Here is a 115,343-nt window from a genome sequence, read left to right as displayed (position 1 = left end):
GGCCGCATTGCTCGCCGGGCACGCCCTGAAGGGCCATGATCACATCAACGACACCGAGGTAACCACACCATGAGCAACGACAAGCGGCGACGGGCGCCCGTCGGTCACCTCGAGGCCGCGTTCGGCATCTCGTTGGACCCGGAGCTGCTGGAGCGCGCCCTGACGCACCGCTCGTACGCGTACGAGAACGGCGGCCTGCCCACGAACGAGCGGCTGGAGTTCCTCGGCGACTCGGTCCTCGGCGTGGTGATCACCACGGCGCTCTTCCACAACCATCCCGACCTGCCCGAGGGGCAGCTGGCCAAGCTTCGGGCCAGCGTGGTCAACATGCGGGCCCTGGCCGACGTGGCCCGGGGCCTCGGCCCGGAGGGGCTGGGGGCCTACCTGCTGCTCGGCAAGGGCGAGGAGACCACCGGCGGCCGGGACAAGGCGAGCATCCTCGCCGACACGCTGGAGGCGCTGCTCGGCGCGATCTACCTCCAGTACGGCCTGGACACCGCCGCCACCGTGATCCACAAGCTCTTCGACCCGCTCATGGCGGAGTCGGCCGGACGGGGCGCCGCGCTGGACTGGAAGACCAGCCTGCAGGAGCTCACCGCGGCGCTCGGGCTGGGTGTGCCGGAGTACCGGATCGAGGGCACCGGGCCGGACCACCTGAAGACGTTCACCGCCTGGGTGGTGGTCGCGGGCAACCGGTACGGCGGCGCCGAGGGGCGGAGCAAGAAGGAGGCCGAGCAGCGCGCCGCCGAGGCCGCCTGGCGGACCCTCACCGAGCAGGCGGAGCGGACCGGGCAGGGCGACTCCGACGGCGACTCGGACGGCGAGCGCGCCGAGACGGAGAGCGTCGCGGCCGACCGGGCGGGTGGCGACGCCGCCGGAACGGACTCGCCCCGTGCCTGAGCTGCCCGAGGTCGAGACCATCCGGCAGGGGCTCGCCCAGTGGGTGACCGGACGCCGGATCAGCACCGTCGAGGTACGCCACCCGCGGGCCGTGCGGCGGCACGTTCCCGGCGGCGTGCACTTCGCCGACGTGCTGGCGGGACGGACGGTGCTGGACGTACGCCGCCGGGGCAAGTATCTGTGGCTGCCGCTGGACAGCGGCGACGCGGTGGTGGGGCACCTCGGCATGTCCGGTCAGCTGCTGATGCAGCCCGCCGACGCGCCCGACGAGACGCACCTGCGGGTCCGGTTCCGCTTCGACGACGGCGGCCCGGAGCTGCGCTTCGTCGACCAGCGCACGTTCGGCGGGCTCGCGGTGAGCGAGGGCGGGGCGGAGCTGCCCGCCGAGATCTCGCACATCGCCCGGGATCCGATGGACCCGCTCTTCTCCGACGCGGCCTTCGTGGCGGCGCTGCGCCGGCGGCGTACCGAGGTGAAGCGCGCGCTGCTCGACCAGACGCTGATCTCCGGCGTCGGCAACATCTACGCCGACGAGGCGCTCTGGCGGGCCCGGCTGCACGGCACCCGGCCCACCGACACGCTCACCGGTCCGGCCGCCCAGCGGCTGCTCGGGCACGTCCGCGACGTGCTCGGCGAGGCCATCAAGTCCGGTGGCACCAGCTTCGACACCCTCTACGTCAACGTGAACGGGGAGAGCGGCTACTTCGAACGGGCGCTCAACGCCTACGGGCGGGAGGGCGAGCCGTGCCCGCGCTGCGGCGCCCCGATCCGCCGCGAACCGTTCATGAACCGCTCCTCGTACAGCTGCCCGCGCTGCCAGCCGCGGCCCCGAGCGTCGCTCCGCGGCTGATCGCCGCAGGGTCAGCCGTCGGGGTATCCGCGGGTCACGCAGGGGTCGCGCCAGGCGTCGAGGGCGGGCTGCTTGCGGATCGAGGCGAAGCCGTAGCCGACGGTGACGACGCAGAACTCCTCGGTCGAGCCGGTGTACTCGACGTGGAAGACCGGCTTGCCGGCGTCGACGAAGGGCAACAGCTTCTCGCACTGGTCGAGCCGTACGCACTCCTCGTTGACCGCGAAGTCGAAGTCCGGGGCGAGCGCGGCGAGCTGCGGCACGTCGTTCATCAGCCCGGGGGAGAGGTCCAGGGACCGGGCGAGCGCTGCCAGCCGGCGGTTGAAGTGCAGCTGGTCGTCGAAGCCGAGGGGGAAGCCCGAGCGGTACAGGTAGGCGTCCGCGTCGGCCAGCGCCACCGCGCCGAAGCCCTTGCCGCGACAGAGCCGCAACCGGTCGGCCAGGGCCGGTTCGAGCGCGTCCCAGCGCCGTACGTCCAGCCAGCGGCTCTGCGGGCGCCGGCCGGCCGCGCCCTGGGCGCTCTCCGGGAAGCGGTCGGCGTCCGGGTCGTCGGATCGTACCGACGCGACGTGCACCTGGCAGACCAGGCGCCGGTCCCGGGCGCGCAGCTCGGCGGTCTCGGCGGAGGTGGTACGGGCCGCGTCGAGCAGGAAGACGTCGGCGTCGACGTCCGGGTCGACCGGGCCGGTGAGCTGCCACTGCCACTGCCAGTGGCGGGCCGACGCGGCCGGCCAGGGGGTCGGTGCCCCGGGTGGGGTCAGCTCGACCCGGCAGGCGCAGACCGGGACGAGCAGGATCAGCGTCGCGCCAGCGGAGAGCGCTCGGCGTAGCCGGACGGCGCGTCGTCGCAGCCGGATCCGCATCGGCAGCTCCCGGGTCCCGGGCGGCGCCCTCGCCGCCCGCACCGGTACGCCGCCTCACGCGGGCGTACCTCACCGGGTGAAACGAGCGCGGACCCGAGTACGACTCGCCGGTGCACGCGACGACGCCCCACTCGCAGTCGAGTGGGGCGTCGTGCCGGTGTTCGCCGACGGTCAGCGCGGCGCGGCGAAGACCTGCGTCCAGTACGGTCCGTTGCTGTTCGCGATCCCCACGCCGATCTCGGTGAACGCGCAGTTCAGGATGTTGGCCTTGTGCCCGGGGCTGTTCATCCAGGCGTCCATCACGGCGGCCGGGTTCTTCTGGTTCCAGGCCACGTTCTCGCCGTAGGTGCGCCACTGGTAGCCGACCCGGTCGATCCGGTCGCCGGGGTCGCTGCCATCGCTGCCGGTGTGCGACATGTTCTGGTGGTCGGCCTGGTCCTGGCTGTGCCGCTGGGCGGCGGTCATCAGCTTGTCGTCGATGGTCAGCGCCTTGCAGCCGGCCTTGGCCCGCTCGGCGTTGACCAGGTCGACCACCTCACGGGCCTGGGCGCTGACGCCGCCGCTCGGGGCGGTCGTCGTGCCGCCGCCGGTGCTCGGTGCGCTGCTCCGCTCGGCGTTGCGCCGGGAGGGGGCGGTGGTCCGGTTCGCCGACGGGGTGGGCCGGGTGGTTCGGCTCGCCGAGGGGGTGGGGCGGGCGGTGCTCGGCGAGGCGGTCGGGGCCGCGGAGGTGGTCGCCGGGACCGGGGCCGCGTCGGTGGGCAGAGCCGGTGCGGCGGCGACGGTGTCGTCGACGGCCGTCGGGTCGGCCGGGGTGCCGCCGCCTCCCGGGAGCGCGAGCGCGCCGACGCCGAGGCTCACCACCAGGGTGGCGGCCGCTGCGGCGCCGCCGATGATCAGTGGCCGGGGGATCCGCCGCCTGGAGCGGTGCCGCCCCTCGACGCCGCTCTCTCCGGCGACGGCGTCGTGCTCCGGCCCGCCGGTGCCGTCCGCCGGGATCGAATACAGCGGGGCGGTGTCGTCGACGGCGGGCTGTCGGGAACCGGTCGCCGGCTCGACGCCCCACCGCTCCGGCCGTACGCCGTACGTGGAGTGCTCGCCGGGGTGACCGGAGGACCAGCCGTCGGTACGGCCGACCGGATCCCCGGACCAGCCGCTCGGCTCGCTGGACCGGTCGCCGAAGCCGGCGGTGTGCTCGTCCGGTCGGATCTCGCCGGTCCAGCCGGCGGGCGCGCTCGCACCGGTCTCCTCGACAGGCCACCCGCCGGGTCGTTCCGCCGACCGGTGGGTGGGTTCCTCCGCCGACCGGCCATGGTGCGACGCGGACCAGGGCGCGGCCTGCTCGGGCCGGTCGCGGTAGGGGTCCGACTGCAGGCCCTGCGGCGTCGGTCCGGCCGCCGCCCAGTTGGTGGTCGGCTCGTCCTGCCACCCAGCCGTCGGCCGGTCGTCGCGCCAGGTCTCCGCGGGATGCCGCTCGGGCCAGGCGTCGGCCGGCCCCTCGGGGTCGTCGCCGAAGAGGTACGCCGACCGTGGTGCCGGACGGTCGGTCAGCCAGGCCGGTTCCTCGATCGGTGTCTCCGGGCGCCGCTTCGCGCCCTCCGGGTCGTTCGGGTCGGTCCAGCGGTACACGCCTGTCGCCTCCACGGGTCGGTTGCGGGCCGCGCTGACGCTACGGGTGCGCTACGACCTGCGGCAACGTGGCTAAGAAAGAGTTAAGGGGATAGCGGACGCCGCGGGGCAGAGTTCGGAGACAACGTAGGCGTACCGTTAAGGCGTCCGGACAGAGCGTGTCCGTGCCTCGTGGCAGCCCCCAGCGAGTGGACAGGTCGACGTAGAGATGATCTACGGCCTGCGAAAACTTGACGACTAGGGGCTTTGCGGCCAATATATAGGTGTCGCCAGTCGCGCCCGGCCATGCCCAGATACAGCCTGGAATGGTAGTCGCGGACACATGGGCGCGCGTTGGCCGGCCTTTCCGGCAGCGCATATCAAGGAGTCAGCATGGCGAAGGCCCTCTACGGCCACGTAGGTGCAGCGCCCGACCGGCGTCTGCTCGACGAGGTCACCCGACTGCGTGCCAGGGTTCAGGCCCTGGAGTTCGAGCTCACGCGACTGCGTGCCGAGAATGATCGGCTCGCCGCCGCCGCCAACGAGGCGGACGATCTGCTCCGGCTCGCCGAGCCCGCGCTCACCTGATCATCGCGTCGGGAAAACTGAATCGCACCACGCAAAAAGCGCGCCGACACGACTGTGCCGGCGCGCAACTTTGTCTTCGCGACTTTCCGATCTCCCATTTCTCGATCTTGCCGCCGTACCGGTCCGTGTGGCACTCGTCACCGAGGGAAACGGTGGCTGAATCCGCCGTGCGAATAGCACTTGTCTTTACCGGCGGTCGGGAGACGATGGCAGTCGCGCCGGGCCCGCCACAGGATCCCGGCCGGCCCCTCTGCGGGCCGGGCGCGCGTAGCGGGGCGGGTCGCGTACCCGAGCCCCGGGTCCGCCGGGTTAGTCTGCCAGTTCACCAGGTCCGCGCAGCCGGCGACGGTACGGCGGCCAACGGACGAGGATCGAGAAGGTGTATCTCAAGAGCCTGACGGTGAAGGGATTCAAGTCCTTCGCCTCCGCCACGACGCTCAAGCTGGAGCCGGGGATCACCTGTGTGGTCGGCCCGAACGGCTCCGGCAAGTCCAACGTCGTCGACGCCATCGCCTGGGTGCTCGGCGAGCAGGGCGCGAAGGCGCTGCGCGGCGGCAAGATGGAGGACGTCATCTTCGCCGGCACCGCGGGCCGGGCACCGCTCGGCCGGGCCGAGGTCACCCTCACCATCGACAACACCGACGGCGCGCTGCCGATCGAGTACACCGAGGTCTCCATCACCCGCCGGATGTTCCGCTCCGGCGAGAGTGAGTACGAGATCAACGGTGACTCGTGCCGCCTGCTCGACATCCAGGAGCTGCTCTCCGACTCCGGTATCGGCCGGGAGATGCACATCATCGTCGGGCAGGGCCGCCTCGACGGCATGCTGCACGCCAAGCCGGAGGACCGGCGGGCCTTCATCGAGGAGGCGGCCGGCGTCCTCAAGCACCGCAAGCGCAAGGAGAAGGCGCTGCGGAAGCTCGACGCGATGCAGACCAACCTCAACCGGCTCACCGACCTCACCGCCGAGCTGCGCCGCCAGCTCAAGCCGCTGGGCCGGCAGGCCGAGGTGGCCCGCCGCGCCGCGGCCATCCAGGCGAACCTGCGCGACGCCCGACTGCGGCTGCTCGCCGACGACCTCGCCACGCTCCGTACCACCCTGGATCGGGAGATCGCCGACGAGACGGCGGTACGCGAGCGACGCGAGCAGGTCGAGGCCGAGCACGCCGAGGTGCAGCGGCGCCTCGCCGAGCTGGAAGCCGCCCTCGCCGAGGACGCCCCGCTGCTGGCCGCCGCGCAGGACACCTGGTACAAGCTCTCCGCGTTGCAGGAGCGGTTCCGCTCCATCGAGCAGCTGGCGCTTGAGCGGCTGCGACACCTCAGCGCGACCCCGGACGACGAGCGCCCCGGACGCGACCCGGACCAGCTCGAGGCGGAGGCCGAGCGGGTACGCGAGCAGGAGGAGGAGCTGCGCGCGGCGCTCACCGACGACCAGATCCGGCTCGCCGAGGCGGTCGAGCACCGGCAGGAGCTGGAGCGGCAGCTCGCCGCCGCCGAACGCGAACTGGTCGCCGCCGCCAAGGCGATCGCGGACCGGCGAGAGGGGCTGGCCCGCCTCACCGGTCAGGTCAACTCCGCTCGGGCCCGGACGACCAGCGCCGGCGAGGAGATCGAACGACTCGCCGCCGCCCACGCCGACGCGCTCGGCCGAGCCGAGAAGGCCCAGGCCGACCTGGACGCGGTGGCCGCCCAGTCGACCGAGGCGGACCGGGACAACGCGGATCTCGACGAGCGGCACGCCGAGGCGGTGGCCGTCCACGAACGGGTCCAGGCGACCGTCCGCTCCCTGACCGACGCCGAGCGCGCCGCGGAGAAGGACGCCGCCACCTGGAAGGCCCGGGAGGAGGCCCTCGCTCTCGGCCTGCGCCGCAAGGACGGCGCCGGCGCCCTGCTCGCCCGGGCCGGCGACGTGCCGGGCCTGCTCGGCAGCCTCTCCGGGCTGCTCACCGTCGCGCCGGGACACGAGGCGGCGCTCGCCGCCGCGCTGGGCGGCCTGGCCGACGCGGTCGCGATGACCGGCGTCGACGAGGCCGTCGAGGCGATGCGGCTGCTGAAGATCTCCGACGCCGGCCGGGCCGGCCTGCTGGTCGGCGGCCCAGCCGGCCCGGGAATGGACGGCCCGGCGGACGCGCTGCGCCCGAAGCTGCCCGACGGTGCCCGCTGGGCCCCGGACCTGGTCGAGTGCGCCGAGCAGCTCCGGCCGGCGGTGCACCGCGCGCTGCGCGACGTGGTGCTCGTCGACGATCTCGAAGCCGCCGCCGAGCTGGTGGGCGAGAACCCGGAGCTGCGCGCGGTCACCCCCGACGGTGACGTGGTCGGGGCGTACGCGGCGGCCGGCGGGTCGGCCAAGGCGCCCAGCTACATCGAGGTGCAGGCCGCCGTCGAGGAGGCCCGGGCGAACCGGACGGTGGCCGAGCACTCCGCGGCCGAGCTGCGGGAGCAGCTCGTCGAGGCGCGGACCGAGGTGGCCGCCGCCAAGGAGGTGGTGCAGCACGCCGCCGCCGCCAAGCGGGAGGCGGAGAGCCACCGCAACGCCGCCGCGAGACGGCTGGCCGAGCTGGGCGCGGCAGCCCGTTCGGCGAAGGCGGAGTGCGATCGGCTCGGCGAGTCCCAGGCCCGCGCCGAGTCGGCCCGCGAGCGGGACCTGTTGGCCCTGGCTGAGCTGGAGGAGCGGCTCCGGCTGGCCGAGGAGACGCCGATCGACGCCGAGCCCTCCACCGACGAGCGGGACCAGCTCGCCGCGATGGTGCCGCGGGCACGGCAGAACGAGATGGAGGTCCGCCTGGCGGTGCGTACCGCCGAGGAGCGGGTCGCCTCCATCGCCGGCCGGGCCGACTCCCTGCGTCGGCAGGCCAACGCGGAGCGGGCGGCGCGGGAGCGGGCCGCGGCCCGGCGCGCCGCGCGGACCCGGGGGGCGGCGATCGCGCGGGCGGTCGCCGGGGGTGCGCGCGAGGCGCTGGTCCGCCTGACCACCTCGATCGCCGCGGCCGAGGAGCGGCGCGACGAGGTGGCGCGGGAGCGGGCCGCCCGGGAGGCGGAGCTGCAGGAGGTACGCGGCGCGGCCAAGCGGTTCGGCGCCGAGTTGGAACGGCTGACCAGCCAGGTGCACCGGGACGAGGTGGCCCGCGCCGAGCAGCGGCTGCGCATCGAGCAGCTGGAGGCGAAGGCGGCGGAGGACTTCGGTCTGGACGTGGAGACCCTGGTCGCCGAGTACGGGCCGGGCCAGCTCGTGCCGCCCACCCAGGTCGACGTCGACACCGCCGAGCGGGACGGCCTGCCGGTGCCGGAGCCGGTCCGCTACGAGCGTCCGGTGCAGGAGAAGCGGGCCGCCAAGGCGGAGCGCGAACTGGCCCTGCTCGGCAAGGTGAACCCGCTGGCGCTGGAGGAGTTCGCGGCGCTGGAGGAGCGGTACAAGTTCCTCTCCGAGCAGCTGGAGGATCTCAAGGCGACCCGCCGGGACCTGCTCACCGTGGTCAAGGACGTCGACGAGCGGATCCTGGAGGTCTTCGCCGACGCGTTCGCCGACACCGCCCGGGAGTTCGAGCAGGTCTTCGAGGTGCTCTTCCCCGGCGGTGAGGGGCGGCTGGTGCTCACCGACCCGGAGGATCTGCTCACCACCGGCGTGGAGGTGGAGGCCCGGCCGCCGGGCAAGAAGATCAAGCGTCTGTCGCTGCTCTCCGGCGGGGAGCGGTCGCTGACCGCGGTGGCGATGCTCGTGGCGATCTTCCGGGCCCGGCCCAGCCCGTTCTACATCATGGACGAGGTCGAGGCGGCCCTCGACGACGTGAACCTCGGTCGGCTGATCACGCTCCTCGCCCAGCTGCGGGAGAAGAGCCAGCTCATCGTGATCACGCACCAGAAGCGGACCATGGAGATCGCCGACGCGCTCTACGGAGTGACCATGCGTGGCGGGGTGACCCAGGTGATCAGCCAGCGGCTCAACCGGGCCGATGACGGGCAGGAGAAGAACGAGTGAGTCGGCAACGCGCGACGGCGCTCCTGGTGGATTTCGACGGCGTACTGCGGCGCTGGGATCCGGCGGTCGCCGCCGGGGTGGAGCAGCGTTACGGCCTGGCCGCGGGGGTGCTCGTCGAGATCGCGATGCAGTGGGGGCGGCTCCAGCCGGTGCTCACCGGGCAGGTCAGCCACGCCGACTGGATGACCAGCGTGGTCGACGCCCTGACGGAACCGGCCGGCGGCGCGGAGCGCGCCCGGGCGGCGGTCGAGGAGTGGCAGAGCTACCGGGGCGAGGTGGACACCGACGTGCTCGGCCTGGTCCGCGAGGCGCGGGCCGGGGGCATTCGGGTCGGCCTGGCCACCAACGCCACCGACCGGCTGGAGGAGGACCTGGCCGCGCTCGATCTGACCGGCGAGTTCGACGCGGTGATCAGCTCGTACCGGCTCGGGGTGAACAAGCCGGCGAAGGAGTACTTCCAGGCCGCCTGCCAGGCCGTCGCCGCCCTGCCCGACCGGGTGCTCTTCGTCGACGACGAGGACTGGTCGGTGCGGGGCGCTCGGGCGGCCGGGCTCTCCGCCCACCGCTGGAACGGCCCCGGCGACCTGCGTTACCTGCGCGCCGCGCTGGCGTTCTAGGGTCTGTTTCCTGAGGATCGGCAGCGTCGGTGCCGCGGGGCGCCGACGCTGCCCGTGGCGGTGGGTCAGTCGCCGGTGACGCCGTCGATCCGCTCGCGGATCAGGTCGGCGTGGCCGTTGTGCCGGGCGTACTCCTCGATCATGTGCAGGTAGATCCAGCGCAGGTTGAACGTGCGCTGCTTCGGACCCACCTCGGTGAAGGTCTCCTCGAGGGACCGGCCGACCGCGGCGGCCCGTGCCAGCTCGACCTCCCGCTCGAACGTGCCGAGGTCGGCCTCGGCATCGGCGTTGCTGACGTCGTGGTCGGCGTCCGGATGCTCCGGCGTGTAGTACGGGTAGTCGACCTGTTGGCCGGCGAAGTTCTCCCGGAACCACCAGGCCTCCACCTCGGCGAGGTGGCGGACCAGCCCCAGCAGGGTCAGCCCGGAGGGCTCGACGCTGGGTGTGCGCAGCTGCTCGGCGGTCAGTCCCGCGCACTTGAGCAGTAGCGTCTGGCGGTGGTAGTCGAGCCAGCTCTCGAGCATGGCGCGTTCGTCGCCGACGGTGATCTCGGGGGTCCGGACGACGTCCGGTGCTGTCCACGTCATGCCGGCATCCTTCCCGGCGCCTCGGTGGCCGGGCGAGCGGGTTTCGTTCAGGGCACCACGACGACGGGCCAGCGGCCGCTGCGGACCAGCCGGGTGGCGACCGAGCCGACCAGCCGGTGGCCGGCCTGCTCGGACGCGCCGACGACGACCATGTCGGCCCGGAACTCGTCGGCGGCGTCGCGCAGCTCGGTGTACGGGTCGCCGCGCCGGCACTCGAAGGTGATGGGCAGGCCGAATTCGTGCGCGGCGCGCTTGATGTCCTTGCGCAGCTCCGCGGTGAGCTCGTCCTGGGTGCGCTGCACGGCGGCGGCGTCCACGCCGGGCATCATGGCGACGAGGCCGTTCGGCGCGTTGACGAAGACCACCACGAGCGAGGCTCCCTGCCGGCGGGCGAGGCCGGCCGCGTACCAGCCGGCCCGCTCGGAGGTGCGGGTGCCGTCGACGCCGACCAGCACCACCCGGGGGCCGTCGGTGCCGCGTTCGAAGGGCCGGGGCTGGGCCTGCGGGCCGTACTGCTCACGGTCGGGGGCTCCGACGCTCATGACCTCTCCCTCACCTCTGCTCGTCGGTACGCGTGGCGGTGGCCACCGCCAGTTTCCTCTCCGTGTGAACGTTCGGCATCTCGTCGTTGTGCCGGCGCAGGGGCACCTCTTTGATGAAGCTCACGGCGATGAGCGCGAGCAGGGTGAACGGTGCGGCTGCGAGGAAGATGTCGCCTGCGCCGTGGCCGTACGCGTTCTCCACGATCGTCCGGATCGGGGCGGGCAGGGTGTGCAGGTCCGGCAGGGCGCCGCCGCCGGTGCCGGTGGCCGGGATGCCGAGCCGGGCGAATCCGTCGGCCAGGTAGCCGGTGACCTTGTGGGCGAGGACCGCGCCGAGCGCGGAGACCCCGACCGCGCCGCCGAGGCTGCGGAAGAACGCGACCACGCTGCTGGCCGCGCCGAGCTCGCGCGGGCTGACGGTGTTCTGCACCGCCAGTACCAGGTTCTGCATGGTCATGCCCAGCCCGATGCCGACCAGCGCCATGTAGCAGCTGAGCAGCGCGAAGTTCGTGTCCGCGCGGAGCGTGCCGAGCAGCGCGAATCCGGCGGTGAGCAGCGCCGAGCCGACGACCAGGAATCGCTTCCAGCGGCCGGTCCGGCTGATCACCCGGCCGGTGAGCGTGGAGGAGACCACCAGGCCGAGGATCATCGGCAGCGTCATGAGGCCGGCCATGGTCGGGCTCTCGCCGCGGCTGAGCTGGAAGTACTGGCCGAGGAAGACGGAGGCGCCGAACATGCCGATGCCGACCGCGATGCTGGCGACGGTGGCCAGGGTGATGGTCCGGGAACGGAACAGGTGGGGCGGGATCATCGGTTCGGCGGCCCGGGTCTCGATCCGGATCGCCAGCGCGCCGAGCAGCAGTGCGCCACCGACCATGGCCACGGTCGCCCAGGACGCCCAGGCGAACTGGTCACCGGCGAGGGAGACCCAGATCAGCAGCACCGAGACGGCTGCGGTGATCATCGTGGCGCCCCACCAGTCGATCTGTGCCTTGCGCTTCACGACGGGCAGGCGCAGCGTCTTCTGGAGTACGACGAGGGCGGCCATGGCGAACGGGACGCCGACGTAGAAGCACCAGCGCCAGCCGAGCCACGAGGTGTCGACGATCACGCCGCCGACCAGCGGGCCGCCGATGGTGCCGACGGCCATGACGGCGCCGAGGTAGCCGCTGTAGCGGCCCCGCTCGCGGGGCGCGATGATCGTCGCCATGATCACCTGGGCGAGGGCGGTGAGGCCACCGGCGCCCACGCCCTGCAACACGCGGCAGGCGATCAGTTCGCCGGTGCCCTGCGCGGCGCCGGCGAGCACCGAGCCGAGAACGTAGATCAGCAGGGCGAGCTGGACCAGCGCCTTCTTGCTGGTCAAATCGGCCAGTTTGCCCCAGATTGGGGTGGTTGCCGTGGTCGCGAGCAGCGCCGCCGTGATCACCCAGGTGTACGCGGACTGGCCGCCGCCCAGGTCGGTGATGATCCGCGGCAGCGCGTTCGAGACGACCGTCGAGGAGAGGATCGCGACGAACATGCCCAGCAGCAGGCCGGAGAGGGCCTGCAGGATCTGGCGGTGGGACATGTTCAGGGCGGTCGCCGGTGGAGACGCTGTCGCCTGGCTCATCTGTCCGGGCCTCCGGGGTCTTCGAGGGGATGCGGGGGGGCGACGCCCGGCGGATGGCGGCGGTGGCGTCCGCGCGGGGAGTTGCCTGAGGCAACTTCTGGTTGCCTGAAGCAACAACCAATCCGGGCGTATCCGATATTCCCGCTCCGGGGAAGGTCAGGACCAGGCGTTGTTGAACTTGTCGAGCAGGCGGGCGAACTCCGCCACGTCCTGCGCCGGCCAGCTGTCCAGCACCCGCCGGATGTGATCCATCCGCGCGGCCCGCGCCGCGTCGAAGCGCTGCTGACCCTCCTCGGTCAGGCTCAGCTGGGACGCGCGTCGGTCGGTCGGATCGGGCGTGCGGCGGACCAGACCGAGCGCCTCCAGGCCGCGGATCTGCCGGCTCAACGTGCCCTTGCCGATGCGGAGTCGACTCGCCAGGTCGGTGAGTCGGACCGAGTCGTACCTGCGCAGCCACAGCAGCAGCCCGTACGCGTTCGGTTCGAGGTTCTGGTGCACCTCGCGGGCGACTTCCCAGGAGACCGCCCGACCGCGCCGTAGTAGGGCGGTCAGCTCGTGCTCGACCGCCCGCAGCGTCTCCGCGTGCTCGTCCACGGCCTAGAGGGTACGGGGCCGAGGTCAGTTCGTGTCGGTGAGCCGCTGACGCATGACCTGTTGCAGGTGCCCGTCGCTCGTCGTGCCCTCGATGGTCACCTCGGCGTCGCGCCCCCGGTGCACGAGGGTGGCGATGGCGTTGCCGAAGTACGGCCCGGCCAGCTTGCGCCAGCGCACACCGGGGCTGCGTACGCCCGCCGAGCGGGCCAGGGCCCAGGTCGCCCCGGCCGGCCCGGGGGACCAGCCGAGCCGCATCAACGGGCGCATGAAGGCCGGCACCTGGTTGTGGATCGGGGAGCAGGTGAGCTGGTGCACCGGCGTGGTGATCGCCGGATCGTCGAAGCGGGCCCGCGCCACGTACGAATGGTGCACATCGCCGGAGAGCACGCTGATCGACGCGGGTGGGGCGTACGCGGGCCCGGCGCCCACCCGGTCACCGCTGTGCCCCGGGCTGCCGCTGCCGATCCGGGCGAACGTCGCGGCGAGGCCCTCGAACGAGCGGCGGAACGCCGCCCAGTGCTCCAGGTCGAGTCCGCGGCGCAGCTTCTCGGAGACCCCGGCCACCCAGGGGCGCCGGGAGTCGGCCAGCTTCTCGTTCCACGCCTCGACGTGGTGGATGCCCGGCGGCAGGAGCCAGGGCAGCGAGGCGCCGACGAGTAGGTGGTCGTAGACGCCGTGCGCCTGGTCGAGGAACCAGGACCACTCGCCCGGCGGCAGCATCGCCCGGTTGTTCCGGTCGAGCACCCGGCTGCACCTGTTGTCCAGCATCACCAGCCGGGTCCGGCCCAGGTCGAGCGCGTAGCTCCACTGGTACTGCACCGCACGCCAGCGCTCGGTGTCGTGGGCCAGGTCGGACTCCTTGTCGACCCGCTCGCCGAACTCGCGCAGCAGCCCGGTGGCGTCCTCGGCCGCGGTGATCTTGGCAAAGAGCGGGTCGGCCGCGATCTCCTCGGGGGCGAGGTTGCCGAGGTGCTGGTAGACCCAGTACGACGCGAGCCCACTGCCGATCCGCTCGGCCCACCACGGCTGCCGCCGGGCCTCGGCCCGCCAGGACGCCGAGGTGTTCCAGTCGTCGATGATCTCGTGATCGTCGAAGATCATGACGCTCGGCACGGTGGAGAGCAGCCAGCGGATCTCCGGGTCGCGCCAGGACTCCAGGTAGAGCTTGGTGTACTCGTCGAAGCTGACCACCTGGTCGGCGGGCGCCCCGCGCGGCCGCCGCCGACGCCGCTTGAGCAGTCGGCGCACCGTCGGTGAGGTTTCGTCCGCGTAGACCTGGTCGCCGAGGAGCACCAGCAGGTCGGGCAGGGCGGCGGGCTCGAAGTCGGCCATCAGGCGCCGGGCGTACGCGTCCAGCGCGTCCGGCGGCAGTTTCCGGGTGGTGGCGTGCTGGGTGGTCTCCCGGCAGGAGCCGAAGAGCAGCCGGACCGGCTGGTCCAGGTCGTCGGCGGCCCGGGTGCGGATCACGCTCGCCGGGAACCCGGAGTCGGGCACCGGCCACACCACCTCGTCGCCGATCAGCACCTCGTACGTGGTGGCGCTGTCGGGGTTCAGCCCCTCGACGACGACGAGCGCGTAGTGGTGGTCGAAGGCCGTGAAGGTGTGCGCGCTGCCGGTGGCCCCGTCGGCGGTCCGGACGGTGACCACGGCGGGTGCGGCTGTCTCGACCCAGATCGTGGCGCGGGTCCCGACCACCCGCCGCAGCAGCGGGCCGATGAGCAGGTGGGCGGCAGGCATGGCGGGAACCTCCGAGATGAGCGGACTTCATCTTTCCCTACCCGGCCAACGGTCGCACCACTGCTGGTTGTGACCGAGACTACCGGCGTCGCCGGGCGGGCCCGGGTGCGGTGGCTGGGACGCCGCCGCCGGCATCTGACAGGATTTCGGCATGACGGATTACCTCCTCATCGCACTCGCCCTGCTCGGTGTGCTGATCCTCGGCGCGCTCGGGCTGGTCGTGCCGCGCCTGCGCCGCCGCCCGGAGCCACCGCTACCGACGACGGAGATCGACACACGGGCGCAGGAGGATCTGGCCGGCCCGCCGGTCGAGGCCCCCGAGTCGGACCTCGCCACCGGCGTGCTCGTCGAGGCGCCGCCCGTCGTGGAGGCCCCGCCCGCGCTGGAGGTCCCGGAGCCGACCGCCGGCCGGCTGGTCCGGCTGCGCACCCGCCTGTCCCGCTCGCAGACCGTCTTCGGCAAGGGGCTGCTCGGCCTGCTCAGCCGCGACCACCTCGACGAGGACACCTGGGAGGAGATCGAGGACAACCTCATCACCGCCGACGTCGGCGTCGACGCCACCCGCGAGATCGTCGACCGACTGCGCGAGCGCACCCGGGTGCTGGGCACGCGTACCGGCGGTGAACTGCGTGCGCTGCTCGCCGCCGAGCTGGTCAACGCGCTCGACCCGTCCCTCGACCGCTCGCTGAAGACCGCCCGCAAGGACGGCGTACCGGCGGTGCTGATGGTGGTCGGCGTCAACGGCGCCGGCAAGACCACCACCTGCGGCAAGATCGCCCGGGTGCTGGTCGCCGACGGCCGCAGCGTGCTGCTCGGCGCGGCCGACACCTTCCGGGCCGCCGCCGCCGACCAGCTGGAGACGTGGGGCGGTCGAGTCGGCGCCGAGACGGTCCGCGGCCCGGAGGCCGCCGACCCGGCGAGCGTCGCCTTCGACGCGGTCCGGCGCGGCATCGACAGCGGCGTGGACACCGTACTGATCGACACCGCCGGTCGCCTGCAGAACAAGATCGGCCTCATGGACGAGCTCGGCAAGGTCAAGCGGGTGGTGGAGCGGCACGGCCCGATCGACGAGACGATCCTCATCCTGGACGCCACCACCGGCCAGAACGGCCTGGAGCAGGCGCGGGTCTTCACCGAGGTGGTCAACGTGACGGGCGTGGTGCTCACCAAGCTCGACGGCACCGCCAAGGGCGGCATCGTGATCGCCGTGCAGCGCAAGCTCGGCATTCCGGTGAAGCTGGTCGGCCTCGGCGAGGGGCCGGACGACCTGGCGCCGTTCGACCCGGCCCAGTTCGTCGACGCGCTTCTGGGTACCGAGCCCGCCGCACGGGACGCGTAGGCTCGGTGGGCACTGACGATCGCGGATACCTGGACTGGCGGGACCCGAGCCACTCCTCGCGACGCCTGGGGAGACCGTACGTGACGTCACAGGAGATCCCGCTGCACGGCGGGAACGTGAGCACCGTCGTCCGGGTCGGAGACACGGTGCGGCGCAACGCCGGGCCGTGGACCCCGTCGGTGCACGCCCTGCTGCGCCACCTGGAGTACGTCGGGTTCACCGGGGCGCCCCGCGCGCTCGGCATGGACGAGCGCAACCGGGAGGTCCTGTCGTACCTGGAGGGGGAGTGCGGGGAGTACCCGCTCGCCCGGCACTGGGTGACCGACGAGGCGCTGGTGACCGTCGCCACCATGCTGCGGATGTTCCACGACGCCCAGTACGGCTTCGTGCCCCCACCGAACGCGGTGTGGCGCTCGTTCGGGCCGCCACCGCCGGACACCGAGGTGATCTGCCACCACGACGCCGCGCCGCACAACGTCATCTGGCGGCCGGACGGCACGCTCGGTCTGATCGACTTCGACCTCGCCTCGCCCGGCGCCCGGATCTACGACGTGGCCTACGCGGCGTGGACCTGGGTGCCCATCTTCTCCGACCGGGACTCGATCACCCTCGGCTGGAAGCATCCGGACCGGCCGCGCCGGCTGCGCCTCTTCGCCGACGCGTACGGGCTGATCCCCCGCGACCGGCACCGGCTGATCCGCACCATCCGCAAGCGGATCGTCGACCACGTGGAGGGCATCCGCCGGATGGCCGCCGCCGGGGACCCGGCGTTCGTACGGATCGTGCACAAGGGGCACCTGCGCCGGCCGATGCGGGACCTGCGGCTGCTCGACTACGAGCGGGTCGTCCTGGAGGACGCGCTGCGCTGACCCGCGCCACGGCACCCCGGCCGGCCCGTCGGTGGGGTGCCGCGCGACCGCGCGTCGAGCCCCGGCAATCAGGTATCCGCCTGTGTTCCAGGTATCCGCCCGTGTTCCCGGGCGGACACCTGCCGTCACAGGCTCGAAACAACCCGTCACGGAACGGAAACCCGTCGGAGCCCCCGGGTGAAACAGCTGACGACGAGGCTTCCCGCAGCCGGCCCACGGGCGACGCTGCCCCGGAAGCCGCTAAGGAGGGAATTCCACCTATAGGAGGCCAGCGTGCCTGACGCACCGACGATCGACACCGGTAACACCGCGTGGTTGCTGATCTCCAGCGCGATCGTGCTGCTCATGACGCCGGGTCTGGCGCTGTTCTACGGCGGGCTGAACCGGTCCAAGGGCGTCCTGAACATGATGATGATGAGCTTCTCGTCGATGGGGCTCATCTCCATCCTCTGGTTGTTCTACGGCTTCACGGTCGCCTTCGGCGACGACCAGAACGGCATCTGGGGCGACCCGGGCCAGTACCTCGGCACCAAGACGTTCATGGCGGAGACCGACCTGTGGGGTGAGACCGGCATCCCGCTCTACGTCTTCATGGCCTTCCAGATGATGTTCGCGATCATCACGGTCGCGCTGATCAGCGGCGCCGTCTCGGACCGGGCGAAGTTCTCCGGCTGGCTGCTCTTCGCCTTCGGCTGGGCGACGCTCGTCTACTTCCCGGTCGCACACATGGTCTGGGGTGGCGGCTTCATCGGCGCGAAGCTCGGCGCGCTCGACTTCGCCGGAGGCACCGCCGTACACATCAACGCGGGCGCCGCGGCGCTCGCGCTCGCGCTGGTGCTCGGCAAACGGGTGGGCTGGCCCCGCGACGCCATGAAGCCGCACAACGTGCCGATGGTCGCGCTCGGCGCCGGTCTGCTCTGGTTCGGCTGGTTCGGCTTCAACGCCGGTTCGGAGCTGACCGCCGACTCGACCACCGCCATCGCCTTCCTCAACACCCAGGTGGCCACCGGCGCGGCAGTGCTCGGCTGGATCGTCGTCGAGTGGCTGCGCAACGGCAAGCCGACCCTGGTCGGGGCCTCCTCCGGCGCGATCGCCGGTCTGGTCGCCATCACGCCGGCCTGCGCCTTCGTCGCTCCCTGGGCCGCCGTCCTGCTGGGCCTCGTGGCCGGTGCGGTCTGCGCGCTCGCGATCGGCCTGAAGTACCGGCTCGGCTACGACGACTCGCTCGACGTGGTCGGCGTGCACTTCGTCGGCGGTTGGATCGGCTGTCTCTGGATCGGGTTCTTCGGCACCAGCTCGGTCAGCTCCCTCGTCTCCCGCGAGGGGCTCTTCTACGGCGGAGGGCTCACCCAACTCGGTGTCCAGGCGCTGAGCGCGCTGATCGTCACCGTGATCTCCTTCGTGATCGCCTACGCCCTGGCCTTCCTGATCGAGAAGACCGTCGGGTTCCGGCTGGCCGCCGAGGCCGAGGCCGACGGAATCGACATCGCGGAACACGCGGAGAGCGCGTACGACCTCTCCCCGGCCGGCGGCAGCGGCGGGGCGTTCGCGATGGCCGGCATCGGGGCGCCCACGGCGGGCGGCGGCAAGCCGGCCGGCGAGACCGCCGCGCCGGTCGGCGAGAAGGTCGCCGGTTAACGTTCTCGGATGGAGGGGTTGGACATGAAGCTGGTGACCGCGGTCATCAAGCCCTACCAACTGGACGCGGTGAAGGAGGCCCTGCACGCCCTCGGCGTGGCCGGGCTGACCGTCAGCGAGGTCCAGGGGTACGGGCGCCAGAAGGGGCACACCGAGGTCTACCGGGGTGCCGAGTACACGGTCGAGTTCCTGCCGAAGATCCGTGTCGAGGTGCTCACCGACGAGATCGACGTCGACAAGATCGTAGACGCGATCGTCGGCGCCGCGCGCACCGGCAAGATCGGTGACGGGAAGGTCTGGGTGACCTCTGTCGACGAGGTCGTCCGGGTGCGTACCGGCGAGCGCGGCCTCGACGCCGTGTAGAGGACGGACGCGATGACCTCGTCGACCGGGCGTGGCGCGCCGGCAGCCCCCGCTGCCGCCGTCGGTCGCCCGGGCGGCGAGGTCGTCGTCGTACCCGGCGTCGGCGAGCAGGCCCGGCGGCGTCGGGCCGACGGGTACGACCGGTTCCTCACCGCCCTCTCGCCACTGCGCCCCGGGGTCGCGTTGATCGCCGTCGGCGGGCTCGGCCGCCGCCAGTGCGCCCCACACGGCGACCTCGACCTGGTGCTGGTGCACGCCGGCGTGCCCGGCATCGAGGAGCTGGCCGCTTCGATCTGGTACCCGGTCTGGGACGCCGGTCTCCGGCTCGACCACTCGGTGCGTACCGTCGCCGAGGCGCTCGCGGTGGCCCGCGACGACCTCAAGGTGGCGCTCGGCCTGCTCGACGCCCGCCTGGTCGCCGGGGACGCGGCGCTCGCCGAGTCCCTCGTCCACGCCGCCGCGGAGCAGTGGCGGCGTACCGCCGTACGTCGACTGCCCGGTCTCCGCGAGATCACCACCGCCCGGTGGCAGGCGCACGGCGAACTCGCCTTCCTCCTGGAGGGCGACGTGAAGGAGGCCGCCGGAGGGCTGCGCGACCTCGCCGTCCTGCGCGCCATCGCGACCGCCGGGGTCACCGACGCGCTGCGCCCCGCCGTACGGGCCGCGCACCTGCGGCTGCTGGACGTCCGCGACGCGCTGCACGAGCAGACCGGCCGCCGGGTGGACCGGCTGGTCGCCCAGGAACGCGACGGCGTCGCCGACCGGCTCGGGCTGCGGCACCCCCGGCTCGGCGGACACCACGGTGACGTCCTGCTGCGCCGGGTCGCCGGGGACGCCCGGACCGTCAGCCACGCCCTCGACGACGCGTTCCGCGCCGCCGAGCGGCTGCGCGCCGGCCGGCCGGGGAGCGGCGTCGCCCGCCCGGTACGCCGCCCGGTGGCCCGGGACGTCGTCGAGCACGACGGGGAGCTGGTGCTGGCCCGTACCGCCATCGACGCCCGCCCTGATCCCAGCCTGGCGCTGCGGGTGGCCGCCGCGTCGGCCACCACCGGGCTGCCGATCGCGCGGGCCACCTGCGAGTGGCTGGCCGCGTACTGCCCGCCGCTGCCCGCCCCCTGGCCGGCGGAGGCCCGGACCGCCCTGATCACCCTGCTCGGCGCCGGTCCCGGCCTGGTGCCCGCCTGGGAGACCTGCGACCGGTACGGGCTGGTCGACCGCTGGTTGCCGGAGTGGACCCGGATGCGCAGCCTGCCCCAGCACAATCCGGTGCACCGGTTCACCCTCGACCGGCACCTGGTGCAGACCGCCTGCGAGGCGAGCCGGTACACCCGTGACGTGGAGCGCCCCGACCTGCTGCTGCTCGCCGCGCTGCTGCACGACGTCGGCAAGGGGGTCGTCAGTGCGGGCGCCGAGGACCACAGCACGGCGGGCGTCCCGATCGCCGAGGCGGTGGCGGCCCGGATCGGACTGGGCAAGCCGGAGGTGGCGTTGATCGGCGCGCTGGTCCGGCTGCACCTGCTGCTGCCCGACGTGGCGACCCGGCGGGATCTCGCCGATCCGGTCACCATCTCCGCGGTGGCGGCCGCCGTCGGTGACCCCGCGACCCTCGACCTGCTGCACGCGCTGGTCCGGGCGGACGCCGCCGCCACCGGACCCGCCGCCTGGTCGCGGTGGAAGGGCCGGCTCGTCGCCGAGCTGGTCGCCCGGGTCAGGACCGTGCTCGACACCGGTGCTTTGCCCGCGCCGCCCGCGCCCGACCCGGCGTTGCTGGCCGAACCGCTGCCCGTGATCCAGGTCGGCGGTGACCGGGTGGCCGTCGCCGCGGCGGACCGGCGCGGCCTGCTCGCCACGGTGGCCGGCTGCCTCGCCCTGCACCGGCTCGACGTGGTCGCGGCGGACGCCACGGCGGTCGACGGGCGGGCCCTGGTCGAGTGCCGGGTGCAGCCGCGGTACGGGCTGGCGCCCGATCCGGTCGCGGTCGGCGCCGACCTGCGCCGGGCGGTCGCCGGCGACGTGTCGGTCCTCCGGCGGCTGGCTGGCCGGGCTCTCGCCGGACGGGCGTCGGGCGCCGCCGCCCGGGTGGTCTGGCACCGGGAGGCCGCCACCGACGCGGTACTGCTGGAGCTGCGCGCCGCCGACGCCGCCGGGCTCCTCTACCGGGTGACCCGGGCGCTCGACGACGCGGGCGCTCAGGTCCGGGCCGCCCGCATCGCCACCCTCGGCGGGTCCGTGGTCGACGTCTTCTACCTGGTCGGGGAGGGGCCCGACGAGGCGACCCGGGCGCGGCTGGAGGTCGCCGTGCTGGGTGCGGTCTGAGGCGGCGACCGCCTCGTCGGCGCGGTGCGCCACAGGCCGCAACCGACCTCACCTCCGCCGGCCGCTACGTCGTGGCGCGTAGTCGAAGAGCCGCCCACCGGCCGACGCGCGCGAATCCGACGCGCGGAACCCTTTACGGCATGGTCGGCGCCGCCGGTCCGGGCGCTCCGGGGTGCAGAATCTGCTCAACCGCCCGCCGCGGCCGGGCCGGTCGGCGCAGCAGGAGCCACCCCGGTTCGCACGCCGGAGCGCCGGACGTCTCGGAGATCGGCCGGGCATCGATTGACGGGTGGGCACGATGGGGCTGGACGGGAGGAGCGGCGTGGAGCGCAGACGTTCCGGGTGGCGGGAGACCGCCGCCGACGTACCGCTCGCCCTCGCGCTGCTCGCCGTGGGGCTGGTCGGCACCGGGCCGGCCACCGCCGAGCAGGGCGTGACGGCCGACGGCGCGGCGTACGCGCCGGTGGTGGTTGCCGCGCTGGCGCTGGCCGTCCGACGCCGATGGCCGTTCGGCACGCTGGCGGTGACCGTGCTGGCGGCCACGGCGTACCTGGTGCTCGGCTACCCGTACGGGCCGATCCTGCTGTCGCTGCTCGTCGCGGTCTACACCGTCGCTGCGCACCGTGCGCTGCGGCCGGCGGCGATCGGCGCCGCGGTCGCGCTCGCGTTGTTGACCGTGCACGTCTTCGTCGGTCCCAGCTCGCCGGGGTTGCTGGGGTTGATGCCCGCCGCGGCGTGGGTGGTGGTGCCGTTCGCGGTGGGGAGCACGGTGCGGCTCAGCCGGGAGGCCGCCGCCCGCGGCCGGGCGGAGGAGGCCCGCCGGCTGGCCGACGGGGAACGGCTGCGGGTGGCCCAGGAGGTGCACGACGTGGTGGGGCACGGCCTGGCCGCGATCCACATGCAGGCCGAGATCGCGCTGCACCTGCTGGAGAAGCGGCCCGAGCAGGCGCACACCGCGCTCGCCGCGATCAGCGGCACCAGCAAGGAGGCGCTCGACGAGCTGCGGGTCACGCTCGCGGTGGTCCGCCGGGGCGGCGACGCGGCCGAGCGCGCACCGGCGCCGGGGCTGGGTCAGGTGCCGGCGCTGCGGGAGCGGCTGGCCGGCGCCGGGCTGCCGGTCACCGTGCGGACCGAGGGGGAGCCGTCGGCGCTGCCGGTCGCGCTGGACCTGGCCGCTTACCGGGTGGTCCAGGAGTCGTTAACCAATGTGCTGCGGCACGCCGGCCCGGCGACCGCCGCGGTGCGGATCCGGTACGCCCCGACGGAGGTCGAGGTGGAGGTGACCGACACGGGTCGCGGCGTCGCCGAGGCCGGGCGCGTTCCGGCCGGCTCCGGGCTGGCCGGCATGCGGGAACGGGTCACCGCGCTGGGCGGGTCGTTCGCGGCCGGCCCCGCCGCCGACGGCGGTTTCCGGGTGCACGCGAGGCTGCCGCTGGAGGAGCGCTCATGATCAAGGTGTTGATCGCCGACGACCAGGACCTGGTGCGGCTCGGGCTGCGGGCCCTGGTGGAGAGCGAGGAGGGCCTGGCTCTCGTGGGAGAGGCCGCGGACGGGCTGGCCGCCGTGGAGGTCGCCCGGCGGGAGTGCCCCGACGTGGTCCTGATGGACGTCCGGATGCCCGGGGTGGACGGCATCGAGACGACCCGCCGGATCGTGGCCGACCGGGAGCTGGCCGGTACCCGGGTGATCGTGCTGACCACCTTCGAGCTGGACGAGTACGTCTTCGACGCGTTGCGCCACGGGGCGAGCGGGTTCCTCACCAAGGACACCCGGCCAGCCGAGCTGCTCCGGGCGATCCGGCTGGTGGCCGAGGGGGAGGCCCTGCTCTCGCCCTCGGTGACCCGGCGGGTGGTGCGGGAGTTCGCCACCCGCCCCGCCCGGGCGCCCCGCCCGCACCCTCGGCTCGGCGCGCTGACCGACCGGGAGCGCGAGGTGGTGGGGCTGGTCGGTGAGGGGCTGAGCAACGAGGAGATCGCCGGGCGGTTGGTGGTCAGCCCGGCCACGGCGCGTACCCACGTCAGTCGGGCGATGGTCAAGCTCGCCGCCCGCGACCGGGCTCAGCTGGTCGTCTTCGCGTACCAGTCCGGCCTGGTGCGTTCGTGACCGGCTCACCGCGACGAGGCCGGGGCGGTGGCCGATCGCGGGGCTGGGCCGGTGGGAAGCACCGGGAAGGCGGGACGGTTACCCTTGCGGTGGCCGGCCACGTGCGCGCCGGCCGGCTTGTACCCGCCGAAACACTGACAAACGGGATGTTCGCGTGTTTGACACCTTGAGTGACCGCCTCTCCGGGATCTTCACCAAGCTCCGCGGCAAGGGTCGGCTCACCGACGCCGACATCGACGCCACCGCGCGCGAGATCCGCCTCGCGCTGCTGGAGGCGGATGTCGCGCTGCCGGTCGTCAAGGGTTTCATCGCCAACGTCAAGGAGCGGGCGCGCGGCGCGGAGGTCTCGCAGGCGCTGAACCCGGCCCAGCAGATCATCAAGATCGTCAACGACGAGCTGGTCAACGTCCTCGGCGGCGAAGGCCGGCGGCTCCAGTTCGCCAAGCAGCCGCCGACCGTGATCATGCTGGCCGGTCTCCAGGGTTCCGGTAAGACCACCCTCGCCGGCAAGCTGGCCCGCTGGCTCAAGGCCCAGGGGCACCAGCCCCTGCTCGTCGCCGCCGACCTGCAGCGTCCCAACGCCGTCGGGCAGCTCCAGGTGCTCGGTGGCCGTGCCGGCGTCGAGGTGTACGCCCCGGAGCCCGGCAACGGCGTCGGCAACCCGGTCCAGGTGGCTCGGGACTCGATCGAGCACGCCCGACGGGCGGCCCGCGACATCGTCATCGTCGACACCGCCGGTCGGCTCGGTATCGACGCCGAGATGATGCAGCAGGCCGCCGACATCCGCGACGCGGTCGACCCCGACGAGGTCATCTTCGTCATCGACGCGATGGTCGGTCAGGACGCGGTGCGTACCGCCGAGGCGTTCCGCGACGGGGTGGGCATCACCGGCGTCGTCCTGTCGAAGCTCGACGGTGACGCCCGCGGTGGTGCGGCCCTCTCCGTCCGGGAGGTCACCGGGCAGCCGATCCTCTTCGCCTCCACCGGTGAGAAGCTCGAGGACTTCGACGTCTTCTACCCCGACCGAATGGCCAGCCGGATCCTCGGCATGGGCGACGTTCTCACTCTGATCGAGCAGGCCGAGGCGGCCTTCGACACCGATCAGAAGGAGAAGATGACCGCCAAGCTGATGGGCGGGGAGCAGTTCACCCTGGAGGACTTCCTCGATCAGCTCATCGCGGTCCGTCGGATGGGCCCGATCGCCAACGTGCTGGCCATGATGCCCGGCATGGGGCAGATGAAGGACCAGCTCGCCGACCTGGACGACAAGCACTTCGACCGGGTCACCGCGATCATCCGGTCGATGACCCCGTCCGAGCGCACCAACCCGAAGATCATCAACGGCTCCCGCCGGGCGCGTATCGCCAACGGCTCCGGGGTCACCGTGATGGACGTCAACCAGCTGCTCAACCGCTTCGCCGACGCGCAGAAGATGATGAAGCAGATGGGCGGCATGATGGGCCTGCCCGGCGGGCGGCGCAAGGCGACCAAGTCGCCGAAGAACAAGCGCAAGGGCACGAAGGGCGGCGGTCGTCCCCGCACCGGCGCCGGGCTGCCCGGCGGCTTCCCGGGCGGAATGCCGCAGCTGCCGGCCGGGATGGACCCGAACGATCTCGCGAACCAGGGGCTGCCGCCCGGCTTCAAGCTGCCGAAGATCGACTTCAACAAGTTCGGCAAGGGGGAGAAGCGCGGCTGATCGACGTCTCCGGCGCGTCCGGCCGTGACGGCTCCCGGCGTGCGGACGCGCCGGGACAGCGGTCGAAGTAGTACGGCAGCCACTGCCGGCAGAACGCGGCGAACGGGGTGGCGGCCGGGCAGACCCGCCGGCTGAAGCCGGAGAGCGAGGCGACGTCCCGCCGCTCGGTCTCCCCGAAGAGCCCGATCGTGACGGCGAAGACGCCCCGCCGGGCGGCCGCCTGGACGCCGGCGGCGAGCACTTCGGCATCCAGGGCATCCTCGTCGGCGTTCCTGCCGATCAACTCGCCCGCCACCGCCGGCAGGACGTTGTTGCAGAGCACGGTGATCAGCTTCGGGTTGGGTGCCAGGTCGATGACCGGGGACGCGTACCCGGCCCGGTTCACGAAGGCCTCCGTGAAGGGCAGCAGCACCCGGGTCGTACCCCAGTCGGCGACGAGCCGCACCGCCGTCGCCGAGGACTCGGCGACCAGGCGGAGGTGCGTGGCGAGCAATGCGTACCGCAGGCGCGGGTGCCGGGCCAACCGCTGGGCCAGGTGCACCTCCTCGTCCGTGAAGCACAGCCGAGCCAGCAGATACAGACGGGCCAACTCCCCCACCTCGACCCGGGTGAGCCGCGCGTCGACCGGCCCGTCGTGCGCCCCCGCGCGGCCGGCCGCGGGACCCTTCCCGAGGTGACCGGCGCGGAGGTCGTCGTGGAACGCGGCGAGGACGCTCTCCACGGTGGGGGTCGCGGCCTCCGGTGCCGGACGGGCACGTTCGACGAGTTCCGGCCAGGCCGTGGCGAGCAGGCGCATCGCGTCCCGGCACGCTTCGGAGGGTGAGCTGCCCTTCTTCGCAGCCAGCAGGTCGATGCTGCGGAGCAGGAGATCGGCGGGGGAACCCGGACCGGTCGTGGTGCGGGCCCGCTCCAGCGTCGCCCGGGTGCTCCGCTCGGCCGCCACGGTGAAGTAGTCGTCCAGGTCGTCGTGGTCGGCCGCTCCGAAATGGACCGCCACGGGCTTCGCCCGCACGACCCGCCGCCAGTACTGCTCCCGCAGCGCGACCGGATCCGCGGCGATCGCGTCGAGGCCGTCCGGATCCGGGTCCGGGTCGCCCGGCGGCAGACCGCTTCGCACCAGCGACCGTACGAAGTGGTCGTTCTCCACGACCACCTGTGCCGGGGCGCTGCGCAGCCACACCTCGGACGCCAACTTGGCCGTCTGCATCTCCTCGTTCACGCACCGCAGGTACGACTCGAGCCCCCGCCGATCAGGGCGCATCGGACTCGCGCTCCGGGACGTCCGGGGCCACCAGGCCCAGATACAGCGTGAACAAGCGTGCCGCGAGGTCCCGGCCCTGCGCGCCGAGCACGAGCAGGTCGGTGGCGAGGGCCGCGCTGAGCGCACCGAACGCGCTCGCCGTGACGAGGGAGTCCTCGTCCTCGGTGCGCTCCGCGGTACGCGCGAGATCCACGACGAAGCGGTGCAGCGAGCGGACGACCCGGTGCCCGTCGGTCGGCCCCCAGACCGGGTCGACGTACCCGGAGGGCTCGGCGCTCCCCATGGCCCGGTCCAGGGTCCGCAGACCGTGGAGCAGCTCCTCGACGCTCCGGTCGAACGGCAGGCGGACGGGTGCGGGCGCACCCCGCCCGATCCGGTCGGCCCGCAGCCGCGTCACGAAGTGACGGATCCGCTCCGGTGCCAACTCCCGGATCACGATGCGGGCGCGCTTACGGTCCTCCTCGCTCAGGTCCGCGTAGAGCGGCATGCTGAGCGGGCCCTGCAGGTCGTACTGCACGCGCAGCACCAGTCGTTCCACGGCCGGCGCGTCACCGTCGCGGGAGCTGGCGAGGGTGGCCTCGCGAAGCCGGTTGAGCGAGACCCCCTCGCTCAGGCGCGCGTACCAGCCGTGCAGGCCGTCACCTTCGAGGAGGTGCCGGTCCGGATCGACCACGAGGTCGGGCCGGCTGACCGAGAGCCGCAACGCGTCGACGATCTCCGTCGCTTCGCTGCGCAGAGCCGCCAGGAAGCCGGGGCCGACCACCCCGGAGAGCAACGACCTGTCGAGGTCCGTACCGATCAGGTCCCCGACCCCGAGCCGGTCCGCGCCGTCGTCGGTGCGGTGGAAGGACGCCATGATCGCGCTTCGCGGGGCTCCGGTGGAGGTCCGGTAGCGGTGATGGACCAGTCGGCTCGCAGCGAAGATGGTGTGACACGGAAACGGCAGGTCCTTGAGGTGGACGACCCGGGGCAGTCGGTCGTCGTAGAAGCGCGCCTGGGCGGCGAGCGCCTCGTCGACCCGGGTGCGGGTCGGGAAGATGCAGCTGTCCTCGTCGCTCCACGCCTCACCCCGCGGCCCCACCTGACACTGCCGGAAGAGCCGGTTCGTGCGCGGAAGATAGCTGAGCCCCTGCCCGGCGGGGCCGCGCTCCGTTCCCGACATCCACGTGACGATCACCTTGAACTCGTCCATGAACGGGTTGTTGTCGATGTGCAGCGTGTTGTCCCGGGCGACGACGTCGAGCGGCTGGGTGTCCTTGGCGCGCAGGTCGACGATCTTCACGGGCCCGCCGAGGATGTGGGCGATGAGCGCGACCAGGAGCGGATGGGCGAAGGCCTCCCGGAAGTGTGGATCGCCGACCAGCAGGCTGGACTGAGCCGCGTTCAGGTAGCTGTGCAGCGAACCGCGGCTGCCCTCGGCACGCATCGCCGAGTCGTACGCCGTTCGCGCCCGCACGAACCGTGGTGCCGGCACCAGCCCGGTGAAGCTCAGCGCGCCCTCGCCGGCGAGGTTCGCGCTCATCGAGACGAACGCGTCCGCCAGGAGGTCTCCCGCCTCCTGCTCCCGGCACGCCTGCCTGACCAGCTCCTCGACCTCGCGGCGGAAGCCGGCGCTCTCCCGCGGCCGGCGTAGCTGCCGGTACGCCATCGGGCTGGCCAGTTCCTCGGCCGGGACGAGGGGTGCGTAGCGCGGACTCATGGCGTCACCGTCCCGATCACAACCGTCGACTGGGTCAGGTCGGGGTAGCGTTCGAGGCCCGCCAGGGCGCGTCGAACCTCGTCGCCCGCACCCTCGTCGCCCAGCTCGCCGTAGGCGCTCTCGAGCTGCTGCAGGATCGTCCGCACCGACCGGGCGTTACCGAGGGACTCCTCCACCCGCCAGGCGCGCTCGAGCCAGGTGCACCCCTCCTCGAGGTCGCCGGAGCGCAGACCCACCTCGCCGAGCAGGCGCAGCGCCAGCGCCCGGCCGTAGGCGTTGCCCCGGTCCTCGCAGATCGAGAGGCTGCGCAGCCCGAGCGCCTGCGCCCAGGCGTGATGCCCCAACTCGTTCAGCGCGCGGGCGGCGTCGTACAGCGCACGCGCCTCGCGTACCGGATTGTCGGTCCGGCGGGACTCGCGGGCCGCGCGTACGCCCCACCGGAGCGCCTCACCGTGCTGACCCGAGCGGAGCGCGAGCTCCGCCATCGCGTGCTGGGCGGAGGCCACCCCGGTCTCGTCGCCCTGCGCGGCGTCCAGCGCCATCGAGGCCTGCAACTCCTCCTTCGCCTCCGCGAGCCGCCCGGTGTCGGCGAGGGCCCGGCCGAGCGCGCGCCGCGACAGAGCCTCCATCGCCGCGTCGCCCGCGACCGCCGCGGCGACGGCCGCTTCCTGGACGGAGAGCGTCCTCGTCACGTCCTGCCGCCAGTAGAGGAACGTGTTCACCGACCGCGCGAACCGGGTGACGAACGGGAACTCCCCGGCCGACTCGGCCTCCTCGATCAGGTGGTTGATCGCGGGGGTGAGCGACTCGAACCAGGCCAGCGCCTCGGCCACGGTGAAGCGTGCCGTGGCGGCGATGCCCACCGTCTCCTCGTCGAGTCGCAGCGGGTGCCGGTGAGGGTCGACGGCGGAGTCGGCGGCGTAGCTGAGCGCCAGGTAGACCGTGCGGACTCGCCGGCCGACCTCGGCCTGCTCCTCGTCGCTCATCACCCGCGAACGCGTCTCGGCGAGGTAGGCCTTGATGATGTCGTGCATGCGGTAGTGGCCCACGGTGACCTCGTCGACGAGGGAGGCCATGCAGAGGGCCTGAAGCATGCGGTCACAGTCGCGCGTGGGCACGTCGAGGATCAGGGCCAGCACCGACAGCGAACATTCGTTGCTCGGCAGCATCGACGCGATGTAGAGGACCCGCTTCGTCGACGCGTCGAGGTCCTCCACCGACCACGAGATCACCCGACCGACCTCGATGCCCAGCCCGGCTCCGTCGAGGAAACGGAGCGGACTGCGCTCCGATTCGATTCCGCGTACGGCGTCCCGGACCGTCCAGCTGGTGTGGATGGCGAGCTTCGCGGAGACGATGGCGAGCGCCAGCGGATGGCCCTCCAGGAGCTCGACGATGCGCCTCGCGCTGCTGTCGCCCTTCGTGACGCGGATGAAGCCGACCCGTTCCGCGAGCAGCTCGACCCCCTCGTCGGTGGTGAGCAGGGGAAGCTTGAGCACCTTCGCCTCGTGCCGGACACTCATCTCCGGAATGGCGCGACGGCTGGTGACCACCAGGCCGGAGCCGAAGCCCGGAACGAGGTCCCGCACCTGGTCGTAGGAGCCCACGTTGTCGACGACGACCAGGCAACGCCTGCCGGCGGTGGCAGCCCGGAACACCCCGCCCCACTCGTCCTCGTTGTCGGGCAGGTCGGCCCGCTTGATCCCGAGCGTGGCCAGGAAGGTGCGGACCGCGTCCCGGGCCTCGATCCGTGGCGTCCCCGAGTAGGCGCGCATGTCGACGAAGAACTGGCCGTCCGGGTAGTTGTCGATGCGCGAACTCGCCCACGCGAGCGCGAGCGTCGTCTTCCCCGACCCGGCCAGGCCCCAGAGCATGCAGGAGCGGGATCCGGTGCCCTCCATGGCCTCGTCCATCGCCTGCAGCAGATGGTGCCTGCCGACGATTCTTCCGATGCCGCCCGGGAGCATGTGCGGCCGATTGGCCGACCAGACCGTCGAATGCGGTTGCTGAACGTAGATCGCGCCGGAGCTGCCCACCTGGAGGACCTGGTTCGCCGCGACTCCTCTGGCAACGTTCTGCGGCGAGTTCTCGGCGACGGGGTCCATGCCTCTGTCCTCCCGGTGCAGCGTCCTTTCGCGACGATCGACGGCGCTCGCTCCGCGCGCCCGACTACATGGTGACGTCTCCGACGTTCTGGGCCTGGATCAGTTTTCCGACGTTGCTGGAGTTCACCGTGTTGGTCGCTGCGGCCGGGGCGGCTACGTGCCGCAGCGCCCGCAGGAACTCCGGATCCTCGGCCGCGTACCGGGTGAGGACCGCGCCGAGCCGTGCGGTCTCCTCCTCCGAGGGGGTTCCCTGTGCGGTCCGGTCGAGGGCGCGCACGACCTCCTCCGGCTCGTCCTTCCTGGTGAAGCGCTGTCGAATCGCCTCGACGAGGGCGGCCCCCGAACCCTCCGCGATCTTGACTAGTGCCGCGGCAACGATGGCCTCGATCATTTCGCGCCTCCTGAACGGTCGACGTGGATGGCGATCGGCGCGGTATCGGTGTCCGGGCCGCCGGTCCCGGCGCGGATATCGGGGAAACGCCGAGGGGAAGCCTGAACGCGGGTCGCGTTCCGGTGCCGGGCATCCGATTCTTCTGCGGTCACTGGTGGCCGTTGGGCCAGTCGTGCGGGAAGGGCGGGAAGGGGTGGATGGTGCGCGGAGGCAACATTACCGAGTGGCGCGACCCGAAGAAAGCCTCGCGTTGTCGAGCTGCGCTGGCCCGGACGTTGATCCGCGCCGCCGCCAGGGAAGGCTTCCCGGAACAGTCGGGAATGCGCGTGACGTGACTCAATGGCGGCCGCGACGGGAACCCGCGATTAGGGCCGTCCTTGTCGGATATTCGACAGGCGGCCACTTGTTTCGGATCGCGATTGGCGAAGGACCATTCCGGCCGGACTCCGGCCGTATCGGGTCCACCATGATCGTCGGGCGCTTCCCGCGTCGTCGTCCGCGCGCTCCCCGGGTTCGAAGTTCCGCGGGTGAGTACGAACGCGGACCCGACGGCCGAGGCCCAGGACGATCCGGTAGGACTGTGCACATGGCTCTGCATGTGCGCGGTGTGCTGCTTCCGGACGACGAGGTCCGCGACCTGTGGCTGGTGGGTGACCGGGTCACCTTCGAGCCGGTGCCCGGCGCCGAGACGGTAGCCGACGGGGGCTTCGTGCTGCCCGGGCTGACCGACGCGCACTGCCACATCGGCATCGCCCGCGGCGGGGCTCCGATCACCTCCATCGACCAGGCCCGCGAGCTGGCCCGGATCGACCGGGACGCCGGGGTGCTCGCCATCCGCGACGCCGGCTCCCCGTACCCGTACCCCGAACTCGACGACGCGGAGGACCTGCCGCGCCTCGCCCGCGCCGGCCGGCACGTCGCCCCGCCCAAGCGCTACCTGCGGGACATCGGGGTGGAGGTCGGCGCCGGCGAGGTGGCCGCCACCGTGGCCGAGCAGGCCGGGGCCGGCAACGGCTGGGTGAAGCTGGTCGGGGACTGGATCGACCGGGGAGTGGGTGACCTCGCGCAGGCGTGGGACGCGGAGACCATGACCGCCGCGGTCGAGGCGGCGCACGCCGCCGGAGCGCGCGCGGCGGTGCACACCTTCTCCGAGTCGGCCGTGGAGATCATGGTGCGCGCCGGGGTGGACTCGGTCGAGCACGGCACCGGCCTGAGCGTGGAGCTGGTCGACCTCATGGCGCGGCAGGGGACCGCGCTGGTCCCCACGATGATCAACATTCGCACCTTCGGTGGCATCGCCGACCAGGCGCGCGGCAAGTTCCCCGGGTACGCCGACCACATGCTGGCCCTGCGCGACCGCTTCCCGACCGTGGTCCGGTCCGCGTACGAGGCGGGCGTGCCGATCTACGTGGGCACCGACGCCGGTGGCGGCATCGACCACGGGCTGGCCGCCGAGGAGATGCTGCTCCTGCACGAGCAGGCCGGGATGGCCGCCGTGGACGTGCTCGCGGCGGCCTCCTGGCGCGCCCGGGAGTGGCTCGGTTTCCCTGGCCTGGTCGAGGGCGGCCTCGCCGACCTGGTCGTCTACCCCGAGGATCCACGCGCCGACCTGCGCGTCGTCCGCACCCCCACCCGCATCGTGCTACGCGGCCGAGTGATCCGCTGACCCCCTGCCCTCTGCCCCCACCCCGGTGATCAAGAGGTTCGCGTCGGAATCCGTCGTGGTCCTGACGCGAAGCTCTTGATCAACGAGCTGGGCGGGCTGAGGGCGGGGTGGCGCGAGTCGGCGGGGTGGGCGGGGCGTGCCCGATGCCGGAGGTGGGGGCGCATAGGATGTGCGGTCATGGCACGCGTGCTCACTCCCCGTGCGGAGGACTTTCCCCGCTGGTACCAGGACCTGATCGCCAAGGCGAAGCTGGCCGACAACGGCCCGGTCCGAGGGACCATGGTGATCCGACCGGCCGGCTACGCCATCTGGGAGCGGATGCAGGCCGAGATGGACACGCGGATCAAGGCGGCCGGCGCGGAGAACGCGTACTTCCCGCTCTTCATCCCGGAGAACTACCTCAAGCGCGAGGCCGAGCACGTCGAGGGCTTCTCGCCGGAGCTGGCGGTGGTCACCCACGGCGGCGGCAAGCAGCTCGCCGAGCCGGTGGTGGTGCGCCCCACCAGCGAGACGGTGATCGGCGAGTTCATGGCCAAGTGGGTCGACTCGTACCGCGACCTGCCGCTGCTGCTCAACCAGTGGGCGAACGTGGTCCGCTGGGAGCTGCGCCCCCGGATCTTCCTGCGCACCAGCGAGTTCCTCTGGCAGGAGGGGCACACCGCGCACGCCACGCGGGAGGACGCGCGCGCGTACGCCCGGCGGATCCTGCACGAGGCGTACGAGGACCTGATGGTCAACGTGCTGGGCATCCCGGTGCTCGTCGGGCTCAAGACCTCCCGGGAGCGGTTCGCCGGGGCGATCGCCACCTACACCTGCGAAGGCATGACCGGCGACGGCAAGGCGCTGCAGCTGGGCACCAGCCACGAGCTGGGCCAGAACTTCGCCAAGGCCTTCGACATCACCTACTCCTCGGCCGAGGGCGGCCGGGAGCACGCCTGGACGACCTCCTGGGGCACCTCCACCCGGATGCTCGGCGGTCTGATCATGTGCCACGGCGACGACAACGGCCTGCGGGTGCCGCCGAGGCTGGCGCCGGTGCAGGCGTACGTCATGGTGGTCAAGGAGGGCGAGGGGGTCGGCGAGGCCGCCACCAAGCTGCGCGACGCGCTGCGCGACGCCGGCGTGCGGGTGGCGCTGGACGACCGCACCGACACCCCGTTCGGTCGCCGGGCCGTCGACGCCGAGCTGCGCGGCTACCCGGTACGCGTCGAGGTCGGCCCGCGTGACCTCGCCGCGGGCAACGCCGTGGTGGTCCGCCGTGTCGACGGCACGAAGGCGCAGACGCCGGTCGCCGACGTGGTCGGCGCGGTGCTGGCCGCGCTCGACAGCGACCAGCAGGCGCTGCACGACGAGGCGCTGGCCTTCCGGGAGTCGCACACCACCGCGGTGAACACCCTCGCCGAGGCGATCGAGGCGGCCGCCACCGGCTGGGCCCGGGTGCCGTGGTCCGCGGTCGGCGCCGAGGGCGAGGCCGAGGCGAACGGCCAGGGCGTCACCGTGCGCTGCCTGCTGCGCGCCGACGGCTCGGTTCCCGACACCGAGGACGAGCCCGACCTGGTCGCGATCCTCGCCCGCTCCTACTGAGCCGAAAGGGCCCCTTCCCGACGCCTCCGGCGGCGGGCGGGGGCCCTGTCAACGACGGGGGTGGCTGGCGTGCGTTTCGAGCCGGGCCGGCTGATCGTGCACCGCAACGTCCGCCACGGCCGGATCGGCTGGGTCCGCCCGGTGCGGGTGGTCAGCGACGACGAGCGGGGCCTGCTGCTCTGGTTGGCCCGCGACACGCCGGTCGCCAGTGAGGTGACCGAGGCGGGGCGGGGCATGCGGGCGATGCCGTTCGCCGAGTGGATCACCTCGACGTACCGGCTGGAGGTCGGACGTTGGCACGGACCGCCGCTGCTGAAGTTCCTGCCGACGGGCGCCGCGCACTCGGTCTGGTGGTTCCGGGACGCGCGGGGCCGATTCGCCCACTGGTACGTCAACCTGGAGGAATCGGGCGTGCGCTGGGACGACGGCGCCGTCGCCGGGGTGGACGTGGTCGACCAGGACCTGGACGTGGTGATCTACCCGGACCGGAGCTGGCAGTGGAAGGACGAGGACGAGTTCGTCGAGCGGCTCGCCTACCCCGACGACTACTGGGTGACCGACGAGGCGGCGGTCCGCGCCGAGGGCAAGCGGGTGATCGCGCTCGCCGAGGCCGGTGACTTCCCCTTCGACGGGACGTGGCGTGACTTCACCCCACCCCCGGAGTGGGGCGTGCCGGACGCGCTGCCGGCCGGCTGGGACCGTCCCCCGGTGCGCTGACCGGCCGATCCTCCGGCCACGGCCTGCCCTCTTCCCGGGAGGCGGTGCGCCGGGACGGGGCGTCGGAGGGCCGATCCAGGTCGGGTCGCTGTGGTACGCCTCACCCCCGACGCGACCCGGAGAGGCTCGTAACGCCTCCGGTGTGAGAGATCGGCGTCGGATCTGGCAGAATGGGGCGCTGGTATCCGGCGCGCGTTCCGGCGCCCTCTAACCCGGGCGCGTCGCCAGTCCACCGAGTAGTCTCCGGCCCAACCCCACTGTGCCGGTCGGCGCTCACCCGTGCACACCGCCCCACCGGGGCAGGTGAGATCGCAACAGGAGCGAAACAACCGTGGCCGTAAAGATCCGGCTTCTGCGGATGGGCAAGATCCGCAACCCGCAGTACCGCATCGTCGTCGCCGACTCGCGCACCAAGCGTGACGGCCGGGCGATCGAGTTCGTCGGGATCTACCAGCCGAAGGAAGACCCTTCGGTGATCGAGGTCAAGTCGGACCGGGTCCAGTACTGGCTGTCCGTCGGCGCTCAGCCGAGCGAGGCGGTGCAGCGGCTGCTGGAGCTGACCGGTGACTGGCAGAAGTTCAAGGGCCTCCCCGCGCCGCCGCCGCTGAAGGTCGCCGCCGAGAAGGCCGACCGGACGGCCGCCTACGAGGCCGAGGCGAAGGCCGCGGCTGGGCTGGGCGAGCCCGAGGCGAAGCCGGCGAAGAAGGCGGCCAAGACCGCCGAGGCGCCGGCCCAGACCGAGGAGCAGGCCGGTGCGGACTCCGGCGAGCAGGCCTGACGTGGCACTGCGTCCCGCACTGGAGCACCTCGTCAAGGGGATTGTCGACCACCCGGACGACGTGCGCGTCCGGTTGATCGACTCTCGCCGGGGCAAGCGGCTCGAGGTCCGCGTGCACCCGGAGGACCTCGGCACGGTGATCGGGCGGTCCGGCCGGACCGCCAAGGCGCTGCGCCAGGTCATCGGCTCCATCGGCGGGCGCGGCGTACGCGTCGACATCGTCGACTCGTACTGATGCTGCTCATCGTCGGCAGGATCGGTAAGCCGCACGGGATCCGCGGTGAGGTCACCGTGGAGGTGCGGACCGACGAACCGGACGCGCGGTTCGCCCCCGGCTCAGTGCTTCGCACCGAGCCGGGGGCGACGCCCCGCACGTCGCCCGACGCCGGCCCCGGGGTGCCGTTCCGGGTCCCGGCCGAGCTGGTCATCGAGTCGGCCCGCTGGCACCAGGGGCGGCTCCTGGTCGCGTTCGAGGGTGTCCTCGACCGTGACGTCGCCGAGGCGCTGCGCGACACCCTCATCGGGGTGGACAGCTCCGAGGTCGCCGCTCCGGAGGACCCGGAGGAGTTCAACGACCACGAGCTCGTCGGGCTGAGTGTGGTCACCCCGACCGGTGAACGGCTGGGCGAGGTGGCCCGCATCGACCACGCGCCCTCCTCCGACCTGCTGGTGCTGCGCCGCCCGGAGGGGAAGACGGCGCTGATCCCGTTCGTCAAGGCGATCGTTCCCGAGGTCGACCTCGCCAACCGTCGCGTCGTCGTCGACCCGCCCGGCGGCCTGCTCGACCTGTAGGGCCGGTAGCCGGCCCTGGACCCGCTGGAGCACCCCGTCATGCGTGTCGACATCGTGTCGATCTTCCCCGAGTACTTCTCGCCGCTGGAGCTGTCGCTCATCGGCAGGGCCCGGGCCGGCGGCACGCTGCGGCTGGCCGTACACGATCTGCGGACCTGGACCCACGACGTGCACCGCACGGTCGACGACACCCCGTACGGCGGCGGACCGGGCATGGTGATGCGGCCGGAGCCGTGGGGGGAGGCGCTCGACGCCCTCGTTCCGCCGGAGGCGTCCCCGCCCCGGCTCCTGGTGCCGTCGCCGGCGGGCGCGCCCTTCACCCAGGCGATGGCGCACCAGCTCGCCGCCGAGGAGCACCTGCTCTTCGCGTGCGGCCGGTACGAGGGCATCGACCAGCGGGTGCTCGACCACGCGGCGACGCGGATGCCGGTCACCGAGGTCTCCCTCGGCGACTACGTGCTCTTCGGCGGCGAGGTAGCGGTGCTGGTGATCCTGGAGGCGGTGACCCGGCTGCTGCCCGGGGTGCTCGGCAACGCGGGCTCGCTGGACGAGGAGTCGCACGCCCACGGGCTGCTGGAGGCGCCGGTCTACACGAAGCCGCCGGGCTGGCGGGGGCATGACGTGCCCGAGGTGCTCCGCTCCGGCGATCACGGTCGGATCGCCCGCTGGCGGCGCGAGGAGGGGCTCCTGCGTACCGCCGCGCGCCGCCCGGACATGCTCGCCGAGATCGACCCGGAGAGCCTGGACAAGCGGGACCGCGCGGCGCTGGACCGGGCCGGATTTCAGCTGCCCCCGGGGGATGTGGCAAAGTAGAGGGGTTGCCGCAGCCGGCCGCGCCGCGGGCGGCTGCGAGGATCCTCGACCGGGGTCGGCTCGACCGACCGCCACCCGAGGATCAGAATCACCCATTCGCGCACCGACTGACGGTGCGCCGTGAGCCTTACGAGGACGCAGCGATGAACATCCTGGACGCCCTTGACGCCCAGTCGAAGCGGGTCGACCTTCCCGATTTCCGTGCCGGTGACACCGTTAAGGTGCACGCGCGGGTCGTCGAGGGCAACCGGTCCCGTGTCCAGATCTTCCAGGGCGTGGTCATCCGCCGCCAGGGTGACGGGCTGCGCGAGACCTGCACGGTCCGCAAGATCAGCTTCGGTGTCGGCGTCGAGCGGACCTACCCGCTGAACAGCCCAGCCATCGACCGGATCGAGGTCGTGACCCGCGGTGACGTCCGCCGGGCCAAGCTCTACTACCTCCGCGAGCTGCGGGGCAAGAAGGCCAAGATCAAGGAGAAGCGGGAGAAGCAGCCGAGCTGACTTCCCGCTCGCCACGCCTGAGCTGCAGCTATGCCGCGCCGGACCGGTCGCACTACCCTGGGCGGCGCGGGCGCAGCGAGGCCATCGCCCCGCGACGTCGCGGGGAGTCGTTCACTGCCGCCCGTGGAGCCGCACCGAGGCTCCCGGGCGGTGGTGTCGTTTCTGGGGACTGGGGAGTGGCGTGGCGCAGTCGATTGACGAGGACGGCACCGTCGACCCGTGGCGCCGCCGGGTCCGCCGCAGCCGCCGCCAGATGCCGCTCTGGCAGGAGCTGCCGCTGCTGCTCGTGGTCGCGTTCTGCCTCGCGGTGCTGATCCGCACCTTCCTCCTCCAGGCCTTCTTCATCCCCTCCGGCTCGATGGAGGACACGCTCCTCGTCGGTGACCGGGTACTGGTCAACAAGGTCGTCTACGACGTACGCGACCCGGTGCGCGGCGAAGTGGTGGTCTTCCGGGGCACCGACCGGTGGGCGCCACAGGTCGACGGGGAGCAGCAGATCGGCCTCGTCGGCAAGCTCGGCCGGACCGTGGGTGACCTGGTCGGGGTGAGCCGCCCCGGCGAGAAGGACTTCATCAAGCGGGTCATCGGCGTGCCGGGGGACCGGGTGCGCTGCTGCGACGAGCAGGGCCGGGTCACCGTCAACGGCACCCCGCTGGACGAGCCGTACGTCCTGGAGGACTCACCACTGGACGTCCCGCCCAACCCGAAGGAGTGCCGGTCGCGGCGCTTCGACGAGGTGGTCGTCCCACCGGGCCAGATCTTCGTGATGGGCGACCACCGGCTGGTGTCCCAGGACGCCCGCTGCCAGGGGCCGGTGCCGATCGACAACGTCATCGGACGGGCCTTCCTGGTGGTCTGGCCGTCGTCCCGGTGGAACGACCTCTCGGTGCCGGCGACCTTCGACGACGTGTCGGGACCGGCCGTCGCATCCCCGCCGGGCCCGCCTCCCGTGCGGCCGACCCCGCAGGGCGATGCGCTGCTCGTCCTGCCGTTGGCGATCGCGCTGGGCCGTTCTCGCGCGTTCCGGTCGGTGCCGTTCAGCCGGGCGTCGTAGGCTCCTTGGCGTGATTGACGAGCAGACCGACAAGCCGCGCAGCTCCTTCTGGAAGGAGCTGCCGATTCTGCTGGGTGTGGCGATCCTGGTCGCGGTGCTGGTGCGCTTCTTCGTGCTGCAGACCTTCTTCATCCCCTCCCAGTCCATGGAGAACACCCTCCAGATCGACGATCGGGTGCTGGTCAACAAGCTGGTGTACGACTTCCGGGCGCCGCACCGCGGCGAGATCGTCGTCTTCAAGGCGCCGGTCGAGTGGAGCGGCCGGGAGGGCGAGGACTTCATCAAGCGCGTCATCGGCGTCGGCGGGGACCACGTGATCTGCTGTGACGAGCAGGACCGCCTGACGATCAACGGTCAGCCGCTGGACGAGCCCTACATCTTCTCCGCCAACGGGCAGCAGGACCGCCCCGCGGACCAGGAGTTCGACATCACCGTGCCCGAGGGCCGGCTGTGGGTGATGGGCGACCACCGCTCGGCCTCCGGCGACTCGCTGGAGCACTGGCAGCAGTCCGGTCAGGACATCGACGCCGCGACCATCGACGAGGACGAGGTCGTCGGGCGGGCCTTCACCATCTTCTGGCCGGTCAACCGGGCGAAGTGGTTGAGCGTGCCGAAGCAGTACGACGGCATCCCGAACTCCTGACCCCGGGCGGGCGTGGGCGTTCGGCGGCCGGTCTGGCAGGCTGGGGCGGTGACCGTCTACACCCCTCGACACGCGGCCCGGGTGCTGTTGGTCGACGCGGACGGCCGGGTGCTGCTCTTCGCCGGCTTCGATCCGGCTCGTCCCGAGCACCGGTACTGGTTCACGCCGGGCGGCGGGCTCGACCCGGACGAGTCCCCGGCGGCCGGCGCGGCGCGGGAGCTGGCTGAGGAGACCGGGCTCCGGCTGACCCCGGCCGAGCTGGGTGAGCCGGTCTGGCGGGAGACGGTCGAGTACCCCTTCGACGGGGTCTGGTACCGCCAGGAGCAGGAGTTCTTCCTGGTCCGGGTGCCGTCGTGGGAGGTGGACACGGCGGGCTTCAACGACATCGAGCAGGCGAGCGTCACCGGGCACCGCTGGTGGTCGGCCGCCGAGCTGGCGGCGAGCGACGAGGTGTACTACCCGAGGGAGCTGCTCGCCATCCTGTCTCGCGTGGCCGACCCGGGCGACTCGGCCGGAGCGACCGTCGCGGAGACCACCGGCGCGAACGCCCCGGCCGGGGGGTCGAGCGCGGCCGACGCGGCCGGCGACCGCGTGGGCGGTGCGCCGTGCTGACCCCGCCGCGCACGATCGTGCGCCGGGAGGCCGGCCTGTACGCGCTGGAGCGGGCGCTGCAACGGCGTGGCTTCCGGCACGTGGCCGGTGCCGACGAGGCCGGTCGGGGCGCCTGCGCCGGCCCGCTGGTCGCCGCCGCCGCGATCCTTCCCGAGGGGCGGCGCGGTGAGATCGAGGGCCTCGCCGACTCCAAGCTGCTCACCCCGGCGAGCCGGGAACGGATCTACGACGAGGTGGTGGCCCGGGCCCTCGCGTACGCCGTGGTGATCATTCCGGCCGAGGAGGTCGACGCCCGAGGGCTGCACGTGTGCAACCTCGCCGCGATGCGCCGGGCGCTCGCCTCGCTCAGTACCCGGCCGGAGTACGTGCTGACCGACGGGTTCGGGGTGGACGGCCTGGACGTGCCGGGCCTGGCGGTCTGGAAGGGCGACCGGGTGGCGGCCTGCGTGGCGGCCGCCAGCGTCCTCGCGAAGGTCACCCGGGACCGGATCATGGTGGAGCTGGACGGGACGTACCCGGCGTACGGATTCGCCGAGCACAAGGGTTACATCACGCCCGAGCACACCGCCGCGCTGCGGGAGCACGGCCCGTGCCGCGAGCACCGTTTCTCGTACGTGAACGTGGCGAGCGTGTCGGGTCGGGACGGCAGCCCGCCGCGTGCCCGGCGGCCGGTGAGCGCCGGCCGGCGGGTGAGCGTACCCGAGGCGCCGGAGACCCTCTTCGGCGACGATCCCGGTGCGTTCCTCGCCCACGCCGGCGGAGAGGTCGGCGCGGCACCGGGTACGCGCCCCGGCGCCGATCCAGGGGGGCCTTCCGGCGACGGGACGGCGTCGTCCGCCGACGAGGCGCACGAGCCGATGGAGCGCTCTTGCCCGGCAGGGAGTACCGTCGGCGTGGCGTTGGGCGAGCGGCCTCGACCGTCGGCGCCGGTGGGGGAAGATGTGGTCATGGAAGGCGGAGAGCGATGAGCGCGGAAGATCTCGAGAAGTACGAGACCGAGATGGAGCTGCAGCTCTACCGGGAGTACCGCGACATCGTCCGCCAGTTCTCCTACGTCGTGGAGACCGAGCGCCGCTTCTACCTGGCGAACCAGGTCGACCTGCACGTGCGCAACTCCGACGGCGAGGTCTACTTCGAGGTCGAGATGCACGACGCCTGGGTGTGGGACATGTACCGTCCCGCCCGGTTTGTGAAGAACGTCCGGGTTATGACGTTCAAGGATGTGAACGTCGAGGAGTTGGAGAAGCCCGACATCTCGCTGCCCGCCGACTCCGGCTTCGGCGGCTGACCGGTACGCCCTCACCGGCGGCGCGCCGCCGGTCACCGCGACGTCGGCGTCCCCACCCGCCGCCGGAGCGCCTGCGAGCCGGAGCCTCGCGGTCAGTGCCGTCATCCGCTCCCGTCGGCAGCTTCACCCCCGCCCGCCGGCACCGACGGACGATCCCGCCCGCCGGCCCCGACGCCCGCCCAACGGTCGTGGGCGACTACTCCGGAACCACAGTCACCGCGACGCGCTGGACCATGTTGTTGGCGAAACCGCCCCGGTTCCACGGCTGCTCCACCGGCTGCGTACGCCCCGAGGCGTCCGTGGCCCGCGCGCTGAGCAGATAGCGGCCGGGCTGCGGCGACCACTCGTAGCGCCAGCGCCGCCAGGCGAAGTCGCCGTCGGTCGGCTCGTCCAGAGTGGCCGGTGCCCAGGTCTCGCCGCCGTCAGTGGTCACCTCGACGGACACCACGGGTGCGTGCCCCGACCAGGCTCGGCCGTCCAGCGTGGACGGTCCCGGCCGGAGCACCCGGGCGCGGGACATGAAGTCGGGGAAGCCGGGCGGCCGCACCAGGGCGCGCGGCTCGATCCGGGTCACCGGCACACCCGGGTCGTCCGCGTTCTGCCGCAGCCGGTACGCCTGCGCGTTCTGGTAGCCCTCGAACGTCTCGGTCAGCACGCTGATCGAGTGGAGCCACTTGACGTGCGCCATCCCGTACCAGCCCGGGACGATCAGCCGCAGCGGGGCGCCGTGCTGCGGCAGCAGGGGAGCGCCGTTCATCTCGTACGCCAGCAGCACCTCCTCGCGCAGCGCCTCCGCGACCGGCAGCGCCCGCTGGTAGTCCTGCTCCACGCCGCGCTCGATGCCGTGGTCGGCGCCGGTGAACACCACATCGACCGCGTCGGCGGAGATCCCCGCCTCCCGCAGCAGCGGCGCGAGCGGCGTACCGGTCCACTCCGCGTTCCCGACCGCCTCCACCAGCCAGGGCTGGCTCACCGGCCGGGGGTCGAGCAGCGCCCGGCCGTTACCGGCGCACTCGAGGGTGACCCGCCGGGTGACCCGGGGACGCTCGCGCAGCTCGGCCAGGCTCAGCGTCAGCGGCCGGTCCACCACGCCGTCGACGGTGAGCGTGTGCGTCGCCCCGTCCAGCTCCGGGATGTCGTAGTGGATCAGCAGGTAGTGCAGCCCGGCCGGGGTGACGTCGTAGCGCAGCGCCTCCAGGGGGATGCCGTGGTTGCGGGCGGCCAGCTGCAGCTCCTCGCCGCTGATCCCCTCCCCGCGCTCGGCCAGCCGGGAGGGCCCGCTGACCTCGGCCGTGGCCGGCCGATCCAGGTCGTCGACCGTGGTCATGGTGTAACCCCCGTCCCCACGGCGGCTGCTCCACCGTGCCGCCCCAGCTTAGGCCGGGTCGCCGGGCCCGGGCACCCGCGCCCTCGGGGCCTGTGGGGACCGGAGCGCACCTGCTCCCGGGTGTGGCGGTCGCCATGGCCCGCGTCCGAGCCGATCGCCGCCGGGACACCCGGGCCGGGTGCCTCGTCCCCGGGTCTCGCTCAGCCGCGATCGACGAACTCGAACATCCGCTCGCCGGCGGGGCCGTCACGTCGTCCCGGCGCGGATGGGTGGCGAGCACCGGAATCAGGTCCCGCCCCTGACCGGCACAGAGGCTGACGGCGCGCAGCGGGCCGGCTGGGGCCTGGTCCAGCGCGTCACGGAGGTGCCGTCGTACCTCGGTCAGCCGTCGGGCGAGTGCGGAGCCCGGCCGGTCGTAGTCGTCGTGCCACGCGTACCAGTCCCGACTCGTCGCGCCAGCTTAGGCGAGGCGCATAGCACGGCGGCCGCGTCGGGCGTGCACTGTCCACAAGCCGCTTGCCCGTCCACAGGGGAGGCATGAGCCGCACCGCCGCCCGTCGACGCGGGGCAAACTGCGGCTCATGCGACCGCCCCCGCCGATCCCTACCGCCACGCTCCGCCGTACCGCGCCGCCGCGTCACGGCGCCCCGGCACACCCCCGTACCGCACCACGGTCGTGCCGCAGGACCGCCTGGCGCTGCCTGCCGATATCGCTCAGCGTCATGCTCCTCCTGGCCACGCCGCCGGCCGCGGTGGCCGCGCCCGGCGATGACCACGGCGTACCGGTCGGCGCGGCGGCTGCAGCGGCCCCGTCCTACGACGGTGACGACCAGCCGGCCGGCAGGGCGGCGGCGCGTCCGTCGGTTGCGACCGCCGGGTTCCGGTGGCCGGTCGACGGGCCGCCCCGGCCGGTACGCCCCTTCGACCCCCCGCCGCGGCCGTGGCTGCCCGGACATCGGGGCGTCGACCTGGCGGTCGCGGCGGGTTCGCCGGTGCGGGCCGCCGGGCCGGGCACCGTGCTCTTCGCCGGGATGGTGGCCGGGCGGCCGGTGGTCACCGTCGGGCACGCCGACGGGTTGCGGACGACCTACGAGCCGGTGCGGCCGTCGATCACCCCCGGCGACCCGGTCCCCGCCGGGGCGCCGCTCGGCGTCCTGGAGACCGGCCATCCGGGCTGCCCGGCGGCGGCCTGCCTGCACTGGGGACTGCGCCGCGGCGCGGAGTACCTCGACCCGCTCGCGCTGCTCGGCCTCGGGCCGGTCCGGCTGCTTCCTCTCAACGGCTCGCCGATCGGGAGCGCCGAGCAGCCCGCCGGTGCGGCCCCCTCAGCGCTGGGCGAGCAGCGGCGGCAGCCGAACGGCGAGGCGCTCGTACTCGTCGGGCGAGTTGTAGACCTGCCCGCAGAGGCGCAGCCAGCCCTCGCCGTTCCAGGACATCACCGCCACCTCGGTGGCGAGCCGTTCGGCGATGCGTTGCTGCAACGTCCGCGCTGCCTCGATGGTCGTGGCGAGGTTCGGCGGCAGCGGGATGAGCCGCATGGCGACCTCGGGCCCGCCCGGGTCCGGCAGCAACTCCGGCGCCACCCCGAGCGCGTCCCCGACCACCCGCTGGCCGTACCGGGCCAGTCGGGCGTTGTGGGCGCGTACCCGGTCGACACCGAGGCTGCGCAGCGCGAACGCGCCCACCGGGGCGGCCAGCCACGAGGTGTAGTCCTGGGTCGCCTGCCACTCCAGTCGGGCGGGAAACCCGGCCTCCTGCTCCCAGGAGACCACCAGCGGCTCGATCCGTTCCCGCCACGACGGCGCCACGACCAGCACCGCGGTGCCGCGCGGGGCGTACGCCCACTTGTGCAGGTTGCCCACCCAGAAGTCGGCGCCGACGCTCGCCACGGTCGTGGGCAGCATCCCGGGCACGTGCGCCGCGTCCACCAGGACCGGCACTCCCTGCTCGTGCGCCACCGCGACGATGGCGGCGGCCGGGAAGAGCCGGGCCGTCGCGGAGGTGAGCTGGTCGACGACGAGCAGGCGAGTCCGGCCTGGGCGCAGGGCGTCCCGCACGGACTGGACGACCTCCTCGTTCGTCGCGTCCAGCGGCACCGGCATCACCCGGCTCACCGCCCCGGTGCGGCGGCACTCCCGGTCGATGGAGAGCGTGACGGCGCCGTACCCGTGGTCCGTGCTCAGGATCTCGTCATCGGGACGCAGCCCGAGCGACTGGAGCACCACGGCGACGCCGGTTGTCGCGTTGCCGACCAACGCGGTGCCGTCGGGGTCCGCGCCGAGGAAGGTGGCCAGGTGCCGGCGAGCGTGCGCCACCCGATCGCTGAGTCCCTGGGTGAAGAAACGCAGCGGGTTGGCCTCCATCTCGTCGCGCAGCCGCTGCTGGGCACGCTGCACGACGATCGGCACCGCACCGAACGAGCCGTGGTTGAGGTGACTGACCGCCGGATCCAGGGAGAAGAGCAGACGGGCACCCGGAATCGGCTCCGGTGGCTGCGGGACGCTCACCCGGTGATCGTAACGGCGGGTCGATCATCGACGGCGGGGATCGGTCAGGCGCGGGGATGGGCCTGCCGGTAGGCGGAGCGCAGCCGCTCCACCGAGACGTGCGTGTAGATCTGGGTGCTGGCCAGCGAGGAGTGACCGAGCAGCTCCTGCACCGCGCGCAGGTCCGCACCGCCTTCGAGCAGATGGGTGGCGGCCGAGTGGCGCAGCCCGTGCGGGCTGGTCCGGGGGAGCCCCGCCGCCTCCGCGTAGCCACCGACGATCCGGCGGGCGGTCGTCGGGTTGAGCCGGCCACCGCGCGCGCCGAGCAGGAGCGCGTCCGCCGAGTGCCGTGCCGCCAACGTCGGACGACCGTGCCGCAGCCAGTCGTCGAGCGCACGCTGGGCCGGCGCCCCGTACGGCACGACGCGCTCCCGGCCGCCCTTGCCCAGCACCCGGATCACCCGGCGCGTGTGGTCGACGTCGGCGAGGTTCAGCCCGCACGCCTCACTGACCCGTACGCCCGTGGCGTAGAGCAGCTCCAGCAGCGCCCGGTCCCGCAACAGCACCGCCTCATCGACGCCGTCTACTGGCCCTCCACCCGTGCGGTCATCGGCGGAGCCGAGGTCGGTGTCACCGGCGCCGGCCGGGTCGGTGGCGTCGGCCGGCGCGCCGTCGGCGTCGCGTCCGGTGCGCGAACCCGTCGCCGCGGAGCCGTCGGTTGCCGCCACCCCGCCGGCGGATGGTCGGCGACCCTGCGACGCCGCGTCGTCGACGAGCCGACCGGGGGCCTCGACCAGCGCGGCCGCCTGGTCGGCGCGGAGCACCCCGGGCAGCTCCCGATGCGCGCGCGGGCTGGCCAGCAGCGCACCCACATCGGACGGCGAGCGGCCGGACCGGTGCGCCCACGCACTGAACACCCGGGCCGAAGCCGCCCGCCGCGCCAGCGAGCTGCGGGCGGCCCCCGTCGTCCGAAGCCGCGCCAACCAGCTGCGCAGCACCGCAAGGTCCACGGCGGCGACGTCAGCGCAGCCCATCCGGGCGGCGTGGTCGAGGAGCGAGACCACGTCGGTGACGTACGCCCGCACCGTGTGCGCGGAGCGGTTACGAACCCCGGCCAGGTGGTCGGCGAAGTCGTCCACGGCGTCCCGCAGCGGCGGCGGCAGCGCCGCGTGGAGGGCGCGGGTGCCGCGTGCCGCCCCGCTCACCGCCCCCGCACCATCGAAGCGCGACCGTTCGGCGTGCGCCCGATCGTCGGCTGGCATGCGCAGAGCCTACGGGCCCGCCGCCCGGACAGCTGTCGACCGGGGCGGAGGAGCCAGGGCGTAACCCTCCTCGCGGCGCACCACCAGGGCCAGCTCCTCGAGCAGGGACAGCTTCCGCAGCGTGGTCCGCAGGTCCAGGCCGGCCCGCGCCGCGAGCCGCTCCACCCCGGCCGTGCCGCGGCGGGGCATCGCCTCCAGCACCGACCCGGCCTCGTCGTCGAGCGGGTCGGTCGGCCGGTCCGGGCCACGCGCCGGCGGCGCCAGGTCCACCCCGATCCGACCCACCTCCTCCAGCACGTGCGCCACGCCGGTGACCAGGCGGGTCTTCGGATGTTCGCGCATCAGCTCGTGGACCCCCACGGACATCGCCGACGTGACCGGCCCCGGCACCGCCATCGTCGGACGCTCCATGGCGAGGGCCCGGTGCGCGGTCTGGGTGGCACCGCTGCGCGCCGCCGCCTCCACGACCACAGTTCCGAGCGTTCCGGCGGAGATGACCCGGTTGCGGATGAGGAACCGGGACCGCAGCGGATCCGCCCCGGGTTCCCACTCACTCACCAGCAGCCCGCTCTCCGCGATCCGCTCGAAGAGGGCGGCGTTGCCCATCGGATACGGCCGGTCCACCCCGCAGGCGAGCACCGCGACGGTGAGCCCACCCGCGGTGAGCGCGCCCCGGTGCGCGGCGGCGTCGATGCCGTACGCGCCACCCGAGACGACCGTCCAGTCCCGGTCCGCCAGACCGTAGCCGAGCTCGGTGGCGACGTGCGTGCCGTAGCCGCTGGCGGCCCGCGCACCCACCACGGCCACCGAGCGCTCCAGCGCCTCGGCCAACGGCCACGCACCACGCACCCAGAAACAGAGCGGCGGCGCGGTCTCGGTGTCCACCCGGCGATACGCCTCGGGCAGCTGGAGGCCGTGCAGGTCGGCAACGCGCGCCGGCCACTCCTCGTCCTCCGGCGTGACGATGCGCGCGCCGAGCCGCGCCGTGCGCTCCACCGCCTCGGCCGCCACAGCCCGCGGATCGCCGCCGGCCATCCGCGCGGCCACCGTGGCCCGGAGCTTCCGGTCCGGCGCGCCACCGTCGAGGAGCAGCTCCAGCGCGGCCACCGGCCCAAGCTCGTCCACCAGCTGGTGCACCGACCGGGTGCCCGGCTCGGTCAGCCAGGCCAGCGCGATCCGGGCCAGCGTCCGTTCCTCTCGCCCGCTCATACCGGCACTCCACCGGCCCGCGGCACGTCCGCACGGGGTCCGATGATCCGCCCGCTCATGCCGGCGCTCCGCTGCGCTGCGTCGTGTCCGACGGGTTCGAGGGCGTGCCGGCATGCGGCACGTCCGTGCCGGGTCCGAAGATCCGCTCGCTCATGTCGGCGCTCCGCGGCGCTGCGTGCCGGCACGAGCACCGGGTCGGATGGATCGTTCGCTCATGTCGCGTCTCCCGTTCGCAGTTGAATCGCCTCCAGCACGTCGTCGCGGACCGGTCGGGACCGGCCGTCCAGGTCCGCGATGGTCCAGGCCAGCCGGAGGACCCGGTCGAAGCCCCGCGCCGAGAGCGAGCCGGAGTCGAGCCGGGCACGCAACTCGGCCGTGTCGGGCGCGGGCAGCCGCCACGGCGGCCGGCGTAGGTGCGGCCCGGGGACCTGGGCGTTGAGCTGATGGCCGAGGCCCGCCCAGCGCTCGGCTCCCGCCGCTCTGGCCGCCGCCACCCGGCCCGCCACCACCGCCGACGACTCCCGGTCACCCACGCCCGCCAGCAGCTCGGCGGCCCGTACCGCCGGCAGCCGGACCTGCACGTCGATCCGGTCCAGCAGTGGCCCGGAGAGCCGGCCGAGGTAGCGCCGCCGGGCGAGCGGGCTGCACTCGCAGTACGCGTCGCCGGCGGGCTTCGCGCACGGGCACGGGTTCGCCGCCAGCACCAGCTGCGTGAGCGCCGGGTACTCGGTGCCGCCCCGGGTACGGGCGAGCTGGACCCGGCCGTGCTCGAGCGGCTGACGCAGCGCCTCCAGGGCCCCCTTGCCGAATTCGGGCGCCTCGTCGAGGAAGAGCACCCCGCGATGGGCCAGCGACACCGCGCCCGGACGGGCGAGACCGGAGCCCCCGCCGACCAACGACGGCACGGTCGCGGTGTGATGCGGCGCCTGGAACGGTGGCCGGCGCAGCAGCCGACCCCCGGGTGGGAGCAGCCCGGCGATGGAGTGCAGCGCGGTGACCTCCAACGCGGCCTCGTCGTCGAGCTCCGGCAGGATCGACGGGAGGCGCTCGGCGAGCATGGTCTTGCCGGCGCCGGGGGGCCCGAGCAGCGCCAGGTGGTGTCCGCCGGCCGCGGCGACCTCGAGAGCGCGTCGCCCGAGCTCCTGCCCGGCCACGTCGGCCAGGTCGGGCCCGTCGCCGATCGGCGGCGACTCCCCGACGGGTGGCTCGATCAACGGCGCGCCGTCGCGTACGAAGGTGACCAGCCGGTGCAGCGTGTCGACGGCACGTACCCGCACGCCGGGGATGACGGCCGCCTCGGCCGCGTTCCCCGCCGGGACGATCACCCGCTCGATCCCGGCCCGGGCCGCGGCGGCGACCATCGGCAGCACTCCGCGCACCGGGCGGACGGTGCCGTCCAGCCCCAGTTCACCGAGGACCACCACCCGATCGAGGGGCAGCAGCGGGAGCTCACCCGAGCCCCCGAGCAGCGCCGCCGCGATCGCCAGGTCGAACGCCGAGCCGAACTTCGGCAGGGTGGCCGGCAGGAGGTTCAGGGTGATGCGGCGGTTCGGCCAGCGCTGACCGGAGTTGACCACGGCCGCCCGTACCCGGTCCCGGGCCTCGTGCAGTGCGGTGTCCGGCAGCCCGGAGATCACCACTGCGGGCAGTCCCGCGGCGAGGTCGGCCTCCACCTCCACGAGGTGACCGGCGACCCCGACCAACCCGACGCAGAGCACCTTCGCGTAGCTCATCGGGCACCCGCGCCCACGGTGCGAGCGCCCATCTCAGAACGCCCCCTTCAGGTGCTCGACCCGGGCCGGGCCGGCGTCGGGAAGTCGCACCGAGAGCACGTCGAAGCGGATCTCGTCGGCCGTCGTACCGGTCTGCGCCAGCCAGCGGGCGGCGAGGCCGCGCAGCCGCCGGGCCTTGGCCGGTACGACCGCCTCCGCCGGGCTGCCGAACTCGCCGCCCCGCCGGGTCTTCACCTCGCAGAAGGCGAGCACCGGCCCGTCCCAGGCGATGATGTCGATCTCGCCGCTCGGGCAGCGCCAGTTTCGGGTCACCGGGCGTAGCCCCGCTGCGATCAGGTGCCGGAGGGCGCACCGCTCGCCGTACGCGCCGACCGCCTGGTTCCGCGTCGTCATGGCCGCGACGATGCCGCTCCGGGGACGTGCTCGGCGATCCCGGGCGAGCCCGCCTGTGGACGACGGCCGCGCTGTGCACAACCGGATGATCATGCTGGTCTCGTGCTACAGGGGACCGTCGCTCACGCCGGTACGCGCAGGGTGGGACGCCGTGCGCCGGGCGGGACGCCGCCGGATGCGAACCAGGTGTGCGCGGTCGCCGCGCGCCGGGGTGGGCTGACGGCCGCCGAGACACTTCGCATACGGTGCGGCACGTGGACGGACGACGGAGCTTCCCCGACGATCAGGAATTGCGCTGGTACGCCGACGAGCGCGGCCGTGACTACGAGCCGGACTGGCCCGGCGTTGTGGAGCGCCAGCGGGACGAGGAGTCCCGCGTGCCGGAGCAGCGCGGCGCCACCGAGGAACCCCGGTACGGCGACGGCACCCCGTACCGCGAGCCGGTCCGCTTCGGCGCGGACGCCGAGCCCGCCCGGTTCGCTCCGGCCGACCTGCCGGGGCGGGCGCCGGGGGGCGAGTCCGGCCGGTTCGCGGCGGGGGAGTCGGACGCCGGACGGTTCGGCGCGAACGATTCGGACTCGCTGCGTTTCCCCGCGGTGAACTCCGACGGTGGGCGGCCCGAGCCGGCGACCGGCCAGCTCGGGACGACGGACTCGCGCCACGGTGCGCCGGAGCGGGAGTCCCGGCGGCATGCCGCCGTCGAGCCGGAGCGGTTCAGCGCCGCCGTCGAGCCCGAGCGGTTCAGCGCCGCCGGCGAGGCGGTGCGGTTGCCGGTGGGCTCGCGCGGGGAGGTCGAGCCGGGGCGTTCCGGCGCGGGTCCGCGCGCGGAGGACCAGTCGGCACGGTTTCCGGTCAACGCGCGTCTCGACGAGCCGGGCCGGTTCGAGGCGGCGCAGCTCGGGGTGGCCGGCGACGAGCGAGCCAAGTCGTCCGGTTACCGGGCGGAGCAGGCCTCGGGCACTGATTCGGACACGTCGGACTCGGGTGACCTGAGCGGGCGTCGTGCGCTCCGGGAGGTGGCGGGCTCGGACGCGGCGCGGGAGAGCGCGAGCGCCGCCCCGGCCGAGGCCGTCGAGTCCGTGCCGTCGTCCCCGCTGGCCGGCTACCCGATCGTCGACGCCGGCCGGGGGGAACCGTCGCCCGCGCTGGACGTGCCGACCGGCCCGATGCCGTCCGTCGGTCTGCGAGGCGAACTGCCCTACCTGGCGAGCGGCGTGCCGGACCCGGGCGCCCGGCCGACCGGCGACGGGGTCTATCGGACGCGTCGTCCGGTTCTCGCCGTCTTCTTCGCGCTGCTGGTCCTGGTCTTCGAGGCCCCGGCGTTGCGGTTGCTGGCGCACGGGGTGACGGGAGATCCGGTCTCCGCGGGGAACGTGGTGGCCGGAACGTTCCTGGTGGCCGGGCTGCCGATCTTCGCAATCGGGCTGTACGGGCTCCGTACCGGCGGATTGTCCCTGGCCGAGGGGAGCCGGGGTTGGCTGCGGCCACCGACGGCCTACCTGACGGTGGCCCTGGTGCTCTTCGTCGCGGCCGCGCTCGCGGCCGGCTGACGGTACCGCGCTCGCGGGGCTCCGGTGCGGCTCGCGCCGTGCCCCGGAACGCGGCGCTCCCTGCCGCGCACCCGCGGGCTGCGCAGCGGGCAAGGGGCGTACACTGGTCGACTGGCGACCGCCTCGCGCGGTCGACCTCGCGTGCCCTCTCCACGGTTCGTCGTGGGGCGACGGCCTCCCTGGTCCCGATCTTGGTCGGGCCCATCATGGCCGGCGATCGGGCGCCAGGACGCCCGGCCGCCGGCCGGGCGGGACAACCAGGGACAACAAGGAGTACCAACATGGCCGTCGTGACCATGCGTCAGCTGCTGGAGAGCGGTGTCCACTTCGGGCACCAGACCCGGCGCTGGAACCCGAAGATGAAGCGCTTCATCTTCACCGAGCGCAACGGCATCTACATCATCGACCTGCGCCAGACCCTCGACTACATCGAGAAGGCGTACGACTTCGTGCGCACCACGGTGGCCGAGGGCGGCAGCATCCTCTTCGTCGGCACCAAGAAGCAGGCTCAGGAGGCGATCTCCGAGCAGGCGACCCGGGTCGGCCAGCCGTACGTGAACCACCGCTGGCTCGGCGGCATGCTGACCAACTTCCAGACCGTGTACAAGCGGCTGCAGCGGATGAAGGAGCTTGAGGCCCTCGGTGACCTGAGCGGCACCGCCGCCGGTTACACCAAGAAGGAGACCCTGCAGCTCTCCCGCGAGAAGGACAAGCTCTCCCGCACCCTGGGTGGTCTGCGGGACATGCAGAAGCTCCCGGCCGCGATCTGGGTGGTCGACACCAAGAAGGAGCACATCGCCGTCGACGAGGCCCGCAAGCTGGGCATCCCGGTGATCGCCGTGCTCGACACCAACTGCGACCCGGACGAGGTCGACTTCCCGATCCCGGGCAACGACGACGCCATCCGCTCGGCCGAGCTGCTGACCAAGGTCGTCGCCGCCGCCGTCGCGGACGGTCTGATCGCCCGTTCCGGCCGTCGCCGGGGCACCGACGAGAAGCCTGAGCCGGGTGTCGCCTCCGACGAGCCGCTGGCCGAGTGGGAGCGCGAGCTGCTCGAGGAGCCGAAGAAGGCCGACGAGCAGGAGCAGCCGGCGGCGGCCGCCGCCGAGTGACCGCGCGTCGCTGCCCCGCCGTCCGCTCTTTGACGACGGCGGGCAGCGGCGGCCCGGTCGGGCACATTCGGCCCGGATCCGGGTAATCGGCACCTCCGACCATCCACCCGCCGTCTCAACATCGAAGAGAGAGCCATGTCTGAATTCACCGCCGCGGATGTGAAGAAGCTCCGCGACCTCACCGGCGCCGGCATGATGGACAGCAAGAAGGCGCTGACCGAGGCCGAGGGCGACTTCGACAAGGCCGTCGAGATCCTGCGCGTCAAGGGCGCCAAGGACGTCGGCAAGCGGGCCGGCCGTACGGCCGCCAACGGTCTGATCGCGCACTCCGGCCAGGCGCTGCTCGAGCTCAACTGCGAGACCGACTTCGTGGCCAAGACCGACTCGTTCATCGCGCTGGCCCAGCAGTTGGTCGAGCACGGCGTCCGCTCCGGTGTCAGCAACGCCGAGGAGCTGCTCGCCAGCGAGCTGGACGGCAAGGTCGTCGCCGACCTGATCCAGGAGCAGTCGGCCAAGATCGGCGAGAAGCTGGTGCTCAACCGGTTCGCCAAGCTCGACGGCACCACCGCCGTCTACCTGCACCGTAAGGCCCAGGACCTGCCCCCGGCGGTCGGTGTGCTGGTGCAGTACGCCGGCAAGACCGACGAGGCGGGCGACGCCGACGCGCGCGGGGTGGCCATGCAGATCGCCGCGATGCGCCCGCAGTACCTCGCCCGCGAGGAGGTGCCGGCCGAGGTCGTCGAGTCCGAGCGCCGCATCGCCGAGCAGACCGCCCGGGAGGAGAACAAGCCCGAGGCGGCGCTGCCGAAGATCGTCGAGGGCCGGGTGAACGGCTTCTACAAGGACTTCGTCCTGCTGGAGCAGTCGTCGGTGACCGACAACAAGAAGTCGGTGAAGCAGGTGCTGGCCGAGGCCGGCATCGAGGTCACCCGCTTCGTGCGGTTCGAGGTCGGCCAGGCCTGAGCCGCCACCGGGCGCCTCGGCGCCCGTGGGCAGGAACGTCGACGAGGAGGTCGCCGGTGTACGTGACAGGCACCGCGGCCTCCTCGTCCCATAGGGTCGGCAACGGCAGTTTCGCGGCGCACGACGCGCCGGTGTGGGAAAGGGCGGGCGGATGACGCAGGTTGTGAGTGACCGGACGCTGGCGGTGGAAGACCCCACCGCCCCGCCGCCTGGCCGGGCTCGTCGGGTGGTGCTCAAGCTCTCCGGCGAGGTCTTCGGCGGAGGCGCGATCGGTGTCGACCCGGACGTCGTCCAGGCCATCGCCCGGCAGATCGCCACGGTGGTCCGTCGGGGTGTGCAGGTCTCCGTGGTGGTCGGTGGTGGCAACTTCTTCCGCGGCGCCGAGCTGCAGAAGCGTGGCATGGACCGGGCGCGCGCCGACTACATGGGCATGCTCGGCACCGTGATGAACTGCCTCGCCCTCCAGGACTTCCTGGAGAAGGAGGGGATCGAGACCCGGGTGCAGAGCGCCATCACCATGGCCCAGGTGGCCGAACCGTACATCCCGCTGCGCGCCATCCGGCACCTCGAGAAGGGGCGGGTGGTCATCTTCGGTGCGGGCGCCGGCATGCCGTACTTCTCCACCGACACGGTCGCGGCGCAGCGCGCTCTGGAGATCCACGCCGACGTGGTCCTGATGAGCAAGAACGGCGTCGACGGTGTCTACACCGCCGACCCCCGGATCGACCCCACCGCCAGCAAGTTCGACTCGATCACCTTCTCCGAGGTGCTGCGCCGCAATCTTCGGGTGGCGGACGCGGCGGCGTTCAGCCTCTGCATGGAGAACGGCCTGCCGATGCTGGTATTCGGCGCGCAGGGGGAGGACACCATCGTGCGCGCCGTCGGTGGCGACAAGATCGGCACCCTGATCACCGCCTGAGCGGTCGCCCCCTGGCGACGGCAGCGGTCCTCCGACACACAGCAGAGCCCACCACGAGCACAGAAGGAGGCGAGGAGACCGGTGATCGACGACACCCTCCTCGAGGCCGAGGAGAAGATGGAGCGTGCGATCGAGCACGCCAAGGAGGAGTTCGGCGCGATCCGGACCGGTCGGGCCAACCCGGCCATGTTCTCCAAGGTCATCATCGACTACTACGGCACGCCCACGCCGCTGACCCAGATGGCGTCCGTCGCGATCCCCGAGCCGCGCATGGCGATCATCAAGCCGTACGACAACTCGCAGATCAACGCCATGGAGAAGGCGATCCGCGACTCGGACCTCGGCGTGAACCCGAACAACGAGGGCAACCAGCTGCGCATCGTGCTCCCGCAGATGACCGAGGAGCGCCGCCGCGACATGATCAAGGTGGCTCGGCACAAGGGCGAGGAGGCCAAGGTGGCGATCCGCAACGTCCGCCGCCGCGGCAAGGAGGAGCTGGACCGGATCGTCAAGGACGGCGAGGCCGGCGAGGACGAGGGTCGTCGCGCCGAGAAGGAGCTGGACGATCTCACCCAGCGCTTCGTGGCGAGCGTCGACGAGCTGGTCAAGCACAAGGAAACCGAGCTGCTCGAGGTCTGAATCGTCGCCCGCTGGGCGTCGGAGGTGTCACGAGGCCCGTCCCCGATCGCGGGGGCGGGCCTCGGTTGTTCGGCGGCGGGGCTCCGGACGGTCCTGGTGGTCGCGGGGGTCAGTGGCGCCGCCCAGCGGTCGTCGGCCCCGGGCGCACCGCTGCGGCCGAGCCTCGTCCGCCGTGCCGGAGTGGCCGGTGCAGTAGGCTCGGCAGGATTCCCGGCCACCTGACGGTGAACGCCGGGGATCGACCGCCCGTCGGGTCGGTCAATCCGAAGAAGCCGTCGCACGTGTGTAGGGGATGCTTGTGGTCTTGCGTCATGTGGTGGTCCTCGTGCCGCGTCGCGGTGCGTGATGTCCCCCCTCGACCCCTACAGCGGCGCTGAGCCCCGAGGCTGGGACCGGCCGGACCGGCCGGCGGCCCTGCCGTGGCCGGATCCCGAGATCGATCCGGGGCCGTGGACGCGCAACCCCGCACCCGGGCCGGAGCTCTACGCCGAGCCTCGGACCCGTTCCCGGCCACCGGCCGACCCGTACGACGACGGCGGCTCCTACCCGGCGGGCCCGTACGACGACCGTGACGGGCCGTACCCGCCGGATCCGTACGACGACGGGCGGCACTCGGGCCCGGCGCGCCCCGGGCGGGGTGGACCGTCGCACGGCGAGCGGGACCGGTACCGGGACCGGCGGGCCGATCCGTACGGTGACGACGAGCGCTACCAGGGCGGCCCGCCCGCCCCGCTCCGTGAGCGGTACTCCGACGAGCCGTACGCCGACCGCTACGACGACGACCGTGGCCGTGACCCGTACCGGGAGCGGCCCGACGAGCGAGGGTATCCGGACGAGCGCCGTCACCCCGGCGAGCGCGGGTATCCCGACGAGCAGGGATACGCCGACGAGCAGGGATACGCCGACGAGCGGACCGGACGGTACGACGACGAGTCCGGCTTCCCGACCGCGCAGCTGGAGCCGATCCGGGCCGACCTCGCTCCGGACCCGGTCCGGGCCGACCTCGCCCCGGCTCCTGAGCCGGAGCGGACGCCGGGCCGGCGCGGCCCGGGCAAGCGGCGCGCCAGCGCGGATCGTCCCGCCACCCTGCAGGCCTCCGGCCGGGCCGGACGTAACCTGCCGGCCGCCATCGGCGTCGGGCTGGGTCTCGGCGCCCTGATCCTGCTGCCGCTCTTCCTCTACCCGCCGTTGTTCCTGGCGGTCGTCGTCGCCGCCGTCTGCATCGGGGTCTGGGAGCTGACCCGGGCCGTGGGGCGCAGCGGCGCCAATCCACCGCTGGTCCCGCTGGTCGCCGGCAGTGCGCTCACCGTGGGGCTGGCCTGGTTCGCCGGCCCGGACGCGCTCAGCCTCGGTCTGCTGGTGACCGTGCTCGGGGTGATGATCTGGCGGCTGGGGGACGGGCCCGCCGGCTACCAGCGCGACCTGACCGCCTCCACCTTGATCGCGGTCTACGTGCCGTTCCTCGGCGGGTTCGCGGCGCTGCTGGCGGCGGCGCCCGACGACGGTCCGTGGCGGATCCTGGCCGCCCTGATCGCGGTGGTGCTCTCCGATACCGGTGGGTACGCCGCGGGCGTGTTCCTCGGAAAGCATCCGATGGCCCCGACGGTGAGCCCCAAGAAGTCCTGGGAGGGCTTCGGCGGTTCCGTCACGGCCGCGGCGCTCGGCAGCGCGCTGCTCCTCTGGCTGGTGTTCGACGTGGCCCCGTGGTGGGGCGCGGTCTTCGGGGTCGCCATCTCCTGCGCGGCCGTACTCGGCGATCTCGCCGAGTCGATGATCAAGCGGGATCTCGGGGTGAAGGACATGAGCAACCTTCTGCCGGGGCACGGCGGGCTGATGGACCGGCTCGACTCGATCCTCTTCGCGGTGCCGACCGCGTACCTGCTGCTGGCCGTCCTCGTGCCGGTGGCCGGGTGAGCTGCCCGAGCGCCGGCGGGGCGGACCGGTCGGACGGAGGCGGAGTGCTCCACCACCAGGAGGACCCCTTGACCGGAGGGCGGGGGTCGGTTCGGCACCTCCGGACAGGTGCGTACGCCGTTCGGCGTGACAGACTGGACCCGCCATGACGAGCCTGCCCCTGATCCCCGCCGTGCCGGACAAGCCCGCGCGCCGCGCCGCCCTGCCCCAGCAGCACCTCGCCGACCTCGACCTGGCGGGCCGCCAGGCGCTCGTCGCCGAGCTGGGCGAGCCGGCGTTCCGTGCGAAGCAGATCTCCAACCACTACTTCGGCCGGCTGGTCCGTGACCCGCAGCTGATGACCGACCTGCCCGCCGCCGCCCGTGAGCGGCTGGCCGAGCGGCTGATGCCCCGGCTGCTCACCGCGGTGCGGGAGCTGACCTGCGACGACGGCGCGACGCGTAAGGCGCTGTGGCGGCTGCACGACGGCTCGCTCGTGGAGAGCGTGCTGATGGGGTACGAGGACCGGGTGACGGTCTGCATCTCCAGCCAGGCGGGCTGTGGCATGGCCTGCCCGTTCTGCGCCACCGGCCAGGCCGGGCTGACTCGTAACCTCTCCACGGCCGAGATCGTCGACCAGGCGGTCTACCTCGCCGGCGTGGCCGCCTCCGGCGCGGTGGCCGGGTCCCCGGCCCGCCTCTCGCACGTGGTCTTCATGGGCATGGGCGAGCCGCTGGCGAACTACTCCCGGGTGGTCGCGGCGATCCGCCGGCTGGTCGCCCCGGCTCCCGAGGGGCTCGGCCTGTCCCAGCGGCACATCACCGTCTCCACCGTCGGCCTGGTGCCGGCCATTCGCCGACTGGCCAGCGAAGACCTGTCGGTGACTCTTGCGCTGTCGTTGCACGCCCCTGATGATGAGCTGCGCGACGAACTGGTGCCGGTCAACCAGCGCTGGAAGGTGGCCGAGGTGCTGGACGCAGCGTGGGACTACGCGGCCCGGACGGGACGCCGCGTGTCGATCGAGTACGCGATGATCAAGGATGTGAACGACCAGCCGTGGCGCGCCGACCTGCTCGGCCGGCTGCTGGCCGGCAAGTTGGCACATGTGAATCTCATTCCGCTCAACCCGACGCCGGGTAGCCGCTGGGACGCGAGCCCGAAGCCGGTCGAGCGCGAGTTCGTCCGGCGCTTGCGGGCCGCCGGGGTGTCCACCACCGTGCGGGACACCCGGGGGCGCGAGATCGACGGGGCGTGTGGGCAGCTCGCCGCCGCGGAGGACAGCGACATCGACCGCGCCGCAGCGGCATCGGCGTGACCAGGCGTGGCGAAGGAAACCAGGAGACATAGTGGCGAGTCAGGGTCAGCGTTTCCGGCGTAAAGCGGTCCGCCGGGGATACAAGGTCGACGAGGTGGACGCCTTCCTCGACCGGGTGGAGGCGACGCTCGCAGGCCAGCCGGTGGGCGCGCCCGTGGCCTCGCAGGAGGTCCATGACGTCGTCTTCCGGGTCCGGTTCAACGGCTACGACGAGTGGCAGGTCGACCTGCACCTCGACCGGGTCGAGCGCCAGTTGGCCGAGCTGGAGGAGCGCGGCGGCGCCCTCGGACGCGGCGGGGACTCCGGCATGGGCGACCGACTGGGTCAGCCCGATCGGATGGGTCCGCCGGATCGGATGGGTCCGCCGGATCGGATGGGTCCGCCGGATCGGATGGGTCCGCCGGATCGGATGGGTCCTCCCGATCGGATGGGTCCGCCGGACCGGATGGGGCCGCCCGATCGGATGGGTCCGCCCGATCGGATGGGGCCGCCGGACCGCATGGGTCCTCCCGACCGGATGGGGCCACCGATGCGCGACGAGCGGGGCATGCCTCCGGTCCCGCAGCCGCTTCCGCCGCGGCCGATGCCCGCGCAGGCCGGCCCGCCCACCGATCGTTACGGCCGTTACGACGAGCCGACCGGCGCCTTCTCCGGCGGGTACGACGCCCCCCGCGGCGGCTTCGACGGCCCGCGCCCGCCGGCCGGCCCCGGCCCCGGCATGCCGATGGGCGGCCCGGGCGGTGGAGCGCCCCTCCCGCAGCGTGGCCTTCCCGCGGGCCCGAGCGGTTACGGCCAGGACGAACCGCGCTTCGACGGCTTCGAGGCCGGCCGGCGGGCCCGCCCCGACATGACCGCGGAGATCCGGATGCCGGAGCGGGATCCGCGCGACATGATGCCGCCGGAGCGGGACCCGCGCGACATGATGCCCGAGCGGGACCCCCGTGACCTGCGCCGTGGCCCGGCCGGCCCGCCGCCGATGCCTCACCAGGGCTACGGTGGCGCGCCGATGGGCGGTCCGCCCGCCGTGCCCGGCCCGCCGCCGATGGCCGGCCCCCCGGTCGGTGGTCCGCCGATGGGCGGCCCCGCGGTCGGTGGTCCCCCGGTCGGTGGCCCCCCGGCGGGTGGCCCGCCGATGGCCGGGCCGCCCGGGAGTGACCTCTACCGGGTGGACCAGATCCGCCGTCGCTTCCAGGTGCGCCGCTTCGGCAGCGGATACGACCCGGACCAGGTCGACCGGTTCTTCGAGAGCCTGCTCGGCGGCATGGCCGGCCGCAATCAGATGCCGGTGAACCCGAAGGACCTGGACACCCTGCGCTTCGGCCTCGTACCCGGCGGCTACTTCGAGGCGGAGGTCGACGCCGCGCTCAAGGACGTGCAGGACATCCTCTTCGGCCGCTGACGCTACGGCGGCGCGACGGCCACGCCGCGTACGACGAGGGCCCGCCCTTCCCGATCGGGAAGGGCGGGCCCTCGCGCATGGTCACACACCGGGCGGACCCGGCGCCGGCGCCCGGGTCAGGACCGCAGGCCGCTGCGCCGCAGCACGGAGTCGCCGATGACGATGATCAGAAGTACGGCGGCCAGGCCGACCAGCCAGATCTCCTCGACCTTGCCCTCATGGTTGCCGCAGAACGCCATGAGGACCAGCACCGCCGCCGACAGCACCGCCCCGATCCGTCCGGACTTGCGGTGTCCGGGCTTGTGCTGATCTGGCGCGGTTACCGGCTCGCTTCCTGCCACTGTCGGTCCTTCCCTCGCGATCGGATCTCCGGTTAGTCTGGCACGCCCCGTACCGGCCGTGGCGCAGGGTCCGATCTGATGGGGCGCAGGTGACCCGCGAGGACGACCGGACACCGTTCGGAGGCGGCGGGCGAGGTGCGGCAAACCCGCCGCGAGACGGTACGAGCACGCGCCGGCGCGGTGTCCGGGCGGGTACGACGGCACTACCGGCGTCGCGGACCGGGGGCCCCGACCACTCCGGTAGCGTTTGGCGTACACCTTGATACGTCTTTTTGAGGGGGAAACTGCGGTGCGAGTGACCGGTACCGGGCACGCCAGCATGCGGATCGACACGGCCGCGGGCAGCATCCTGTGCGACCCGTGGGTCAATCCGGCCTATTTCGCCTCCTGGTTCCCGTTTCCCGACAACTCGCTGCTCGACTGGCAGGCCCTCGGCCAGGTCGACTACCTGTACGTCTCCCACCTGCACCGGGACCACTTCGACGCGAAGCACCTGCGGGATTTCGTGTCGAAGGACGCGACCGTGCTGCTTCCCGAGTTCCCCACCTCGGAGATGGAGGACGAGTTCCGGGCGCTGGGCTTCACCAAGTTCATCAAGGCGCCGAACGAGCAGGTCGTCGAGCTTCCGGGCGGCCTGAAGATCATGATCCAGGCGTTGACCAGCCCGACCGACGGACCGATCGGTGACTCGTCCCTCTGGGTCGAGTACGACGGGGTGCGGCTGCTCAACCAGAACGACGCCCGCCCCACCGACCTGACCGCCTTCGCGAAGCTGGGGCACGTGCACGCGCACCTGCTCCAGTTCTCCGGCGCGATCTGGTACCCGATGGTCTACGAGCTGCCGCAGGCGGCCAAGACCGCGTTCGGCAAGCAGAAGCGGGACCGGCAGTTCGACCGCACCTGGCGCTACATCGACGACCTGAAGGCGTCGCACGTCTTCCCGATCGCCGGCCCGCCGTGCTTCCTCGACGACGAGCTGTGGCAGTTCAACGACATCTTCGGCGACGAGGGGAACATCTTCCCCGACCAGTCGGTGTTCCTGAGCGAGTACGCCAAGGTCGGCGGCACCAACGGCATCGTGCTGCTGCCGGGCAGCGTCGCCGAGGTCACCACCGAGGGCGCGACCACCACCCACCCGGTGCCGGTCGAGGAGTTCTTCGCGAACAAGGTCGCCCACCTGGAGGAGATGCGGGAGCGCAAGCGTCCGATCATCGAGGCGGAGAAGGCGTCCTGGCGGCACCCCGAGGTCGACGTGCTCGGCGAGATGAAGCGCCGGATCGAGCCGCTGCTGGACGAGTCGATCTACCTGGCCAAGGGCGTCGGCGGTCCGGTCCGCTTCGACCTGGTCGGCACTGACAGCTCGGGCGGGGAGGCCGTTGAATCCATCGTGGTGGACTTCCCGGGCAAGGAGGTGCGGCCGTACGCGGACGAGAAGGTCCGCTACCGCTTCCGCACCGACCGGTCGCTGATCGAGCACCTGCTCTTCATCGACGAGGTGGACTGGGTCAACTCGCTCTTCCTCTCCTGCCGCTTCTCGGCGGCCCGGATCGGCCAGTACAACGAGTTCGTCTACGCCTTCTTCAAGTGCCTCTCCGAGGAGCGGCTCCAGTACGCCGAGGGCTGGTACGACGAGCACGAGCGAGCCGTCGACGCGGAGGACATCACCCTCGGCGACTGGGTGGTGCAGCGGCGGTGCCCACACCTGAAGGCCGACCTGAGCCGGTTCGGGATCGTCGACGGGGACCAGTTGACCTGCCAGCTGCACGGCTGGCGATTCGACCTGGCCAGCGGCCGCTGCCTGACCAGCGTGGGCCACAAGATCCGTGCGCACCGCGCCGACGCCGCACAGGCCACCGAGGCCGCGAGCTGATTTCGGTCCCGTCCCGCCCCGCCGGGGCCGATCCTGGAGCTGTGGTGAACCACGGGAACGCCTAGTGGACGCCACCTCCGGGTGATCGGCGGGAGCGGGGCGTGACCGAGGGGGACGACGAGGCGCGGTACCGGTACGGACGGAACCGCGAGATGGCCCGGGACGCCTCCCGGGTGGAGGCGTTCAGCGACGCGGTCATCGCGATCGTGCTGACGCTGATGGCTGTCGACCTGCTTCAGCTCGGCCCGGCCCGCACCGACGGATCGGGCCTGGTCGGCGCGCTCCGGCACGAGTGGCCGGCGTACCTCGCGTACGTGATCACGTTCGCGATCGTCGGTCAGGTCTGGCTCACCCACCACAACATGTGGCGTTACGTCGTCCGGGTGGACCAGGTGCTGCTCGTGTTCAACCTGGCCCTGCTGCTCTTCGTGGCGGCCATCCCGTTCGCCGCGGACCTGCTCGCGGACCATCTGCGCGGGCCCGCCGCGGACCAGCGGCTGAGCGCTGGGCTCTACGTCAGCGCGGTGCTCGGTGAGGCGCTCTTCTTCAACCTGAGCTGGTGGTGGGCGCGTCGACGCGGGTTGCTGCACCCCGACCTGGATCCCCGGCTGGCCCGGCTGGTGGCCCGCCGATTCCTGCTCGGGCCGCTGCTCTACCTGATCGCGTTCGCCTTCGTCTTCGTCAACCCGATCCTCAGCCTCAGCCTCTACCTGGTGCTGGTCGGCGTCTACCTGCTTCGCGGCCCCGGCGACCTCCCCTCCTACGCTCGCTGACCACTGCCGGGGATCGCCGTGGTGGTGTACGGCCACGCCGACGCACCGCTCCGGGGCGGATCAGTGGGTCAGGTCGGCGAGGATGCGGTTGGCGGCGTTGTGGCCGGCCGCACCGATCACGCTGCCGGCCGGGTGACAGCCGGCGCTGCCCGCGTACACCCCGTCGACGCCGGTGGCGTGCGGCATGCGGTCGGTGAAGGAGACCGTGTTGTCCACGTGGTGGATGTGTCCACCGGTGATGCCGAAGTGCGCCTCGATGCCCGGCGGCGGCAGCGGCACCGCGTCCGCGATGAGGTCGGCCGTGCCGGGCGCGTACCGTTCGCAGATCCCGACCAGGCGGTCAACGTAGCCGGGCAGCGCCGCGTCCCAGGTGGTGCCGGCCAGCTCGTAGGGGACCGACTGCACGAAAAGCGCGGACGAGTGGTGCCCCTGGCCGTCGGAGAGCGACGGGTCGACCGTGGTGTGCAGGTACCACTCGATGGTCGGCTCCGCCGGCAGGTGGCCCGCCTGCACCTGCGCCCACATGGCGCGCAGGGCTGCCATCGGTGACTCCCCGCCGCCGCCTACCAGCGACGTGGAGCCGGGCAGCAGGTGGATGGTCGAGCCGAACGGGCTCGGGGCGTCCGCCGGCAGGCACGAGAAGCGGGGTAGCCCGGTGAGCGCCAGGTTCAGCTTGAGGGTGGTGCCGGGTCGCCGTACCGCCGCCATGCGCGCGCTCAGCGGGGCCGGGAGCGTGCCGTCGGGCAGCAACTCCATCAGCCGGTACGGGTCGCAGGCGCCGAGCACCACCCGGGCGGCCACCTCCCGGCCGTCGGCGAGCACCACGCCGCTCGCCGCGCCGCCGTCCAGGGTGATCGCGTCGACCCGGGCACCGGCAACGATCCGCGCCCCGGCGGCCCGGGCGGCCTCGGCGAAGGTACGGGAGACCGTGCCCATGCCCCCTTCGGCGATCATCCAGGTGCCCCCGGACCCGGGGAGGCGGCACATGTTGTGCACCAGGAAGTTGTGGCCGGTGCCCGGGTCGTCCGGTCCGGCGTTCAGCCCGGAGAGGCCGTCGGTGACGGCGTACATGCTGACCAGCAGCTCGGACCGGAAGTCGAACCGGGCCAGGTAGTCGGCGACGGAGCCGCGGACCAGGTCGACGAAGACCTGTCGCAGCGCCGGACGGACGTGGCGCTCGGCGGTCTCCTCGACGGGCAGCGGCTCCCTGAGCCAGGCGGGCGCCAGGTCCTCCCGCAGCGCGGCCAGCTCGGTCTGGAGGGCGTCATCGGCGGCGGCGTCGGCGGGGGAGAAGAACTCGGCGAGCTGCGTCCGGCTCGCCGCCGCGTCACTGCCGAAGAGCAGGTACGGCGAGCCCAGGCCGCCCGGCGTGGGCAGGAAGTAGTGCGGGTCGCGGCGCAGCACCGGGATCTTCACGTCGAGCGTGGCGAGCAGCTCCGGCGGCATCAGCCCGAGCAGGTACGAGCCGGTGGAGTGGCGCAGCCCCGGCACCTTCGGGAACGGGTTCTCGGTGCGGGTGGCCCCGCCGATCACGTCGGCGGCCTCCAGCACCAGCACGTCGAGCCCGGCGCGGGCCAGCAGGATGGCGGAAACCAGGCCGTTGTGCCCGGCGCCGACGATCACCACGTCGGCGCGAGCCGGGATCTCACTCCTCATGCCCTCGCACCCTAGACCGAATCGCCCCCCACCGAGCCCCGCGATCATGAAGTTGTTGCCCGACGGAGCGCTCCCAACGGGCGATAACTTCATGATCACCGGGGGAAGGGCGGGAGGTCGTATCGTCTGGGGTCGTGATGATCAGTTTCGAGACGCGGCCGGACCGGCGGCTGCTGACGCAGGCGTTGCGCCGTACGCTCCGTCGCAGCCTGCGCCTCTTCACGCTCTGCGGCTTCATCCTCCTGCTGCCGGCGGCGGCCGCGCTGCTCACCGACGATCCGCTGGTGGGGCTGGGATGGCTGGCGGGGGCCGTCGTCTTCTGGGCGCTGCCGGCGGTGGTGGTTCGCAGCGCGGTCCAGGCGAGCTGGAAGGGTTACGGCATCCCGATCGCCTGGCAGTTCTCCGACGCGGGTGTGCGGATGGACTCGGCGCTGATGGAGAGCCTGATCCGGTGGGAGGCGCTGGAGTCGGTCGAGCCCATTCCCGGCCAGCTGCTTCTGAAGGTCAACCGGCAGCAGGTCGTTCCGGTCCCGATCGCCGGGCTGACCCCGGTCGACCGCGAGACGCTCGCCGGCTTCCTCCGTGGCCGCGGCCTGCTTCCGGAGGGCGCCGCGATCGCGGCCTGACGGCAAAGGGCCCGCGTGGTCCGGGGTGTCGCCGGCGCAGCTGCGGCCTGTTCCACTCGATGTATCGACGTCGCGGTGCCCCGGGCGGCGGGATGCCGGACATCAGCGATCTCGTGTCGATCATCGACGCGCCGGTCCGAAGAAGGCACCGTGGCAGCGCGCGGCGCCGTACCGGCGGCCGGGGCGGCCCTTCGGTGCTCGCACCCACACCGAAGGGCCGTCCCGGGGCCGTGGTCGATCAGGCCCCGGCGAAGTGCTGCCGGTGGTCGCGGACGAACTCCGCGATGCTCCGCGGCGACCGGCCGATGACGCTGCTGACATGGTCGTTGGTCACGTCACCGAATCCGATGCCGTAGGCGGCGTTGTACTCGGCGAGTGCCTCCGCCATCCACTCGTCTAGCCCCGCCTGGAGCAGGCCGTCGAGAGTCTCGTCGGGGGTCTGCGACACGTACCGCACCGGTCGCCCGACCGCGTGGCTGATCTCCTCGGCCGCCTGATGCAGGGTGATGCTCTCCGGGCCGGCGAGGGTGTAGACCTTCCCCGCGTGCGGCTCTGGCGCGGTGAGGATCTCGGCGGCGACCTCGGCGATGTCCCGGACGTCGATGCCGTTGACCCGGCCCTCGCCGTAGAGCCCGTACAGCTCCTCCCCGCTCAGGGTGGAGAGCAGGTTCTGCATGAAGTTGGTGGGTCGCAGGATCGTCCAGCCCAGACCCGAGTTCTGCAGCTCGGCGTCGGAGAGCGCGTGCAGCCGGCCGTTGCGGGTGGGGGCGTCGTGCGCGGCGCCGATCGCGGAGAGCCGCACGATGTGCCGCACCCCGGCCTGCTTGGCGGCCCACACCGCGTTCGCGCTCTGGGCGGGCGCGAGCGGGCCCATCGGCGTCAGCAGCCAGAGCGTCGTCACGCCGTCGAACGCCGCCGGCAGCGTGGCGGGGCGGTCGAGGTCGCCCTCGACGTACTCGACGCCGTCGATCTGGGGGGCGCGTGACTTGTCCCGAACGAGGGCGCGTACCGGTGCCTTGCCGGCGAGCGCCCGGAGGACCTCGCTCGACACCATGCCGGTCGCGCCGGTCACCAGAATGGTCATGACTCTCTCCTCCACGGTTACCCGGGTCGTGATCCTGCTGCGGCTGGTCCGCGGCGGGTTGCGCTACGTGCCGCCCCGCGCCGGCCCGGATCGGCCGGGGGCGAGTGGGTGGCCGCTGTCACGTGGCACCGGGCCGCCTACTGTCAGGCAGGTCCGGGCGGTGATGCCGTCGACCACGGTATAGTCCAAATATTAGACCGTCCAATGATTGGACTAAAGATGAGGCGCAGCACACGTAAGGAGCAGGATCCCGACCTCGGCATCCTGGCCGTCCAGCTCTCCGCGCGGGTCCAGCGCGCGCTCTTCGCCCGCGCCGCGGAACAGGGATTCGAGGACGTCCGGCCCCGGCACGGGGCGGTCATGGCGTATCTGGACGCCGAGGGCACGCGCCCCGGCGAACTCGCCCGGCTGGCCGGCCGCAACAAGCAGACGATGGGGGCGATCCTCGACGAGCTGGAGCGCCTGGGGTACGTCCGGCGCGCCCCCGACCCGGCCGACCGCCGTGCCCGGCTGATCATGCCGACCGAGCGTGGACTCAGGTTCATGGAGGTCTCCGACGCCCTCGTGAACCAGATCGAGCAGGACCTCTCCGACGCGATCGGTGCGGACCGCTACCGGGCGTTCCGGGAGGTGCTGCAGCAGGGCACGACGAGCCTCCCGGCGGGCGGCCGGGACGCCGAGGGCTGAGCAGCGATCCACCCGACTTCAGGGGTGATCCACTCGATTTCATGAAATTCGCGGTATCCGGGGCAGGTGGATGCCCCGACTTCCATGAGCTCGTGTCGATCATCGCCGCCGCGCTAGGCCGCGACGGCAGCTCCGGAGCAGGTCAACGGCGAAGTTTGAGGCTCTCAGCGGACGTACAGCGCGGCTGGGGAAGAATGGCCGGGTGACTTCCGTGCGAGAGCTCGTCCTGCTCGGTTCCACCGGCTCGATCGGCACGCAGGCCATCGACATCGTTCGGCGCAACCCGGAGCGGTTCCGGGTGGTGGCGCTCGGCGCGGGCGGCGGCAACGTCGAGCTGCTCGCGGCCCAGGCCCTCGAACTCGGCGTCGAGGCGGTCGGTGTGGCGAAGGCCTCCGCCGCCCAGGACCTCCAGCTCGCCTTCTACTCCGAGGCGAGCCGGCGTGGCTGGACCAGCGGTGACTTCAAGCTTCCCAAGATCGTGGCCGGGCCGGACGCCATGACCGAGCTGGCCCAGTGGCCCTGTGACGTGGTGCTCAACGGGGTGGTCGGCTCGCTCGGGCTGGCGCCGACCCTCGCGGCGCTGCGCGCCGGCCGTACGCTCGCGCTCGCCAACAAGGAGTCGCTGGTGGCCGGCGGCCCGCTGGTCAAGGCCGCGGTGACCCGGGCGGGGCAGATCGTGCCGGTCGACTCGGAGCACTCGGCGCTCGCCCAGTGCCTGCGCGGCGGTACGCGGGGCGAGGTGCGTCGGCTCGTGGTCACCGCGAGCGGCGGCCCGTTCCGGGGTAAGCGGCGCGACGAGTTGACCCAGGTCACGCCCGAGCAGGCGCTGGCGCACCCGACCTGGAACATGGGCCCGGTCGTCACGATCAACTCCGCGACCATGGTCAACAAGGCGCTCGAGGTGATCGAGGCGCACGAACTCTTCGACGTCCCGTACGGCGACATCACGGTGATGGTGCACCCGCAGTCGGTGATCCACTCGATGGTCGAGTTCGCCGACGGCTCCACCCTCGCGCAGGCCAGCCCGCCGGACATGCGGCTGCCGATCGCCCTCGGCCTCGGCTGGCCGGATCGGGTGCCGGACGCCGCCGCCGCAGTCGACTGGACGACCGGCCACACCTGGGAGTTCGCCCCGCTGGACGACGAGGCGTTCCCGGCGGTCGCCCTCGCCAAGGCCGCGGGTGAGGCCGGGTGCTGCCGCCCGGCCCTCTACAACGCGGCGAACGAGGAGTGCGTGGCCGCGTTCGTGGCCGGCCGGCTGCCCTTCCTCGGCATCGTGGACACCCTCGCCAGGGTCCTGGACGACGCTCCGGACTTCGGCGAACCAGGTACCGTCGAGGACGTGCTGACGGCCGAGTCGTGGGCGCGTACGCATGCGCAGGAGATCATCGCCGAGGCGGTGGAAGGAGCTTGATGGCATACCTGATCGGGGTGGTCCTCTTCGCCCTGGCGATCCTCATCTCGGTGAGCCTGCACGAGGCGGGGCACATGATCACCGCCAAGGCGTTCGGGATGAAGGTCACCAAGTACTTCGTCGGCTTCGGCCCCACCGTCTGGTCCTTCCGGAAGGGTGAGACCGAGTACGGCCTCAAGGGCGTCCCGCTCGGTGGCTTCTGCAAGATCGTCGGGATGACCCCGCAGGACGACGACGTCGAGCCGGGCGACGAGAAGCGGGTGATGTGGCGCTACCCCGTCTGGAAGCGGACGATCGTGATGTCCGCCGGCTCGATCACCCACTTCGCGATCGCGCTGGTCACGCTCTGGATCCTGGCCATCTCCGCCGGCCTGCCCAACCCGAACTTCCCCAGCACCGAGGAGCAGGTCCGCCAGGAGCCGGCGGTCGTCGCGCTCAGCGACTGCGTGGTGCCGGAGAACGCCGCCCGGGCCTGCGCGCCCGGCGACGCCGCCAGCCCCGCCGCGCAGGCCCAGCTCCGCGACGGTGACCGGATCACCTCGCTGAACGGTCAGCCGATCGAGAACTACGGCCAGCTGCTCACCGCGCTGCGCGGCGTCCAGCCCGGCAGCACCGCGACCATCGGCTACGTCCGCGACGGGCAGCCGGCCGAGACCCGGGCGACGCTCGCCCGGACCGAGCGGCCGCCGCTGGACGACCCGGAGGGCGCGGTCGGCCCGGTCGCCGCGCTCGGCGTCGGGCTCATCCCGAGCACGCCCACCCGGGTGACGTACGGGCCGGTCGGGGCGTTCGGCGCCACCGCCGACTTCACCGGCGAGATGGCGGTCGGCACCGTGCAGGCCCTGCAGCGGATCCCGCAGAAGGTTCCGGCGCTCTGGCACGCGATCACCGGTGGCGAGCGGGACGTGGACACCCCGATCAGCGTGGTCGGCGCCAGCCGGCTCGGCGGCGAGGCCGTGGAGAACAACGCCTGGCTGGTCTTCTTCATGCTCTTCGTCTCGCTGAACTTCTTCATCGGTGTCTTCAACCTGCTGCCGCTGCTCCCGCTCGACGGCGGCCACATCGCCATCGCCTGGTTCGAACGGGCCCGCTCCTGGCTGTTCGCGCGGCTGCGCCGCCCGGACCCGGGCCGCGTGGACTACCTCAAGCTCATGCCCTTCACGTACGCGGTGATCCTGATCGGTGGCGTCTTCACGCTGCTGACCATCACCGCGGACGTGGTCAACCCGATCACGCTCTTCTCAAGGTGAGTGTTTGAAGTGACCGCAGTCAGCCTCGGAATGCCTCCCGTGCCGCCTCCGCCGCTCGCGCCGCGCCGGGCCAGCCGCCAGATCATGGTCGGCTCCGTGCCGGTCGGTGGTGGCGCGCCGGTCTCGGTGCAGTCGATGACCACCACCCTCACCGCCGACGTCAACGCCACGCTGCAGCAGATCGCCGAGCTCACCGCCAGCGGCTGCCAGATCGTCCGGGTCGCGGTGCCCTCCCAGGACGACGTCGAGGCGCTGCCCGCGATCGCCAAGAAGTCGCAGATCCCGGTGATCGCCGACATCCACTTCCAGCCGAAGTACGTCTTCGCCGCGATCGACGCGGGCTGCGCGGCCGTCCGGGTGAACCCGGGCAACATCCGCCAGTTCGACGACAAGGTCAAGGAGATCGCGAAGGCGGCCGGTGAGGCCAAGGTGCCGATCCGCATCGGCGTCAACGCCGGCTCGCTCGACAAGCGGCTGCTCAGCAAGTACGGCAAGGCCACCGCCGAGGCGCTCGTCGAGTCGGCGCTCTGGGAGTGCTCGCTCTTCGAGGAGCACGGCTTCCGGGACATCAAGATCTCGGTGAAGCACAACGACCCGGTGGTCATGATCCGGGCGTACCGGCAGCTCGCCGAGCAGTGCGACTACCCGCTGCACCTCGGCGTCACCGAGGCCGGCCCCGCCTTCCAGGGCACCATCAAGTCGGCGGTGGCGTTCGGCGCGCTGCTCGCCGAGGGCATCGGTGACACCATCCGGGTCTCCCTCTCCGCGCCGCCGGTGGAGGAGGTCAAGGTCGGCAGCCAGATCCTGGAGTCGCTGGGGCTGCGGGAGCGTGGCCTGGAGATCGTCTCCTGCCCGTCCTGCGGACGCGCGCAGGTGGACGTCTACAAGCTCGCCGAGGAGGTCACCGCCGGCCTGGAGGGGCTGCCGGTGCCGCTGCGGGTCGCCGTGATGGGCTGCGTCGTCAACGGTCCGGGTGAGGCCCGGGAAGCCGACCTCGGCGTCGCCTCCGGCAACGGCAAGGGCCAGATCTTCGTGAAGGGGCAGGTCATCAAGACCGTGCCCGAGGCGCAGATCGTGGAGACGCTGATCGAGGAGGCGCTCCGGCTGGCCGAGGAGATGGGCGCCGAGCTGCCCGAGGAGCTGCGCGGCCTGGTCACCAGCCCCACCGTCACCGTCCACTGACCTCCCGCCTCCGCGCCCCACGCCCGAAGGGCAGGGCACGCTTACACGGAAAGAGTGGCCATTCCCGCGGGAATGGCCACTCTTTCCGTATATTTGCCCCAACCTGCCCCGTGGCATGCGCGCGGCGGCTCGGGGCGTGGGGTCAGTCGGACTCGGCGAGGATGGCGTAGAGCTTGCGCCGGGTCTCGTCGAGCACCTGGGCGGCCCGCTCGCGCTGGTCATCGGTGCCGGTCATCATCACCTGCCGCAGCGCCTGCATCGCCTGCCCGCCGGCGTCCCGAATGTCGTGCCAGCTGTTGACGGTGTCCTGGGCCAGCTCCGACCACGGCGGGTTCTCGGCTGCCTCGGTCGCCTCGGCGCGGCCGGCCTCGGTGACGGTGAACCGCTTCCGCCCGCCGCCGGAGTCCTCGGCCGCGGCGATGACGCCCTCGTCCTCCAGCAGTTGGAGCGTCGGGTAGATCGAGCCCGGGCTGGGCCGCCAGGCGCCCCCGGTGCGGGAGTCGATCTCCTGGATCATCTCGTAGCCGTGCATCGGGCGCTCGGTGAGCAGCGCCAGCACGGCCGCCCGCACGTTCGGCCGACGTCGCCTGCCACGGCCCCGTCCGCCCCAGCCGTGGCCGCCGCCGTGCCCGTGCGGCATGGGTGGCACGGGTGGGAAGCCGAAGCCGCCGCCCCGCATCCGGACCTCCCGCATCGCGCCGTGCACGGCCCCGTGCATCGCGCCGTGCATCGCCTCGTGCATCGCTTCGTGCATCACGTGGTGCCCGCGGTGGAATCTCATGTTCCGCTCCCTGTCTAAGTATCGCTGATGCATCAACGATATATCGGCAATGTGTCGGCGACAAGGTGAGCCTGCAAACCGTACGTACGTCTTGCTAGGCTGCCGACCGTGCGACTGCTTCCCGACCCCGGACCGGCCCGGACCCTCGCCCTCTCGACCCTGATCAACACAGTCGGCCGGGGCACCTGGCTGACCGCCAGCGCCCTGTTCCTGACCCGCTCGGTCGGACTGACCGTGGCCCAGGTCGGCCTCGGGCTCACCCTCACGGCGCTGGTCAGCCTGATCGCCAGCACCCCGATGGGCTACCTCGCCGACCGGCGCGGCCCGCGCGGCGTCCAGCTCGGCGCGCTGCTCGCCTCCGCCGCGTGCACCGCCGCCCTGGTCACCGTGCGGTCCTTCCCGACCTTCCTGCTGGTCGGCATGCTCATGGCGATCGCCGACGCGGCGAACCGGGGTGCCCGAGGCGCGCTGATCGCCGGTGCCGTCCCCGCCGAACAGCGCGTACGCACCCGCGCCTACCTGCGCGCCGTCACCAATGTGGGGATCTCGGTCGGCGCGGTGGTCGCCGGTGTCGGACTCGCCGCCGACACCCGGGCCGCGTACGTGGCGCTGATCCTGCTGGACTGCGCGACCTACCTGCTGGCGGCGGCGATCCTGCTCCGCCTGCCGGTCGTACCGCCGGTCCCCGCGCCCACGCACGGGCCACGGCTGGTGGCCCTGCGGGACCGCCCGTTCCTCGCCTTCACCGTGCTCGACGGGCTGATGTCGATGCACTTCGGGCTGCTGAACATCGCCCTGCCGCTCTGGATCGCCGAGCACACCGAAGCGCCGCACTGGCTGATCTCCGCCTGCATGCTGGTCAACACGGTGATGGTGGTGCTCTTCCAGGTCCGTGCCTCCCGCGGCACCGAGGAGCTGGCCGGAGCCGGCCGCGCCGCCCGCCGCGCGGGGGTGGTGATCGCCGCCGCCTGCCTGCTCTTCGCCGCCAGCGGCACCGTCCCCGGACCGGCCGCCGTGGCGCTGCTGCTCGCCGGGTCGCTGGTGCACGTGGTGGGCGAACTGTGGCACTCGGCGGCCGGCTGGGGCATCTCGTTCGGTCTCGCCCCGGCGGACGCGCAGGGTCAGTACCAGGGCGCGTACGGAATGGGCATGCAGCTCGGGTCGATGGTGGCACCCGCCGTGGTGACCACGCTCGCGGTCGGCTGGGGCGTACCGGGCTGGTTGGTCCTCGGTGTGTTCTTCCTGTCCGTCGGTGCCCTGGTGCCCCCGGTGGTGCGGTGGGCCGAGGGCACCCGGGTGGCGCAGCCGGTGGCCGCGTGACACGGAGTCGGTACTCAGCCCGCGGGCCGGGGGGCGGATCTGGCACGCTGGAGGCGTGCTGACGGTGCCGGTACGGCAACTGGGGGAATCGGAACGACGCGCGGTCGAGCGCCTACTCGACCTCGACCCGTACGCGGGCGCGCAGGTCGCCGAGCGGATCGCCGCGCGCGGGCTCTCCTGGTGGCGGGCCGAGGGTCGCATCCTCGGCTACGGCGCCCGACGCAACCTCGAATCGATCTGCTGGCTGGGCGGCAACCTGACCCCGGTGCTCGCCACCGACCCGGCCGTCGACGCGTTCGCCGACCTGCTCGCCGGCGAGGAGCGGCTCTGCTCGTCGATCGTCGGTCGGGCCGACGCCGTCCTCGGGCTCTGGGACCGCCTCTGCGACGTGTGGGGGCCGGCCCGGGACGTACGCCCCAACCAACCGCTGCTGGCCACCGAGGCGCTGCCGGTGGTCCCCGCCGACCCGGAGGTCCGCCGCGTCCGCACCGGGGAGGTCGACCGGCTCTTCCCGGCGGCCGTGGCGATGTACACCGAGGAGGTCGGGGTCTCACCCCTGGCCGAGGATGGCGGGCGCAGCTACCGCCGGCGGGTCAGCGAGCTGGTCCGCGGCGGCCGGGCGTACGCCCGCTTCGTCGACGGACGGGTGATCTTCAAGGCCGAGTTGGCGGTGGTGACCCGGCGGACCGCGCAGATCCAGGGCGTCTGGGTGGCCCCCGAGTGGCGGGGGCGAGGCATCGCCACGGCGGCCATGGCGGCCGTGGTCCGCGACGCCCTGCTGCGCGTCGCGCCGACGGTCAGCCTCTACGTCAACGACTTCAACCTGCCCGCTCGCCGGGTCTACGAACGGTGTGGCTTCCGCCCGGTCGGCACGCTCGCCACCGTGCTCTTCTGACCGCCGGCGCTCGCCCCGTCGGCGGCTCCTCGTCCGGTGCGCCGAACGCTGATCCACGTCGATCGCGTGGCCCGTGCGCGGGTCCGGAGCTGCGAAAAATGTGTTGAACGCCCGGCTCGGCTGAGTGAGTCTGGCAGCACCGCCCCCACCCCAGCAGAGTCCGGAGGACTGTCATGCGCCTGCTCCGAGACCTCTGGGCCACCGCACCGCGCCGAATGTGGGCGGTTCTCCTGCTCGTCGTGGTCGGCGCCGGTGGTCAGGCGGCCGCCTCCGCGCTCGCCGGTCCGGTGCTTGTGCACCACTCCTCCGGCTGGTTCACCGGTCTGGCCGTCGCGCTGGTCGCCGCGGTCGTGACCGATGTCGTGGTCGGTCTGCTGATGGCCGGGGTGACCGCCGACTGGTCCGCCGACGTCCGGCGGCGTCTGTGTCGGGTGGCGCTCGGGCAGGATCTGCCCACCCTGGAGACCACCCCGGTCGGCGAACTGCTCGACCGCATCGACAACGACGTCTACCAGGTCGCCGCCGAGCTGCGGAACACCGGCGTACGGCTGGTCCAGGGCGTCGCGGTGTGCCTGCTCGCGACCGTGAGCGCGCTCTTCGTGTGGTGGCCGGCCGGCGTGGGGATGGTCGTGCTGACCACCCTGCTCACGCTCGTCCTGCGTCGACCCACCGGGCGCATCGCCCCGGCCCGGATGGCCGAGGAGGAGGCCTGGTCCGACCTCGCCGCCGTGATGGAGGAGGCGGTGCACGGGCAGGACGACGTCCGGACCAGCCTGGCCCGGCCCTACGTGCTGCGCCTCTACGCCCGGCGGGCCGCCGAGGTGATCGCCCGGGCGGGCCGGGTGTTCCGGATGTCGGCCCGGGTGACCGCCATCGCCGCCGGCGGGATCCGGGCCGGCATCGCCGCCGTGGTGCTCGCCGGAGCGTGGGCGTTGGCCAGCGGCCGCGTCGACGGCGCCCGGTTGACCGCCATCTGGCTGCTCGCGATCGCCTTCGGCGCGACGGTCGAGCACATGGCCCGCTGGGTGCCGCACCTGCAGTACGCGCTCGGCGCCTGGGCCCGGGTGCAGCTGCTCTCCGCCGCGGTCCAGGAGCCGACCGGTGGGGTGACGCCGACCGACGGCGACCTGAGCCTCCGGGGCCTCACCTTCCGCTACGGCTCGGACGACGAGCGGGGTGCGGCGCTGCGGGACGTCCGGCTGACCTTCGTCCGGGGGCGGTCGTACGCCCTGGTCGGGCGCACCGGCTCGGGCAAGTCGACGCTGGCCAAGGTGCTCACCCGCGCCGTGGACGTGCCCCGGGGAACCGTCTTCCTCGGCGACACCGACCTCGTCGACCTCGACGTCGAGCTGCTGCGCCGGTGGATCGCCGTGGTGCCGCAGCGCACCGAGATCCTCGCCGGCACGCTGGCCGAGAACGTCGCGCTCTTCGACCCGGCGCTGCTCGACGACGCGCAGCGGGCGCTGGCGGAGCTCGGGCTGGCCGGGTGGATCGCCGAGCTGCCCGACGGGGTGCACACCCGGCTCGGCGAGGGCGGCCACGTGCTCTCCGCCGGGCAGGAACAGCTGGTCGCGTTCGCCCGGATCCTGGTCCGGGACCCCCAGGTGGTGATCCTCGACGAGGCGACCGCGCGGCTCGACCCGGTCACCGAGACCCGCGTACGGCAGGCCACCGAACGGCTGCTCGCCGGTCGCATCGGCATCGTCATCGCGCACCGGCTCTCCTCGGTGCGCCGCTGCGACGAGGTGGTGGTGCTCGCCGACGGCGCGGTGCTGGAGGCCGGGCCGCTGCGGGAGTCGGCGCGCTTCGCCGAGCTGCTGGCGACCGCGGGCGCGAGCGCCTACGCCGGAACGGGCGGGCGGGGCGGGGTGGACCTGCTGCCGGCGCGGGACCCGGGATGGGATCTCGCCGAGCCGACCGGACCTGCCGAGCCGAGCGCATCCGTCGAGCCGAGTGGATCTGTCGAGCCGAGCGGACCTGTCGAGCCGAGCGGACTTGTCGAGCCGGCGACGGCGCAGCGGCCGGTCGCCGTACCGAGGACCGACCCGCCGCCGGCCGCCGCGCCGCCACCCGCGCGAACCATGCGGCAGATCCTGCGGCTGGGCGTCAACGACCCGCGGTTCGGGCTGGTCTCCATCGCCATGTTCACGGTGCTGACCCTGCTCGGCCTGGACGGGTCGGTGCTGCCGTGGCTCTGGGCGGACGTGGTCGACGGCGGCGACCCCTGGCTGCCGGCGCTCGGCATCGCCGCCGCGCTGCTGGTCGTGCTGCCGTTGCCCTACCTGACCAATCTGTGGTTCCCGCAGTGGTGGATCCGCCAGCTGCTGCGGATCAGCCTGCGCCTGGTGCACGGGCAGACCGGGCCGCGCCGGGTCAGCGCCCACACCCCGGCCGAGGTGGTCGCCCAGGGTGGTGACACCGAGCGCGTGGTGCAGCTCGCCGACAACCTGATGGACCAGCTGATCTCGCTGGTGATCGTGGTCGCGATGACAGTGGTGACCGGCAGCTTCGTACCGGCGCTCTTCTTCCTGGGGACGATGGTGGTCTCCGGGCTGGCGGCGACGCTCTTCGGGCCCCGGCTGGAGCGCACCGCCGGCGGCACCGTCAAGGCGCGCGCCGCGTTCGCCACCGCCCTGGTCTCCGCGCTCTCCGCCGCCCGTACGGTGAAGCTCGCGGGCGCCAGCGCGCCGGTGCTGAACCATCTGGCGAAGCTGGACACGGTACGCAGCGACCGGCAGCGCCGGGAGATCTCCATGCAGGTGTGGGCGCGCTCCACCCCGTCGGTGGTCAGCGGGCTGCTGCCGATCGGCGCGTGGGGGCTCTACCTGGCCGGCGGGCTCTCCGCCGGCGCGACGCTGGTGGCCGTCTCCACGCTCGGCGCGGCCCGCTGGTTCGCCTGGACCACGGCCTCGCTGGTCTCCCACTACCCGTCCGCGCGGGTCTGGACCCGACGGACGGTGGCGATGAGCGGGATCGCCGACTACACGGCGGCGGTGCCCGGAGTCGACCTCACCAACGGGACGGCGCCCGCGCCGGAGGTGCCGCCGCGGCGTCCGCTGCGCCGGTTGGAGCTGACCGGGTTCGGGGCCCTGCACACCGACGGGACGCTCGCCGTCCGGGACGTGGACCTCACCGTCGAGCGGGGACAGTTGGTGCTGGTCGTCGGCCCCGTCGGCGCGGGTAAGTCGTCGCTGCTGCGGGCCCTGGCCGGCATCGTGCACCACACCGGCCGGCTGAGCTGGAACGGGGAGCCGGTCACCGAGCCGGAGCTGTTCCTGCGACCGAACCAGGTCGGGTACGTGGGACAGCTGCCCCGGGTGCTCTCCGGCACCGTCGCGGAGAACATCGCACTCGGTCACGAGGTCGACGCGTCGGCGGCGGTCGCCACCGCCCAGCTGGAACACGACCTGGCCGCGGCCGGCGGTGGGCTGGGGCTGCTGATCGGGCACAAGGGCACCCGGCTCTCCGGGGGGCAGTTGCAGCGGCTGGCGCTGGCCCGGGCCCTCGCGCCGCGTACCGAGCTGCTGGTCGCCGACGACGTCTCCTCCGCGCTGGACGTCACGACCGAGCTGGCGCTCTGGGCGGCGCTGCGGGAGCACGGGGTCACCGTGGTCGGCTCGACCTCGAAGCGGGCGGCGCTGGTCCGCGCCGACCACGTGGTGGTGCTGATCGACGGCACGGTCGCGGCCCAGGGCCCCTGGCGCGACCTGGCGCCCGACTGGTCCCACCTGGCCGGCTGACCCGCCGACCCCACCGTGTCGATCAAGAGGATTGCGTCGGATCCGGCTGCTCCGGTGACGCAAACCTCTTGATCACGGCAATGGGGGGTCAGGTGGCGCGGAGGTATTGGTTGGGCCAGGTGGGGGTGGCGCCCAGCTTGGCGGCGGCGCGCAGCGGCCAGTAGGGGTCGCGCAGCAGTTCCCGGCCGAGCAGCACCAGGTCGGCCTCGCCGTCGGCGACGATCTGCTCGGCGTGCTCCGGCTCCACGATCAGCCCGACCGCACCGGTCGGTACGCCGGCCTCGCGCCGGATCCGCGCGGCCGCCGGCACCTGATATCCCGGGGCGAGCGGCACCTGCTGGGCCGGGCTGACGCCGCCCGAGGAGGTGTCGACGAGGTCCACCCCGGCGCCGGCCAGTTCGGCGGCGAGCACCACGCTGTCGTCCACCGTCCAGCCGCCCTCCACCCAGTCGGTGCTGGAGATCCGGGCCAGCACCGGGACCTCCTCGCCCACCGCGGCGCGTACCGCCCGGGCGACCTCCAGGGTGAGCCGGATCCGGCCCGCCCGGTCACCGCCGTACTCGTCCGTGCGGTGGTTGGTGAGCGGGGAGAGGAACTCGTGCAGCAGGTAGCCGTGCGCCGCGTGGATCTCCACGGCGGCGAAACCGGCGTCCAGCGCACGGGTGGCGCCGGCCGCGAACGCCTCGACGACCTCGGAGATCCCCGTCGCGTCCAGCGCGGTCGGCGTCCGGTAGTTCGGCGCGAAGGGGGTGGTGCCCGGTGCCACCGGCGTCCAACCGCCGTCGGCGTCCGGGACCCCGCCGCGCTCGGCGGCCCACGGCCGGTAGGTCGAGGCCTTGAAACCGGCGTGCGCGAGCTGCATGGCCGGTACCGCCCCGTGCGCCGTCAGGAAGGCCGCGACGGGACGCCAGGCGTCCACATGGGCTCCGGACCAGATGCCGGTGTCCTGCGGGCTGATCCGCCCCTCGGGCAGGACCGCGGTCGCCTCGCTGAGCACCAGGCCGACCCCGCCGGCCGCGCGGGCGCCCAGGTGCACCAGGTGCCACTCGCTGGGCAGGCCGTCCGGACCGGCCGTGTACTGGCACATCGGCGCCATCGCGATGCGGTTCGGCAGGGTGACCGCGCGCAGGGCGAGCGGGGCGAAGAGTTTGCTCATGCCACATCCTCTCGAAACGCGCGGAGGAGGACCCCTTCAGGGGCCCTCCTCCGATTCAGTTCTTCCCGGCCCCGTTGCCGGCGGGTGCTGCCGCACAACTCCGGCCCCGGCCACACCGCCGGGCCGGCACGGCGACGGATCAGGCCGGTACCGGCGCCAGCCCCTCCGTGCGGCCGCTCTCCGCCGGCTCCGGGTCGACGAGCTCGCGCCGGCCGGCCGAGTCGTAGGCGGTCCGGTCGAGAGTGCCCTCGCGAGCCGCGACGACCGTCGGCACGAGCGCCTGACCGGCCACGTTCGTGGCGGTGCGCATCATGTCCAGGATCGGGTCGATGGCCAGCAGCAGCCCGGCGCCGGCCAGCGGCAGGCCGAGTGTGCTGAGGGTCAGGGTGAGCATCACCGTCGCACCGGTCAGACCGGCGGTGGCCGCCGAACCGATCACCGAGACGAACGCGATCAGCAGGTAGTCGCCGACCCCGAGGTGGATGCCGAAGACCTGAGCCACGAAGATCGCGGCGAGCGCCGGGTAGATCGCGGCGCAGCCGTCCATCTTGGTGGTCGCGCCGAACGGCACCGCGAACGAGGCGTACTCACGGGGCACACCGAGCCGCTCGACGGCCTTCTGGGTGACCGGCATGGTGCCGACCGAGGAGCGCGACACGAAGCCCAGCTCGATGGCGGGCCAGGCGCCGGCGTAGAAGCGCAGCGGGTTGAGCCGGCCGGCGCCCAGCAGCACCAGCGGGTAGACCACCAGCAGCACGATCGCGCAGCCGACGTAGACCGCCGTGGTGAACTTGGCCAGCGGGGCCAGCAGGTCCCAGCCGTACGAGGCGATGGCGTTGCCGATCAGGCCGAGGGTGCCGATCGGGGCGAGCCGGATCACCCACCAGAGCGCCTTCTGGATGATCTCCAGCAGGGAGCGGTTGAGCGCCACGAACGGCTCGGCCTTCTCACCGATCAGCATCGCGGCCGCGCCGACGACGAGCGCCAGGAAGACGATCTGGAGCACGTTGCCCTCGACGAAGGCCCCGATCGGGTTGGTCGGCACGATGCCGGTGAGGAAGTCCGTCCAGGAGCCGGTGTGCTTCGGCTCGGTGGCGCCGGCGAGGTCCAGCGTGACGCCCCGGCCCGGGTTGGTGAGCAGGCCGAGGCCGATGCCGACGCCCACCGCGATCAGCGCGGTGATGCCGAACCAGAGCAGCGTCTTGACCGCCAGCCGGGCGGCGTTGGCCACGCCACGCAGGCTGACCACGCTGACCACGATCGCGGTGAAGACCAGCGGCGGCACGGCGAGCTTCAGCAGCTGGACGAAGAGGCTGCCGATGGTGTGCAGGGTCTCGGTCAGCCAGCCGAGGTCGTTGGAGCGGGCGAGGAAGCCGAGCGCCACGCCGAGGACGAGGCCGAGAAGGATCTGCACCGAGAAGGGAATCTTGCGCAGGGCGATAGGCATGGAGATGTGTCCAAGGGTCTGGTGAGTCGGTCGGGGGTAGCGTCAGAGAGCAGGCTGCGCCGGACAGACGCCGCTGGCCTGCAGTCGAAGATCGACGTACAGGCGAACGGTCAGGCACCAGATGTTGGTCATCGCCGCCCGACGATACGCCCGGGACCCCGGAGGCGGAAGAGGCGAGCGCCGTGACGAACCTTACGAAGGTGGCCGTCGATGGTCGACACCCGCTGACGAGGGTGGATCCCGGTCGCCGTCGCCCGTTGCGCCGGCCCCGCCCGTTCTGACGAGCCCGACCGGGGGACCCCTGAAGCCGAGCACGACGGCCGTGGCCACTCCCCAGAGCACCGCGACGGCGAGCACCACCCGCTCCAGCACGCCCACCAGGCTCCCGCGACCGACCAGCAGCATCGCCAGACCGACCGTCGCGCAGAGCGGCAGCGCGACCGCCGCCGCACCGGCGGCGAGCCCCCGCAGCCGCCGGTCGGCGTCCCGGTGCAGGGCGACCGCGACCATCGCGAGGACGATCGCGCCGGTGGCCGTGATGCTCGCGCCGCCGTGTACCAGGTCGCCGACCGTGGCGCGTTCGAACGGCGGCAGCGGACAGCCCACGCTGCACGTCACCGTGCCGGAGAGCGCCGTGCTCAGGCTGCCGGCACCGAGCAGCGCGGCGGCCAACCGCAGCTGCGGCGGCAACGCGGCGGCGAGCAGCAGCACGCCGGCAGCGAGGGCGTACACCCCGATCCGGTAGGTCAGGGCATGGCCGCTGCCGGCGATGCCGGCCTCGCTCACGTACCCGACGAAACCCGGGCCGGGTCCGGCGAGCACCGCGATGGTGACGGCGGCCGTCCCGGCGAGGATGCAGCCGGCGGCGGCCGACGCGGCGGCGGCACGCGGCGTGGGCGGCCCGGGCCGGTCCGGCTCAGCCACGCCCGTGCGGCGTGGTCCAGCCGGAGGTGTCCGGGCCGAGCGGGACGATCCCGGTCGGATTGATCTCGCGGTGGGTGGCGTAGTAGTGCCGCTTGATGTGGTCGAAGTCCACCGTCTCGCCGAAGCCGGGCGTGGCGAACAGGTCACGGGCGTACGCCCAGAGCACCGGCAGCTCGGTGAGCTTCTGCCGGTTGCACTTGAAGTGCCCGTGGTACGCCACGTCGAAGCGGACCAGCGTGGTGAAGAGCCGGACGTCGGCCTCGGTGATCGAGTCGCCCATCAGGTAGCGCCGCCCGGCCAGCCGCTCCGACAGTGCGTCCAACCGGGCGAAGAGCGCCGTGTACGCCTCGTCGTACGCCTCCTGAGAGGTGGCGAAGCCACACCGGTAGACGCCGTTGTTGACGTCCCGGTGGATCTCCGCCATCAACGCGTCCATCTCCGGCCGCAGCTCCACCGGGTAGAGGTCGGGCGCGTCCGGGGCGTGCAGACGCCGCCACTCGGTGGAGAGGTCCAGGGTGAGCTGCGGGTAGTCGTTGGTGACGACCCGCCCGGTGACCGTGTCGATCAGTGCGGGCACGGTCACCCGACCGGAGTAGTCCGGGTCGGTGGCGAGGTACGCCTCGGAGAGGAAGCCGATACCGAGCACCGGGTCGAACCCGTCCGGGTCGAGGGCGAACCGCCAGCCCCGCTCGTCGCGGATCGGGTCGACGGTGCCCAGCGAGATGACGCCCTCCAGGCCGAGCAGGCTCCGGACGATCCGGGCCCGATGCGCCCACGGGCAGGCACGGCACCAGATCAGCCGGTAACGGCCGGCCTCCAGCGGCCAACGCCCCTGCTCGTCCGGCCCGCCACCGGGTGGGGACGTCGAGTGCGGGGTGACCCGGTCGGTGAACCGGTTGGCCTGGCGGACGAACTCGCCGCTCGCACCGACTTCCGCGTTGAACTGGGCCCGGGCCATGCCGTCAACTTATCCGTTCCCGCCGCCGATATCCTGGCTGCCGGGCGTTCCCGCGACCCGGTGGACGCTCGACCCCCGCCCCCCACCCCCGAGGACCTGCCTCTCCCACCCCCGGAGGACTCGCGATGACCGTGGCATACCTGGTGGCCGGTGTCCGCACCCCGATCGGCCGCTACGGCGGCAGCCTCGCCGGGGTACGCCCGGACGACCTCGCCGCGCACGTGATCCGCGAACTGACCGACCGGCACCCGACGGTGGACTGGGAGCGCGTGGACGACGTGATCCTCGGCTGCGCCAACCAGGCCGGCGAGGACAACCGCAACGTCGCCCGGATGGCCGCGCTCCTCGGCGGGCTGCCCGATCAGGTGCCCGGCAGCACCGTGAACCGGCTCTGCGGCTCCGGCCTGGACGCTCTCGCCATCGCCTCCCGGGCGATCATGGCCGGCGAGGCCGAGCTGATCGTGGCCGGCGGGGTGGAGAGCATGAGCCGGGCGCCGTTCGTCATGCCGAAGGCCGGCACGGCGTACTCGCGGGCGGCGGAGATCTACGACACCACCATCGGCTGGCGGCTGGTCAACCCGCTGATGAAGAAGCAGTGGGGCATCGACTCGATGCCGGAGACGGCGGAGAACGTGGCCGCCGAGTTCGGCATCGACCGGGCGGCGCAGGACGAGTTCGCCCTCCGCTCGCAGCAGCGCGCGGCGAAGGCGCAGGCCGACGGCCGGCTCGCCGAGGAGATCGTCCCGGTCATGGTGCCGGCCGGCAAGCGGGAGACGAAGCTGGTCGACGTCGACGAGCACCCGCGGGAGACCTCGCTGGAGAAGCTCGCCGCGCTGCCCACACCGTTCCGCGAGGGTGGCACCGTCACCGCCGGCAACTCCTCCGGCGTCAACGACGGCGCCGTCGCGCTGCTGGTCGCGTCCGAGGCGGCGGTCAGCAGGTACGGCCTGACCCCGCTGGCCCGGGTCACCGGCGCCGCGGCGGCCGGCGTGCCGCCCCGGATCATGGGCGTCGGGCCGGTGCCGGCGACCCGCAAGCTGCTGGACCGCCTCGGTCTCGGTGTCGGTGACGTCGACGTGATCGAGTTGAACGAGGCGTTCGCCGCCCAGTCCGTCGCCGTGCTGCGCGAACTCGGCCTGCCCGAGGACGCCGAACACGTCAACCCGAACGGCGGCGCGATCGCCCTCGGTCACCCGCTCGGCGCGAGCGGTGCCCGGCTCGCGCTCACCGCCGCGCTCGAACTGCGTCGCCGGGGTGGACGGCGGGCGCTGGCCACCATGTGCATCGGGGTCGGGCAAGGGATCTCCCTGATGATGGAGTCCGCAGCCTAGAGTGTTCTTCACCACACCCTCAGCGGGTCGGCCCGTGGGCCGCCGCCTGCCGGCGCGCATCCCGAGGCCGGTGCCGACCCGCGCGGCGAAGAACTGGGGAGCGCGCAGATGCCGGACGGACCTTCGACCGAGATCGACCTGACCCGGCCGAGCGCCGCCCGGGTGTACGACTACTTCCTGGGCGGGGCGCACAACTTCGAGATCGACAGGCGGCTCGCCGAGCAGATCGCGGCGATGACGCCGCACCTGCCGGCCACCATGCGGTCGGGGCGTGAGTTCCTGCGCCGGGCGGTGCGGGTCCTGCTGGACGCGGGCATCGACCAGTTCCTCGACATCGGCTCCGGCATCCCCACCGTGGGCAACGTGCACGAGGTGGCCCAGCGGGCCGACCCGAAGGCGCGAGTGGTCTATGTGGACATCGACCCGGTGGCGGTCGCGCACAGCCGTGAGCTGCTCGCCGGCAACGAGCTGACCACCGTCGTCCACGCGGACCTGCGGGAGCCGGAGCGGATCCTCGCCGAGGCTCGCGGCCTGCTCGACCTGGGCCGTCCGGTCGGCATCCTGCTCGCCGGGGTGGTGCACTTCGTTCCGGACGCGGACCGCCCCGCCGACCTCCTCGCCACCCTGCGGGCCGCCGCCGCGCCCGGCAGCCACCTGGTGATCTCCCACTCGACCTTCGAGGACCAGCCGCAGGAGATGCTCGACGCGCAGCGGTTGTCGGCGCGCACCGACACGGAGATCACCCTGCGTTCGCGGGCCGAGGTCACGGGGCTCTTCGGCGACTGGACGCTCCTCGATCCCGGCGTGGTGCACATGCCCCTCTGGCGTCCCGACGCCCCGTCCGACGTGGACGATCACCCCGAGCGGTTCGGCGCGTTCTGTGGGGTGGCGCGCCACGACCGGCCCCTCGCGGGCTGACCGTCGTGGCCGGCGTCCCGGACTCCACCGGAGACGACGTCAGCCTCTCCGGCGCACAGGGGTACGCCGCCGAGTGGGCCGGCGCCGCACGCCGCTTCGGCTTCGTGCCGCTCAGCGCGACCGAGACCGAGCGGCTGCTGCTCGTGCACACCGTGCGGCTCGCGCAGGCGCTGCGCGCCGAGCCCTTCTCCGACCAGCCGGCCGCGGACGTCGGACGGGCACTGGTCGAGGCGCACCTGACCGAACCGCGGTTGCTGGAGTGGTCGGTTCGCGCCCTCGGCGAGAACCTCGCGGCCCGGGCGCTGCCCGCCCGAGCGGCCGCGCGGGACACCTCCGAGCGGGTCGCGGGGCTGCAGGGCGCGCTCGCCGCCGGCTTCGCCCGCGCGCTGCGCGACCGTACCTTCGCCCAGCAGGAGCGGATCGCCCGCTCGGCCTGGCAGGCGCGCGACCAGGTGGAACGGGCACTGCGCGACAGCGAGGCGCGGTTCCGGGCGGTCTTCACCGGCGCGGCGATCGGGATCGGCATCGCCGACCTCGACGGCCGGATCATCGAGGTGAACCAGTCGTTCGCGGACATGCTCGGGTACGCGGTGGAGGAGCTGCGCCACGTCAACGTGGCCTCGCTCTTCCACGCCGACGACGCCGCCGGGATGCGGGAGCTCTACCAGGGGCTCATCGACGGCGAGCGCGACTCGGTCCGGGTGGAGAAGCGCTACCACCGAAAGGACGGCAGCAGCCTCTGGACCGACCTGGCCGTCTCACTCGTCCGGCACGACGACGGCCGACCACGGTTCACCGTCGCGATGATCGAGGACATCACCGAGCGGTACGCGTTGCAGCAGCGGCTCCGCTTCCAGGCGCTGCACGATCCGCTCACCGGGCTGCCCAACCGGACCCTCTTCTTCGAGACGCTGGGCCGGCTCCTCGACACCGCCGGCCCGGAGCAGCGGGTCGGCGTCTGCTTCCTCGACCTCGACGGGTTCAAGGCGATCAACGACAGCCTCGGGCACGACCTGGGCGACAACCTGCTCGTCGTGATCGCCCGCCGGCTCGCCGACTGCGTCGTCGACCACGGACACCTCGTCGCCCGGATGGGAGGCGACGAGTTCGTCATCCTGGTCGACGGCTGCGACGGGCTCGACGACGCGGTGGCCGTGGCGGACGCGGCGCTGGCCGCGGTCGCCACCCCGGTGTACATCGGCGACCAGCAGCTCACCGTCTCGGCGAGCGTCGGCATCGTCGAGTGCCCGGCGGGCGAGACCAACGCGTCGGATCTGATGAAGGCCGCGGACACCACCCTCTACTGGGCGAAGGCCGAGGGGCGCGGCCGCTGGGCCGTCTACGACCCGGAACGCAGCGCCCGGGAGATCGCCCGCTCGTCGCTGGCCGCGAAGCTGCCCACCGCGCTGGACCGGGGCGAGTTCGTGCTCCGTTACCAGCCGATCGTGTCCCTGCTCGAAGGTCGGATGCTCGCCGTCGAGGCGTTGGTCCGCTGGCAGCACCCCGAACTGGGGTTGCTCGGACCGGACCGGTTCATCGGGCTGGCCGAGGAGACCGGGTTGATCGTCCGGCTCGGCGAGTGGGTGCTCCGGCGGGCCTGCCGTGACGCGGAGCAGTGGCGGCGCGGTTTCCCGGACGCCCGGTTGGTGGTGAGCGTCAACCTGGCCGCCCGGCAGACCGACGACCCGACGATCGTGGAGACGGTCGCGGACGCGCTGGCCTCCAGCGGGCTGCCGGCCGAGCTGCTGCAGCTGGAGTTGACCGAGAGCGCGGTGATGGGCACCGCGGGGGAGCCGCTGCGCGCGCTGCACCGGCTCGCGGCGCTGGGCGTACGCCTGGCCATCGACGACTTCGGCACCGGTTACTCGAACCTCGCGTACCTGCGTCGGCTGCCGATCCACTGCCTGAAACTGGCCGGCCCGTTCGTCGAGGGCATCCGGGGTGACGACGCGGACGCGGTGGCCGACCGTCGGGACGAGCGCATCGTGGACGCGCTCGTCCGGTTGGCACACGCGCTGGAGCTGTGGGTGACCGCCGAGGCGGTGGAGACGGGCGTGCAGGCCGAGCGGCTCAGGGCGTTGCGCTGCGACACCGGTCAGGGGCGGCTCTTCGGCGCGCCGATGCCGGCCGACCGGATCGCGGCCCGGCTGGCCGGCGCGGAGGCGGCGTGAGCCCCGCCGGCGTCCGGCCGGTGCGGCGATGGTCCCGGGTGAGCGGGCGAGGGCCCGACGGCCGCCGGTACGGGTGAGGATTGAGTCGGCGCGTCCGGCGACCACTGACGCAACGGCTCGGGCGTTCGGGCATGCCGCGCTCGCCCGCCCCGTAGTCGCGAACGGAGGGTGGCTCCGATGAGCCTGACGGATTCCGAGACCGCCGTGTCGGTGGTCGCGGCCCTGGCGATCCTGGCCGGGCTGGCCGGAGTGATCGTGCCGGGCCTGCCCGCGTTGCCGCTCTGCTGGGCCGGGGTGCTGCTCTGGGCGATCTTCGGCGGCACGGGCGGGGGGCGGTGGCTGGTGCTCGCCGCCGCGACGCTGGTCGCCGTCGGCGGCACCGTCGTCAAGTACGCCTGGCCGGGGCGCAACCTGAAACGCAGCGGCGTGCCCACCTCCTCACTGCTCGCCGGAGGGCTGCTCGGCCTGGTCGGCTTCTTCGTCATCCCCGTGATCGGGCTGGTGCTCGGTTTCGTCGCCGGGGTCTGGGTGGCGGAGCGGCTGCGGCTCGGTGACTCGCGGCTCGCCTGGCCGGCCACGAAGCGGGCGGTCGCGGCGGCCGGCCTGTCGATGCTGCTGGAGTTCCTCTCCGGGCTGGTGATCGCCGTGCTCTGGGTGCTCGGGCTGTTGTTCACCTGATCCGGGTGGCGCGGCCGCCGGCCGGGTCGCCCGGCTGCCCGGCACAGCGGCCGAGGAAGGCGAAAGGGTGGCGGCTGCCGAGGAGACGGCGGCGACGCGGGGCCTGCGTCGCGTACGGCCGATCGCCGTACGGGTGAGAGAGAGGTGACCGCCCCGCGTCGCCGCGCTGCCGGGCGGTCCGAGCGCCCGGCGCTGGCCCGTGGCGATCGGGCCTGGTCACAGGCTCAAGGATGCGCCGCGGCGAGCCCGCGGGCAACCGGAATTCCGCTCCGCCTGGCGGCATGGGCATTGACGGCCGTCGGGTTTGCCAGTAGACCTTGGGAATGGAGGCCCGCCGATGAGAGCACCCCTGACGCTGGAGCAGCTCCGGGTCGCCGTCGCCGAGCGGGAGATCGACACCGTGGTGCTGGCGCTCGTCGACATGCAGGGCCGGCTGCAGGGCAAGAGGTTCCACGCCCCCTACTTCCTCGAGCACGTGGTCGGGCACGGCAGCGAGGGGTGCAACTACCTGCTCGCCGTCGACGTGGAGATGAACACCGTCGACGGCTACGCCATGTCGAGCTGGGAGCGGGGCTACGGCGACTTCGCGATGAAGGCCGACCTGGGCACGCTGCGCCGGGTGCCCTGGCAGCCGGGGACGGCTCTGCTCCTCGCCGACCTGGAGTGGCTGGACGGCTCCGGGCCGGTGGTCGCCTCGCCACGGCAGATCCTCCGCCACCAGCTCGACCGGCTGAGCCGGCACGGGCTGACCGCGTACGCCGGCACCGAGCTGGAGTTCGTGCTCTACCGCGACTCGTACGAGGACGCCTGGCAGCGCGGCTACCGGGAGTTAACCCCGGCCAACCAGTACAACGCGGACTACTCGCTGCTCGGCACGGCCCGGGTGGAGCCGCTGCTGCGACGCATCCGCCTCGAGATGGCCGGCGCCGGGCTGACCCCGGAGAGCGCGAAGGGCGAGTGCAACCTCGGCCAGCACGAGATCGCCTTCCGCTACGACGAGGCGGTCGCCTGCGCGGACCATCACGTCGTCTACAAGAACGGCGCGAAGGAGATCGCCGCCCAGGAGGGCATGGCGATCACCTTCATGGCGAAGCCGAACGCGCGGGAGGGCAACTCCTGCCACATCCACTTCTCGCTGCGCGACGCCGACGGCGACCCGGCGCTGCTCGGCGACGGGCCGGCCCGGTTGAGCGTGACCGGCCGGCGGGTGCTCGCCGGACTGCTCGCCACCATGCGCGAGTTCAGCCTCTTCTTCGCCCCGAACATCAACTCGTACAAGCGCTACCAGCCGGGCTCGTTCGCACCGACCGCGCTGCACTGGGGCACCGACAACCGCACCTGCGCCCTGCGTCTGGTCGGGCACGGGGCGGATCTGCGGGTGGAGAACCGGGTGCCCGGCGCGGACGTGAACCCCTACCTGGCGATCGCCGCGCTGGTCGCCGGGGCGGTGTACGGCCTCGAGCGGGAGCTGGAGCTCGGCGAGGAGTGCACCGGCAACGCCTACGACGATCCGTCCGTCGAGCGGGTGCCGGGCACGCTGCGCGACGCGCTCGCCCTCTGGGAGTCCTCCGGGCCGGCCGCCGACGCCTTCGGCCCCGAGGTGGTCGCCCACTACGCCAACCACGCTCGGGTCGAGCTCGCCGCCTTCGACGCCGCGGTCACCGACTGGGAGCTCTTCCGTGGCTTCGAACGCCTCTGACGGATCGAGCTCGCCGCCTTCGACCCCGCGGTCACCGACCGGGAGCTCTTCCGTGGCTTCGAACGCCGCTGACCGGCCAACCCGGCCCACCCGGCCCGGCGGTCGCGGAGGTCCGGGCGGGGCTGGCCTGAAGCGCCGGATCGACGGGCCGGGGCGGTGGGCGTGACGACGCTTGTCGACCCGGCCACCGGGACGGAGATCGGGGAGGTGCCGGCCACCTCGGCCGAGGAGGTCGACGTCGCCGTCGCCCGGGCCGCGGCGGCGTACGAGCGGTGGCGGTGGACGGCGCCGGGGGAGCGGGCGCGGCTGCTGCGCCGGTTCGCGGCCGTCGTCGACGCGCACCGGGAGGAGTTGGCGCAGCTGGAGGTCCGTAACAGCGGGCACACGATCGGCAACGCCCGCTGGGAGGCCGGCAACGTCCGGGACGTGCTCGACTACTACGCCGGCGCGCCCGAGCGGCTCACCGGCCGGCAGATCCCGGTGCCCGGCGGGCTCGACGTCACCTTCCACGAGCCGCTCGGCGTCGTCGGGGTGATCGTGCCGTGGAACTTCCCGATGCCGATCGCCGCGTGGGCGCTGGCTCCGGCCCTCGCCGCCGGCAACACCGTCGTGCTGAAACCGGCCGAGCTGACCCCGCTCACCGCGCTGCGCCTGGCCGAGTTGGGCCGTGCGGCAGGCCTGCCCGACGACGTGTTCACAGTCCTTCCCGGCGAGGGCGCGGTGGTGGGCGAGCGGCTCGTCACCCACCCGGCGGTCCGCAAGATCTGCTTCACCGGCTCCACCGCCGTCGGCACCCGGATCATGGCCGGCTGCGCGGCGCAGGTGAAGCGGCTGACGCTGGAGCTGGGCGGGAAGTCCGCCAACGTGGTCTTCGCCGACGCCGACCTGGCACGCGCGGCGGCCACCGCCCCGTACGCCGTCTTCGACAACGCCGGCCAGGACTGTTGCGCCCGTTCCCGGATCCTCGTGCAGCGCTCGGCGTACGACCGGTTCCTGGAGCTGCTCGAACCGGCGGTGCGCGCGTTCCGGGTGGAGGACCCGGCCCGGGAGACGGCCGAGATGGGTCCGCTGATCTCGGCGGCCCACCGGGACCGGGTCGCCGGCTACGTCGAGGGCGCCCGGGTCGCCTTCACCGGATCCCGGCCGGCCGGCCCCGGCTTCTGGTACGCCCCGACCGTGCTGCTGACCGACACGACGGCGGACCGGCACTGGCGCGACGAGATCTTCGGCCCGGTCGTGTCGGTGCTGCCGTTCGACGACGAGTCGGAGGCGATCCGGCTCGCCAACGACGGCGACCACGGCCTCTCCGGCTCGATCTGGACCCGCGACGTGGGCCGGGCGATCCGGGTGACCCGGGCCGTCGAGTCCGGGAACCTCAGCGTCAACTCGCACTCCTCGGTGCGCTACTGGACCCCGTTCGGCGGCATGAAGCACTCCGGCCTCGGCCGGGAGTTGGGCCCCGACGCGCTGCACGCGTTCACCGATGTCAAGAACGTCTTCATCGCGGCGGAGGAGTGAGCGAAGTGCGTGATCGGTTGCGGGACCGGGTGGCCGTCGTCACCGGCGCGGGCAGCGGGATCGGGCTGGCCACGGTGCGGCGGTTCGCCGCCGAGGGTGCCCTGGTGGTCTGCGTGGACATCGACGCGGAGGCGGGCGAGCGGGCCGCTGCCGAGGCGCACGGCGAGGCCGTGGTGGCCGACGTGGCGGACGAGGACGCCGTGCGGGACCTCTTCGACGGGGTGGTGGCGCGGCACGGCCGGGTGGATGTGGCGTTCAACAACGCCGGCATCTCCCCGCCGGAGGACGACTCGATCCTGGAGACCGGGCTCGACGCCTGGGAGCGGGTGCTGCGGGTCAACACCACGAGCGTCTACCTGTGCTGCAAGTACGTCATTCCGCACATGCGCCGGCAGGGCAAGGGCTCGATCATCAACACCGCCTCGTTCGTGGCGCTGATGGGAGCGGCCACCTCGCAGATCGCGTACACCGCGAGCAAGGGTGGGGTGCTGGCGATGACCCGGGAGCTGGGGGTGCAGTTCGCCCGGGAGGGGATCCGGGTGAATGCGCTCTGTCCCGGCCCGGTCGCGACTCCGCTGCTGCTCGAACTCTTCGCGGCCGACCCGGAACGAGCCGCCCGCCGGCTGGTGCACGTGCCGATGGGCCGGTTCGGCAGCCCGGACGAGATCGCCGCGGCGGTGGCGTTCCTGGCCAGCGACGACGCGTCCTTCATGACCGCCGCGCAGTTCGTGGTGGACGGTGGCATCACGGGCGCGTACGTCACCCCGCTCTGAGATCCTCGTCACCCCCGGGCGCCTCTCGGCGAGGCCGCGGGTGACGGCCGCCCCGCCCGGCGGGCGGAGTTCACGGTCAGCGGCGCGGGCCGGGCGGAGACCGATAGCAGCGCGCCGCGCGGCGAATGTGTTACGTCGTGTTCCCGCGGGGGTACAAGGCGATGCACAGGGGAGTGAAGATCATCCGCGTGGAGGCCGGACCGGGAGGCTGCATGAGTTCGGCGCTGGGGGGCGCGGGCGCGGGGCGACTACGCGCCGCCGACGGCGAACTGCCCCCACCGTTGGCTGCGATGTTCGCCGATGGCGGTGAGATGGGTCGCCGTCTCGCGACCTTCGACTGGTCGGGTACGCCACTGGGACACCCCCGGGACTGGCCGGCTGCTCTCGTGGGTGCGGTGGGCATGATGCTCGCCTCCAGCGCGCAGATCGTCATGTTCTGGGGTGATGAGCAGCTCGCCTTCTACAACGACGCCTACCGGCCCACCATCGGCGGCAAGCACCCGGACGTGCTCTGCCGGCCCGCCCGGACGCACTGGGCCGAGACCTGGGACGTGCTCGCTCCGCTGCTGGAGGGGGTACGCCGCACGGGACGCTCCTACCACGCCGAGGACCACCCGTTCCTGATCGACCGACACGGGTTCCTGGAGCAGACGTACTTCACCGTCTCGTACGACCCGATCCGGGTGGCCGACGGCTCGGTGGGCGGCGTCTTCTGCATCGTCAACGAGACCACCGGCCGGGTGCTGGGCGAGCGACGGCTGCGCCTGCTGGCCGAACTCGGCACCGAACTGGCCGATGTCGGTACCGCTGCCGCGCTCGGCGGGGCCGCCGCCACGGTGCTCGACCGGTACCGGGCGGACGTGCCCTTCGCCCAGATCTGGCTGCGTGACGACGCGAAGCGGCTCACCCTCGCCGGTGGCAGCGGCGGGGTGCCACCGGTCACGGCGGAGGCGGTGCTCGACCGGGCGCTGGGCGACTCCCGCCGCAGCGCCCCCGTGAGTGACCTGCTCGACACGCCGCCGGCCGAAGCCGGCGACCGGGCGCTCCTGCTGCCGATCACCGCGACGAACCAGACCGTGGGTGCGCTGGTCGTCGGGGTGTCCGACCGGCTCCCGTCGACCGAGGGCTACCACGACTTCCTCGACCTGGTGGCGGTCCAGATCTCCCGCGCGGTGGAGCGCGGCCAGGTCGTCCGCCGCCTCCGCTTGCTCGCCGACGCGGCGGTGGCGGTCAACACCGCCCGCTCGACCGCGGACGTGCTCCGCGTCGCCGCCCGGCACGCCCTCGACCTCGTCGACGCCGTCCGGGTGCTGATCACCGCGGGTGAGCACCGCGTCGAGGCGGACGCCGGGGGCGACGCCGCGGCAGACCCCTCGCTGGTGCTGGCGCTCGCCGACACCGGCGACGCGCCGCTCGGAGAGCTGCGGGTATGGCGTCCGCCCACCGACGGCGCGAGGACCGACGACGCGGCGCTCACCCAGCTGGCGCGCCTGGTCGGGGTGCGGCTGGAGAACGCCCAGCTCTTCGAGGCCGAGCACCGGGTCGCCACGACGTTGCAGCACAGCCTGCTGCCCCGGTCGCTGCCGCAGCTGGCCGGCGCCCTGGTGGCCAGCCGGTACCTGCCGGGCACCACCGATGTCGAGGTCGGCGGTGACTGGTACGACGTGATGGTCCTGGACGAGCGGGAATTGGTGCTCGTCATCGGGGACGTGGTCGGCAAGGGCGTGCAGGCGGCGGCCGCGATGGGTCAACTGCGCAACGCGCTGCGCGCCTACCTGCTCGAGGGCTACGGCCCGGGTGAGTCGTTGACCCGGTTGAACCGCCTGGTCGGGTCGACCGGGCACAACTCCTTCGCCACCGTGGTCTGCCTGCTGTTCCACCCGGACACCGGACGGGTGCGGTACGCGAGCGCCGGCCACCCGTCCCCGTTGCTGATCGGCGGGGAGGAGGTGACCCTCCTCTACGACCGGGCGCTGGGCCCGCCGGTCGGCGCGGTGGCGGACGCCGCGTACCGGAGCATCGAGGGGGAGTTGCCGGTCGGCGGCCGGATCCTGTTCTACACCGACGGCCTGATCGAGGAGCGGCAACTCGACCTCGACGAGGCGCTGGCACAGCTCCGCGCCGACGCGGCCGGCCCGAGCGAGCACGTGGCCGACCTGATCGACACCGTGCTGGGGCGGGTGGAGGGACGGCCGCGGCGCGACGACGTGGCGGTGCTCGCGCTGGAGGCGGCCGAGCCGCACCGGTTCAGCCTGCGTCTGCCGGCCGACCCGACCCGGCTCAGCCTGCTGCGCAAGCGGTTGGAGGACTTCCTGGTGGCCCACGACGTCGGCGAGACGGATCTGTTCGACCTGACCGTGGCGATCTCCGAGGCCGCCGCCAACGCGATCGAGCACCCGGTCGACCCGGCGGAGCCCACCATCGGCGTCGAGGTGGCGATCGAGGACCGCACGGTGGTCGCCACCGTCCGCGACAGCGGACGGTGGCGGGAGTCGACAGGTACCGGCTTCCGGGGCCGGGGGCTGGCGCTGATCCGGGCGCTGGGGGAGCTTTCCGTCGGGCGCACCCCGACGGGGACGGAGGTGACGCTGCGCCGGCGGTTGCAGGAGTGAGCGGCCGCCGACGAAGGCTCGCAGCGGCGGCCCTATCGGCGGCCGAGGTCCCCGACGGCACGGCGGCGGGCCGGGCGGGCGGGGGTCACTCCGGGCGTAGCCAGGCCTGTTCGCCGAGGCCGGAGATGTCGAGGACCCGCCGGACCTGCCGGGACGGCAGCACGGTGAGCGCGTTCGGGAGCTGCCGGGCGAGTCGGACCAGCGCGTGGATCGCGGCGGAGTCGAAGAAGGTGACCGCACGCAGGTCGAGGGTGACCCGGCCGGCGGGCTCGCGCAGCGCCGTCTGGAACATCGTGTCCGCGGTGGCCATGTCGACCTCGCCGGTCACCGTCACCCGGACGTGGTCGCCGGTGCTCTCGACGGTGGCCGAGAAGACGGGCGGCGGGGCCCCTAGATCCACCCCGCAACCATGGCACACCGGGGCAGACAGGGCAACCACCGTCGGACGTCCACCGCGAGGGACCGCGCCGGGTCGCGGCGATAGGCTTGGACCATGACCGTCCGTGCGCCGCTGACCCCAGGCACGCTCTCCCCGATGCGAGCGGTTCCGGCCCGCATCACCCGCCCGGAGTACGTGGGCAAGAAGGCGCCCAAGCAGTGGCGCGGGTCGCACGTGCAGACCCCGGAGACGATCGAGAAGATGCGGGTCGCCAGCCGGCTGGCCGCGCAGGCGACCCAGCTCGCCGGGGAGCACTGCAAGCCGGGCGTGACCACCGACGAGATCGACCGGGTGGTGCACGAGTTCCTCTGCGACCACGGCGCGTACCCGTCGACGCTCGGCTACAAGGGCTTCCCGAAGTCCTGCTGCACCAGCCTCAACGAGGTCATCTGCCACGGCATCCCGGACTCGACGGCGCTGCAGGACGGCGACATCGTCAACGTCGACGTCACCGCGTACCTCAACGGGGTGCACGGCGACACGAACGCCACCTTCTGCGTCGGCGAGGTGAGCGAGGAGGCCGGGCAGCTGGTCGAGCGCACCCACGAGGCGATGATGCGGGGCATCCGGTCGGTCGCCCCGGGCCGGCAGATCAACGTGATCGGCCGGGTCATCGAGTCGTACGCGAAGCGGTTCGGTTACGGCGTGGTGCGCGACTTCACCGGCCACGGCATCGGCGAGGCCTTCCACAGCGGGCTCTACGTGCCGCACTACGACAGCCCGCGGCCGACCGAGGTCATCGAGCCGGGCATGACGTTCACCATCGAGCCGATGATCACGCTCGGCACCTACCAGTACGACATGTGGGACGACGGCTGGACCGTGGTCACCAAGGACCGTAGGTGGACGGCCCAGTTCGAGCACACCATCCTGGTGACCGAGGACGGCCACGAGATCCTGACCCTGCCGTGACCGACGCTCCCGCCGCGCTGCGCGAGGCGCACCACGCCGACGTCTCCGGTGGCTGGCTCCGGCCGGCCGTCTTCGGCGCCATGGACGGGCTGGTCACCAACATCGCCCTGATCGCCGGGGTCGGCGGCGGCGGGGTGTCGCCGCGCAGCATCGTGCTCACCGGCGCGGCCGGGCTGGTGGCCGGCGCGATCTCGATGGGGCTCGGCGAGTACACCAGCGTCCGGTCGGCCAACGAGCAGGTCGCCGCCGAGGTGGCGAAGGAGCGGCGGGAGCTGGAGCGGCACCCCGAGGCGGAGGCCCGGGAACTGGCCGACGCGTGGGTGGCCCGAGGGCTCCCCCGGGACCTCGCCCAGCAGGTCGCCGAGGCGGTACGGCGCAACCCGGAGGAGGCGCTGCGGGTGCACGTCCGGGAGGAGTTGGGCGTGGACCCGGACGACCAGCCCAGCCCGTGGGCGGCGGCCGTCTCCTCGTTCTTCTTCTTCTCCGTCGGGGCGTTCGTGCCGCTGCTGACCTACCTGCTCGGCTTCACGAGCCTCTGGCTCGCACTGGGCGTCGGCGGGCTCGGCCTCTTCCTCGCCGGCGCGGTGGTGGCCCGGTTCACCAGCCGACCCTGGTGGTCCGGTGGGCTGCGTCAGCTGCTGCTGGGCGCCCTGGCCGCCGCCGCCACGTACGCGATCGGCACCCTGATCGGCGTCCAGGGCGGCATCGGCTGACCCCGTCCGCCCGGCCCCCTCACGGGGTGAGGAGATCCTCGACGGTGCCGTCGACGGGTTGACCGCGGGCGGCCAGCTCCTCGGAGTGCCGGGCCAGCACCGTGCCCACCTCGGTCATGTCCGCACCGGCCAGGCCGGTACGCCGGACCGCGTCGCCCGGGTCACGGAAGTACGTGCGGGCCAGCAGGCCGTTGACCGTGGCCGCCGCCAGCCGGGCCTCGCCGAGCATGAGCAGCGCCTGGTCCGTCTCGTACCACTCGGCGAGCTTGGCGGCCCGGGCGTGCGCCGCGTAGCCCCGGTACCAGGCCTGTCGGGCGGCGGCGCTGAACTCGGCGGGCCGGGCCCGGGCCAACCGACCGAGGTGCTCGTCGCGCAGCGTGCGCAGCCAGCCGGTCGGGTCGTGCAGCGGCCGGGTGGTGACGTACCGGTCGGCGGTCAGCGGCCACAGTGAGTTGATCACGCGGGCCTGACCGAGGTAGTCCTCGGCGCCCGCCACCGTCAGGTCGACGAGCACCCCGTCGACTCGACGGGTGCAGGGGGCCGGTCCGGCACCCGGGCGGTAGGTCACCACCAGCATCCCGACCTCGCCGTCCCCGCCGCCGTCGTCGTCACCGTGGGCCAGCGGGCCGTGTACCGCGACGGCGAGCACGTCGGCGGGGAACCGGCGGAGCGCGGCCTGCGCCACCCGCTCGGCGACCGTCCACCGGGGATCGGTCAGGTGCGAATCGGCCTCGCTGTTGGCATTCAAGCCCGCCACTCCCGCGACGATCGTGGACGCGCGCGCCGCGTCCGCTGCCGGTCAGGACGTCGATGCGCGGCCCGCGCCGCTCGCCCCGACCTCGGGTGCCGCCGGCCGGCCACACCCGTCCGCCCCGCTGCGCATCACAGTAGTGCGGTCTCCGGCGATGTTCGGCGGGCCGCGCCGCCCGGACGTCGCCGCGTCGCCGCCGACGTCACCGCGCACCGCGCTAGCCGCGGCCGCCGAGCGACGCGTCCCGCCCGACCGGAACCAGCCGGAAGACGCGGATCTCCCGGCCGCTGGCCCGCCGCTCGTACGTCCGGTACGCGGGCCACTCGGTGACCAGCAGCCGCCAGAGACGGTCGCGTTCGGCGCCCTCGGCCGGTTCGGCACGCACAAGGATCCGGCGGCCCTTCACGGCCACCTCCGCCGCCGGATCGGCGAGCAGGTTCATCGACCAGCCGGGCTGGTGCGTCTGGCCCCAGTTCGAGCCGATCACCACGTACGCGTCGTCGTCCGGCACGTAGAGCAGGGGATTGCTGCGGGGCTTGCCGGAGCGTCGGCCGGTGGTGGTCAGGATCAGCGACGGAACGAGGCCGAGCGCCACCACCCGACCCCGGGTGAGTCGACCGACGGCCCGGTCGGCGGGGACCAGGAGACGCGCGACCGCGCCGAACCAGCGTTGGTGGCCGACGCGGCGGGTGATGGTTCCGAGCACGGACACGCGCACAGTCTGCCGCCTGTCACGTCACGGCGACACCCCTCTGCGCGCCGGGGCTCGCGAGGCCCGGCGCGCGGCGGCGCGCGGGTTCAGTCGAGACGCCGCTCGATCGGCAGTCGCGACCGGGTGAGCAGCCCCGCGCCGAGCATCGCCACCACTGGCACCACCACCAGCACGCCGAGCGTCGCCCAGGGCACGACGAGGGGGTACGGATTCATGACCGGCCAGCTCTCCGCGTACTGCCGGTTGATGGAGGTCAGGATGATGACGGCGGTGCCGAGGCCGGCCCCGATGCCGAGCACCGAACCGAGACCGGCGATGACCCCGGCCTGGCAGAGCGCGAGCAGCCGACGTACCCGTGGACTGGCCCCGACCGCGGCGAGGGTGGAGAGGTCACCGCGGCCCTCCGCGGCGGCGAGCCCGGTGGCGATCCCGGCCGCGCCCACGGTGATCACCCCGGCCGCCGCGGCGAGCAGGAGCAGCAGCCGCGCGTCGTTCGAGGGGGTCCGGCCCTGGTCCAGATCCAGCACGAACTCGCCGTACGGTCGTAGCGCGTCGGCGAGCCGCTGCTGCTGCTCCTCGTCCGGTGCGGCGGGCACCGTGATCGCCCAGGACTGGGTGAACGAGGTCAGCCCGAGCCGGGTGGCCGCCGTGGGGGAGAGCAGCAGCCGGGGGGAGCCGACCGCGTCGGGCAGCGCGTACCCGGTCAGCACGCTCACGGTGCGGTCCGTGGTCTCGGCGCCCGCTCTCTCGGCGCTCCGGTCCACCGCGACCGCCACCGAGCCCTCGTGCAGATAGCGCGGATCGGTCACCACCGCGCCACCGGCCCGTAGTACGGCGGTGGCCGCCGCCGTCTGTGCGGGCGACGCGCCGGTGAGGACGGGTAGCCCGGTGCCGTCGTCCACCAGGATCTGAAGGTAGGGGCTGTAGAAGTCGGGGGACGGAAATTGACAGCGGGGGTCGGCGCGGGCGAGACGGCGTTGCTCCACGGTCATCCGGTCGTTCGGCCGCCACGGGCAGACCTGTTCCGGCGGGAGAACCGCGTCGACGGAGCAGGCGCCAGCGGGCTCGCGCCCCGGATCGCACTCGGCGAAGCTCAGCGGCGCGACGGCGCCCGCGCGGAGGTGGGTGCCGGCCGCCGAGACGACCGCGGCCAGCGGTATTGGTTCGGCGTGCTGCTCGGTCGAGTAGAGCTGCGCGGTTCCGGCCGGCAGCGTGGGCCGACTGTTGTGGACGTTGCGGACCGAGTCACTGGTCAGGTAGGTGCCGAGCGCGACGCTCGCGGCGACGGCGGCCATCACGGCGGAGATGGCGGGCGCCGCGGACGCCCGGTTGCGGCTCGCGTCGCGCAGGGCGATCCGCGGCGCCAACGGCAGCAGCCGACCGAGCCGGGCCAGCAGCCCGATCAGGGTGGGGGTGCAGAAGACCAGGCCGAGCTCGCCGAGGATCAGACCGACGAGGATCAGCGACGGGACGCTGCGGGCGGCGCCGAACGCGGCGATCAGCGCGCCGCCGGCCGTCAGGGCCAGGCCGAGCGCCAACCACCGGCCGCGGTTGCGGGGCGGGGTGCGCCGGCCGGCCAACCCGGCCACCACGTCCTGCCGGGCGGCCGTCCAGGCGGGCGCCAGCGCGGCGAGCACCCCGGCCAGCACCGCGACCCCGCCGATCGCCACCAGCGCCGCCGGCCAGCAGCGGTATCCGCCGAAGCGGGCGGAGAAGACGTACTCCTCGACGAGGGGGCGGGCGGCGAACGCCGTGACGACGCCGAGCAGCAGGCCGGCCGCGGCGCCGAGGAGACCCAGCACCACCCCGTCGGCCAATACCACCCTGCGCAGCTGCGCGGCGTCCCCGCCGGCCACCGCGACCAGGGCGAGGTCGCGCCGCCGCCGACGTACCCCGACCGCGAAGGCGGGCCCGACGAGCAGCACCACCTCCAGCAGACCGAGCCCGCTGACCAGTACGCCGCTGCCCAGCTCGTCCAGGTTGGTGGCGCCGGCGTCGGGCCACCCCCGCAGGGCCGTGTGCTCCTGGGCCGCGGTGCGTCTGATCACCACCACGCCGTGCTCGTTGAGCCGGCGGACCAGGTCGGCGTCCATCGTCGCCGGCAGGTCGACCAGCCAGCTCGTCTCCGCCGTCGCGCGCTCGGCGCGCGGGTCCGCGGCCGGGTGCAGGGCGACGAGTGGACCCAGGTCGTCCGGGAACTCGACCACCCCGACGATCCGGTACGTGTTCTTGCCGTCGGTGGCGGTGGCCGTGTCGCCCAGTCGGGCACCCAGCTCGCGCAGCGCGACCGGGCTCGCCGCCAGCTCGCCGGCGGCGACCGGGGCCCGGCCCTGCCGCAGCCGGAACGTGCCGTGGGTGAGCGGATCGGTGAGGTCGAGTACCCGGCCGTTGAAGCTGGCGGCCTTGCGGTGGCCGGCCACCCGCAGGGCGAGCGGCACCCAGCCGCGGGTCTCCGTGGCCCGGCTCCCCGGCCCGAGCAGCTGGGTGATCTGACCGGTGGTGGGCGGTGGGCCCTCGCCCACGGGCCCGTGGTCCCGGGGCGACCAGTTCTCGCCTCGCTCGTCCTGGGTGACCGGTAAGTCGCCGACCCAGGTCAGCTTCGCGTCGGCGGCCCCGAGCAGGCGGTCGACACGTTCGGCGTGGGTCAGCTCCGACATGTCGTAGCTGACCGCGAGGAACGTCAACACCAGTACCGGCAGCGTGATCATTGCCAGCACCAGGGCGGTACGCCCGCGGGCCCGGCGGGCCTCCCGGCGGGCGATCCGCAGCGCCGCCCGCCACGAGGCGATCAGCTCGGCCGCGTGCCGCCGCCGGCCGAGAGCGGGCGGCGGTGGTTCGGGCGTGCGCGCCGGACGCGAGCCGGCCCGGAGGCGGCCGGCGGGTCGGAGCGTCACCGGCCGCTGCCACTCAACAGCTGCTCGACGCTGCCCAGCGGCGCCGTCGAGTCGACCAGCACCCCGTCACGGAGAAAGACCACCCGGTCCGCCCAGCCGGCGTGCCGCGCCTCGTGGGTGACGAGCAGCCCGCCCGCTCCGGCGTCCACACGGCGGCGCAGCAGGTGCAGCACCGCCTCGCCGGTCTGCGAGTCCAACGCGCCGGTGGGCTCGTCGGCGAGCACCAGCCGCCGTTCGCCGACCAGCGCCCGGGCGATCGCCACCCGCTGCTGCTGGCCCCCGGAGAGCTGGTCCGGGAAACGGTCGCCCAGCTCGGCGAGGTTCACCTCGGCGAGCGCGGCGAGGGCCAGCGCGCGGGCACGCCGTACGCCGGTGCCGTCGAGTTCGAGGGGGAGTGCCACGTTCTCCACCGCGGTCAGGCTGCCCAGCAGGTTCAGGTCCTGGAAGATGTAGCCGACCCGTCGGCGGCGCAGCCGGGCCAGCCCCCGCCGGTCGAGCGCGGCCAGCGGCTGCCCATCGACGCGCACCTCACCGGCGGTGGGGCTGTCCAGACCGCCGGCGAGCGCCAGCAGGGTCGACTTGCCCGAGCCGGACGGGCCCATCACGGCGACCAGCTCGCCGGGCCGGACGGCCAGACTCACCCCGCGCAGGGCGTGCACGGCCGCGGGTCCGGCGCCGTGGGTGCGGTGGACGTCACGTACGTCGAGGATCGTGCCGTCCGCTCCGCTCACCGCCGCGCCTCCTCGTCGGCCGGTACCACCGCCTCGGCGGAGCCGTCCGCGGCGACCGGTGGTCGCCGCCCGGGAACGGTGGGCCGGTACCGCACGAGGCTGGTCTCGCAGTGGTCGAGCCAGCGCACCTCGGCCTCGGCCTGGAAGACCATCGCGTCCAGCACCAGCCGCCAGGGCAGCTCCTCCGGCTGGTCGCTGGCGTACTTCAACCGGGTCAACTCCTGCAGCGTCCGCATGGTCGCGGCGCGCTGGGTCTGCACCACCGACCGGACGTCGACCCCGGGGGTGGTGAGCGCCAGGGCCAGCTTGATGGAGAGCTCGTCACGGGGCCGGTCGGTGCGGCTCACCGGGGTGGCGAACCAGAGCGTGAGGTCGGCCCGGCCGGCGTCGGTGATCTCGTACGGGCGCTGCCCCGCCTCGCTCTCCGGCAGGGAACGCACCAGTCCGTCCCGCTCCAGACGGGCGAGCGTGGTGTACACCTGCCCGATGTTCAGCGGCCAGGTCGAGCCGGTCGACTCCTCGAACGCGGCGCGCAGCTGGTAGCCGTACATCTGGCCGCGTTCGAGCAGGGCGAGCAGCCCGTGACGGATGGACATGGCCCGGAGTATGCATACCTGGTATGCGACTCGCAACCGAAGGTGATCTGCGCCGCGCCGGCCGGTTCAGGTGGGGCGACCGGGAAACGGCACGGTCAGCGGGCTGATCTTCGCCGTTCGTCGCCAGCGGGTGGCCCGTACGGAGTAGTCGATCAGGGCGTCCAGCGCCTGGTCCCGGTCAGCGCCGGTGGTGGCGGCGAGCGCCGCCCGCCAGTGCGCCGCCGTGCGCTCCTCCACCTCGACGGCGAGCCGCAGCGCGCTCGCCCGGTCGGTGATCGGGAACGGCAGCGCGTACCCGGCCTGGCCCGGCGGGACGCTGGCGCCCGCCGTGGTGAGCTGCACGACCAGCGCGTCCCGGCGACGCCGGTGCGCGGCCTCGGCCTGCCGGGCGGCCGTACGCGCGCTGCCGGAGAGCCGCACGCCGATCGGCCCGTACGCGTAGATCGCCGCGTACTCGGCGGTGAGCGCCGCGGCGAGTGCCTCGGCGGAGGTCGGCGGTGCCGCGCGCTCGTTCACTTCAGTGCCTCCAGGTGGGTGGCGCGGGCGGCGGCGATCGATCCGACGAGCGCGGCCCGCGCCGCGGGCGCCGAGGCGCAGGCGGTGACGGCGGCGTCCCGCCCGACGCGTTCCCGCTGGCGCAGGTCGGTGAGGGCGGCGTCCGGGTCGGGGAGGGCGGCGCCGCCCGGCGTCGGCCCGGTCGACGGGAGGTCGACATCGAGCAGCCGGGCCAGCTCGGTGGCGTGCGCCTGGTGCGCGTCGGCGATCGGGGTGAGCCGCGCGGCCAGGTCGACGTGCGCCGCGGCGGCGTCGCGGTACGCGGTGGCGAGCGCCAGCGACTCGTCCAGCAGCGGTCGCAGCGGATCGGGGGGCGGCGGCGTCTCGTCGCGACCGAACGGGTCGCAGGCGGTCAGCGGTCCCGCCGCCGCACCGAGGGCCAGCAGCCCTCCGACGCGCAGTAGATGGCGCCGGGAATGCCGGGTTGCGTCGATACGCTGTGCTGTCGTGCCTCTGGCCACCGCACAAGTCAACACCATCCGTCGCGGTGCGTGGGTCATCGCCGTCGGTGCGCCGCTCGGCCGGGGGGTGGCCCGGCGCGTTACGCTCTGCGCAGCCACCGGGCGCGATCGCCCCGGTGGCGTGCCGGCATGGGGCGGGACAAGGGTCGCCGTCGAGTGGGAGAGAGTGCGAGATGACGCAGCGTGGCCGTGCGACCAGGCCGACTGGGCGGCCCCGCGGCGCGGAGCGCCCCCGCGGTGGCGACCTCGCCGCCCGGCGTGACCGGTTGCGGGCTGTGATCGAGCCGGTGGTCGTCGACGCGGGCTACGACCTCGAGGACCTCTCCGTCTCGCGGGCCGGCCGGCGGCACGTGGTCCGGGTGATCGTGGACGCCGACGGTGGGATCAACCTGGACGGCGTCGCGGACGTCTCCCGGGCGGTCTCCGCGGCGCTCGACGCCGCGGAGGAGACCGGTGGCGACATCGTCGCCGGCGAGTACCAGCTCGAGGTCAGCTCGCCGGGCGTGGACCGGCCGCTCACGCTGCCCCGGCACTGGCGGCGCAACGTCGGCCGGCTGGTCAAGGTGACCACCCGGGCCGCTGCGGCCCTGCCGGAGCAGCGCGCTGAGCAGCCCGCCGGTGACCGGCAGGTCACCGGCCGGATCGTCTCGGCCGACGACGAGCGCGTGGCGCTGGAGACCGACACCGGCCGCGCCGAGTGGGCCTACGCCCAGCTCGGCCCGGGGCGGGTGCAGGTCGAGTTCAACCGTCTCGACGAGATCGACGAGGCGGAGTTCGGTGAGGCCGGCGATGCCGGTGATTCAGACGAGATCGACGACGAAGATGTGGAGGACGAGGAGAGGTGAACATCGACCTCGCGGCGCTGCGCGCACTCGAGCGCGAGCGGGAGATCCCGTTCGACACGATCCTCGCGGCGATTGAGACCGCGCTGCTGACCGCGTACCGGCACACCGAAGGCGCCGAAACGCACGCACGAGTGGAGATCGACCGCAAGTCCGGCGCGGCCTCGGTGTACGCGCAGGAGTTGGACGACGAGGGCGCGGTGGTGCGGGAGTGGGACGACACTCCGCACGACTTCGGCCGCATCGCCGCCATGACCGCCAAGCAGGTGATCCTCCAGCGGCTGCGGGAGGCCACCGACGAGGCTCACTTCGGTGAGTACGTGGGCCGCGACGGCGACCTGGTCACCGGCGTGGTGCAGGCGCACGAGGCGCGGGCCGAGAAGGGCATCGTCAGCGTCGACCTGGGCAAGCTGGAGGGCGTGCTGCCGCAGTCCGAGCAGGTGCCCGGCGAGCGTTACGTGCACGGTGAGCGCCTTCGCTGCGTCGTGGTGCACGTCGCCAAGGGCGTCCGCGGACCGCAGATCACCCTGTCCCGTTCGCACCCGGCGCTGGTGAAGAAGCTCTTCGCGCTGGAGGTGCCGGAGATCGCCGACGGCACCGTGGAGATCGGCGCCATCGCGCGTGAGGCAGGTCACCGTACGAAGATCGCCGTACGCTCTACCGCCCCGGGCGTCAACGCCAAGGGCGCCTGCATCGGCCCGATGGGTCAGCGGGTCCGGGCCGTGATGAGCGAACTGCACGGCGAAAAGATCGACATCATCGACTGGTCGGACGACCCGGCCACCTTCGTCGGTAACGCGTTGTCGCCGGCCAAGGCGCTGCGGGTCGAGGTGGTCGACCTGGCCACCCGGACCGCCCGGGTGACCGTGCCGGACTTTCAGCTCTCCCTCGCGATCGGCCGGGAAGGGCAGAACGCCCGGTTGGCGGCCCGACTGACCGGTTGGCGCATCGACATCCGTTCAGATGCGGAGCAGGCCGCGCCGGCCGGCCGGAGCGGAGCTGATCACGTGCGGGAGCCGGGCAGCGCGATCTCCGGCAGCTAGGGGTAGACTTTCTCAGTGGCACGACGCGCGCAGCCGGAGCGCACCTGTGTGGGTTGCCGGCGGCGAGCGCCGGCCGGTGATCTACTGCGGGTGATAGCGGTCGGCGACGGGGCTGGTCACAGCCTCCGGCCCGATCCGAACCGCAGAATGCCGGGTCGGGGAGCGAACATGCACCCGGATCCGGCCTGCTTCGCGCTGGCAGTGCGGCGACGCGCCTTCGGGCGGGCGCTGCGCGTCACCGGGGTCCTTGACGACGGTGAGCTTGCGGAGCACATCGATGCGCCAACCACGACGTCCGGTCAACCCGACCGGGCGCGGGTCGCTAGCAGGGTAGGACGACCGACATGAGCACACGATGAAGTCGCAGAAATGACCAGGCTTCAAGTGCACGAGTGAGGTCGCTGCGGGTGCTGCCCGCACGACCTCGGAGTGAGGAGTGCAGTGGCAGGTAAGGCCCGCGTACACGAGCTTGCGAAAGAGCTCGGGGTCGAAAGCAAGACCGTTCTCGCCAAGCTCAAGGAGATGGGCGAGTTCGTGAAGTCAGCGTCCAGCACCGTCGAGGCGCCTGTCGCCCGACGGCTGCGGGGCGCATTCGTCGCGTCCGCCGGCGGTTCGTCGGCGCCGTCCGCTCCGGCGGCGGCCCCGAGCCCGGCGCCGACTCCGACCCCGACACCCTCGCCGACGCCGACCCCGGGTGCCCCTCGGGTCTCGGCCCGGCCCATGCCGCCCCGGCGTCCGGCCGCGGCGACCCCGGGACCGAAGCCCAAGGGCCCGGTCCCCGGCCCGCCGCAGCCGGCGGCTCCGGTCGCCAAGCCGGCGAGCGCGCACGACATCGAGGTGGCGGCCGCCGAGGCGCGCGCCGCCGCCCTCAAGGCTGAGCAGGAGGCCGCGGTCAAGGCCGCGCAGGCCGCCCGCCAGCAGCAGCGGGAGAACGTCCGCCGGGAGCCCCCGGCCGAGGGCGGTCCCCGTCCGGGTCCGCGTCCGGGTCCGAACGCGGCGCCGCCGCGTACGGGCGCCCCGGCCGCCGGTCGTCCCGGTGGCCCGACCCCGGGCCCCGGTCCCCGGCCGGGCGGTCGTCCGCCGGCGCGCGGCGCCGGTAACAACCCGTTCGGTATCCAGGGCGGTCAGCAGCAGCGGCCGCCGGCCGCCGGTGCCGGCGGTCCCCGGCCGAGCCCGGCCGGCATGCCGCCGCGGCCCAGCCCGGCCTCCATGCCGCCGCGGCCCAGCCCGGCTTCCATGCCGAGCCAGCGCCCCACCACGGGTCGCCCCGGTGGTCCCGGTGGCGGTCGTGGCGGCCCCGGCGGCGGCGCTGGCCGTCCCGGCGGCGGTGGCGGCTTCCGTGGCGGTCCCGGTGGTGGCGGCGGCGGTGGCGGTGGCTACCGCGGTGGCCCCGGTGGCGGCGGCGGTGGCGGTGGCTACCGCGGCGGTCCCGGTGGTGGCGGCGGCGGTGCTCCCGGCGGCGGTTTCCGTCCGGGTGCCCCGGCCGGTGGCGGCGGTCGTCCCGGTGGCGGCGGTCGTGGCCGTGGCGGTGGCGCCGCGGGTGCCTTCGGGCGTCCCGGTGGTCGGCCGACCCGTGGCCGCAAGTCCAAGAAGCAGCGCAGACAGGAGTTCGACAACCTGTCGGCCCCGACCATGAGCTCGGGTGCCCCCCGGGGTCAGGGTCAGGTCGTCCGGCTCTCCCGTGGCGCCTCGCTCTCGGACTTCGCCGACAGGATCAACGCCAACCCGGGTTCGCTGGTCCAGGAGATGTTCAACCTGGGCGAGATGGTCACCGCGACCCAGTCCTGCTCTGACGACACCCTGCTGCTGCTGGGTGAGCACCTCGGCTTCAACGTGCAGATCGTCAGCCCGGAGGACGAGGACCGCGAGCTGCTCGCGCAGTTCAACATCGACCTCGACGCCGAGGTTGCGGAGGACCGCCTGGTCAGCCGTGCGCCGGTGGTGACCGTCATGGGTCACGTCGACCACGGTAAGACCAAGCTGCTCGACGCGATCCGCAAGGCGAACGTGGTGGCCGGCGAGGCGGGTGGCATCACCCAGCACATCGGCGCCTACCAGGTCCACGTCCCACACGAGGGCGAGGACCGGGCGGTGACCTTCATCGACACCCCGGGTCACGAGGCGTTCACCGCCATGCGTGCCCGTGGTGCCCAGGTCACCGACATCGTGGTGCTGGTGGTGGCGGCCGACGACGGCGTGATGCCGCAGACGATCGAGGCGCTCAACCACGCCAAGGCGGCCGACGTGCCGATCGTGGTGGCGGTCAACAAGGTCGACAAGCCGGAGGCGAACCCGGACAAGGTCCGCCAGCAGCTGACCGAGTACGGCCTGGTCGCCGAGGAGTACGGCGGCGACACCATGTTCGTCAACGTGGCAGCCAAGCCCGGTATCGGCATCGACGACCTGCTCGAGGCCGTCCTGCTGACCGCCGACGCGTCGCTGGAGCTGACCGCTCCGATCGACGGGCCGGCGCAGGGTGTGGCCATCGAGGCGCACCTGGACAAGGGCCGCGGTGCGGTGGCGACGGTGCTGGTGCAGAAGGGCACCCTGCGGGCGGGCGACTCGATCGTCGCCGGTGGGGCGCACGGCCGGGTCCGCGCGATGCTCGACGAGAACGGCAACGCGGTGGCCGAGGCGGGACCGGCCCGTCCGGTGCTGGTGCTCGGTCTGACCGCGGTGCCGGGCGCGGGCGACACGTTCCTGGCGGCCGAGGACGACCGCACGGTGCGGCAGATCGCCGAGCAGCGGCAGGCACGGCGGCGGGCGGCGTCCTTCGCCAACTCGCGCGGCCGGGCCACCCTCGAGACGCTCATGGAGCAGCTCAAGGAGGGCGAGAAGACCTCGCTCAACCTGGTGCTCAAGGGCGACGTCTCCGGTTCCGTGGAGGCCCTCGAGGACGCGCTGTTCAACCTCGACATCCCCGAGGAGGTCCAGCTCAGGATCATCCACCGGGGCGTCGGTGCGATCACCGAGAGCGACGTCATGCTCGCGAGCGCCTCGACTGAGGCGGTCACGATCATCGGCTTCAACGTCCGGGCCGCCAACAAGGTCCGGGAGATCGCCGACCGCGAGGGCGTGGAGATCCGGTACTACACCGTCATCTACCAGGCCATCGAGGAGATCGACGCGGCGCTCAAGGGGCTGCTCAAGCCGGAGTACGAGGAGGTCGAGCTCGGCACCGCGGAGATCCGCGACGTCTTCCGCTCGTCCAAGATCGGCAACATCGCCGGTTGTATCGTCCGCTCCGGACTCATCCGCCGCAACGCGAAGGCGCGTCTGCTGCGGGACGGGGCGGTCGTGGCGGAGAACCTCACGATCAACTCGCTGAAGCGGTTCAAGGACGACGCCACGGAGGTCCGGGAGGGCTTCGAGTGTGGTCTGACTCTGGGTGGGTTCAACAACCTCCAGGTCGGCGACATCATCGAGACCTTCGAGATGCGGGAGAAGCCGCGCGCCTGATCCCGTGTTGACACGCTGATCAAGGGGTTTACGCCGTCCGGCGTAAACCCCTTGATCATGTGGGGTGGGCTGCGGGTATCGTCCGGGGCGATGTTCACCGGAACCGTGGTCTTCGACCTGCTGCTGCCCGGCGACTCCCGGTCGCTGAAGGCGAAGAGATCGTACGTACGACCCATCGTCGCGGCGCTGCGTCGCTTCGAGGTCTCCGCCGCCGAGGTGGGGGCGCTCGACCTGCACGGTCGAGCCCAACTGGCGGTGGCCGTGGTGGCCGCCGAGGCGGCACACGTCCACGAGGTGCTCGACTCCTGCGAGCGTCTGGTCGCCAACCGTCCCGAGACCGAGCTGCTCTCGGTCCGTCGTCGGCTCTACGGCGAGGACGACTGACGGCTGTGAACGGCGTCGCCCCGCGGTGGGGCCGCCGCCGGCTCCGCGCGCCGGGTCACACCGCGCGGGTAATGTTCGAGATGTTGGCCGGTCGGGCCGGCGGTGCGTCAGCTGGCCGCGTCCCGGCCGGGAGCGGGACACCGTGGAGGTGGCGAAGATGACGGATCCGGCCAAGGTACGCCGGCACGCGGAGCGGGTGCGCGAACTGGTCGCGTCGGTGGTGCGGAGCCAGATCAAGGACCCGCGCCTCGGCATGATCACCATCACCGACGCCCGGATCACCGCCGACCTGCGCGACGCCACGGTCTTCTACACGGTCCTCGGCGACGCGGCGGCGCAGGCGGGCACCGCCGCCGCGCTGGAGAGCGCGAAGGGCATGCTGCGCAGCACTGTCGGCAAGGCGCTCGGGCTGCGGCACTCGCCGACCCTGACCTTCGTCCTCGACGACGTCCAGGATCAGGTCAAGCACATCGACGACCTGCTCGCGGCGGCCCGCAACGCCGACGCCGAGGTGCAGCGGATCGCCGCCCAGGCCCAGTACGCGGGCGACGCGCAGCCGTACCGGCTCGACGAGGACGACGAGGACGCCGAGGAGACCGAGGACGCCGAGGACACCCCGCCCGCCGGCGGGGACCGGCGGTGACCGGGCCGTCCGGCACGGCCGGCTCCGTCGTCGAGGCGGCGCCGGCCGACTCCGGCCCGAGCGCGGGCGACTGGGCGGCGGCGGAGTCGCTGCTGCGCAACCTCTCTCCCGAGGCGCGGGTGCTGCTCGTCTGCCATGTGAACCCGGACGGCGACGCCCTGGGCAGCATGCTCGGGTTCGCGCTGGGCCTGCAGCGGCTCGGCGTACGCCGGATGCAGGCCACCTTCCCGGGCCCTCCGGAGGTGCCTGTGCCGCTGCAGGGACTGCCGGGGCTCGATCTGCTGGTGCCGGCGACCGAGGCATACCCTGCCCCGGACCTGGTCATCTGCTTCGACGCGGCGAGTGAGTCGCGCCTCGGCGAACTGGTCGACCGGCTGGACACCGCCGGTGCGTCGCTGGTGCTCGACCACCACGCCTCGAACACCCACTTCGGCGAGGTGAATCTGGTCGACCCGTACGCGGCGGCCACCTCGGTGGTGGCCGAGCAGCTGCTGACCCGACTCGGCGTCGGGTTGGACGCCGGGATCGCCGAGTGCCTCTACGTCGCGCTCACCACCGACACCGGCTCGTTCCGCTTCGAGGCCACCACCCCGGCCGTGCACCAGCTGGCGGCCCGGCTGTTGGCTACCGGCATCCGTCCCGGCGACATCTCGCGGCGGGTCTTCGACACCCGGCCGTTCGGCGCGGTGCGGCTCTTCGGCGAGGTGCTCGGCCGGGCCCGGCTGGAGCCGGTCGCGGCCGACGGCCGAGGGCTGGTCTGGACGTGGGCCACCCTGGACGACCTGGTCCGGCACGATCAGCGCCCGTACGTGCTGGAGGCGTTGATCGACTCGGTGCGGTGCACGGCCGAGGCGGACGTCAGCTGCGTGTTGAAGCAGACCGCGCCCGGTGAGTGGGCGGTCTCGCTGCGCAGCAAGGGCGCGGTGGACGTCAGCCGGGTGGCGCTCGCGCTGGGCGGCGGCGGGCACCGGTTCGCCGCCGGATTCACCGGAAGGGGCACGGCCGAGGAGGTCGTCGACCGCATCCGCGGCCAGCTCGACGCCGCGGTGATCCCGTCCGCCGGGTCCTGATCCGGGACGGCTCGCCGCCCCGTGCCGCCGCGCGGCACGCCGGGAAAACGCCGGCCTTTCCGCAGCGGCCCGGCGCGGGGAGAATCATGGGATGGAGCAGCCGAACGAGCTCACCGTCGAGGCGCCCCGCGCCTGGGACCGTCCTACCGTCTCCATTCCCGTGCTGGCCTGCCTCTCCCTGGTGGGTGGCCGGTTCGCCTCCTTCTCCACCGAGGCCAATCTCTACATCCTCGGCACCGGCGGCCTGCTGATCTGGCTCGGTCTGAGTAACCGGGTGCCGCGGCGCCCGGCTCCCACCCGGCTTGGCTCCGGCACCGTGTGGTGGAGCCTGCCGATCGTGGTGTTCGGGATCTTCGAGGGCGTCACCTTCGTGGTCGCGGCGGGTGACGACTTCCCCACCTTCTCCCGGCTGGCCGATCCGCTGCTGGAGGATCATCTGCTCCGTTCGGTGGCCTGGTTCGCCTGGCTGGCCGCGTTCTGGGAGCTGGTGCGGCGATGATGCGGGCGTTGGCCATCGGTGGCTTCCTCGCCGCGCTGGCGCTCTTCGCGGTGATGGAGTGGCTGGCTCGTCGGGAGGGGTCGCGGATCCCGACGCTCGGCGACCTGTGCGCCTACGTGATGCGCTACGAGGTGGGCCCGGTTCCGGTGGGCCGGATCGGACTCTTCGGCTTCTGGTGGTGGCTGGGCTGGCACTTCCTGGCCCGCTGAACGCGCAGACCCGACCGTCCGCATGCCGGGAACCGTACGCGGACGCGGCTGACTGAACGCTAATTTGGGAATCGGCCGGCGTCGTGCTCATCGGCGCAGGTCGTGGGGGTGGTGCCGCACCCGGCCCCGCCTCCCTCCAGGGTCGACAGACCCGGGCCCGCGCCGCCCGACCGGCCGCTCCGGTGACCCCGGACCGCCGTCACGGCGCTTCGCAGGATCGCCCGTGCGGGCCGCCGCCTGTCGGTGGCGCACACCCTGGAAGGGAAGACCACGATGTCGAGCAAGCCCAAGCCCGAGCCCAAGCCCGTCGACGAGGCCCGCGAGCAGCTCCGCCGCGCGCTGCAGACGTCGATGGACACGCGTCAGTGACCCGTACCGGCCGGTGGTGACGCGACCGGCGTCCCGCGCCGACCGCGTCACCGCCCCGGGCGCGCCCATCGCCCGACCGCCGGGCTGGCCCGACCGCCCGGCCGGGGGCATTCCGCCGGTTTGATGATCCACTCGAGGTCATTGAAGTCGGGGTGTCGAGGGCGGGAGATGACCCCGACTTCATGGAAGTCGAGTCGATCATCCGGACCCGGCCGCGCCCCGCCCCGAAGTCGCCCCGCGCGGTAAGTTCTCACCTGTCTTGCGATCCTTACGTCGCGCGTGCCAGGATCGGCGGCGATGACACAGACCGCCCCCGCCCCACCCGCCGCGGCTCGCCGGATCGCCGGGCTCGCCCTGCCGGCCCTCGTCGTACTCGCCGCCGAGCCCCTCTACGTGCTGGTCGACACCGCGGTGGTCGGTCACCTCGGCCGGGCCCCGCTCGCCGCGCTCGCCGTCGGCGGCACGGTCATGACGCTCACCGCGTGGCTCGGCACCGTCGTGGCGTACGGCACGACAGGGCGTTCGGCCCGCCGGTTCGGGTCGGGGGACCGGGCGGCCGCCGTCGCCGAGGGCGTGCAGGCGTCCTGGCTCGCGTTCGGCGTCGGAGTGCTGGTCGCCCTGGCCATGCAGCTCGGCGGCGGGGCGCTGGCGCGTACCCTCGTCGGGAACTCCGGCGAGGTGGCCGACGCCGCCGCCCAGTGGCTGCGGATCGCGGCGCTCGGCGCCCCCGGGCTGCTGCTCGCCGCGGCCGGTAACGGCTGGCTGCGCGGCGTCCAGGACACCCGCCGTCCGCTCTTCTTCGTGCTCGGCCCCAACCTGCTCTCCGCGGTGCTCTGCCCGCTGTTGGTCTACCCGGTCGGGCTCGGCCTGGCCGGCTCGGCGGTCGCCAACGTCGTCGCCCAGACCCTCGGCGGCGCACTCTTCGCCGCGGCCCTGGTCCGCGAACGGGTCCCGCTGCGGCCCCGGCTCCACCAGATCCGCCAGCAGTTGGTGCTCAGCCGGGACCTGCTGATCCGAGGTGCGGCCTTCCAGGCCAGCTTCCTCTCCGCCACGGCCGTGGCGTCCCGCTTCGGTGCGGCGGCGGTGGGCGCGCACCAGATCGCCCTGCAACTCTGGTTCTTCACCGCGCTGGTCCTCGACGCGCTGGCCATCGCCGGACAATCGCTGGTCGGCGCGGCGCTCGGCGCCGGTGACGAGGCGGGCGCCAAGGCCCTGGCCCGCCGGATCGGCCTGCTCGGCGGTGCCTGCGGGGTCGCCTTCGCGGTGCTGATCGGCGCGGGCGCGGGCGTCGTCCCGGCCCTGTTCAGCTCCGATCCGCTGGTACGCGAGCAGGCCATGGTGGCGTGGCCGTGGTTCGTGGCGATGCAGCCGCTGGCCGGGGTGGTCTTCGCCCTCGACGGCGTGCTGATCGGCGCGGGGGACGTGGCTTACCTGCGCAACCTCACAGTGGTGGCGGCGCTGGGCGGGTTCCTCCCCGCGATCTGGCTCGCGTACGGGCTCGACCTCGGGCTGGGTGGGATCTGGGCCGGCCTCACCCTCTTCGTGGTGCTCCGCCTGATCGCGCTGCTGCTGCGGCTGCGCTCCGGCAGATGGGCGGTCGTCGGCGCGGTCCGCTGACCGCAGCCGTCCCGCCCCGCTCGCCTCCGCCGCCCCGCGGCGGTCCCGGTGACGTCCGCCGCCGCCGCCGGTGTCGACGCGGGCCCCGAAGAGTGCTTCTGGCAGGCTTGTCGGTCGTGAGCGCAGACGGTCTGATCGTGGTGGACAAGCCGGGCGGCATGACGTCGCACGACGTGGTGGCGCGGGTGCGCCGGCTGGCCCGGACCCGGCGGGTCGGGCACGGCGGCACGCTCGACCCGATGGCGACCGGTGTGCTGGTCATCGGGGTGGGACGGGCGACCCGGCTGCTCACCTACGTGATCGGCGCGGGCAAGAGCTACACCGCCACCATCCGCCTCGGTCAGGCGACCGTCACCGACGACGCCGAGGGCGAGGTGATCCGCAGCGTCCCCGCCGGTGAGGTCGGCGACGAGGCGGTTCGGGACGCGCTCGCCGCGTTGACCGGGGAGATCGACCAGGTGCCCAGCGCGGTCAGCGCCATCAAGATCAACGGTCAGCGGGCGTACAAGCGGGTACGCGAGGGGGAGAGCGTCGAGCTGCCGGCCCGCCGGGTCACCGTCTCCCGGCTCGACCTGCTCGCCGTCCGGCGGGACCAGCCCGACGTCGTCGACGTGGACGTCGACGTGACCTGCTCCTCCGGCACGTACATCCGGGCCATCGCCCGGGACGCGGGCCTCTCGCTCGGGGTTGGCGGGCATCTGACCGCACTGCGGCGTACCGCGGTCGGGGGCTTCCCCCTCGCCGAGGCCGTCACCCTCGACGAGCTGGAGCGGCGCGCGCCCGAGGTGGTGACCCTGCCGCTCGCCGCAGCGGCCGAGCGGTTCTTCCCGCGTCGCGACGCCAGCGCCGCCGAGGCGACGGTGCTCTCGCACGGCGGGCCGCTGGATCCGGCCGGGATCGCCGGTCCGTACGCCGTCTTCGACCCGGCCGGCGGCCTGATCGCTATCGTCAGCGAGCGGGAGGGGCGGGCCCGCGCGGAGATCGTGCTCGCGCCGGCCTGACGGGCGGCGGCCGGCGGTGGTCGGCGTCGGGCGAGGCAGTGGCCGCCGGGGAGGAACCGGCGGAGGAAAGGGGAGGATCGGCATGCAACGGTGGCGGGGGTACGACGCGGCACCCGGTGGGTGGGGGCGGTCGGTCGTCACCATCGGTGTCTTCGACGGTGTGCACCGGGGGCACCAGGCGACCATCGGGCACGCCGTGACGCGCGCGCGGGAACTCGGGGTGCAGTCGGTGGTGCTCACCTTCGACCCGCACCCCGCCGAGGTGGTCCGGCCCGGCTCGCACCCGGCGGTGCTCACCGAGTCGGCCCGGAAGGCGGAGCTGATCGAGGAGCTCGGCGTCGACGTGCTCTGCGTGGTGCCGTTCACACCCGAGTTCTCCCGGCTGCCGGCCGAGGCGTTCGTGCACGACGTGCTGGTCGAGAACCTGCACGCGACCCGGGTCGTGGTGGGGAACAACTTCCGCTTCGGGCATCGGGCCGCCGGTGACGTGGCGCTGCTGGAGCGGCTGGGCGCGACGTTCGGATTCTCCGTCGAGGGCGGCCCGCTGGTGGCCGAGGAGGGCACGGTCTTCTCCTCGACGTACATCCGCTCCTGCGTCGACGCCGGGGACGTCGGCGCGGCGGCGGCCGCGCTGGGCCGGCCGCACCGGGTGGAGGGGGTGGTGGTCCGCGGCGACCAGCGCGGGCGCGAGCTGGGCTTCCCCACCGCCAACCTGCTCTGCCACCGGTACGCGGCGATCCCCGCCGACGGGGTGTACGCGGCCCGGCTGGTCCGTCGGGGCCGGCGGGAACCGTTGCTGGCGGCGGTGTCGGTCGGCACGAACCCCACCTTCTCCGGTCGGGAGCGGCGGGTGGAGGCGTACGCCCTGGACTTCGACGGTGACCTCTACGGCGAGCGACTGGCGCTGGACTTCGTGGCGCACCTGCGCGGCCAGATCCGCTACGACTCGATCGAGCCGCTGATCGCCCAGATGCACCAGGACGTGGAGCGGACCCGCAAGGCGCTCGGCTGAACCGCCCTCGACCAGGTCGGCGACCGGCGTCGGGGGCTCGGCACGGGGTGTCCGCGTGCGGCACCCGCGTAGCGCCGCACGGCCCTTGACCGGTGGGCGCGGCCGCGGCTGGTAGTCTGGCGGGGACGTCGGACGACCGACGGGGCCTCGCGTGCCTGCTCGACGCCGCGGGTGCGAGGTGCCGGTCCGGCTCCGGTCCATCGACCGGAGCGACGGACATCAGTGATCAACCCATCGAAACAGGGAGAACATGGCGCTCGACCAGGAAGCCAGGGCCAAGATCCGCGCGGAGTACGCGACCGCCGAGGGCGACACCGGTTCGCCCGAGGTGCAGGTCGCGGTCCTCACCAAGCGGATCGCCGAGCTCACCGAGCACCTGAAGGTGCACAAGCACGACCACCACAGCCGCCGTGGGCTGCTGCTGCTGGTCGGCCGTCGCCGTCGGCTGCTCAACTACGTCCAGAAGAAGGACATCAACCGCTACCGGTCGCTCATCGAGCGGCTCGGTCTGCGTCGGTGACGTGACGGGGGAGTGGCCATCCGGCCGCTCCCCCGCTCCGGTACCGCAGAAAGAGAACAGGGCAGCGCGACCAACCGAGTAGGGGAGCCGGTCAGTACCGGTCTCCGGTAGTGGCCCCCGGGGTACCCGGCTTACCGCCGTGGCCCGGGCGCTTCGATCGAAGACCGGCCTTCTGAGCAGCTTCCCGCGTCGCGAGCCCTCCGATGCGAAGGAGCACTACCGCACCATGACCGAGACCAAACTCGGCACCGAAACCCGCACCGCCGTGATCGACAACGGGTCCTTCGGCACCCGTGAGATCACCTTCTCCACCGGCCGCCTCGCCCGTCAGGCCGCCGGTTCGGTCATCGCCCAGCTGGGCGAGACCGTCGTCCTCTCCGCCACCACCGCGAGCAAGCAGCCGCGGGAGTCGTTCGACTTCTTCCCGCTGACCGTGGACGTGGAGGAGCGGATGTACGCCGCGGGCCGGATCCCCGGCTCGTTCTTCCGCCGTGAGGGCCGGCCCAGCGAGGACGCCATCCTCACCTGCCGGCTGATCGACCGGCCGCTGCGCCCGTCGTTCGTCAAGGGCCTGCGCAACGAGGTCCAGGTCGTCGAGACCGTCCTCGCGCTCGACCCGCAGCACCCGTACGACGTCGTGGCGATCAACGCCGCCTCGATGTCGACCAAGCTCTCCGGCCTGCCGTTCTCCGGCCCGATCGGAGCGACCCGGGTCGCGCACATCGACGGCCAGTGGGTCGCCTTCCCGACCCTGGAGGAGCTGGCCCGGGCCACCTTCGACATGGTCGTGGCCGGTCGCGCCCTGCCGGACGGCGACGTCGCGATCATGATGGTCGAGGCCGAGGCGACGCCGAACGCCGTCACCCTGATCTCGGGCGGCGCGACCGCGCCGACGGAGGAGATCGTGGCCAGCGGCCTGGAGGCCGCCAAGCCGGCGATCCGGGAGCTGTGCCGCGCGCAGAGCGAGCTCGCCGAGGTGGCCGCCAAGCCGGTCACCGAGTTCCCGGTCTTCCTGGACTACCAGGACGACGCCTACGCGGCGGTCGCCGACCTGGCTCGCGCCGAGGTCGCCGAAGCGCTTCAGATCGCCGGCAAGGCCGACCGGGAGGAGGCCCTCGACCGGGTGAAGGCCCGGGTCGCCGAGGAACTCGGTCCGCGTTTCGAGGGCCGGGAGAAGGAGCTCAGCGCCGCCTTCCGGTCGCTCACCAA

At 73.1% G+C, this 115,343-nt stretch carries 102 protein-coding genes and 1 pseudogene (2 of these 103 only partly in view); 70 read left to right on the top strand and 33 right to left on the bottom strand.

The features are described 5' to 3' along the window. The 3 genes in view from D7147_RS13360 to mutM are tightly spaced (each overlapping or abutting the next) and all read left to right on the top strand, a layout consistent with a single transcriptional unit that may run on beyond the window. Window positions 1-73, top strand: partial view of a phosphate acyltransferase PlsX gene (locus D7147_RS13360; protein WP_233563121.1) — the 3' portion only. It extends 896 nt beyond the left edge of the window; the window shows 73 of its 969 coding nt (coding positions 897-969); its start codon lies off the left edge, out of view; the stop codon is at window positions 71-73. Then, window positions 70-900, top strand: coding sequence for a ribonuclease III (gene rnc / locus D7147_RS13355; protein ID WP_233563120.1), 831 nt, complete (start codon window positions 70-72; stop codon window positions 898-900). Before D7147_RS13360 ends, rnc begins: the two co-directional genes overlap by 4 nt. Further along, a complete protein-coding gene (mutM, locus tag D7147_RS13350; protein WP_120677839.1) occupies window positions 893-1,750 on the top strand; it encodes a bifunctional DNA-formamidopyrimidine glycosylase/DNA-(apurinic or apyrimidinic site) lyase in 858 nt (285 codons plus the stop codon). The genes rnc and mutM overlap by 8 nt, the downstream gene beginning before the upstream one ends. An 11-nt stretch (window positions 1,751-1,761) precedes the next feature. Here mutM and D7147_RS13345 read toward each other — a convergent pair whose 3' ends face one another. Together D7147_RS13345 and D7147_RS13340 are read right to left on the bottom strand one after the other, a co-directional pair. Then, entirely contained in the window at window positions 1,762-2,613 is an 852-nt protein-coding gene (locus D7147_RS13345) for an endo alpha-1,4 polygalactosaminidase (protein WP_120677837.1), read from the bottom strand. Window positions 2,614-2,784: 171 nt separating this feature from the next. Further along, window positions 2,785-4,239, bottom strand: coding sequence for a CAP domain-containing protein (locus tag D7147_RS13340; protein ID WP_407663337.1), 1,455 nt, complete (start codon window positions 4,237-4,239; stop codon window positions 2,785-2,787). A 372-nt stretch (window positions 4,240-4,611) separates the two neighbouring features. Here D7147_RS13340 and D7147_RS13335 point away from each other — a divergent pair, with 372 nt between their 5' ends. From D7147_RS13335 to D7147_RS13325, 3 genes are all read left to right on the top strand, one after another. Continuing rightward, on the top strand, window positions 4,612-4,806 hold the full coding sequence (locus D7147_RS13335) for a hypothetical protein (protein WP_076470495.1): 195 nt from the start codon (window positions 4,612-4,614) through the stop codon (window positions 4,804-4,806). Window positions 4,807-5,185: 379 nt separating this feature from the next. Beyond that, the gene (gene smc, locus D7147_RS13330; RefSeq protein ID WP_120677306.1) at window positions 5,186-8,782 is read left to right on the top strand and encodes a chromosome segregation protein SMC; all 3,597 of its coding nucleotides are present in this window, start codon (window positions 5,186-5,188) and stop codon (window positions 8,780-8,782) included. Next, a complete protein-coding gene (locus D7147_RS13325) occupies window positions 8,779-9,399 on the top strand; it encodes an HAD family hydrolase (RefSeq protein WP_120677304.1) in 621 nt (206 codons plus the stop codon). Before smc ends, D7147_RS13325 begins: the two co-directional genes overlap by 4 nt. A gap of 65 nt (window positions 9,400-9,464) precedes the next feature. On the opposite strand, the gene D7147_RS13320 is transcribed toward D7147_RS13325, so the two are convergent. The 5 genes from D7147_RS13320 to D7147_RS13300 form a co-directional block, all read right to left on the bottom strand. Then, the gene (locus D7147_RS13320; RefSeq protein WP_120677302.1) at window positions 9,465-9,986 is read right to left on the bottom strand and encodes a DinB family protein; all 522 of its coding nucleotides are present in this window, start codon (window positions 9,984-9,986) and stop codon (window positions 9,465-9,467) included. Window positions 9,987-10,033: 47 nt separating this feature from the next. Continuing rightward, entirely contained in the window at window positions 10,034-10,528 is a 495-nt protein-coding gene (locus D7147_RS13315) for a universal stress protein (RefSeq protein WP_120677300.1), read from the bottom strand. A gap of 10 nt (window positions 10,529-10,538) precedes the next feature. Next, the gene (locus tag D7147_RS13310; protein ID WP_120677298.1) at window positions 10,539-12,140 is read right to left on the bottom strand and encodes an MDR family MFS transporter; all 1,602 of its coding nucleotides are present in this window, start codon (window positions 12,138-12,140) and stop codon (window positions 10,539-10,541) included. Window positions 12,141-12,296: 156 nt separating this feature from the next. After that, window positions 12,297-12,734 carry a MarR family winged helix-turn-helix transcriptional regulator gene (locus D7147_RS13305; RefSeq protein WP_120677296.1) on the bottom strand — a complete coding sequence of 146 codons (438 nt, stop codon included), beginning with the start codon at window positions 12,732-12,734 and terminating at the stop codon, window positions 12,297-12,299. 24 nt (window positions 12,735-12,758) lie between these two features. Beyond that, the gene (locus D7147_RS13300; RefSeq protein WP_120677294.1) at window positions 12,759-14,471 is read right to left on the bottom strand and encodes an alkaline phosphatase D family protein; all 1,713 of its coding nucleotides are present in this window, start codon (window positions 14,469-14,471) and stop codon (window positions 12,759-12,761) included. Window positions 14,472-14,622: 151 nt separating this feature from the next. Here D7147_RS13300 and ftsY point away from each other — a divergent pair, with 151 nt between their 5' ends. The 8 genes from ftsY to ffh all read left to right on the top strand — a co-directional run bounded on the left by ftsY (window position 14,623) and on the right by ffh (window position 24,795). Further along, window positions 14,623-15,810 carry a signal recognition particle-docking protein FtsY gene (gene ftsY / locus D7147_RS13295; protein ID WP_120677292.1) on the top strand — a complete coding sequence of 396 codons (1,188 nt, stop codon included), beginning with the start codon at window positions 14,623-14,625 and terminating at the stop codon, window positions 15,808-15,810. 29 nt (window positions 15,811-15,839) lie between these two features. Further along, window positions 15,840-16,679: a phosphotransferase gene (locus tag D7147_RS13290; RefSeq protein ID WP_222864357.1), complete on the top strand. Its 840-nt coding sequence runs from the start codon at window positions 15,840-15,842 to the stop codon at window positions 16,677-16,679. A 273-nt stretch (window positions 16,680-16,952) separates the two neighbouring features. After that, complete coding sequence (locus D7147_RS13285; protein WP_120677288.1) at window positions 16,953-18,317, top strand: ammonium transporter; 1,365 nt, start codon at window positions 16,953-16,955, stop codon at window positions 18,315-18,317. 24 nt (window positions 18,318-18,341) lie between these two features. Beyond that, on the top strand, window positions 18,342-18,680 hold the full coding sequence (locus tag D7147_RS13280) for a P-II family nitrogen regulator (protein ID WP_187398694.1): 339 nt from the start codon (window positions 18,342-18,344) through the stop codon (window positions 18,678-18,680). 12 nt (window positions 18,681-18,692) lie between these two features. After that, the gene (locus D7147_RS13275) at window positions 18,693-20,996 is read left to right on the top strand and encodes a [protein-PII] uridylyltransferase (RefSeq protein WP_120677284.1); all 2,304 of its coding nucleotides are present in this window, start codon (window positions 18,693-18,695) and stop codon (window positions 20,994-20,996) included. A 322-nt stretch (window positions 20,997-21,318) separates the two neighbouring features. Next, a complete protein-coding gene (locus D7147_RS13270) occupies window positions 21,319-22,446 on the top strand; it encodes a sensor histidine kinase (protein WP_233563119.1) in 1,128 nt (375 codons plus the stop codon). Then, window positions 22,443-23,099: a response regulator transcription factor gene (locus tag D7147_RS13265; protein ID WP_120677282.1), complete on the top strand. Its 657-nt coding sequence runs from the start codon at window positions 22,443-22,445 to the stop codon at window positions 23,097-23,099. Before D7147_RS13270 ends, D7147_RS13265 begins: the two co-directional genes overlap by 4 nt. Window positions 23,100-23,253: 154 nt before the next feature. Further along, window positions 23,254-24,795: a signal recognition particle protein gene (ffh, locus tag D7147_RS13260; protein WP_120677280.1), complete on the top strand. Its 1,542-nt coding sequence runs from the start codon at window positions 23,254-23,256 to the stop codon at window positions 24,793-24,795. Here ffh and D7147_RS13255 read toward each other — a convergent pair. From D7147_RS13255 to D7147_RS13240, 4 genes are all read right to left on the bottom strand, one after another. Next, entirely contained in the window at window positions 24,761-26,014 is a 1,254-nt protein-coding gene (locus tag D7147_RS13255; RefSeq protein WP_147437395.1) for a hypothetical protein, read from the bottom strand. The two genes, ffh and D7147_RS13255, sit on opposite strands and share 35 nt — an antisense overlap. Window positions 26,015-26,045: 31 nt before the next feature. Further along, window positions 26,046-27,755 carry a hypothetical protein gene (locus tag D7147_RS13250; protein ID WP_120677276.1) on the bottom strand — a complete coding sequence of 570 codons (1,710 nt, stop codon included), beginning with the start codon at window positions 27,753-27,755 and terminating at the stop codon, window positions 26,046-26,048. Continuing rightward, window positions 27,752-29,860 (bottom strand): tetratricopeptide repeat protein, encoded by a 2,109-nt coding sequence (locus tag D7147_RS13245; RefSeq protein WP_120677274.1) that lies wholly within the window; start codon window positions 29,858-29,860, stop codon window positions 27,752-27,754. Before D7147_RS13245 ends, D7147_RS13250 begins: the two co-directional genes overlap by 4 nt. 64 nt (window positions 29,861-29,924) lie before the next feature. Then, window positions 29,925-30,251 carry a hypothetical protein gene (locus D7147_RS13240; protein ID WP_120677272.1) on the bottom strand — a complete coding sequence of 109 codons (327 nt, stop codon included), beginning with the start codon at window positions 30,249-30,251 and terminating at the stop codon, window positions 29,925-29,927. Window positions 30,252-30,837: 586 nt separating this feature from the next. Here D7147_RS13240 and D7147_RS13235 point away from each other — a divergent pair. The 13 genes from D7147_RS13235 (at window position 30,838) to D7147_RS13175 (ending at window position 40,698) form a co-directional block, all read left to right on the top strand. Next, window positions 30,838-31,917, top strand: a complete 1,080-nt coding sequence (locus D7147_RS13235) for an amidohydrolase family protein (protein WP_120677270.1) — start codon at window positions 30,838-30,840, stop codon at window positions 31,915-31,917. A gap of 177 nt (window positions 31,918-32,094) precedes the next feature. Continuing rightward, entirely contained in the window at window positions 32,095-33,501 is a 1,407-nt protein-coding gene (gene proS / locus D7147_RS13230) for a proline--tRNA ligase (protein ID WP_120677268.1), read from the top strand. Between the two features lie 69 nt (window positions 33,502-33,570). Then, the gene (locus tag D7147_RS13225) at window positions 33,571-34,218 is read left to right on the top strand and encodes a DUF402 domain-containing protein (protein WP_120677266.1); all 648 of its coding nucleotides are present in this window, start codon (window positions 33,571-33,573) and stop codon (window positions 34,216-34,218) included. A 331-nt stretch (window positions 34,219-34,549) separates the two neighbouring features. Beyond that, a complete protein-coding gene (gene rpsP / locus D7147_RS13220) occupies window positions 34,550-34,996 on the top strand; it encodes a 30S ribosomal protein S16 (RefSeq protein ID WP_120677264.1) in 447 nt (148 codons plus the stop codon). After that, complete coding sequence (locus tag D7147_RS13215; RefSeq protein ID WP_199716757.1) at window positions 34,971-35,231, top strand: RNA-binding protein; 261 nt, start codon at window positions 34,971-34,973, stop codon at window positions 35,229-35,231. The genes rpsP and D7147_RS13215 overlap by 26 nt, the downstream gene beginning before the upstream one ends. Window positions 35,232-35,233: 2 nt before the next feature. Next, a complete protein-coding gene (gene rimM, locus D7147_RS13210) occupies window positions 35,234-35,788 on the top strand; it encodes a ribosome maturation factor RimM (RefSeq protein ID WP_199716762.1) in 555 nt (184 codons plus the stop codon). A 39-nt stretch (window positions 35,789-35,827) separates the two neighbouring features. Continuing rightward, window positions 35,828-36,601 (top strand): tRNA (guanosine(37)-N1)-methyltransferase TrmD, encoded by a 774-nt coding sequence (gene trmD / locus D7147_RS13205; protein ID WP_120677258.1) that lies wholly within the window; start codon window positions 35,828-35,830, stop codon window positions 36,599-36,601. A gap of 143 nt (window positions 36,602-36,744) precedes the next feature. Next, a complete protein-coding gene (rplS, locus tag D7147_RS13200) occupies window positions 36,745-37,101 on the top strand; it encodes a 50S ribosomal protein L19 (RefSeq protein ID WP_120677256.1) in 357 nt (118 codons plus the stop codon). A 181-nt stretch (window positions 37,102-37,282) separates the two neighbouring features. Next, window positions 37,283-38,155, top strand: a complete 873-nt coding sequence (lepB, locus tag D7147_RS13195; protein WP_120677253.1) for a signal peptidase I — start codon at window positions 37,283-37,285, stop codon at window positions 38,153-38,155. A gap of 10 nt (window positions 38,156-38,165) precedes the next feature. Beyond that, window positions 38,166-38,798, top strand: coding sequence for a signal peptidase I (lepB, locus tag D7147_RS13190; protein ID WP_120677251.1), 633 nt, complete (start codon window positions 38,166-38,168; stop codon window positions 38,796-38,798). A 48-nt stretch (window positions 38,799-38,846) separates the two neighbouring features. Continuing rightward, a complete protein-coding gene (locus tag D7147_RS13185) occupies window positions 38,847-39,410 on the top strand; it encodes an NUDIX hydrolase (protein ID WP_120677833.1) in 564 nt (187 codons plus the stop codon). Further along, window positions 39,404-40,378 carry a ribonuclease HII gene (locus D7147_RS13180; protein WP_120677248.1) on the top strand — a complete coding sequence of 325 codons (975 nt, stop codon included), beginning with the start codon at window positions 39,404-39,406 and terminating at the stop codon, window positions 40,376-40,378. The genes D7147_RS13185 and D7147_RS13180 overlap by 7 nt, the downstream gene beginning before the upstream one ends. Continuing rightward, window positions 40,375-40,698 carry a DUF2469 domain-containing protein gene (locus D7147_RS13175; protein ID WP_007075222.1) on the top strand — a complete coding sequence of 108 codons (324 nt, stop codon included), beginning with the start codon at window positions 40,375-40,377 and terminating at the stop codon, window positions 40,696-40,698. The genes D7147_RS13180 and D7147_RS13175 overlap by 4 nt, the downstream gene beginning before the upstream one ends. Window positions 40,699-40,894: 196 nt before the next feature. Here D7147_RS13175 and D7147_RS13170 read toward each other — a convergent pair whose 3' ends face one another. Then, a complete protein-coding gene (locus D7147_RS13170; protein WP_120677246.1) occupies window positions 40,895-42,025 on the bottom strand; it encodes a sulfite oxidase in 1,131 nt (376 codons plus the stop codon). A gap of 722 nt (window positions 42,026-42,747) precedes the next feature. Between D7147_RS13170 and D7147_RS13160 the strand changes: the two are divergent. Continuing rightward, window positions 42,748-43,311 (top strand): annotated as a pseudogene (locus tag D7147_RS13160) (murein hydrolase activator EnvC family protein); the annotation flags it as partial. A 39-nt stretch (window positions 43,312-43,350) separates the two neighbouring features. Here the strand turns inward: D7147_RS13160 and D7147_RS13155 are convergent. The 5 genes from D7147_RS13155 to D7147_RS13135 all read right to left on the bottom strand — a co-directional run bounded on the left by D7147_RS13155 (window position 43,351) and on the right by D7147_RS13135 (window position 49,108). After that, the gene (locus tag D7147_RS13155; RefSeq protein WP_120677244.1) at window positions 43,351-44,532 is read right to left on the bottom strand and encodes an aminotransferase class V-fold PLP-dependent enzyme; all 1,182 of its coding nucleotides are present in this window, start codon (window positions 44,530-44,532) and stop codon (window positions 43,351-43,353) included. A gap of 44 nt (window positions 44,533-44,576) precedes the next feature. Further along, a complete protein-coding gene (locus D7147_RS13150; RefSeq protein WP_407663346.1) occupies window positions 44,577-45,716 on the bottom strand; it encodes a tyrosine recombinase XerC in 1,140 nt (379 codons plus the stop codon). A 66-nt stretch (window positions 45,717-45,782) separates the two neighbouring features. Beyond that, window positions 45,783-46,982, bottom strand: coding sequence for a DNA-processing protein DprA (locus D7147_RS13145; protein WP_120677240.1), 1,200 nt, complete (start codon window positions 46,980-46,982; stop codon window positions 45,783-45,785). A 212-nt stretch (window positions 46,983-47,194) separates the two neighbouring features. Beyond that, on the bottom strand, window positions 47,195-48,715 hold the full coding sequence (locus D7147_RS13140; RefSeq protein ID WP_120677238.1) for a YifB family Mg chelatase-like AAA ATPase: 1,521 nt from the start codon (window positions 48,713-48,715) through the stop codon (window positions 47,195-47,197). 33 nt (window positions 48,716-48,748) lie between these two features. Continuing rightward, window positions 48,749-49,108, bottom strand: coding sequence for a YraN family protein (locus D7147_RS13135; protein WP_120677236.1), 360 nt, complete (start codon window positions 49,106-49,108; stop codon window positions 48,749-48,751). Window positions 49,109-49,362: 254 nt separating this feature from the next. Between D7147_RS13135 and D7147_RS33045 the strand changes: the two genes are divergently transcribed. The 8 genes from D7147_RS33045 (at window position 49,363) to D7147_RS13095 (ending at window position 58,898) form a co-directional block, all read left to right on the top strand. Then, window positions 49,363-50,658, top strand: coding sequence for a hypothetical protein (locus D7147_RS33045; protein ID WP_233563118.1), 1,296 nt, complete (start codon window positions 49,363-49,365; stop codon window positions 50,656-50,658). A gap of 281 nt (window positions 50,659-50,939) precedes the next feature. Continuing rightward, window positions 50,940-51,770: a 30S ribosomal protein S2 gene (rpsB, locus tag D7147_RS13125; RefSeq protein WP_120677234.1), complete on the top strand. Its 831-nt coding sequence runs from the start codon at window positions 50,940-50,942 to the stop codon at window positions 51,768-51,770. Window positions 51,771-51,905: 135 nt separating this feature from the next. Then, window positions 51,906-52,733 (top strand): translation elongation factor Ts, encoded by an 828-nt coding sequence (tsf, locus tag D7147_RS13120; protein ID WP_120677232.1) that lies wholly within the window; start codon window positions 51,906-51,908, stop codon window positions 52,731-52,733. A gap of 151 nt (window positions 52,734-52,884) precedes the next feature. Continuing rightward, complete coding sequence (pyrH, locus tag D7147_RS13115) at window positions 52,885-53,652, top strand: UMP kinase (protein WP_120677230.1); 768 nt, start codon at window positions 52,885-52,887, stop codon at window positions 53,650-53,652. Window positions 53,653-53,733: 81 nt separating this feature from the next. Further along, window positions 53,734-54,291, top strand: a complete 558-nt coding sequence (gene frr, locus D7147_RS13110; RefSeq protein WP_120677228.1) for a ribosome recycling factor — start codon at window positions 53,734-53,736, stop codon at window positions 54,289-54,291. 345 nt (window positions 54,292-54,636) lie between these two features. Next, window positions 54,637-56,205 carry a phosphatidate cytidylyltransferase gene (locus D7147_RS13105; RefSeq protein ID WP_120677227.1) on the top strand — a complete coding sequence of 523 codons (1,569 nt, stop codon included), beginning with the start codon at window positions 54,637-54,639 and terminating at the stop codon, window positions 56,203-56,205. A 145-nt stretch (window positions 56,206-56,350) separates the two neighbouring features. Further along, window positions 56,351-57,499 (top strand): 23S rRNA (adenine(2503)-C(2))-methyltransferase RlmN, encoded by a 1,149-nt coding sequence (gene rlmN / locus D7147_RS13100; protein WP_120677225.1) that lies wholly within the window; start codon window positions 56,351-56,353, stop codon window positions 57,497-57,499. A gap of 31 nt (window positions 57,500-57,530) precedes the next feature. Then, window positions 57,531-58,898 carry a DivIVA domain-containing protein gene (locus D7147_RS13095; protein WP_120677223.1) on the top strand — a complete coding sequence of 456 codons (1,368 nt, stop codon included), beginning with the start codon at window positions 57,531-57,533 and terminating at the stop codon, window positions 58,896-58,898. A gap of 116 nt (window positions 58,899-59,014) precedes the next feature. Here D7147_RS13095 and D7147_RS13090 read toward each other — a convergent pair whose 3' ends face one another. Further along, window positions 59,015-59,239, bottom strand: a complete 225-nt coding sequence (locus D7147_RS13090) for a DUF2631 domain-containing protein (protein WP_120677221.1) — start codon at window positions 59,237-59,239, stop codon at window positions 59,015-59,017. Window positions 59,240-59,528: 289 nt separating this feature from the next. Here D7147_RS13090 and D7147_RS13085 point away from each other — a divergent pair, with 289 nt between their 5' ends. Continuing rightward, the gene (locus D7147_RS13085; protein ID WP_120677219.1) at window positions 59,529-61,109 is read left to right on the top strand and encodes a Rieske 2Fe-2S domain-containing protein; all 1,581 of its coding nucleotides are present in this window, start codon (window positions 59,529-59,531) and stop codon (window positions 61,107-61,109) included. A gap of 152 nt (window positions 61,110-61,261) precedes the next feature. Then, window positions 61,262-61,882 carry a TMEM175 family protein gene (locus tag D7147_RS13080; protein ID WP_120677831.1) on the top strand — a complete coding sequence of 207 codons (621 nt, stop codon included), beginning with the start codon at window positions 61,262-61,264 and terminating at the stop codon, window positions 61,880-61,882. A gap of 60 nt (window positions 61,883-61,942) precedes the next feature. Here the strand turns inward: D7147_RS13080 and D7147_RS13075 are convergent, their stop codons facing one another. Further along, a complete protein-coding gene (locus D7147_RS13075; RefSeq protein ID WP_120677216.1) occupies window positions 61,943-63,538 on the bottom strand; it encodes a phytoene desaturase family protein in 1,596 nt (531 codons plus the stop codon). Between the two features lie 134 nt (window positions 63,539-63,672). Between D7147_RS13075 and D7147_RS13070 the strand changes: the two genes are divergently transcribed. After that, a complete protein-coding gene (locus tag D7147_RS13070) occupies window positions 63,673-64,164 on the top strand; it encodes a YcxB family protein (RefSeq protein WP_147437394.1) in 492 nt (163 codons plus the stop codon). Window positions 64,165-64,402: 238 nt separating this feature from the next. Here D7147_RS13070 and D7147_RS13065 read toward each other — a convergent pair whose 3' ends face one another. Beyond that, window positions 64,403-65,248: an SDR family oxidoreductase gene (locus D7147_RS13065; RefSeq protein ID WP_120677212.1), complete on the bottom strand. Its 846-nt coding sequence runs from the start codon at window positions 65,246-65,248 to the stop codon at window positions 64,403-64,405. 219 nt (window positions 65,249-65,467) lie between these two features. On the opposite strand from D7147_RS13065, the gene D7147_RS13060 reads away from it, so the two are divergent. From D7147_RS13060 to ispG, 4 genes are all read left to right on the top strand, one after another. Next, window positions 65,468-65,935 carry a MarR family winged helix-turn-helix transcriptional regulator gene (locus D7147_RS13060; protein ID WP_120677210.1) on the top strand — a complete coding sequence of 156 codons (468 nt, stop codon included), beginning with the start codon at window positions 65,468-65,470 and terminating at the stop codon, window positions 65,933-65,935. 202 nt (window positions 65,936-66,137) lie between these two features. Beyond that, complete coding sequence (gene dxr / locus D7147_RS13055; protein ID WP_120677208.1) at window positions 66,138-67,349, top strand: 1-deoxy-D-xylulose-5-phosphate reductoisomerase; 1,212 nt, start codon at window positions 66,138-66,140, stop codon at window positions 67,347-67,349. Beyond that, window positions 67,349-68,599 carry a M50 family metallopeptidase gene (locus D7147_RS13050; RefSeq protein ID WP_120677206.1) on the top strand — a complete coding sequence of 417 codons (1,251 nt, stop codon included), beginning with the start codon at window positions 67,349-67,351 and terminating at the stop codon, window positions 68,597-68,599. The genes dxr and D7147_RS13050 overlap by 1 nt, the downstream gene beginning before the upstream one ends. 9 nt (window positions 68,600-68,608) lie before the next feature. Continuing rightward, on the top strand, window positions 68,609-69,781 hold the full coding sequence (gene ispG, locus D7147_RS13045) for a flavodoxin-dependent (E)-4-hydroxy-3-methylbut-2-enyl-diphosphate synthase (RefSeq protein WP_120677204.1): 1,173 nt from the start codon (window positions 68,609-68,611) through the stop codon (window positions 69,779-69,781). A gap of 142 nt (window positions 69,782-69,923) precedes the next feature. Here the strand turns inward: ispG and D7147_RS13040 are convergent, their stop codons facing one another. After that, the gene (locus D7147_RS13040) at window positions 69,924-70,511 is read right to left on the bottom strand and encodes a PadR family transcriptional regulator (protein ID WP_407663345.1); all 588 of its coding nucleotides are present in this window, start codon (window positions 70,509-70,511) and stop codon (window positions 69,924-69,926) included. A 159-nt stretch (window positions 70,512-70,670) separates the two neighbouring features. On the opposite strand from D7147_RS13040, the gene D7147_RS13035 reads away from it, so the two are divergent. The 3 genes from D7147_RS13035 to D7147_RS13025 all read left to right on the top strand — a co-directional run bounded on the left by D7147_RS13035 (window position 70,671) and on the right by D7147_RS13025 (window position 76,517). Further along, entirely contained in the window at window positions 70,671-71,882 is a 1,212-nt protein-coding gene (locus D7147_RS13035) for an MFS transporter (RefSeq protein WP_120677200.1), read from the top strand. Window positions 71,883-71,937: 55 nt separating this feature from the next. Beyond that, window positions 71,938-72,777: a GNAT family N-acetyltransferase gene (locus tag D7147_RS13030; RefSeq protein WP_120677198.1), complete on the top strand. Its 840-nt coding sequence runs from the start codon at window positions 71,938-71,940 to the stop codon at window positions 72,775-72,777. Window positions 72,778-72,950: 173 nt separating this feature from the next. Then, window positions 72,951-76,517: an ATP-binding cassette domain-containing protein gene (locus tag D7147_RS13025; RefSeq protein ID WP_120677196.1), complete on the top strand. Its 3,567-nt coding sequence runs from the start codon at window positions 72,951-72,953 to the stop codon at window positions 76,515-76,517. A gap of 88 nt (window positions 76,518-76,605) precedes the next feature. Here D7147_RS13025 and D7147_RS13020 read toward each other — a convergent pair whose 3' ends face one another. The 4 genes from D7147_RS13020 to D7147_RS13005 all read right to left on the bottom strand — a co-directional run bounded on the left by D7147_RS13020 (window position 76,606) and on the right by D7147_RS13005 (window position 81,002). Further along, window positions 76,606-77,673, bottom strand: a complete 1,068-nt coding sequence (locus D7147_RS13020; RefSeq protein ID WP_120677193.1) for an NADH:flavin oxidoreductase/NADH oxidase — start codon at window positions 77,671-77,673, stop codon at window positions 76,606-76,608. A gap of 139 nt (window positions 77,674-77,812) precedes the next feature. Continuing rightward, window positions 77,813-79,108: a dicarboxylate/amino acid:cation symporter gene (locus tag D7147_RS13015; protein WP_199734178.1), complete on the bottom strand. Its 1,296-nt coding sequence runs from the start codon at window positions 79,106-79,108 to the stop codon at window positions 77,813-77,815. A gap of 204 nt (window positions 79,109-79,312) precedes the next feature. Beyond that, window positions 79,313-80,044 carry a DUF998 domain-containing protein gene (locus tag D7147_RS13010; RefSeq protein ID WP_120677189.1) on the bottom strand — a complete coding sequence of 244 codons (732 nt, stop codon included), beginning with the start codon at window positions 80,042-80,044 and terminating at the stop codon, window positions 79,313-79,315. Continuing rightward, window positions 80,037-81,002, bottom strand: coding sequence for a glutathione S-transferase family protein (locus D7147_RS13005; RefSeq protein WP_120677187.1), 966 nt, complete (start codon window positions 81,000-81,002; stop codon window positions 80,037-80,039). The genes D7147_RS13010 and D7147_RS13005 overlap by 8 nt, the downstream gene beginning before the upstream one ends. A gap of 125 nt (window positions 81,003-81,127) precedes the next feature. Here D7147_RS13005 and pcaF point away from each other — a divergent pair, with 125 nt between their 5' ends. From pcaF to D7147_RS12965, 8 genes are all read left to right on the top strand, one after another. Continuing rightward, window positions 81,128-82,333, top strand: a complete 1,206-nt coding sequence (gene pcaF / locus D7147_RS13000) for a 3-oxoadipyl-CoA thiolase (RefSeq protein WP_120677185.1) — start codon at window positions 81,128-81,130, stop codon at window positions 82,331-82,333. Between the two features lie 108 nt (window positions 82,334-82,441). Then, complete coding sequence (locus tag D7147_RS12995; protein WP_120677183.1) at window positions 82,442-83,251, top strand: SAM-dependent methyltransferase; 810 nt, start codon at window positions 82,442-82,444, stop codon at window positions 83,249-83,251. 5 nt (window positions 83,252-83,256) lie between these two features. Next, on the top strand, window positions 83,257-85,422 hold the full coding sequence (locus D7147_RS12990; RefSeq protein WP_120677181.1) for a putative bifunctional diguanylate cyclase/phosphodiesterase: 2,166 nt from the start codon (window positions 83,257-83,259) through the stop codon (window positions 85,420-85,422). 177 nt (window positions 85,423-85,599) lie between these two features. After that, window positions 85,600-86,100: a DUF456 domain-containing protein gene (locus D7147_RS12985; RefSeq protein ID WP_120677179.1), complete on the top strand. Its 501-nt coding sequence runs from the start codon at window positions 85,600-85,602 to the stop codon at window positions 86,098-86,100. 337 nt (window positions 86,101-86,437) lie between these two features. Further along, window positions 86,438-87,799, top strand: a complete 1,362-nt coding sequence (locus D7147_RS12980; protein ID WP_120677177.1) for a glutamine synthetase family protein — start codon at window positions 86,438-86,440, stop codon at window positions 87,797-87,799. Between the two features lie 162 nt (window positions 87,800-87,961). Next, the gene (locus D7147_RS12975; protein WP_120677829.1) at window positions 87,962-89,317 is read left to right on the top strand and encodes an aldehyde dehydrogenase family protein; all 1,356 of its coding nucleotides are present in this window, start codon (window positions 87,962-87,964) and stop codon (window positions 89,315-89,317) included. A gap of 5 nt (window positions 89,318-89,322) precedes the next feature. Then, window positions 89,323-90,090 (top strand): 3-oxoacyl-ACP reductase, encoded by a 768-nt coding sequence (locus D7147_RS12970; RefSeq protein ID WP_120677175.1) that lies wholly within the window; start codon window positions 89,323-89,325, stop codon window positions 90,088-90,090. A 212-nt stretch (window positions 90,091-90,302) separates the two neighbouring features. Further along, window positions 90,303-92,702 (top strand): ATP-binding SpoIIE family protein phosphatase, encoded by a 2,400-nt coding sequence (locus D7147_RS12965; RefSeq protein WP_120677827.1) that lies wholly within the window; start codon window positions 90,303-90,305, stop codon window positions 92,700-92,702. 85 nt (window positions 92,703-92,787) lie between these two features. Here the strand turns inward: D7147_RS12965 and D7147_RS12960 are convergent, their stop codons facing one another. Continuing rightward, on the bottom strand, window positions 92,788-93,102 hold the full coding sequence (locus D7147_RS12960) for an STAS domain-containing protein (protein ID WP_199716758.1): 315 nt from the start codon (window positions 93,100-93,102) through the stop codon (window positions 92,788-92,790). A 93-nt stretch (window positions 93,103-93,195) separates the two neighbouring features. Between D7147_RS12960 and map the strand changes: the two genes are divergently transcribed. Both map and D7147_RS12950 read left to right on the top strand, forming a co-directional pair. After that, complete coding sequence (map, locus tag D7147_RS12955) at window positions 93,196-94,053, top strand: type I methionyl aminopeptidase (RefSeq protein ID WP_120677173.1); 858 nt, start codon at window positions 93,196-93,198, stop codon at window positions 94,051-94,053. Next, window positions 94,050-94,766, top strand: a complete 717-nt coding sequence (locus tag D7147_RS12950) for a VIT1/CCC1 transporter family protein (RefSeq protein WP_120677171.1) — start codon at window positions 94,050-94,052, stop codon at window positions 94,764-94,766. Before map ends, D7147_RS12950 begins: the two co-directional genes overlap by 4 nt. Before the next feature lie 19 nt (window positions 94,767-94,785). On the opposite strand, the gene D7147_RS12945 is transcribed toward D7147_RS12950, so the two are convergent. The 7 genes from D7147_RS12945 to D7147_RS12915 all read right to left on the bottom strand — a co-directional run bounded on the left by D7147_RS12945 (window position 94,786) and on the right by D7147_RS12915 (window position 101,466). Next, window positions 94,786-95,523 carry a nucleotidyltransferase domain-containing protein gene (locus D7147_RS12945; RefSeq protein WP_233563117.1) on the bottom strand — a complete coding sequence of 246 codons (738 nt, stop codon included), beginning with the start codon at window positions 95,521-95,523 and terminating at the stop codon, window positions 94,786-94,788. Window positions 95,524-95,734: 211 nt separating this feature from the next. After that, the gene (locus tag D7147_RS12940) at window positions 95,735-96,229 is read right to left on the bottom strand and encodes a nitroreductase family deazaflavin-dependent oxidoreductase (protein WP_120677169.1); all 495 of its coding nucleotides are present in this window, start codon (window positions 96,227-96,229) and stop codon (window positions 95,735-95,737) included. Between the two features lie 86 nt (window positions 96,230-96,315). Continuing rightward, complete coding sequence (locus D7147_RS12935; RefSeq protein WP_233563116.1) at window positions 96,316-99,123, bottom strand: ABC transporter permease; 2,808 nt, start codon at window positions 99,121-99,123, stop codon at window positions 96,316-96,318. Further along, window positions 99,120-99,854 (bottom strand): ABC transporter ATP-binding protein, encoded by a 735-nt coding sequence (locus D7147_RS12930; protein WP_120677167.1) that lies wholly within the window; start codon window positions 99,852-99,854, stop codon window positions 99,120-99,122. Before D7147_RS12930 ends, D7147_RS12935 begins: the two co-directional genes overlap by 4 nt. Further along, entirely contained in the window at window positions 99,851-100,450 is a 600-nt protein-coding gene (locus D7147_RS12925) for a PadR family transcriptional regulator (RefSeq protein WP_120677166.1), read from the bottom strand. The genes D7147_RS12930 and D7147_RS12925 overlap by 4 nt, the downstream gene beginning before the upstream one ends. Window positions 100,451-100,516: 66 nt before the next feature. After that, on the bottom strand, window positions 100,517-100,966 hold the full coding sequence (locus tag D7147_RS12920; protein ID WP_120677164.1) for a ferritin-like domain-containing protein: 450 nt from the start codon (window positions 100,964-100,966) through the stop codon (window positions 100,517-100,519). Then, a complete protein-coding gene (locus D7147_RS12915) occupies window positions 100,963-101,466 on the bottom strand; it encodes a hypothetical protein (RefSeq protein WP_233563115.1) in 504 nt (167 codons plus the stop codon). The genes D7147_RS12920 and D7147_RS12915 overlap by 4 nt, the downstream gene beginning before the upstream one ends. Before the next feature lie 173 nt (window positions 101,467-101,639). On the opposite strand from D7147_RS12915, the gene rimP reads away from it, so the two are divergent. The 14 genes from rimP to D7147_RS12845 all read left to right on the top strand — a co-directional run. Beyond that, on the top strand, window positions 101,640-102,311 hold the full coding sequence (rimP, locus tag D7147_RS12910; protein ID WP_120677162.1) for a ribosome maturation factor RimP: 672 nt from the start codon (window positions 101,640-101,642) through the stop codon (window positions 102,309-102,311). Further along, complete coding sequence (gene nusA, locus D7147_RS12905) at window positions 102,308-103,351, top strand: transcription termination factor NusA (RefSeq protein WP_120677160.1); 1,044 nt, start codon at window positions 102,308-102,310, stop codon at window positions 103,349-103,351. Before rimP ends, nusA begins: the two co-directional genes overlap by 4 nt. Before the next feature lie 15 nt (window positions 103,352-103,366). Then, window positions 103,367-103,699, top strand: coding sequence for a YlxR family protein (locus D7147_RS12900; RefSeq protein ID WP_120677158.1), 333 nt, complete (start codon window positions 103,367-103,369; stop codon window positions 103,697-103,699). A 93-nt stretch (window positions 103,700-103,792) separates the two neighbouring features. Beyond that, window positions 103,793-106,810, top strand: coding sequence for a translation initiation factor IF-2 (infB, locus tag D7147_RS12895; protein ID WP_120677156.1), 3,018 nt, complete (start codon window positions 103,793-103,795; stop codon window positions 106,808-106,810). A 90-nt stretch (window positions 106,811-106,900) separates the two neighbouring features. Next, window positions 106,901-107,194, top strand: coding sequence for a DUF503 domain-containing protein (locus D7147_RS12890; protein WP_120677154.1), 294 nt, complete (start codon window positions 106,901-106,903; stop codon window positions 107,192-107,194). Window positions 107,195-107,351: 157 nt separating this feature from the next. Continuing rightward, window positions 107,352-107,837, top strand: coding sequence for a 30S ribosome-binding factor RbfA (gene rbfA / locus D7147_RS12885; protein ID WP_120677818.1), 486 nt, complete (start codon window positions 107,352-107,354; stop codon window positions 107,835-107,837). Then, a complete protein-coding gene (locus D7147_RS12880) occupies window positions 107,834-108,907 on the top strand; it encodes a DHH family phosphoesterase (RefSeq protein ID WP_120677152.1) in 1,074 nt (357 codons plus the stop codon). The genes rbfA and D7147_RS12880 overlap by 4 nt, the downstream gene beginning before the upstream one ends. A 91-nt stretch (window positions 108,908-108,998) precedes the next feature. After that, window positions 108,999-109,406 carry a hypothetical protein gene (locus D7147_RS12875; protein ID WP_120677150.1) on the top strand — a complete coding sequence of 136 codons (408 nt, stop codon included), beginning with the start codon at window positions 108,999-109,001 and terminating at the stop codon, window positions 109,404-109,406. Next, on the top strand, window positions 109,406-109,615 hold the full coding sequence (locus D7147_RS12870; RefSeq protein ID WP_199716764.1) for a DUF6186 family protein: 210 nt from the start codon (window positions 109,406-109,408) through the stop codon (window positions 109,613-109,615). The genes D7147_RS12875 and D7147_RS12870 overlap by 1 nt, the downstream gene beginning before the upstream one ends. A 666-nt stretch (window positions 109,616-110,281) precedes the next feature. Then, window positions 110,282-111,601: an MATE family efflux transporter gene (locus D7147_RS12865; protein ID WP_120677146.1), complete on the top strand. Its 1,320-nt coding sequence runs from the start codon at window positions 110,282-110,284 to the stop codon at window positions 111,599-111,601. A gap of 116 nt (window positions 111,602-111,717) precedes the next feature. Beyond that, window positions 111,718-112,602 carry a tRNA pseudouridine(55) synthase TruB gene (gene truB / locus D7147_RS12860; RefSeq protein WP_120677816.1) on the top strand — a complete coding sequence of 295 codons (885 nt, stop codon included), beginning with the start codon at window positions 111,718-111,720 and terminating at the stop codon, window positions 112,600-112,602. Window positions 112,603-112,684: 82 nt separating this feature from the next. Next, the gene (locus D7147_RS12855) at window positions 112,685-113,614 is read left to right on the top strand and encodes a bifunctional riboflavin kinase/FAD synthetase (RefSeq protein WP_120677144.1); all 930 of its coding nucleotides are present in this window, start codon (window positions 112,685-112,687) and stop codon (window positions 113,612-113,614) included. A 250-nt stretch (window positions 113,615-113,864) separates the two neighbouring features. Next, the gene (gene rpsO / locus D7147_RS12850) at window positions 113,865-114,134 is read left to right on the top strand and encodes a 30S ribosomal protein S15 (protein WP_120677142.1); all 270 of its coding nucleotides are present in this window, start codon (window positions 113,865-113,867) and stop codon (window positions 114,132-114,134) included. A 226-nt stretch (window positions 114,135-114,360) separates the two neighbouring features. Continuing rightward, window positions 114,361-115,343: the beginning of a polyribonucleotide nucleotidyltransferase gene (locus D7147_RS12845; protein ID WP_120677140.1), read on the top strand. It continues 1,375 nt past the right edge of the window; only the first 983 of its 2,358 coding nucleotides appear in the window; it begins with the start codon at window positions 114,361-114,363; its stop codon lies beyond the right edge, outside the window.

It is taken from the genome of Micromonospora musae, from assembly GCF_003626545.1.
GTDB lineage: Bacteria > Actinomycetota > Actinomycetes > Mycobacteriales > Micromonosporaceae > Micromonospora > Micromonospora musae.
The sequence above is the reverse complement of the archived record's forward strand: the minus strand, read 5'-3'. Positions and strand labels throughout refer to the sequence as shown.

What these genes read in the sequence shown, in the direction of transcription:
- rnc (WP_233563120.1), top strand. Translation starts at nt 70, where the DNA reads ATGAGCAACGACAAGCGGCGACGGGCGCCCGTCGGTCACCTCGAGGCC.
- D7147_RS13345 (WP_120677837.1), bottom strand. Translation starts at nt 2,613, where the DNA reads ATGCGGATCCGGCTGCGACGACGCGCCGTCCGGCTACGCCGAGCGCTC.
- D7147_RS13335 (WP_076470495.1), top strand. Translation starts at nt 4,612, where the DNA reads ATGGCGAAGGCCCTCTACGGCCACGTAGGTGCAGCGCCCGACCGGCGT.
- D7147_RS13320 (WP_120677302.1), bottom strand. Translation starts at nt 9,986, where the DNA reads ATGACGTGGACAGCACCGGACGTCGTCCGGACCCCCGAGATCACCGTC.
- D7147_RS13315 (WP_120677300.1), bottom strand. Translation starts at nt 10,528, where the DNA reads ATGAGCGTCGGAGCCCCCGACCGTGAGCAGTACGGCCCGCAGGCCCAG.
- D7147_RS13310 (WP_120677298.1), bottom strand. Translation starts at nt 12,140, where the DNA reads ATGAGCCAGGCGACAGCGTCTCCACCGGCGACCGCCCTGAACATGTCC.
- D7147_RS13300 (WP_120677294.1), bottom strand. Translation starts at nt 14,471, where the DNA reads ATGCCTGCCGCCCACCTGCTCATCGGCCCGCTGCTGCGGCGGGTGGTC.
- ftsY (WP_120677292.1), top strand. Translation starts at nt 14,623, where the DNA reads ATGACGGATTACCTCCTCATCGCACTCGCCCTGCTCGGTGTGCTGATC.
- D7147_RS13280 (WP_187398694.1), top strand. Translation starts at nt 18,342, where the DNA reads ATGAAGCTGGTGACCGCGGTCATCAAGCCCTACCAACTGGACGCGGTG.
- D7147_RS13275 (WP_120677284.1), top strand. Translation starts at nt 18,693, where the DNA reads ATGACCTCGTCGACCGGGCGTGGCGCGCCGGCAGCCCCCGCTGCCGCC.
- D7147_RS13265 (WP_120677282.1), top strand. Translation starts at nt 22,443, where the DNA reads ATGATCAAGGTGTTGATCGCCGACGACCAGGACCTGGTGCGGCTCGGG.
- D7147_RS13250 (WP_120677276.1), bottom strand. Translation starts at nt 27,755, where the DNA reads ATGAGTCCGCGCTACGCACCCCTCGTCCCGGCCGAGGAACTGGCCAGC.
- D7147_RS13245 (WP_120677274.1), bottom strand. Translation starts at nt 29,860, where the DNA reads ATGGACCCCGTCGCCGAGAACTCGCCGCAGAACGTTGCCAGAGGAGTC.
- D7147_RS13240 (WP_120677272.1), bottom strand. Translation starts at nt 30,251, where the DNA reads ATGATCGAGGCCATCGTTGCCGCGGCACTAGTCAAGATCGCGGAGGGT.
- D7147_RS13235 (WP_120677270.1), top strand. Translation starts at nt 30,838, where the DNA reads ATGGCTCTGCATGTGCGCGGTGTGCTGCTTCCGGACGACGAGGTCCGC.
- proS (WP_120677268.1), top strand. Translation starts at nt 32,095, where the DNA reads ATGGCACGCGTGCTCACTCCCCGTGCGGAGGACTTTCCCCGCTGGTAC.
- trmD (WP_120677258.1), top strand. Translation starts at nt 35,828, where the DNA reads ATGCGTGTCGACATCGTGTCGATCTTCCCCGAGTACTTCTCGCCGCTG.
- rplS (WP_120677256.1), top strand. Translation starts at nt 36,745, where the DNA reads ATGAACATCCTGGACGCCCTTGACGCCCAGTCGAAGCGGGTCGACCTT.
- D7147_RS13175 (WP_007075222.1), top strand. Translation starts at nt 40,375, where the DNA reads ATGAGCGCGGAAGATCTCGAGAAGTACGAGACCGAGATGGAGCTGCAG.
- D7147_RS13170 (WP_120677246.1), bottom strand. Translation starts at nt 42,025, where the DNA reads ATGACCACGGTCGACGACCTGGATCGGCCGGCCACGGCCGAGGTCAGC.
- D7147_RS13145 (WP_120677240.1), bottom strand. Translation starts at nt 46,982, where the DNA reads ATGAGCGGGCGAGAGGAACGGACGCTGGCCCGGATCGCGCTGGCCTGG.
- D7147_RS13140 (WP_120677238.1), bottom strand. Translation starts at nt 48,715, where the DNA reads ATGAGCTACGCGAAGGTGCTCTGCGTCGGGTTGGTCGGGGTCGCCGGT.
- D7147_RS13135 (WP_120677236.1), bottom strand. Translation starts at nt 49,108, where the DNA reads ATGACGACGCGGAACCAGGCGGTCGGCGCGTACGGCGAGCGGTGCGCC.
- rpsB (WP_120677234.1), top strand. Translation starts at nt 50,940, where the DNA reads ATGGCCGTCGTGACCATGCGTCAGCTGCTGGAGAGCGGTGTCCACTTC.
- tsf (WP_120677232.1), top strand. Translation starts at nt 51,906, where the DNA reads ATGTCTGAATTCACCGCCGCGGATGTGAAGAAGCTCCGCGACCTCACC.
- pyrH (WP_120677230.1), top strand. Translation starts at nt 52,885, where the DNA reads ATGACGCAGGTTGTGAGTGACCGGACGCTGGCGGTGGAAGACCCCACC.
- D7147_RS13105 (WP_120677227.1), top strand. Translation starts at nt 54,637, where the DNA reads ATGTCCCCCCTCGACCCCTACAGCGGCGCTGAGCCCCGAGGCTGGGAC.
- rlmN (WP_120677225.1), top strand. Translation starts at nt 56,351, where the DNA reads ATGACGAGCCTGCCCCTGATCCCCGCCGTGCCGGACAAGCCCGCGCGC.
- D7147_RS13080 (WP_120677831.1), top strand. Translation starts at nt 61,262, where the DNA reads ATGGCCCGGGACGCCTCCCGGGTGGAGGCGTTCAGCGACGCGGTCATC.
- D7147_RS13075 (WP_120677216.1), bottom strand. Translation starts at nt 63,538, where the DNA reads ATGAGGAGTGAGATCCCGGCTCGCGCCGACGTGGTGATCGTCGGCGCC.
- D7147_RS13065 (WP_120677212.1), bottom strand. Translation starts at nt 65,248, where the DNA reads ATGACCATTCTGGTGACCGGCGCGACCGGCATGGTGTCGAGCGAGGTC.
- D7147_RS13060 (WP_120677210.1), top strand. Translation starts at nt 65,468, where the DNA reads ATGAGGCGCAGCACACGTAAGGAGCAGGATCCCGACCTCGGCATCCTG.
- D7147_RS13050 (WP_120677206.1), top strand. Translation starts at nt 67,349, where the DNA reads ATGGCATACCTGATCGGGGTGGTCCTCTTCGCCCTGGCGATCCTCATC.
- D7147_RS13040 (WP_407663345.1), bottom strand. Translation starts at nt 70,511, where the DNA reads ATGCACGGCGCGATGCACGGGGCCGTGCACGGCGCGATGCGGGAGGTC.
- D7147_RS13025 (WP_120677196.1), top strand. Translation starts at nt 72,951, where the DNA reads ATGCGCCTGCTCCGAGACCTCTGGGCCACCGCACCGCGCCGAATGTGG.
- D7147_RS13020 (WP_120677193.1), bottom strand. Translation starts at nt 77,673, where the DNA reads ATGAGCAAACTCTTCGCCCCGCTCGCCCTGCGCGCGGTCACCCTGCCG.
- D7147_RS13005 (WP_120677187.1), bottom strand. Translation starts at nt 81,002, where the DNA reads ATGGCCCGGGCCCAGTTCAACGCGGAAGTCGGTGCGAGCGGCGAGTTC.
- pcaF (WP_120677185.1), top strand. Translation starts at nt 81,128, where the DNA reads ATGACCGTGGCATACCTGGTGGCCGGTGTCCGCACCCCGATCGGCCGC.
- D7147_RS12995 (WP_120677183.1), top strand. Translation starts at nt 82,442, where the DNA reads ATGCCGGACGGACCTTCGACCGAGATCGACCTGACCCGGCCGAGCGCC.
- D7147_RS12985 (WP_120677179.1), top strand. Translation starts at nt 85,600, where the DNA reads ATGAGCCTGACGGATTCCGAGACCGCCGTGTCGGTGGTCGCGGCCCTG.
- D7147_RS12980 (WP_120677177.1), top strand. Translation starts at nt 86,438, where the DNA reads ATGAGAGCACCCCTGACGCTGGAGCAGCTCCGGGTCGCCGTCGCCGAG.
- D7147_RS12965 (WP_120677827.1), top strand. Translation starts at nt 90,303, where the DNA reads ATGAGTTCGGCGCTGGGGGGCGCGGGCGCGGGGCGACTACGCGCCGCC.
- map (WP_120677173.1), top strand. Translation starts at nt 93,196, where the DNA reads ATGACCGTCCGTGCGCCGCTGACCCCAGGCACGCTCTCCCCGATGCGA.
- D7147_RS12925 (WP_120677166.1), bottom strand. Translation starts at nt 100,450, where the DNA reads ATGTCCATCCGTCACGGGCTGCTCGCCCTGCTCGAACGCGGCCAGATG.
- rimP (WP_120677162.1), top strand. Translation starts at nt 101,640, where the DNA reads ATGACGCAGCGTGGCCGTGCGACCAGGCCGACTGGGCGGCCCCGCGGC.
- D7147_RS12890 (WP_120677154.1), top strand. Translation starts at nt 106,901, where the DNA reads ATGTTCACCGGAACCGTGGTCTTCGACCTGCTGCTGCCCGGCGACTCC.
- rbfA (WP_120677818.1), top strand. Translation starts at nt 107,352, where the DNA reads ATGACGGATCCGGCCAAGGTACGCCGGCACGCGGAGCGGGTGCGCGAA.
- D7147_RS12875 (WP_120677150.1), top strand. Translation starts at nt 108,999, where the DNA reads ATGGAGCAGCCGAACGAGCTCACCGTCGAGGCGCCCCGCGCCTGGGAC.
- D7147_RS12870 (WP_199716764.1), top strand. Translation starts at nt 109,406, where the DNA reads ATGCGGGCGTTGGCCATCGGTGGCTTCCTCGCCGCGCTGGCGCTCTTC.
- D7147_RS12865 (WP_120677146.1), top strand. Translation starts at nt 110,282, where the DNA reads ATGACACAGACCGCCCCCGCCCCACCCGCCGCGGCTCGCCGGATCGCC.
- D7147_RS12855 (WP_120677144.1), top strand. Translation starts at nt 112,685, where the DNA reads ATGCAACGGTGGCGGGGGTACGACGCGGCACCCGGTGGGTGGGGGCGG.
- rpsO (WP_120677142.1), top strand. Translation starts at nt 113,865, where the DNA reads ATGGCGCTCGACCAGGAAGCCAGGGCCAAGATCCGCGCGGAGTACGCG.